This is a genomic window from Streptomyces sp. NPDC050759 (genome assembly GCF_044456945.1).
In the GTDB taxonomy this organism is placed as follows: Bacteria; Actinomycetota; Actinomycetes; order Streptomycetales; family Streptomycetaceae; genus Streptomyces.
Genome location: NZ_JBITGI010000018.1, coordinates 57,672 through 168,016 on the forward strand (window position 1 = coordinate 57,672; position 110,345 = coordinate 168,016).

Here is a 110,345-nt window from a genome sequence, read left to right on the forward strand (position 1 = left end):
CCATCGACAAGCGCACCGCCCTGTTCGTCCTGATGATGGCGCTGAGCGTGCTCTTCGGGATCTGCGCGGTCCTGCTGGGCCGCGGACCGGCCCCCGCCTGGCGCGACTTGGACGCTCGACCGCGGCCGCCGTGGCCTTCGTCGCCGCGGTGGCGATGGCGATGGTCGCCCGGCTCGCCCGGCTCGCCCGGCGATGACAGCCCGGAGGGTTTTCCGGCCACCGTGTCGGCGTCCAGGCCATGCTGTGGGCGGGATCCGGGCTGCTCTTCGCCGGTCGGTGTGGGTTCTGCCGGGGGGCCGGGGGCTCTGGAGCGGCGCGCCGGGCGGAACCTACGACGTGCCCTGCAGCTGCCGTATGGTCCCGCCGAGCTTGTTCCTGGCCTGTTTCAGGTGTTCCGCCTTGGCGCTGACCACCCAGCGCGGGCCCACGAGGTACGTGCCCCCGTAGACACTGGCCGCGTCGAGCCACGCCTCCTTGTACTTCTCCGCGGGAAAGGTGGTGATGCGGTAGTCGGCCTGCCCGGAGTGGCAGAGCCCCTCACGCAGTTCGTCGGCCTCGATACGGATCTCGGCCTTGCAGCCGGCCAGTCCGGCGATCACCTCGATCCTGGCCGGGGCCACGATGCCGGCCGCGGGCGCGGTGGAACTCCTCGATGGCCGCGGGGACTTGGCGGTGTCGTCCTCACCTCCGCCGCAGGCCGTGATCAGCGCGAGACTCCCGACGAGGGTGCCCAGCCGTAACACGGTGGTCCGATGGTTGCGTCCTCGTCGCGGCACGAGCCTCTCCGTATCCGGTCGGTGTACGACTGCACCCTGGGGTACGGAAGATCGGCTACGCCTGTTCAGTGCGGGACTGCAACGCGATGTCCGCGCAGGATGGAAGAGCCGGACACCCGTCTGTCCGGCCCTTCCGCACCTACCGGGTCAGCCGCCGTTCAGCCGGGCGCGCAGCAGCCCCTTGCCGATCTCGGCGCCCTTGCGGCTGTCCGCCTGGGCCTTGCGGAACAGGTCGGCGACCTCGGTGTCCTTGTCACGCTCCGCGTCCTGGATGTAGCTCTCCAGTCGCAGCGCGTTGCTCAGGCACGCCTCGACATACCAGATGAGGTTGTAGTCCTTGTCCGGCGTGCCGGTCGCGCCGCCGGTCTCCGTGCTGCTGGTCATTCGGGCCTCCTCCAGCGGTAGTCGTTCCGGAGGGCACGAGTACCCGTCGTGCGCAGGTCAGTCCCCATCGGTGCCGGAAAACCGAACCGGCGTCGACGGCATGGGCGACGGCCGGCGGGAATCGCGCGGAAACACGTCACAGGGGGCGCGACCGGTCCCCCGTTCCGGTCGTTCCCCCTGCGGTGCGTCGAACTTACGTGACCTGCGCATCCTTGTGAATCGCGTCGATGCCCGCTGTGCGCGGCACAGGGCTCACCGGTGCACAGGTGCGTCCGGATGGCCCGGATCGTCCCGGAGCAGGACGGGGTGTTCGAGTTCGCCGGTCACCAGATGGGCCAGAACGACCTCGTAGAGGTCGCTGCCGGAGGCGATCAGACTGCGTTCGAGAACCGGCTCGGCGCTGCGGACGTGTTCGCGCACGGTCTGCGCGTGGACGGCCAGTGTCTGTGCGGCCCGCTCCGCGTTGCCGCCCGCGGCGATCCAGCTGCGCAGGGTGCGGCGCAGGTCGCGGGCGTCGCCGTCCAGCCGTCCCAGCAGTTCCCGCGCCCAGGTCCGCAGCGCGGGTCCGGCCAGCAGGTCGCCCAGCCGGGTGCGGGCCTGCGGGGTGACGCCGTGATCGCCCTGTCCGTCCGCGAGGCTGACCTGGGTGCTCAGAGCCAGGTGGACGGTCGCGCGGACGGTGAGGTCGGTGAAATCGGCCCGCAGCAGGGACTCGACGCGCTCCATACGGGCCCGGACGGTGTTGCGGCTGACGCCGAGGACCTTGGCCGCGCTCACGGCGGTGAACTCCAGTCCGAGGCGGGTCGTGGCGAGCAGTTCGGCGCGCGTGTGGTGCGGCAGGGTGTCGAGCGGGCGCAGCAGCCGGGCGGTCCACTCGCGCAGCGCTACCGGGTCCATCAACCGTTCGGGGTGGTTGCGCTCGGCGTACACGGCCGCCTTGTCCGGCCGGACCCGCGCGACGGCGAGGGCGCTGACCGCCTGCCCGTAGGCGGTGGCGGTGTGGGCGAGGTTCTGCGGGGGGCTGCCGCCGAGCAGGGTGCCGGGGTTCCGGTCGACGAGTGAGCGCAGGGCCTCGCCCGCCGTGTCTGCGGTGGTCACGATGATCACGTGCTCGTCCATGGCCGGGCAGCGCACCACGAGTGCGCGGTCCCCGATCACGCCCAGGCACTCTTCCACGAGCCGGTCCCGTTCCGCGGCGTCCCCCTCGAGGACGTAGACGCACGCCGTCTCGGTGTCGAGCAGGCCGGGCCAGAGTCCTGCAGCGACGCGACGGGCGGAGACGGTGTCCTCCACCATGAGCAGCTGGAGGATGGCCAGGCGCAGATCGGACGTGGCCCGCTTCAGGCGCCGCCCGGCCGCGGTCGTCTCCCGGGCGCGCAGCAGAAGTTCGAGGACCTGGGCGGTGTGGGTGAGGATGTCGGAGGCGCGCCGGTCGAAGGGGTCCGGGCGGGCCACCGCGAGCACTCCGGCGGACGTCCGGTTCGGCTGCTCGATCCGGACCAGGCGCAGGTGGCCGTCCTCGCCGGCCGAGGCGGCGGAGGCGATGCGTCCGGCGAGGATGTCGGCGACCAGACCCTGGTCCAGCGGGATGCGTGTTCCGGCGACGAGGGTTCCGGTGTGGTCCTGGAGCGAGGCCGTGCCGTGCAGAGTCTGCGCGAGCCAGGTGACGATCCGGCGAAGGTCACGTCCCGTCGGCCGCAGATGGTCGAGGAGTTCCTGCGCCCAGGTCGGGCTTCCGGCGTCCGCCGCCCGGCTCCGACCGAGCCCGCCCTCCTGACCTGCCACGTCACCCTTCTCCTCGCCCCTTGCGTCCCGCACGGCATACCGCTCGGGACGTTACCTCACCTGCGGCGGGCGGGAGACGTCCGTGCGCCCCCTGCAGGGTGAGCGATGTGCAAGAAGCGAAGCCTTGCGACCCAGCAGGGACCGGACCGCATCGGCCTCGCCGGAAACCGGAGAACCCGGCCGCGTCACCGAACCGTCCGGACGCGCAATGCGGTCGTGGACCAGGCGAGGGCCGGGGAGAGGCGGCCCGGCGCGGGCCATGCGTTGATGACGGCGAGTAGTTCGACGTACCGGTCCCTGCGTGGATCGTGGGCGGTTTCCAGGCGGTTCAGCAGGTGGTGGCGCAGGGTGGTGTCGTCGGGGCGGTCCAGGGTGCGGGCGCAGTGTGCGCAGAATGCGGTGACGACGGGATCGGCCTCGGGCGACTCCGGCGCGATCCCCGCCTCGAGAGCGGGCTCCGCGTGTGCTCGGACCAGGGCCACGACGTCCGGGCGCGGCGGCGTGGCGGCGTCGAAGCGGTAGGCCCCGGCCGTGCGACGCAGGCCGGCCCGGAAGTCCGGGTCGAGGGTGAGTTCGGCCAGCTCGACCCAGGCCTGCAGTTGCTCCTCTGTGGGCCGGTCGGGGAGTTCCGGCGTCATGGAGCGGCGGACCCCCTCGCTGCCCGGGGCCTCGAACACGGCGTCGAGGAAGTCGTCGACGAGGCGTCGGCGTTCGGTCTCGGACAGTCGGGCCAGTTCGTGCATGCGATGTGCCTCCTCGGGCGTGGGCCTTCGTCGTGCCACGGCGGTCAGGACCGCGCGCCTCAGCCGCAGGACGGCGATCTGGGCGTCCAGTGCCGCGGCATGCTGTGCGGCGACCTCGTCCAGGGCCAGCTCACGGTCGAGGATCTGCCGGATCGCGTCGAGGCCGACACCCAGCTCGCGCAGCGTCCGTACGAAGGCGAGCCGGGCGACGGCCTCGGTGCCGTAGCGGCGGTAGCCGGCGGGGGTGCGGTCGGCGGGGGTCACGATGCCGTGGTCGGAGTAGAAACGGATCGTCTTCACCGTCAGCCCGGTCTGCCGGGCAAGTTCACCGATCGAGTAAAGGGTGCCGCCGTCGTCCATGGCCTCATCCTGCGGTCTCCCTCTGGGGGAGACTCAACCCGGCCGCTCGTGCCCGCCCAGGCGTTCGGTCGTCAGAGCGCACACGCGGCGGCCACAGACGGCACCCATGTGCCTGCGTCGCCGCCGTCGGGCGACGGCATAAGCTCGGCGGATGGCGAAGTACTTCGACGTTCACCCCGACAACCCGCAGCCCCGCACCATCTCCCAGATCGCCGAGAGCATCCGCTCGGACGCGCTGATCGCGTATCCGACGGACTCCTGCTACGCGCTCGGGTGCCGGCTGGGCAGCCGTGACGGCATCGACCGGATCCGGACCATCCGGCATCTGGACGACCGGCACCACTTCACCCTGGTCTGCCAGGACTTCGCGCAGCTCGGCCAGTTCGTGCGGGTCGACAAGGACGTGTTCCGTGCGATCAAGGCGTCGACGCCCGGCAGTTACACCTTCATCCTCCCGGCGACGAAGGAGGTGCCGCGGATGCTCCAGCACCCGAAGAAGAAGACGGTCGGCGTGCGCATCCCCGACCATGTCGTCACCCACGCGCTGCTCGCCGAACTCGGGGAGCCGCTGCTGTCGAGCACCCTGCTCCTGCCCGACGAGGAGGAGCCGATGACCCAGGGCTGGGAGATCAAGGACCGCCTCGACCATGTGCTGGACGCTGTCGTCGACTCCGGGGACTGCGGCACCGAACCGACGACGGTGATCGACTTCTCCGGCGGCGAGGCCGAGATCGTGCGGCATGGCGCGGGTGACACCAGCCGGTTCGAGTAAAGCGGCCCTCAAGTGGGAGGGGGCCGCGACGGCCAGTTGGATGGTGCGCGCAACCATTTGCCCCGGCCCGGTTCCGCCGGGTCGGCGACCTGCTCACCGTCGCCCGCGCAGAGAGGCACCCTCATGACCTCCGTACAGGGAACCGCCGTCGACATCCCCACCGAGGACGGCGTCGCCGACGCCCATCTGGCTCACCCGGGCGATGGCGTGCCCAGGCCGGCCGTCCTGCTCTTCCAGGACGCCTTCGGGCTGCGCCCCCAGCTGAAGTCGACGGCCGACCGGCTCGCCGGGGCCGGCTACACGGTTCTCGTGCCGAACCTGTTCTACCGTCGCGGGCGCGCGCCGGTCTTCGAACTGCCCGAGTTCATCGACCCAGGCGCGCGGCCGGAGATCTTCAAGAAGATCATGCCGGTGGTGCACGCGCTCACGCCCGAGCTCGCGATGCGGGACGCCGGGGCGTATCTGCGTTGGCTGGCCGACCGCCCCGAGGTCGCCGACGGCCCGGTCGCCCTCACCGGCTACTGCATGGGCGCACGGCTGTCCCTGCTCACCGCCGGCACCTACCCGGACCGGGTGGCCGCGGCGGCCGGTTTCCACGGCGGGCGCCTGGCGACCGAGGCTCCGGACAGCCCGCACCTGGTGGCCGGGCACATCACCGCCGAGCTGTACTTCGGCCACGCCGACCAGGACCCGTCGCTGCCTCCTGAGCAGATCGAGCGCCTCGCCGCCGCACTGACCGACGCCGGAGTCCGCCACCGGTGCGAGGTCTACGACGGCGCCCCGCACGGTTTCACCCAGGCCGACACCGCCTCGTACCACCGCGAGGGCGACGAGCGGCACTGGGCGGCGCTGCTCGATCTGCTCAAGCGCACGTTCTAGGACGGGCGCCGTACGGGGTGGCCGGTCGGTTCGTGCGTCGGTCCGACGTCCAAGTGGCGCCGCAGGAAGCGCACTTGCCGGTCCAGCAGCTGCCCCGTGAGCGCCGAGCCGATCGGCTGGTGGCCGGTGCCCGGCAGGAGCAGGAGTTCGTGCGGGAGTCTCGCGGCCCGTAACGCCTCCGAGAGGCGGAGGGTGTTGACGGCCGGGACATTGGTGTCGGTCAGGCCGTGGATCAGCAGCAGCGGACGCGTCAGGCGCGGCGCGTCGAGGAGCAGGTTGCAGGCGTCGTACCGCTGCGGGAACGCGTCGGGGTGACCGAGGAACCGCTCGCGCCAATGGGCGTTGTAGAGCCGCTGGTCGGCGACGCCCGCACCGGCCACGGCGGCGTGGAAGACGTCGGGGCGGCGCAGCACGGCCAGGGCGGCGAGTGCCCCGCCGAAGGACCAGCCACGGACGGCGACCCGGCCGAGATCGAGGTCGGGATGCCGGCGCGCGGCCTCGTGCAGGGCGGTGACCTGGTCGTCGAGGACGGGCCCGAACAGGTCGCCGTACACCTCGCGCTCCCAGTCGGGCCCCCGGCCCGGTGTACCGCGGCCGTCGGTCGTGAGCACCGCGAATCCCTGCTCGGCGAACCACTGCGACAGCAGGACCCGCCAGTCCAGTTCCGCGGTGACGCGCTGGAGGCCCGCGCCGCCGTACGAGTCGACGAGCACCGGCAGCGGGCCACCGCCCCGGCGGTACCAGGACGGGAAATGGAGCCGGGCGGCCAGCCCTCGGGGTCCGAGGACGAGACGCTGTGCGTGGAGGCCGAGGACCGGGCGTTCGGCGTACGACAGCACGGCGACCGCCGGTCGGCCTGCGCGCAGCACCTCGGCCCGCCCGCCGGGTCGCTCGGCGTCACGGGTGACCCGGACCAGGGTGCCGCCGCGGAAGGCGCCGGAGTGGACGCCGGGCCCGGAACTCAGCTGTCGGAGGCCGGACTTGAGGCCGTAGCTCCACAGGTGGGTCTCCGTGGGCTCACCGGAGGCCGTGAACAGGACCTCGTCGCCGTCGGTGCCGAGCACGGCCCGCAACTGAAGTCCCCTGGGTGTCACGGGAGTTCCGTCCAGGGTGAGGTGTCGGGTGCCCCGCAGGTCCCGGTGGGCGAGGAGAGTTCCGGAGCCCGTACGCGCAGGCAGCCCGGGAACGAGCTGCACCCAGCACGGGTCGCGCTGCTCGTCCAGGACGGTCGTCCGCCCGTCGCCCGGGTCGATACCGAGGAACCGTACGGTGTGCTGGTCACGGGACTGTACGACGGCCCAGGGTCCGTGTGGGTCCCAGCCGGCTCCCACGACGTACTCGAAGGCCGTTCGGCTCCAACTCACCGGTACCGGTGGGCCGTCGAGTGCGGAGAGGCACAGGGTGACGTCCGGGTTGGGGGTTCCGGCCAGGGCGGTGCGGGTCGCCGGAGGCCCGTCCGGCTCGACGGTCGGCCAGGGTCGGACGTTGGTGAAGTCGCTCCGGGCGTACAGCAGTTGAGCGCCGTCCGGGGACCACCAGTGCCCGCGGGTGCCGTCGAGGGAGGTGGCGCCCGTGTGTACGGCGGTTCCGAACTCCACGCGGGGGACTTCCGGTTCGGCCACCGCATGATCCCCGGAACCGTTCGCCTCCGCCACGCGCAGGGCGCCGTGCGACACGTAGGCGAGGTGACGGCCGGTCGGATCGGGCCGGGGGTCCGCGACCGGGCCGACCGCGGGCAGTCGGCGAGGCTCCCCCCTGCCCACGTCCAGCTTCCAGAGCCCGCCGGCCAGGGCGAAGGCGACGACACCGGCCGCCGCGTCGGTGCCGTACGCCTCGATGCCGGCCGCTCGCGGCGAGCGCCCGTTCGCGAGCAGCCGGACGGGGTCGGCCAGCAGTCTCTCCCGCCCCGAGCCGACGTCCAGCGCCCAGAGACAGGCGGCCGGATCGTCACCCGTGCGCCCACGAAGGAACAGGACGGTTCCTCCGTCGGACGAGACGGTGAACCGCTCCGGGACACCTCGCGTGAAGCGGCAGGTGCGGACGAGTTGTGCGGGGAAGGTGGTGGGCACCATGCGGGGGTTCCTTCCACCACCCCCAAGACTCAAACGTGTGTTCGATAGAATGGCGGCCCGCTACCTCAATCATCACTTTGTGTTACCGTCTAACGTTTGCGCGCGCTCATGACTTCCTGCCGGGCCTTCCTCGGTACGTCTCCTCTGCGGAAGGCTCTGCATGAACCACCCGGACCACCACGGCACCGCCTCCTTCGCCGAGATGGCACTACCGCCCCAGGTGCTGCGCACCCTCACCGAACACGGCGTGCGCGAGCCCTTCCCGATCCAGGCGGCCACCCTGCCCGACGCCCTCGCGGGACGTGACGTCCTGGGGCGCGGGCGCACCGGATCCGGCAAGACGCTCGCCTTCGGCCTGCCGCTGCTCGTCCGGACGGCCGGGCAGCGCGCGGAGGCGAAGCAGCCTCTCGCGCTGGTCCTGGTGCCCACCCGGGAGCTGGCCCAGCAGGTCACCGAGGCGCTCGCGCCGTACGCCGACGCACTCCGGCTGCGGATGGCCGCGGTCGTCGGCGGCATGTCGATCGGCCGGCAGACCGCCGCGCTGCGGGACGGGGCCGAAGTCGTCGTCGCCACCCCCGGTCGGCTGCACGACCTCATCGAACGCAAGGCCTGCCGCCTGGGACGGGTACGGATCACCGTCCTCGACGAGGCCGACCAGATGTGCGACATGGGCTTCCTGCCGCAGGTCACCGAAGTGCTCGACCAGGTGCGTCCCGAGGGCCAGCGGATGCTCTTCTCGGCCACCCTGGACCGCGACGTCGACCAGTTGGTCAGCCGCTACCTCAACGACCCCGTCGTGCACTCGGTCGACCCGTCCGCCGGCGCCGTCTCGACGAGCGATCACCATGTCCTGGTCGTCCACGGCCCCGACCGGTACGCCGTCACCACGGAGATCGCCGCCCGTGACGGCCGTGTGCTGCTGTTCCTCGACACCAAGCACGCCGTCGACCAGCTCACCCGGCATCTGCGGGCCGGCGGAGTGCACGCCGCGGCCCTGCACAGCGGCAAGTCCCAGCCGCAGCGCACCCGTACCCTCGCGCAGTTCAAGGACGGCCAGGTCACCGTCCTGGTCGCCACCAACGTCGCGGCCCGGGGCCTGCACATCGACGACCTCGACCTCGTCGTCAACGTCGATCCGCCGACCGACCCCAAGGACTATCTGCACCGCGCGGGGCGTACCGCCCGGGCGGGCGAGTCCGGAAAGGTCGTCACCCTGGTGCTGTCGGGACAGCGCCGCGAGACGAGCCGGGTGATGGCCGAGGCCGGCATCGAGCCGACCGTCACCAAGGTGCGCTCGGGCGAGGCGGAGCTGAGCCGGATCACCGGGGCCAAGGCCCCCTCGGGCACCCCGCTCGACCGGGGACCCGCCGTACCGCGGCCCAAGAACACCAACGCCCCCTTCCGCGGCCTCGGCACCAGCAAGGACGCCTCCCGCGGCACCGGCGGCAAGTCCCGCAAGGCCGGCGAGGCCCGCAAGCTCGCCGAGGCCCGGAGGGCGGCCCAGGTGCGTCGCGGCGGCTGAACGCCGTGGCCCAGTAGCCGTACGTCCCTGCTCCAACGGCAGCTCCGAACCGGCATGCGAAGAGTAGGTGCCGGAGGAACGGTCACGCTGCGTTCCCTGCCCGTGAGCATGCCCGGCATCGGCGCGACGGCCCCGTTCACCAGCAGGCGGGCGCCGGGCCGGGCCGCCTCCCTGTGGGCGGCCACGATGCGGCCGCCTCCTCGTCAGGGCGCCCGTCTACGGCAACCTGGTCTCGTCGGCGGCGGACATGTCCTGGGTGCCGATGACGGACAGCAGTTCCAGCTGGGCGGCACCCTCGGTGCCGGGCGGGGCGCTGAACCACAGCAGGCGCTGGCGTCCGTCCTCGCTGAACAGGGTGTGGCAGTCGACTTCGACGACTCCCAGGGTGGGGTGGACGATGCGTTTGTGGTCGGTCCGCCGCAGAGCGACGTCGTGGGTGTCCCACAGGGTGGCGAACTCCGCGCTGCGCCGCAGCAGATCGGCCACCATCCCGGCGACTTCCGTGTCGCGGCCGCGCCGGGCGGCGACTGCCCGGAGGTCGGCGACGAAGGCCCGGGAGTGCTGTGCGTGATCCTCGGCGGGATACACGGCGCGGGAGACGGGGTCGGTGAACCAGCGGTGGACGAAGCTTCCGGCCACCCCCCGGCGCGTGGGAGCACGGCCGACCAGCGCGGCGGCGAGTTCGTTCTGGACGAGGGTCTCGTGCAGGTCGGTGATGATCTGCGCGGGCGTCGTGGTGAGCCGGTCGAGAAGGCCGAGCAGGGCCGGCTGGGCATGAGCGTTCGAGCCGCGGGCCACCGTGGGGACGGGCCGGTCGGCGAGGTGGAAGAGATGGTCGCGTTCGTCTCCGCCGAGCCGCAGCGCCCGTGCGAGCGCGGCCAGCACCTGCGCGGAGGGCTGTACGTCGCCTCCGCGCTCGAGTTCGGTGTAGTAGTCCGCCGACAGGCCGGCCAGCTGCGCGACCTCCTCACGCCGCAGGCCGGGGACCCGGCGCCGGGGACCGGTGGGCAGTCCTACGTCGGAAGGCCGCACACGGTCGCGCCGGGATCTCAGGAACGCGGCGAGCTCGGCAAGGTTCATCGGGCCATCATCACGCGGGACGCGGAGGCGGAGCCAGGGGATGCCGACCCCAGGGTGGACGCAGGCATGGCTGTGCGTCCGGCGGCGGGCGAGGGTGGTGCGCGGCGGCGGGCCGGCTCAATGGTTTCGGTCTGTACATTCGCCACCCGCAGATACACCCCGCAGACACAGATGGAGCAGCGCATGCCGTTCGCGAACTTCAAGGTCCCCGCCGGCACCCTCACCGAGGAGCAGAAGGAACAGATCGTCACCCGCACCACCGAGCTCTACGTGGACATCTACGGCGAACGTGCCCGCGCCACGACCCTCGTTCTCGTCGAGGAGGTCACCGACGGCGGCTGGGGCATCGGCGGCAACGTCCTGACTCTCGCCGAACTCCGGCGCACGGCGGGAAGCTGACCGCTCAGCCGTGAGGGGCGGACCGGTCGACGGTCTCGGTGGTACCCCTCCCACCGGCCGTACCCGCCTCCCCCCTCCCCCGCGCGGCCCCCACCACCAGTCGCCGGATGTCCGCCAGATCGGCCTCGAACTCCGCGGTGAGGTCCACGGGAAGGTCCAGCCAGGGCCCCAGCCTGCTGTGGCCGGGGAGTTCGCTGTCCGGGAGTTGGCCGCGGCGGCTGCGTGGGTCGAGGGCACCGGGCGCGAAGCGGCCCGAGGCCTCGGAGGTGGCAAAACCGATGACGAAGGTGCTGATCAGCCGCTCCAGGCGGGGCACCTCCGGGTCCGGGACCCCGGCCTCGAGCAGGGCCAGATAGATGATGTCCACCGCGCGCACGGCGTCCGGTGTGACGGCGGGGCGCGAGAAGAGCAGGTGCGCCGCCCAGGGATGACGCTGGGCCACCTTCCGGCACGCGTGCGCGAGGGTGTTGAGCCGTTCGTCCCAGGCCTGCTCCTCCACCGTGTCCGACGGCAGCAGCGCGGACAGCAGACGTCCGACCATGCCGTCCAGCAGCGCCGCCTTGTCCTTGACGTGCCGGTACAGCGCCATCGGCGTGACACCGACGCGGTCGGCCAGCGCACGCATCGACAGCGCCTCCAGGCCGCGCTCGTCGGCGATGTCCAGTGCCGCGTCCAGAATCTCTTCCCGCCTGCCACCCATGGGTCTACAGTGTAGACGTATACGCCGTAGACATGAGGGGGAAGGATGGAGGGGGAACGATGCTCGTAGCGAGCGGATTGGTGAAGTGTCATGGCCGTTGCCGCGCGCTCGACGGATTCGATCTGACGGTCGAGCCCGGCGAGATAGTCGGCCTGATCGGCCACAACGGGGCAGGCAAGACCACCTTCGTGGAGATCGTCACCGGTCTCCTGCGTCCCGACGCGGGCCGGCTCCGCATCGGGCCGTACGACGCGTTGACCGAAGGGCGGGCCGCGCGACGGCTCATCGGGGTGGCTCCCCAGGAGCTGGCCCTGTACGGCAGCGTCACGGTGCGGGAGAACCTGGCTGTTCGCCGGCCTCGCGGGGCTGCGCGGACGGCGCCGGGAGGCGGGGATCGCGCGGGTCCTCGAGGAGCTTCAGCTGTCGGCGCTCGCCGACCGGCCGGTGGGTGTGCTGTCCGGCGGGCAGCGCCGCCGGGTCCAGGCGGCCACCGCGATGGTCGGCTCTCCGCCGCTTCTGCTGCTGGACGAGCCGACCGCCGGGGCCGATCCGGAGACGCGCTCGGCACTGCTGGCCGCCGTCAGGGCGCGCGCCGAGACGGGTGTCGCCGTGGTCTACACGACCCACTACCTCCCCGAACTCGTCGACCTGGACGCCACCTTGGCGCTCGCGAGGGCGGGCCGGGTCATCGCGCGCGGCACCCAGGAGGAGCTCACCCGCCACCTGCCAGGCGAGCTGCGGGTCACCTTCGCCGACCCGGCGGAACCCGAGCTGCGGATGCCGACCGCGGATCCCGGTGCCGACCTGGCCGCCCTGCTCGCCTCCGGCCGTACGCCCGCCTCCGTCGACGTACACCGCCCCGGCCTGGACGACCTCTACCACTCCCTGGAAACCGCAGCGCGCGAGGGGACGCAGGCCCATGACGCCGCCGCGTGAGTCCGCCACCCGCCTCGGTGTCCTCGTACGCCACAACGCGCTGCTGATGCTGCGCGAACCCGGCCCGCTGCTGAGCCGGATGATCCTTCCGCTGGTCTTCATGATCCTGTTGCGTCCGCTCTACCTGTCCGCGCAGGGCAGCACGGCCGGTACGGAACAAGCTGTCGTCGGCACGCTGGTCACCTTCTCGCTGCTCGCGCTCAGCATCTCCGGCAACGCGATCCTCACCGAGCGGCTGGGCCGTACCTGGGACCGGCTGCGCGGCACACCGCTGCATCCGGCGGAGCTGCTCCTCGGCAAGGCCGTCCCGGTCCTCACCGCCCTGCTCGCCCAGCAGCTCCTGATCGTCGGCTTCGGAGTGGGCGTGTTCGGGCTGCGGGTCCCGCATCCGTTCCTGCTACTGGGGGTCCTGCTCAGCTGGAGCTGCACGCTTCTCTCGCTCGGGGCGATGCTCGGCGTGCTGGTCCGCACCATGGGCGAGCTCTCGGCGGCCTACGACATCGGCGGCATGCTCCTCAGCAGCGTCGGCGGCGCACTCGTCCCGCTCAGCGTCCTGCCGGCCTGGGTGACCGACGTGGCTCCACTCTCCCCCGGCTACTGGGCCGCCCACGGCCTGCGCGCCGCTCTCGCGGGTGACGCCCGCACCGCGGCGGTGGCCTGCGGCACGCTCCTCGGCGTGGCCGTGGTCTGCGCCACCCTGGCCACGGTCCGGCTTCAGGGCCGCAGCGGGCGGGTGGTGGCGCTCTAGGCGGGCACGTTCGCCACGGCTCCGCGTCGGGCGCAAGCTGGAGAGGTGGCCCGTGTCCGGCGCGATCCGCCGCAGGACGCGGCTCCCGCCGGAGGCGTACCCCCTGCCCGGCAGGTGGCAGGAGCGGTGGGGAGGATCGAGACGAGTGACACCACAGCGATGACTTCCGTGGCCGCGCAGGGTCTCTCTCCTACAAGGCTCCCGCAGAACGGATGTGATGACCGTGCCGAACGGTTCCGCCCACGCCAAGGTCAACGGCCTGGAGATGTACTACGAGACCCACGGCGACGCCCCGGACGGCAGCCGTCCGCTGGTGCTGCTGCACGGTGGCGCCCAGACGGTCGGTCTGGCCTTCTCCGCCGTGCTGCCCGCCCTGGCCGCCGACCGGCATGTCGTCGCTCCCGAGCTGCAGGGGCACGGCCACACCGCCGACACCGACCGCGCGCTGACAGTGCCGGATCTGGCCTCGGACGTGGTGTCGCTGCTCGACCAACTGGGTATCCAGCAGGCCGACTTCCTCGGGTTCAGCCTGGGCGGGCTGACCGCGCTGGAGGTCGCCGTCAGGCACCCGGAGCGCGTCGGACGGCTCGCGCTCGCCGCCACCATGTACACCCAGGACGGGGTCCACGAGGAGGTCCGCGTCCCGGACTACAGCTCGCCCCGGCTGCCCAGCCAGGCCGACTTCCAGGAGATGGCCGACACCTACGCGGCCGTCGCACCCGACCCCGAGCACTTCCAGGACTTCCTCGCCAAGGTCTCGGCGGGGGCGCACGCACCGCTGCCCTGGACCGCCGACGACCTGCGCGGACTGCGGGTGCCCACGCTGCTGCTCGTCGGTGACAGCGACTTCGTACGGGTGGAACACGCGGCGGAGATGCAACGCCTGATCCCCGACGCGCAGTTGGCCGTCCTGCCGGCCACCACGCACATGTCCCTCATGCGGCGGACCTCTCTGCTGCTGCCGCTGCTGGGTGAGTTCTTCGCGTGACCGGACCGGCACAGGGGCCCGGGGGGGGTGGGATGTAGGCAGAACAGGCCTACGCGAAGCCGCCGTTGCTCTTCAGCAGCTGCCCGTTGATCCACTGGCCCTCCGGTGAGCACAGGAAGTCCACCAGGTGGGCGGTGTCCTGCGGGGTCCCGAGGCGGCCGAGCGGGGTGGCAGTGAGGCAGTGCGCGCGGAGCTCCTCGGTCATCCAACCGGTGTCGACGGGGCCGGGGTTGACGACGTTGGCGGTCACGCCGAGGTGGGCGAGTTCATGGGCGGCGGCCAGCGTGATGCGGTCCATGGCACCCTTGCTCGCCCCGTAGGGCAGGTTGCCGACGGTGTGGTCGCTCGTGAGGCTGACGATCCGGCCGGTGCCCTTCTCCGCGGTGAAGCGGCGGCCGAACTCCCGGATGAGCAGCCAGGTCGCGCGCGTGTTGACGGCGAAGTGCCGGTCGAAGCTCTCCACAGTGGTGTCGAGCAGGCCGGAGTCGACCGACTCGCAGTGGCTCATCACCAGCGCGGTGACGGGGCCCAGCCGCCGCTGCACCTCGTCGAAGACCCGGGCCGGTGTGTCGGGGTCGGCGAGGTCCGCCTCGATGGCGGCGGTCGCCGCGCCCCGCTCGGACAGACCGGCCTCGATCACCTCGGTCGCGCCGGGCTCGGTGCCCCAGGCCATGCGGGCGTCGTACGGGTTCCAGTAGGTGAAGGCGATGTCCCAACCCGAGCCCGCCAGCCGCTGCGCGATACCGGCGCCGATACCGACGGTGCGGCCCACGCCGGTGATCAGGGCGAGGGGGCGGGCGGCAGAGAGAGGTCCTGTTGTCACGGGACGGGATCGTTCACGAGCGACCCCCGGAGCGGCAAGCGCTTTTCCCGACCGCAGAGGCGTCCCAGCTACCGGTCGAGGACCTGATATTCACTCAACTCTGGCACAGCAGAAGCCCCCGAGAGGCCGCTTGGCTGAAACCCGCCTCATTGTGACTTAAGTTCAACCGCGCTATTCGAGAGTTCTCCGCTTACCACCGGTAATGCCTTGCTTTACCGGATCGCCTGCCGTAACCCTTCGACGACAACCAGCCAAGGCTCTGGGGGGAGTTGGCTTATGGAAGGCACGATTGACGGGTTCCGCTATGGTGCGGTGACCCCGGTGGCCGCCTATTTAATGGCGTGCCTGGGAGGGGCCCTGGGGCTGCGCTGTATCGTGCGCACCCTGCTCAGTGATCAGTCGTGGAAGGCCGGCTGGCTGGCACTCGGTGCCGCCTCGATCGGCTGCGGCATCTGGACGATGCACTTCATCGCGATGATCGGTTTCCAGGTCGTGGAGACCCGGATCCGCTACAACGCCGGACTCACGGTCCTCAGTCTCGCCGTGGCCATCGTCGTCGTGGGCATCGGCGTGTTCATCGTCGGCTATCGCGGCGCCAGCACCCTGAACCTGGCCTTCGCGGGTGTGATCACCGGGCTCGGCGTGGCGGCCATGCACTACCTCGGTATGGCGGCGCTGCACCTCAACGGGACGATCCGGTACGACGTCACCGCCGTCGCGCTCTCCGTGGTCATCGCGATCGTCGCGGCGACCGCGGCCCTGTGGGCGGCCGTCACGATCCGGGGTTTCCTGACGAGCCTCGGGGCCAGCCTGATCATGGGCGTCGCCGTGACGGGGATGCACTACACGGGCATGTCCGCGGTCAGTGTCCATGTGCACAGCAGTACCGGCGGCTCGTGGGCGGGTGACTCGCCCACCTCGCTGCTGCTGCCCATGCTCCTGGGACCGGTGATCTTTCTGCTGCTGGCCGGAGTGGTGGTCATGTTCGACCCGCTCCTGGTGCTCGGCGACGGCGACTGGAACCGCTCGTCCGCCTCGACGGAGAGCACCGCACCGCAGCCCGACACGCTCTTCGAGAACCAGGAGGACCGCGTGGTCCACGCCCGCGCGCCGCAGGATCCGCAGTGGGCCGCACCGCACAGCCCGCACAGGTGAGAGTCGCCCCCCTTCCTGGCCGGTTCTAGATCGTTGTTACGGTGCACCGGTGTCTGACTCCTCACGCGATACCGCCGAAGGCGCCGGCTGGGGCTCCGCCCAACTCGGCGAGTACCGGCGGCTGATGCCGTCCAAGGTCGAGAAGATCTCGTGGCTGAACCCGAAGACGTTGTGGGCCGCCCGCAACGGCGTGGTCGCCTCCTGGTTCGGGGACCCGACGGGCCGTACCCGAAGCCGCTGGGTGGCCCAGCGCGCGGCGGCCGGTGCACCCGCCGACAAGGTGATCCGGCGCGAGGACCCCGAACGGTTCTCGTTCATGGTCATCGGCGACACCGGCGAGGGCGACGATCCCCAATACGCGGTCGTGCCAGGCTTTCTGAAGGTCAGTCAGGACACCCGGTTCGCGGTCGTCGCCAGTGACGTGATCTACCCGGTGGGCAGCGCGGACGACTACGGCACCAAGTTCTTCCGTCCGTACCAGGACTATCCGGCGCCGATCTACGCGATACCCGGCAACCACGACTGGTACGAGGACCTCGGCGCCTTCATGCGCGTCTTCTGCGACGACGCCCCGCCCCTCGATCCCGAGCCCGCGCCGCGCCTGCTGACCCGCGCTTGGTTGCGCTCCCTGCTGTGGCACCGACCGCGCGCCGATGACGGCCAACGCCTCGACGAGGCACGCCGTTTGCGTGCGGCACCGGCTCAACAGACCGTCCAGCCGGGTCCGTACTGGGCCGTCGACGCCGGCCCGCTCCGCATCATCGGCATAGATACCGGGCTGCTCGGCACCATCGACGCCGAACAGGGTGCCTGGCTGCGCGAGGTCTCGCAGGGCCCGCGACCGAAGATCCTCATCACGGGCTCTCCGCTGTACGTGGACGGCGAGCACCACCCCTGCGCCATCGAGGGCGGCGGCACGGTCGACGACATCGTGCGCGCCCCGGAACACCACTACGTCACGGCGATAGGCGGCGACATCCACAACTACCAGCGTTACCCGGTCGACGTGGACGGCCGCACCATCCAGTACGTCGTCTCGGGCGGCGGCGGCGCGTTCATGCACGCCACCCACACCATCCCGCGCATCTCGATCGCGAACGTCACCGAGAAGGACTTCCGCTGCTATCCCCTGCGCGGCGACTCCCTGGCCTTCTACAGCAGGCTCTACGGCCGCCGGCTGCACCTGCGCCGCTTCTTCACCCTCACCGAGGCCGAGGCCACCGCGGTGATCGCCGAGCGGCTCGGCATCCCGCCCACCCGCCTCCCGGGCGAGCCGGCGCGCGTCACCTTCCGTACCCGCCTGGTCGCCAGCCTCCTGGGCGCGGGCGGCCGCCCGGACCGCACCTCGCGGTTCCGCCTTCCGGTGCGCAAGATCTACACGCAGCTGTTCTCGCCCAGCTCGGCGACGTACAGCCCGCCGTTCTTCAAGTGCTTCCTGCGCCTGGACGTCACTCCGGAGGCGGTGCGTCTGCGCTGTTTCGCGGCCACCGGCAACCTCGCCCAGGAGATCGATCCACCGGTCGAGGACGAGGTGACCATTCCCTTGCCCCGGTCTTGACCCGAAGGGCCCGGCGATCGGGAACATCATGCGGGACGGGCGGGTTGGCACTGCCGTACTACTTGATACATCAAACAACGTCAGCAACCCGGAGGACCCCGTGCCGTCGTCCCCCCGCCCTCTGCGCAAGCTGGGATTCCTGACCATCGGCCTGTTCGACGAGGCGGACCCGCGGCGCGGCCATGAGTCCACGCTGGAGATCATCGAGCTGGGCGAGCGGCTCGGCTTCGACAGCGCGTGGCTGCGCCACCGGCATCTCCAGTACGGCATCTCGTCCCCCGTGGCCGTCATGGCGGCGGCCTCGCAGCGCACCAGGCGCATCGAACTCGGCACCGCCGTCATCCCGCTCGGCTGGGAGAACCCGCTGCGGCTGGCCGAGGACCTGGCGACGGTGGACATCCTGTCCGGCGGCCGGATCAACCCGGGCGTGAGCGTGGGCCCGCCGATGCACTTCGACGAGATCAAGGGGGCGCTGTACCCGGACACGGCCGACGCCGAGGACTTCTCCTACGAGCGGGTGCGGCGGCTGCTGGACTTCGTGCGCGGCAAGCCGGCCAGCGACTTCAGCGGGGTGCAGGGCTTCGAGGTGTTCTCCGACCGGGTGCAGCCGCACTCCCCCGGCCTCGGCCGACGGCTCTGGTACGGCGGCGGCAGCCTGAGTTCCGCACGCTGGGCCGGTGAGCACGGCATGAACTTCCTGACCAGCAGCGTCGTCAAGGCGGAGGGCACGGAGGGCCCGTACGACTTCGCTCAGATCCAGCTCTCGCACATCCGTGCCTTCCGCGCCGCCCACCCGGACGGCGCGCGGGCCCGGGTGTCCCAGGGGCTCGTCGTCATCCCCACCGACTCGGCCTCGCCGGAGCAGCGCGCGAAGTACGAGGAGTACGCGGCGAAGCGCACCCCTCGGACCACGTCACCGCAGGGCCCTGCGCGGTTGATGTTCGCGCCGGACATCGTCGGCACGTCGGAGGAGATCGCCGAACGACTGCATGCCCATGCCGCGTTCCGTGAGGTCGACGAGGTGGCGTTCGCGCTGCCGTTCACCTTCGAGCACGAGGACTATGTGCAGATCCTCACCGACATGGCGACGAAACTGGGGCCGACGCTGGGGTGGCGGCCGGGGGCGTAGGCCTGGCCGGCGGCCGAGGGGGGCCGAGAGACGGCCCCTGGGCGGGCCGAGGAGCGACGGCCGGCGGCTGGCCGAGGTGCGAACCGAAAAGCGACGGCCCACAGCACCCGCGACGCAGGCGCGCCACACAACCCACACCCCGAACGAACCGGGTACCGAGGTCAGACCCGGGCCACCTGGCCAGCGGCTGGGGCGGTCGGCCGAGCGGTCCGACCGGCGCGGCCACGGGGCGCCCTGTGGCGCCCTGTGGCGCCGTCACCAGCGTCCGACCTCGGTCCCGGTGATCGCCTCCGACGGCTTTCCGTCCGGCCCCACCGGCACATCCCCCGCCAGCATCACCCGGTGCATGGTCCGAGGGAATCCGAGGTGGGCGTTGTCGTTGGGGGCCAGGTGCATGGTGGCCCGGTTGTCCCAGAAGGCCACGCTGCCCGGCTCCCAGCGGAAGCGGACCGTGTACTCGGGCCGGACCGCCTGTTCGAGGAGCAGGTCGAGGATCGCCCGGCTCTCGGCACGGGAGAGGCCGGCGATCTGCTCGACGTAGTAGCCGTTGACGTAGAGGATCCGCTCCCCCGATTCGGGGTGCACCCGCACCAGCGGGTGCAGCGAGGCGACCTGGTGGTCCAGGAGGTGGCGGACGTAGGCGTCGTCGGCCGGGCGGGGCTGGTAGCCGACCCCGAGCCGGTGCTCCGCGCGCAGGCCGTCCACGAACTCCCGCACCGGAGCGGACAGTCCGGCGTAGGCGGCCGCGAGGTTGGACCAGGTGGTGTCGCCGCCGTACGGCGGAACGGTCTCGGCGCGCAGGATGGTCGCCGCGGGCGGATCGATCCGGGCGCCGTGGTCGCAGTGCCAGCCGCGCAGCAGCGTGTGCCGCCGACGCTGCAGCCACTCCTCGTGCTCCATGCCGAACTTCCCGCCCAGCTCCAGGCGGTCGGCGGTCGTCTCGATCTCCGCGAACTCCGCGGGCGAGGCGCTGCCGCGCCTGCCCAGGACGACGGGCTCACCGAACCTGCGGGCGAAGGCCACATGGCCGGCGTGGTCGAGTTTCTGTCCGCGGAAGAACACCACCTTCCAGCGCAGCACCGCCGCCCGGATCGCAGCGACCACGGCGTCGTCGAGATCGCCGGCCAGATCGACCCCGGTGATCTCGGCTCCGATGTGCCCGGCCACCGGGTTCACCTCGATGCCCGCGTCCCACTCCGCCGTGCCTGTGTCCGTCGTCATGCGTGCTCCGTTGATCGCCGGCAACTGTCCGAAAGTCCGCACCCCACGGGGCACGTCACCCATGGTTGACTGCCCAGCGTGACGGTTGCCTCAACTCCTCAGGAGCCCAGCGCCTTCGTACGGCGCCTGCAGGCGGGTGAACAGCTGCCCCTGCCCGCCGACTCGGTGGCCGGCTGGGAGACCTTCCCGTTCGAAGGCGAGTTCCGGGTCAAGCCCCTGCAGCCCCCCGTCCTCCCTGAGCCCGCCCGCTTGGGCGAGGACGGCCCCGAGGAGTGCCCCACCTGCCGCAAGCCCGTGACGGAAGCCCTCTGGTCCGACGACCACTGGCGGCTCGACGCGGTCGGCACCGAGTCCCGCCTCCCGGCGGTGGTGATGCTGCAACCGCGCGGCCACTACGACCTGACCGACCTGCCCGCCGAACGCGCGGCCGAGCTCGGCCCCCTGCTCCAGCGGGCGGAGCGGGCGGTGCGCAGCCTCGACGGCGTCGCCCGCGTCCACGTCAACCGGTGGGGCGACGGGGCGGCCCATCTGCACTTCTGGCTGCTCGCGCGGCCCGCGGGGCTGATGCAGCTGCGGGGAACCTTCCTTCCGGTATGGGAAGAACTCCTGCCTCCCCTCCCGGACGAGGAACGCCGAGAGGCCCACCGGCGGATCGCCGCAGCCCTCGCCGCTGAAGGCGGCACGGCCCACACCATCCCGTGACGAGGATCCGCCGTCCTCGTCCGCGCCCGCCCGGTTGATCATTGGCCGCCCTGTCCGTGAGGCTGGGGGGACGACACAGTCAAGGGAAGGTCCGGACGTGATCAGCATCCCGACACATACGCTCAACGACGGTACGAAGATCCCCGCCCTCGGTCTGGGTACCTGGCCGATGGACGACGCCGAGGCGGAGCGGGCGGTCGCCACCGCCCTGGAGAGCGGCTACCGGCTCCTGGACACGGCGACGAACTACCGGAACGAGACCGGTGTCGGCCGTGGCGTGGCAGCAAGCGGCGTCCCGCGCGAGGAGATCCTCGTGACGACGAAGCTGCCCGGCCGGCATCACGGCCATGACGAGACCCTGGCCTCCTTCGAGGAGTCCCGCGCCCGTCTCGGCCTGGAGTACGTGGACCTGTATCTGATCCACTGGCCGCTGCCCCGTGTCGACAAGTACGTCGACTCGTGGAAGGCCATGATCAAGCTCCGCGACGACGGTCTCGTCCGGTCGATCGGGGTCTCCAACTTCACGGCCGCGCACATCGAGCGGCTGGAGAAGGAGACCGGGGTCCTGCCGTCCGTCAACCAGATCGAGCTGCACCCCTTGTTCCCGCAGGACGAGCTGCGCGCCTTCCACGCCGACAAGGGCATCGTGACCGAGAGCTGGAGTCCGCTGGGCCGGGGTTCGGACCTCCTCGACGACCCGGCCGTGGCCGGCATGGCCGAGGCGCACGGTGTCACGCCCGGCCAGGTGATCCTGCGCTGGCACATCCAGCTCGGCGCCCTGCCGATCCCGAAGTCCGGCGACCCCGAGCGGCAGCGCACGAACCTCGACGTGTTCGGCTTCGAGCTGAGCGAGGCCGAGATGGCGGCGATCGCCGACCGTGCGCACCGGCGCCTCGGCGGGGACCCGGAGGTGCACGAGGAGTTCTGAACCGCGGGACGGGTACCCGGGGCGCGTGAGTGAACGACTGCGGGACTACCACGGCAAGCGGGACTTCGCACGCACCGGTGAGCCCGAGGGACGGGAAGGGCCCACCGGTGCGAAGCCGCGGTTCGTCGTGCAGATCCATGACGCGAGCACCCTGCACTTCGACTTCCGCCTCCAGGTCGACGACGTGCTGAAGTCCTGGTCGGTCCCGAAGGGCCCCTCCGACGTCCCTCGGGACAAGCGGCTCGCCGTGCCCACGGAGGACCATCCGCTCGAGTACGAGGAATTCGAGGGCGTGATCCCGCACGGCGTGTACGGCGGCGGCACCGTGATCGTCTGGGACCACGGGACCTACGAGCCCCTCAGCCACGACAAGAAGGGCCGTGCCGTCGACTTCGGCGAGTCGCTGGAGCGCGGGCACGCCACGTTCCGGCTGCACGGGTCGAAACTGCACGGCACGTACGCGCTCACCCGGTTCCGGGAGGGGTCCTGGCTGCTGGTGAAGGCAGCCGAGGGGCGGGCACCGGGGCACGGCACGCCCGATCCGCGCCGGGCACGCTCGGTGCGGACCGGCCGGACCCTGGCCCAGGTCGCCGCCGAGGAGAACTGAGCCGGAAGATCCACCGAACTTCGCCCCAACTGGCCTTCTCTGCCTCTATGTTCACAGCGACGTTCACCGCGACATGTCGTCGCCCAGAACACGAGCCAGGAGGCCTTCCGTATGCGCATCGCGCTCCGTACCGCCATATCCGGCGCGGTCGTCACCGCCACCGTCTTCGCCGGCGGCACCGCACAGGCGACCCCGCCCGGCCCCGGAGTGACCGGCACGCTGATCGCCCAGAAGACCGTGGGCGACACCGACTACGTCCTCAGAGAGATCACCGTCCCGCCGGGCCAGGCGACCGGCTGGCACTACCACGACGGTCTTGTCTACGGGTACGTCAAGCAGGGCACCCTCAGCCACTACCACTCCGACTGCGCCAGTGACGGCGTCTACCCGCAGGGCACCGTGGTGCGCGAGCCCGGCGGCCCGAGCGATGTCCACCTCGGCCGCAACGAAGGGTCCACCCCGCTCGTCCTGGAGGTGCTGTACGTGCTCCCGCACGGCTCGCCGTACTCGGAGGACGTGCCGAACCCCGGCTGCTCCTTCCAGTGAGCGCGGTGATCAGAAGTCGGGCGGTTCCAGGGACTGCTCGGCCCAGATCGTCTTTCCGCTGCCGGTCTGCCGGCTTCCCCAGCGCTGGGTGAGCTGGGCGACCAGCAGCAGCCCGCGGCCGCCCTCGTCGAAGGCGTGGGCGCGCCGCAGGTGCGGTGAGGTGGAACTGCCGTCGGAGACCTCGCAGATGAGGGTGCGGTCACGGATCAGCCGTAGCCGGATGGGCGGTTCGCCGTAGCGGATGGCGTTGGTGACCAGCTCGCTCACGACGAGTTCGGTGACGAAGGAGGCCTCCTCCAGTCCCCAGACGGCGAGTTGCTCGGTCGCGGCCTGTCGGGTGGCGGCCACGTGCGCGGGATCGGGCTCGACGTCCCAGGTCGCGACCCGGTCCGCGCCGAGGACCCGGGTGCGGGCCAGCAGCAGGGCCACGTCGTCACCGGGTTCCTCGGGCAGTACGGCCTTCAGGACGGTGTCGCACAGCTCGTCGAGGGTGTCCGTCCTCGCGGTGAGCGCGCGGCACAGTTCGTCGGTGGCGTGGTCGACGTCGCGGTCCCGGTCCTCGGTCAGACCGTCGGTGTAGAGGGCGACCACGGCCCCCTCGGGCAGTTCGATCTCCGTGGCCTCGAAGGGCAGGCCGCCGACGCCGAGCGGGGGCCCCGTACTCAGGGGGACGAGGTGCGCCGTGCCGTCGGGCAGGACGACGGCAGGTGGCGGGTGACCGGCGGCGGCCGTGGTGAGGAGGCGCGAGACGGGGTCGTAGACGGCGTAGAGGCAGGTGGCGCCGAGTTCGGCGACCTCGCCCCCCTCATCGGGGCGGTCGTCGGATGCGAGGTGGGTGACGAGGTCGTCGAGGTGGGTGAGGAGTTCGTCGGGCGGCAGGTCGACGTCGGCGAGGGTGCGCACGGCCGTGCACAGGCGGCCCATGGTCGCCGAGGAGGGGATGCCGTGGCCGACGACGTCACCGACGACCAGGGCGACGCGGCTGCCGGAGAGCGGAATGACGTCGAACCAGTCGCCGCCGATGCCGGCCAGCGAGCCGGAGGGCAGATAGCGGTGGGCGACCTCGACCGCGGCCTGTCCGGGCAGGCCGCGCGGCAGGAGGCTGTTCTGCAGGGCCAATGCGGTGGTGCGTTCGCGGGCGAAACGGCGGGCGTTGTCGACGCAGACGGCGGCCCGGCTGGCGAGTTCCTCGCCGAGGACGGCGTCGTCGCCGCCGAAGTCGTCGGGGTGGGCGATGCGGACGGCGACCGCGACGCCCAGGGTGGTGCCGCGGGCCTTGAGCGGCACGGCGAGCACGGAGTGGACGCCCTTGCGGTAGGTGCGGCCGGCCGGGGCGCGGGCGTTGCGCTCGGCGACCCAGCGCATGAAGTCGGGCTCGCCGGCCTGGCTGAGGGCCGCCCGCCCCTCCCGCAGGGCCCGCGCGGGCGGCGAGGAGGCAGGGTAGACGTCCGTCTCGCCGAGGCGGACGGCGGCCTCGGGGGTGCCCTCGTGGCCGGAGCCGTGGGCGACACGGCGCAGGACGACGTCGCCCTCCAGCACGGTCGGCGGCTCGTCCGCGCCGAGCACCCAGTCCAGCAGGTCCACACTGGCGAAGTCGGCGTACTGGGGCACGAGGAGCTCGACGAGTTCCTCGGCGGTACGCACCACGTCCAGGGTGGTGCCGATGGCTGCCGCCGCCTCGTTGAGCAGGGCCAGCCGCCGGCGGGCCCAGAACTGGTCGCTGTTGTCGAACGCGGCCAGGGCGACACCGGTGAGCTCCTCGGAGCCCTCCTCTCGCACGGGCCACATCTCGATGGTCCAGGCGTGATCCCGGTTGAGGGCGGGCGCACCGGTGAAGCTCTCGTAGCGGAAGGGCCTGCCGGTCTCGGCGACCTGGCGCAGACCGGCCAGGAACCCGCGGCTGTGTTCGGCGTCCTCGACGGTGTCCGGGAAGTACCGGCCGAGCAGGGATTCCTCCGGCACCCCCATGACCCGGCAGGCCACGTCGTTGAGGCGGAGGTAATGCTGACGGGTGTCGAAGATCGACATGGACATGGCCGCCTGCTGGAAGGCCTGTCCGGCCAGGGTCGGCTCGGCGGAGCCGGGCGGCCGGGCGGTGATCACGTATCCGGCGGGGGTCCCGTCCTCGCCCAGGAGGGGGCACGCCTCCACGAAGCGCGTGAGAGAGGAGCCGTCGCGGTGCCGCAGGACGACGGTCCCCTTCAGCGCCGCCACGGCCGGTCCCGGCGGGTCCTCGGCGAGCAGCTCCCGTGCCGCCCGCCCCACGACCTCCTCGGCCGTGCGTCCCGTCAGCCGCCGGGCGCCCTCGCTCCACCCCGTCACCATGCCTGAGGCATCGGTGGTCGCCGTAGCGGAGACGTGCTCCATATCGTCCAGGATGGTCCCTTTGCCAGGCCGCATCAACCGAAACGGTGCAACCGGGCCCCGCCCGTCACTTCCGGTGTGCGCGCAGGGCCTCGAGGGCGCGGTCGGCGTGGGTGTTCATGCGCAGCTCGCTGCGGACGACCTCCAGCACCGTACGGTCCTGGGCGATGACGAAGGTGACGCGTTTGGTGGGGGCCAGGGAGAAGCCTCGCTTGACGCCGAAGAGCTCGCGTATCTTGCCGTCGACGTCGGACAGCAGGGGCATGCCGAGGGTGTGCTGTCCGGCGAACTCCTGCTGGCGTTCGACGGTGTCGCCGCTGATGCCCACCGGCCGGGCACCGGCCGCGGCGAACTCGGCGGCGAGGTCGCGGAAGTGGCAGGCCTCCGCGGTGCAGCCGGCGGTCAGGGCGGCGGGGTAGAAGAAGAGGACGACCGGGCCGTCGGCGAGCAGCTCGGACAGCTTGCGGCTGGTGCCGGTCTCGTCCGGCAGCTCGAAGTCCTCGACGGTGTCGCCGGTCTCGATCGCCTTGCTCATGCCTGGCCCTCCCCGTTCTTCGCGATGCTGCGTGCCCACAGCACGAGCGGCAGTTGCAGCGGCAGCCGTCCGAGGGCCGCCGCCTTCAGCGGTGCGGGACGCTCACGCCAGTCGGCGGCCATCTTGACGTTGGCGGGGAATACCCCGACGAAGAAGGCGGCCGTGGCGAGCGCGGCGGTCCGCCGGGTCTTCGGCAGCGCCAGACCGGCGGCGAGCGCGAGCTCCACGGCACCGCTCGCGTAGGTCCAGGTCCGGGGCCTGCCGGGCAGGGCCTGCGGGATGGTGGCGTCGTACGGACGTGGTGCGGCGAAGTGGGTGACGCCCGCGGTGGCCAGCAGGCCGGCGAGCAGCAGGGGTGAGCGTGGGGACCGTGGCACGGTTCCTCCTCCTGGGGGCTGCCGCGCACACTACTGGACGGTACAGGCACCTCGTGCGGCGGCCTCCGCCCTTACCGGGACCGACGGTTGTGGGTGCCCGGCGTGTAGCCGAAGGAGCGGTGGAAGACGTCGATGAAAGTGCTCGCGGAGGACCAGCCGCAGCGGTGGGCGACGGTCGTGACGGGGACGTCGTCGGCCAGCAGGCGCAGGGCGTGGTAGAGCCGCGACTGGGTGCGCCACTGCGGGAAGGTCATGCCGAACTCGCCGCGGAACAGTCGGCTGAGAGTGCGTTCCGAGGTTCCGGTCGCGGCGCCGAGAGCGGCCAGGGTGCGCGGATCGGCGGGGTCGGCGTGGACGAGCGCGCAGACCTCGGCCAGGCGGGGATCGGTGGGGGCGGGCAGCAGCAGGGGCTGCTGGGGCGAGGCGCGCAGCTGGTCGCGCAGGACGGCGAGCAGACGGTGGCGTTCGGGGCTGTCGTCGGCGGGGTCGCTGGTGTAGGCGAGGATCAGTTCGCGCAGCAGCGGGCCGACCGCGAGGACCGTCGGGGCGTCCAGGCCGAGCGGGTTGTCGTCGGCGGGGAGGCCGACCAGGTGCAGGTCGAGCCGGCCGTGGGCGCGGTGGGCGTGGGCGGTGCCCGCGGGGACCCAGATGGCGCGGGTACCGGGCGCGAACCAGGTGCCGGCGTCGGTGGTGACCGCGAGGACGCCGGAGCCCGCGTAGACGATCTGGTGGTCGTCGTGCCGGTGGGCGTCGATGCGTTCCCCTGCGGCGAGGCGCTGGGCGCGCGTGGGCGCCGACGGCGTGTGGCGCATGGGCGGGTGGCGCATGGGCGGGTGGCGGATGTTCGACATCATTGGGCAGATTATCGAAAGCGGGCCGGATATTACCCGGGCGAAGCTCGTCCGGTGTCCAAGAATCGTTCCCTCACGCTGATGTCGCTCGGTCACGCCTGTGTCGACGTGTACCAAGGGGCCGTCGCCGCCCTGGTGCCCTACTTCGTCGCCGAACGGGCCTACTCGTATGCGGCCGCGTCCGGCGTCGTCCTGGCCGCGTCCCTGCTGTCGTCGGTGGTGCAGCCGCTGTTCGGCGCGCTCACCGACCGCTGGGCGATGCCGTGGCTGCTGCCGCTGAGCGCCCTGACCGCGGGGTCGGGGGTCGCGCTGAGCGGGGTCGTCGGCTCCTATCCGCTCACGCTGGCGGCGGTCGCCGTGTCCGGGATCGGGGTCGCGGCCTACCACCCGGAGGCCGCCAGAGCGGCGCGAGCCGTCGCGCCCGGCGGGAACACGGGGATGGGATGGTTCTCGCTCGGCGGCAATGCCGGCTTCGCCCTTGCCCCGCTGCTGGTCGCCGCCGTGATCGCCACCGGCGGGCTGAACGCCTCCCCCTGGCTCGTCGTGCCGGCCGTGGCGGGTGCAGCCCTGTGCGCGGGAGCGGTACGCGCCTCCCGGGTCAGCGCGCCGGCCGGCAGGCCGCCCGAGAGCTCCGGAAGTGACGACTGGCCGTCGTTCCTGCGGCTCTCGGGCGCGGTGGTGTGCCGGTCGGTCGTGTTCGTCGGGCTGAGCGCCTTCGTTTCGCTGTACGTCCGTGAGCGCGTCGGCGGCGGGGACGTGGCCGGTACGGCGGCGCTGTGCGTGCTCTACGCGGGCGGCGCGGTGGGCACGGTCCTCGGGGGCCGGCTCGCCGACCGGTACGGGCGCCTCGCGGTGGTGCGCAGGGCGTATGCGCTGACCGTGCTCGCCGTGGCCGGGGTGGTGCTCGTCCCGGGCCCCGCGGTGTATCTGTTCGTCGCCCTCACCTCGGCCGGTCTCTACGTGCCGTTCTCCCTGCACGTCACCCTCGGCCAGGACTGTCTGCCGGGGCGGGTGGGTACCGCGAGCGGGGTCACGCTTGGCCTGACGGTGAGCGTCGGCGGGCTGGCCGCCCCGGCGCTCGGGGCGCTGGCCGACGCCACGTCGTTGCGGACGGCGCTGGTGCCACTGATCGTCCTGCCCGCGCTGGGCGGCCTGCTGCTGCTGGGGCTTCGCGAGCCCGCACCGGGGCGGGAGTCCGCTCCGCGCCTTCCGGTGCGATGAGCGCGTCAGGCGGTCCCGGCCGGTGTCGGCTCCTCGCTGTCGTCGTCGATCGCGTGGGAGAGGAAGTCGTCCACCATGCGATGGAAGAGTCCGGCCAGCTGCCGGAGCTCCTCGGGCGACCACTCTGCCAGGGCCAGCTGCATACCGCGGGCGCCGGCGTCACGGATGCGGTCGATCGCCTGCTGACCGGTCTCGGTGAGCTGGATGCGCTGGGCGCGGCGGTCGTCGGGGTCGGGGACGCGCGTGACATAGCCCGACTTCTGCAGCTGCTGGACGGTGCGGGTGACGTGGGAGGCCTCCACGCCCAGTCGGTTGGCCAGCTCCCCCGGGCGCATCGGTTCGGTGTCGGCGACCTGGCGCAGCAGCGCCACGGCGGCGCGGTCCAGCGGCACCTCGGCCAGGGCCATCAGCCGGTCGTGCTGGCGGGCCCGGGTGCTCAGGTAGGTGATGCGGGTGAGCGCCCGCTCGATCTCGATGACTTCCGGGGACGCGGGGACGTCGGGGAGCGGCTGTGAGGACATACTCGCCAGTTTACCATCTCGTTGCGTAACTCAAGTAATCTACGGCAGGCGTGAGCGCGGGTACTGGGCGGGTACTGGGGGGAGCGCCGGCCGCCGACCGGGGGCCGGCGCTCCCCCGGAACACTCAGACGTCGGCCGTCGGGACCCCGGTCCGCACGGTCTCGTGCCAGGCCGCTCCGGTCGCGATGGCCTGCCGCCACCGACGGATCGCCTTGGGCGGCATGCCCACCGCGAGGGCACCGCTGACCCGGTCGCCGGTGCGGTACGCCGCGACGAACCGGCGCTGCGCCAAGTCGCCCTCCACGACGGCCACTTCGTCGTGCCCGCGCAGGAAGCCGTACGCCTGGATCTTCATGTCGTACTGGTCGGACCAGAAGTACGGCACGGGCGCGAAGGGCTTCCGTGCCCCCTCGGCGGCGAGCAGGTTGCGGGCGGCCGCCATGCCCTGCTCGGCGGCGTTGGTGCGGTGCTCGATCCGCATGGAGGTGCCGAACAGCGGGTTGTACCAGCGGGCGACGTCGCCGGCCGCGTACACTCCCCCAGCCTCCGGCCGGGGGGACCCCCAGGCGGCCTCGCAGTACTGGTCGCACACCAGCCCGTCGCCCACCGTGAGCCCGCTGCCCTCCAGCCACTCGGTGTTGGGCAGCGAGCCGACGGCCACGAGCACCTCGTCCGCCTCGATCTCCTCGCCACCGGCGAGCCGGACGCCGTCCTCGGTCACCTCGGTCACGGTCACCCCGCAGCGCAGGTCGATGCCCCGCTCCCCATGGACCTGGGCCAGCATCCGCCCGACCTCCGCGCCGACCGCGTGCGCCAGCGGCACCGCGGCGGGTTCGAGGACGGTCACCTCGGCACCGAGGCGCCAGGCGACCGCGGCGGCCTCCGCACCGAGGAAACCGGCGCCCACCACGACCAGGCGCCGCCCTGCGCCCAGCCGCTCCCGCAGGCTGAGCGCGTCGTCCAGGGTGCGCAGCACGTGCGCGCCCGCACCGGGCAGGCGGCGCGGCCGTACCCCGGTGGCGATGATCAGTCCGTCGTACGGCACCTCGGAGCCGTCGCCCAACTCCACGGTCCGGGAGACGAGTTCGAGGCCCGCCGCCGCGACACCGAGCCGCAGGTCGAGGTCGAGCGCGGCGAGGTCGGCGGAGGTGCGCAGGGCGAGCCGGTCCCGCTCCCACTCCGCTGCCAGGACCTGCTTGGACAACGGCGGTCGGTCGTACGGAGGTTCGGGTTCCTCGCCGACGAGGGTGATCGTGCCGTCGTACCCCTCGCGGCGCAGTGTCTCGGCCGCCGAGAGCCCGGCGGCCGAGGCGCCGATGACGGCGATCCGCCTCACGCCTGGACCAGCCGGATCGCCGCGGCCGGACAGACCGCGACGGCTTCCTTGACGTCGTCGACCTGGTCGTCGCCGACCTGTTCCGTCAGGAGGATCGCGATGCCGTCGTCGTCCTGGTCGAACACGTTCATGGCGGCAACCACACACTGTCCGGAGGCGACGCACTTGTCGGCTTCCAGTTCCACCTTCATGGGATTCCCCTTGTCCTTCTCGCGGTTGTCGTGGGTGGGCGGGAGCCGTTACCAGGTCACCGGCAGTTCGTGGATGCCGTAGATGAACGCGTCGTGCTTGAACTTCACGTCCTCCAGGGCGCAGGCGAGCCTGAGGGTGGGGATGCGCCGGTACAGGGTGCCGTAGACGACCTGGAGCTCCATGCGGGCCAGCGGCTGGCCGAGGCACTGGTGGACGCCGAAGCCGAACGCGACGTGGCGGCGGGCGTCGCGGGTGATGTCGAGGCGGTCGGGATCCTCGAACACGTCGGGGTCGCGGTTGCCGATCTCGTTGACCATGATCACGCCCTCACCGGCCCTGATGACCTGCCCGGCGATCTCGATGTCCTCGGTGACCGCGCGCCGGCGTCCCAGGTGCGTGATGTGGAGGTAGCGCAGCAGTTCCTCGACCGCCGAGGCGACGAGCTTGGGGTCGTCCGTGTCGCGCAACAGGGCGAGCTGGACGGGGTGTTCGAGAAGTGCGGCGGTACCCAGCGTGATCATGTTCGCGGTGGTCTCGTGGCCCGCGATCAGCAGGAGCAGGGCCATCTCCGTGGCCTGCCCGTGCGTCAGCTCCCCCGCGGCGACGCGCCCGGCGATGCCCGACAGGAGGTCGTCCTTCGGGTCGGTGAGTCGCCGGGCGATCTGACCGGCCAGATATCCGGCGATCTCCCGGGTCGCGGCGCCGCGTTCCTCGGGGGTCGCGGTCGTGCGGACCATCGTCCTGGTGTTGTCCTGGAACATCGCGTGGTCGTCGTAGGGCACACCCAGCAGTTCGCAGATGACCAGCGACGGGATCGGCAGGGCGAACGCCTCGACGAGGTCGACGGGACCGGGACCTGCCAGCATGTCGTCGATCAGGCCGTCCACGATCCGCTGCACGGCGGGCCTGAGGGCCTCGACCTTCCTGATGGCGAACGGTGCCGTCACCATCCGGCGCAGCCGGGCGTGTTCGGGGTCGTCCATCATGATGAAGCTGAGCTTGCCCTCGCCGGCCTCGGCACTGGCCTTGGTGGGATAGCCGGGCTGATCCGTGTCGGCGCTGACCCGGGGGTCACCCAGGAGGGCCCGCTGCTCGGCGTAGCGGGTCACGAGCCAGGGCTCGCTGCCGTCCCACAGGCGCACCTTCGCCAGTGGCCCCTGCTCCTGGAGCTCCTTGAGGCCGGGCGGCGGGTCGAAGGGACAGCGGGAAGCACGCGGCATGGGGAACTCGGGGACGGTGTCCGCGACGTCGTGCGCGGGACCGGCCACGGTTTCGGCCATGGTTCTCCTCGGTGGTGGGGGGCTCTGCCCGAGGGGCGGAGCGCCGGGGCGAAGTGGTCGAGGCCTCGATGAACACAGGCAAACAGACCGGGCTGACGTCATCCCGCCAGTGACCTGACGGGAAGCTGACGTGACCCGGATCACACACCTGACGTGCCATCAACTACCTTTACAGACAGGTGAGTTGTGCGTGGAGAAGCCCATCCGGAGACACTCGTGCCCACCCTTTGCAGCCGAACGCTCACGCCTCCGCGTCGGCGCGTCCCAGCCAGTAGCCGAAGCCACGGCGGGTGTGGATGAGCTCGGGCGTCTCCTGGTCCACCTTGCGCCGCAGCCGGGAGACGAGCTGTTCGATCGCGTTGTCCCCGCGGTGGTCGCCCCAGACATACCGGCCGATCTGCTCCTTGGACAGCACCCGGTGGGCGTTGATTAGGAGGTGACGCAGCAGCCGGTACTCGGCGGGGGTGAGGTCGAGGCCGCGCGGTCCGCGGCGGGCCTCGCACAGGGTGTCGTCCAGCACGAGGTCGCGGTAGCACAGGGCGCCGGCCCGGGCGGGCCCCGCCCCGGTACCGCGCAGCAGGACCTGCACCCTGGCCAGGAGGTCGGCCACGCGGAGCGGCTTGGTGACGTAGTCCCGCTCCCCGAGGCCCAGTTCGGGCACGATCCGGTCCAGGGACTCGTAGTCGATCAGCAGGAGCACCGGCGGGCGGCGGGCCAGCGTCGGCCGGTTGCGGCCCAGTTCGGTCACGTCCGGCAGGTTCGCGTCGACGACCACGAGATCGAACCGTTCCCGGGCCAGCCGCGCCAGCCCCTCCGCGGCGGCGGCGACGGCGACGATCCGGTAGCCCGCCAACTCCAGTGTGGTGGAGAGCAGTTCGGCGGCATCGGAGTCGCCCGCGACGATCAGGAGGCGCTGACCGGCACCGCGGGCGAGTGCCGGCCTCTCGCTGGAACTGCCATGCATGGACGAGACCGTTCGTCGGAGGGGGTCGCCCACCCTAGCGCCTTCCTTGCCTAACTCAAGTAACGCCCTCCCCGGACCGGATCTCCTACCGGGTCACAGTGACCGGAGCCGTCCACATGGCGACCACGACGTCACCGAGACCGGTGGCGGCGTCGTGCCAGTTGGCGCGGGGCGTCGGGGTGTTCTCGGCGAGGGCCCGTTCCCGGTCGGCGGCCATGTGCACGATCAGATGGCGGGCCATCTCGGCGCGCTCGGCGCGGACATCGGCGGGCAGTTCGGGCAGACAGCGGTTCAGGCCCTCGACGATCTGCCGGAGCGACGGCGAGGACATGGACTCCTCGACCATGATCTGCTGGAGCACCGGGTCGGTCATGACCTGGGCGCAGAACCGGGCGAACCAGGTGGGGCTGCCCAGCGCGGCGAGATGTTCGGGCACGGGCCGGACCAGGCAGTCCACCCAGTCGCGTACGTCCGTGGAGCCGCGGGCCCCGGCCAGCAACCGGGCGCGGATCTCCTCGATGCGGGCGTGGTGCTTGCGGGCGATCGCCCGGACCAGGTCGGCCTTGGTGCCGAAGTGATAGCCGACCGCGGCGTTGTTGCCCTGTCCCGCGGCCTCGCTGACCTGACGGTTGGACACCGCGAGGACACCGCGCTCGGCGAAGAGCCGCTCGGCCGCGGTCAGGATCAACTCCCGGGTCGCGCTGACCTGTTCCTCGCGTACCGTCCTGCCCGCCATGCTCACCACCGCACCGGGACTTCGCCGAGCCCTCCGACGGCCAGTCCCTCGAGCCGCCCGAGGCCCGCCGGCGGTGCGGCGGGTTCCCGTGCCGGAAGCCTACGCAACCGCACGTCGAGACCGGTGCACGGGACCGCACGGTCCCCTCGAGGGGGTCCAGCACCCGGCCCAGTAAGCTAAGTCAAGCACCTGACTTAATTTTGGTCCGGCTCTCGGCCCCGCTCCCCTGCCCTGGAGGCTCTTTCATGTCCGACGCTCCCGCCAGAACCGCCGATCCGGGTGCGGTGGCCGCGCCGCGGCCGAACGCCGTGGTGGCGGTGCTGGCCTTCGCCGGAATCGTCGTCTCGCTGATGCAGACCCTGGTGATCCCGATCGTGCCGGAGCTGCCCAAATTGCTGGACGCTCCGGCCTCGGACACCGCGTGGGCGGTCACCGCGACCCTGCTCGCGGCCGCCGTGGCCACCCCGGTCGTCGGGCGGCTCGGCGACATGTTCGGCAAACGCCGGATGCTGCTGGCCAGCGTGGTGATGCTGGTGGTCGGATCGGTGGTCTGCGGACTCAGCGACGCCCTGGTCCCGATGATCGTCGGCCGTGCCCTGCAGGGCCTGTCCTCCGGTGTCATCCCGCTCGGCATCAGCATCATGCGCGACGAACTGCCCGCCGAGCGCCTGGCCGGGGCCACCGCGCTGATGAGTGCCTCCCTCGGCGTCGGCGGCGCCCTGGGCCTGCCGACCGCCGCGCTGATCGCGGACAACTTCGACTGGCACGTCCTGTTCTGGGCCTCGGCCGCGATGGGCGCTGCAGCCCTCGTCCTCGTCCTGGTGTTCGTGCCGGAGTCCCGGGTGCGCACCGGCGGCCGCTTCGACGCGGTCGGCGCGGTGGGCATGGCGGTCGGCCTGGTCTCCCTCCTGCTGGCCGTCTCCAAGGGTGCCGACTGGGGCTGGGCCAGCGGCACCACGCTCGGCCTCTTCGCCGCGGCCGTGATCGTCCTGCTGGCCTGGGGCGTGTTCGAACTGCGCACCGCCCAGCCACTGGTCGACCTGCGCACCACCGCCCGCCGTCAGGTGCTGTTCACCAACCTCGCCTCGATCGCGATCGGTTTCTCGATGTTCGCGATGTCGCTCGTGCTCCCGCAACTGCTCCAGCTGCCCACCCAGACGGGCTACGGCCTGGGCAAGTCGCTGCTGACCGCCGGTCTGGTCATGGCCCCGTCCGGCCTGGTGATGATGGCCCTGGCCCCGGTCTCGGCGGCGGTCTCCAAGGCGAAGGGCCCGAAGGTGACGCTGATGATCGGCGCGCTGATCGTGGCCGCCGGGTACGGCCTGAACATCGTGCTGATGTCCGAGGTCTGGCACCTGGTGCTGGTGTCCTCCGTGATCGGCGCCGGCATCGGGTTCACGTATGGCTCCATGCCCGCGCTCATCATGGGCGCCGTACCCGCGTCCGAGACGGCGGCCGCGAACAGCCTGAACACCCTGATGCGGTCCATCGGCACGTCCTGCGCGAGTGCCATCGCCGGTGTCGTGCTGGCCCAGATGACCATCGACCTGGGCGGTTACGCGCTGCCGTCCGAGAACGGCTTCAAGACGGTCATGGTGATCGGCGCGGGTGCCGCGCTCCTCGCCTTCGCCATCGCCTCCTTCATCCCGCGCCCGCGCGCCGCGGTTCCGGCGGCGCCCCCGGCACCGGCCGCCGCGGAGGCCTCGGCCGGAACACCCTCGGGACGCTGACACCCGCGCCTGGTGGCCGTCGGCAGGCGGCCATCAGGTCCTGCCAGAGGAGGACCTGCCCCTTGGCGCGTACTGCGTTCTCAGTACGCGCCATGGTCGGCGTTGGTACGACGGCGAGCGGCCGAGGATACGGAAGACTGGCGATCCCGATCGCGGATGTGGGGCCGCGTGGCCCGCGCGGCCGGGACGGGTCGTGACGGCCGCACTCGGCGGGCATCGGCCACGTGGTTCCAGCACAGGACCGGAGAGCCGATGAGCATCCCCTTGCGGCGCTACGCCGACGACCATGTCCGTACGGTCGTCGCCCTGACGGCCGCGCTGCGACTGCCGACGTCCCTGTCCGGCGCCGAGGACCGTCCCGGCATCGACCGGCCGGACGTGGTGCGTCAGTCCCCGCCGCCCCGGTCCCCCATCGCCTCGGCACCTCACGATCGGACCCCATGACCATCCGCGTACTGCTCGCCGACGACCAGGCCCTGTTGCGGGCCACCTTCCGGATCCTCATCGACTCGTGCGACGACATGGAGGTGGTCGCGGAGGCCACGGACGGTGCCGCGGCGGTCGACCTCGCGGGCGTCCATCGCCCCGACGTGATCCTGATGGACATCCGCATGCCGGGGACCGACGGCCTGGCCGCCACGTCCGTGATCTGCGCGGACTCCGAGCTGTCCGACACGCGGGTGCTGATCCTGACCACGTTCGAGATCGACGAGTACGTCGCTCAGGCGCTGCGGTCCGGTGCCAGCGGCTTCCTCGGCAAGGACGTCACCGCCGAGGCCCTGCTCGCCGGCATCCGCACCGTGGCGGCCGGCGACTCCCTGCTCTCCCCCGGCGCCACCCGCACCCTGATCACCCGCTTCCTCTCCGCTCCGGGCCTGGGCACCCGGCTCGCGGCCGCCGACGACCTGAGCGGCCTCACCACCCGGGAACGAGAGGTGATGGCGTGGGTCGCCGAGGGGCACTCCAACGACGAGATCGCACAAAAGCTCTTCGTCAGCCCCCTGACGGTGCGCACCCACGTCCACCGTGCGATGACGAAACTGGGTGCCCGGGACCGGGCCCAGCTCGTCGTCATGGCCTACCAGTCGGGTCTGGTGCAGGCGCTGCCGCCCGAGGAGCGCTGACCCCTCACCGCTCGGATCACCGCTCGGAGAGCTTCTCCAGCCACTGCTGGAGCAGGGCCGACTCCGCCGCCGTCAGCGTCGGCGGCAGGTCGGCGCGCAGGCGGGCCGCCAGTGTGGCGGCCGCGACGGGCACCGGGCTCCCGTCCCGAGGCGTGTCGGCATCGGCGGGCCGGGTCACCGCATCCAGCACCGCGTCGCGCAGCCGCTGCGAGAACCTCGTGTCCGCGTACTGCTCGGGCCTGGTCAGCATCGACAGGGCCGCCCCGACATTGGCGGACATGATCATCTGCGTGGCCAGCGCGGGCGGCACCGTCAGCCGCCCCTCGGCCGCACAGCGCTCGAGGATGGCGTGCAGCAGGTCGTGTGCCTCCTGGGCCGCGGCCGGGGGCACGGTCAGCTCGGGCGAGTACATCAGGCGGTAGTGGCTGGGGTGCTCCAGCGCGAAGCGCATGTGGCTGTCCCAGCCGCTCTTCAGGTCCTCGACGGGATCCTCGCTCGGCCGCGCCTCCCGCTTGGACGCGAGATACCGCTCGAATCCCCGGTCGACCACGGCGGCCAGCAGACCGGCCTTGTCGCCGAAGAGCCGGTAGAGCATCGGCGCACCCACCCCGGCCTTCTCGCACACGGCACGCGTGGAGACATCGGCGGCCGACGCACCGGCCAGCAGCTCGGTGGCCGCTTCCAGGATCTTTTCCCTCGCATCCATGCCCCCACGGTACGGCATTCGTAGCACCGATACGAGAGAGGGGTTACTGCCGCTACGATTTCATGTTATCGTCGATACGAATCAGTCGTAGCAGTGCCACCGGAGGAAGATGCAGTCATGACCCCTCAGTCCCGGACGGAACAGCGTGTCGCGATCGTGACCGGCGGATCGCGCGGCATCGGACGGCAGATCGCCCAGCAGCTCGCCGCGGACAGGTTCGCGGTCGTCGTCGGGTACGCGGGCAACAAGGACGCCGCCGGCGAGGCCGTGCGCGCCATCGAGGAGGCGGGCGGCACCGCGTACGCCGCCCGCGCGGACGTCGCCGACGAGACCGAGGTCGCCGCCCTGTTCGACCTGGCGGAGACCACGTACGGCGGTGTCGACGCGGTGGTCCACGCCGCGGGCCGGATGCCCCTCTCCCCCATCGCGGAGCTCGACCTCGCCGAGCTCGACGCCCTGTACCGCACCAACATCCGCGGCACCTTCGTCGTCGACCAGCAGGCCGCGCGCCGGCTGCGCACCGGCGGCGCGCTCGTCAACCTCTCCAGCTCGGTCGTGGGCCTGGCCTTCCCCGGCTACGGCGCCTACGCGGCCAGCAAGGGCGCGGTCGAGGCCGTGACCCTGATCCTCGCCCGTGAGCTCCGCGGCCGTGACGTCACCGTCAACGCCGTGGCCCCCGGACCGACGGCGACCGATCTCTTCCTCGACGGCAAGGACGAGGAGACCGTCGCCCGTCTGGCCGCACAGCCCCCGCTGGAGCGGCTGGGCACCCCCCAGGACATAGCTTCCGTGGTGTCGTTCCTGGTCAGCCCGGCCGGTCACTGGGTCAACGGGCAGCTACTGCGGGCCAACGGAGGCATCATCTGACCTGCGCCTTCCGGCATCCGGCATCCGGCATCCGGCATCCGACCAAGATGACGCCAAGTCCCGCTCCCGCCCAGGTTGTCCGACCCTCCGCCTACGATCCCCGGATGCGACCCCACTTCACCGGCACCTCGCTGATCACCGACGACGTCCCGGCGCTCGCCGCCTTCTACGCGAGAGTCCTCGACGCGGAGGTGGACGGCGAGGCGCCCTTCGCCCGGGTGACGGTCCCCGGCGCCGTCCTGTCCTTCTTCTCCACCCGGGGCATGGAGTCGATGGTGCCCGGTTCGACGGCCGCCGCCGCGAGCGGGAGCTTCACCGTGGAGTTCCGGGTCACCGACGTGGACGCACGCCACGCACGACTGGCGGCCCAGGGTGTCGAGATCCTCAAGCCGCCGACCACCCAGCCGTGGGGCCGCCGGTCGGTGTGGCTGCGGGACCCCGACGGCAACATCGTGAACCTGTACCAGGAGGTCTGAGCAGCCCCCGGGGCGGCGCCCGTTCAGGCGAAACCGGTGCGCGGAGCGCGTGATTGCCGGTGCTCGCGTCGACAACTCACCCGTGACGCTCCCCTTGATCCCACCCATGCTCGCCACCCCCGGCGCCCTGCCGCCCGCCTCACAGGACGCGCGCTGGGCCTACGAGACCAAGCAGGACGGCCAGCGCGTGGTGGTCTACCTCGCCGGGAACGGCGACGTGGTGCTGCGCGCCCGGTCCGGGGAGGAGATCACCGGCGCCTATCCCGAACTGCGGCCACTGGGCGCTGCGCTCGGCGCCACACCCGCCGTGCTCGACGGGGAGATCCTGGCGCTGGACGAACAGGGCCGTGCGGACTTCCAGTTGCTGCAACCGCGCATGCAGTTGGCCCACGCCCCCGGCAGAGCCGCGCGCCGGGCGGCCGAAGCACCCGTGCATCTCGTGCTGTTCGACCTGATGCACCTGGGGCGGCGCTCGCTCCTCGCCCTCCCCTACGCGCAGCGGCGCGCTCGACTGGACGAACTGGAGCTCGCCGGTCCGCACTGGTCGACGCCCGCCGCCCTCGTCGGTCATGGCGAACAGGCCCTGCGCGCCACTCGTGAGCACGGCCTGGAAGGCCTGGTCTGCAAGCGGCTCGACTCGGTGTACGAACCCGGGGTGCGCTCCCGCGCCTGGATCAAGATCCGCAACATGCGCAGCGAGGACGTCGTCGTGGGCGGCTGGCTGCCCGGCAAGGGCAGGCTCACGGGTCTGCCGGGCGCGGTGCTGGTCGGACAGCGCGGCGGCGGGCGGCTGCGCTACGTCGGCAATGTGGGCACCGGTTGGAGCGAGGCGGAACGGACGGAGCTCGCCTCGCTGTTGGCCGCCGCGGCGACGGACGTGTGCCCCTTCGATCCCGTGCCGCGGGTCCCGGGTGCGCGCTGGGTGCTGCCCCGGCTGGTCGGTGAGGTCCGTTACAGCACCCGCACCCGGGCGGGGTTGCTGCGTCAGCCGTCCTGGCTCCGGCTGCGGCCGGACCTCGCGCCGGAGGAGTCCTCGGCCGACCTCCCCGACGCACCTCCGTGATCGGAACTGTTGGGCCGGCCGTAACCGGAGTGACGCCTTCGACCTCTTGGCGCGGACATGAAAAGCCGGGAAGCTGAACTCCCCAGTAACCCAGAGCCGTTGGGCTGCGCCCGGACCACGAGGAGGACGCAGTGGCGTCACCGTCGTTCAAGAAGCACCGCACGAGATGGTTCACCGGCCTGGCCGGCGCGGCCGCGCTCGTCGTCGCCTTCCCCTCCGCCGCCTTCGCCGCCCCGCCCAAGGCACTGCCCGCCAACGCCGAGAGCGCCGAGTACACCTACCAGCCGGCCTTCGACTACGACACCGACGGCTGCTACTCGACGCCCGCCATCGGCCCCGACGGCACCATCAACGGCGGTCTGAACCCGACGGGTTCGCTCAGCGGCGAGTGCCATGACGCCTCGGACCTCGACAACACCAACACGTACTCGCGCTACAAGTGCAACAACGGCTGGTGCGCCTATATGTACGGCCTGTACTTCGAGAAGGACCAGGCGATAGCCAACAGCAGCATCGGCGGGCACCGGAACGACTGGGAGCACGTCGTGATCTGGGTGCAGAACGGCACGATCCAGTACGTGTCGACGTCCAACCACGGTTCGTTCACGGTGAGCGCGGCCTCCGGCGTCCGCTTCGACGGCACGCACGCGAAGATCGTCTACCACAAGGACGGCGTCAGCACGCACTGCTTCCGGCTGGCCAACTCGGGTGACGAGCCGCCGGAGAACGCCAAGGGCACGTGGCAGTATCCGCCGCTGGTCGGCTGGAACGGCTACCCGGCGGGGCTGCGCGACAAGCTGAGCGCGTACGACTTCGGCAGCGCCAACTTCGGCCTCAAGGACGCCAATTTCGCCGCGCACCTGTCGTCGGCGAAGCCGTCGGGGATCTCCTTCGACCCCAACGCCTGATCCGGTGACACGATCGGGCGCTGGACCTAGGTCCCCCGTGGCCGCGGGTTCCGTCCCGCGCCCGATCCCCGCCGGACCCCACTCGGCATAGCGTCCCGTTCATGGACACGATCGATACGAGCGACACGAGCGGGTACCTCGAAGAGGCCCTGGACCGCGTCCACTCGTCGGGCCCGGAGCGAGAGGGCTGGCTGAGCAACCACGCCCCCATGGTCGTCGAGGCACTCGCCGCGCACGGGCAGGCCGGCTCGGTGCACCGGTGGCTGGACCTCTACCGGGACAAGCTGGAGGACTTCCCCGACCGCACCGCGCCCGTCACGGACGACAACTGGCCCGCGGCGCTGGGTGATCCGCGCCGGATCGCGGACTGGACCGACCATTTCTCCCGCACGCTCGCCGAGCGCCCCTGGAAGGACGTGCTCGCCGAGTGGTGGCCGCGTCTGCTGCCCGGCCTGTACGGCGGTGCCACGCACACGGTCATCCGGGTCGGCCACGCCGTCCGGGCGGTGGCGGCCGAGGAGAACGGGCCCCGGCTCACCGAACTCGCGCACGCGCTGGGCTACTGGGCGGCACGCCACCAGCCCGTGCCGTGTCTCGTGGCTCTGCCGGGTGCGTCGACCGCCACGGACGCCCTGGACTCCGTACCCGCGATCGAGCCCGGGCACGTGGGGTTCCGGAACCGTCTGGCCGCCGTACGCCGACTGCCCGTGTGGGCGCAGGAGGTGACCGACCCGGACATCGCGAAGGAGCGGCTCACCGAACTCGTCCGCGCCGCGACCCACCGCTACGCCACCCACGGTCACGGCGAGCCGACGATGCTCGTCCACGCGGCCACGGCCCCCAACGCCGTGCTGCGGACCCTGGATTCCCTTCCCCGTGACCAGTGGATACCCAGCCTGCACGCGGCCTGGACGGCGTCGGCAGCGGTGACGGCGATGTACGCGCCGGTGACACCGGTCGCCTACGTCCCTCCTCCCCACCCGGCGCCCGAAGAGGTCCTGGAACGAGCCCTCGCCCACGGCGACGAACACGTCATCAAGCTCACCGACACCGCCCTGGACATCGGCGACGAGCAGGCCCTCGCGGCCGCCATGCGCTCGGTCGAACTCAGCGAGCCGCTCGTCTGACCCCCGCGCGGGGCTCGTGCCGACGTCACACCGGGGGCTCCGACCACGCTCCGGCCCGCGGCGACTCCGTGCGCCCGGCCGCCGTTGGCATCGAGGCAGGCCGCCGGTCACCTGGTGAAGGTGTACGCGCTGGAGGCACCCGGCCGCACCGTCTCCGACCAGGACGCCGAGGCCGGGCTGCGGATCGCCGCGCGGCACCTCGGACTCGGGCCGCTGCGCGGTTCCCTGGGGCTCGCCGTCCTGATCGTGCACGCCGGCGGCGACGGCGACTACGTCCTGGTCCACAGCTGGATCGAGGGCGACATGGCGGATCTGGCGATCTTCGCCGGCCCGGTGGGCAAGCCCGACGCGCTGCGGCCCGGCCGGGCGGGCCTCGCGCCCTGCGTGTGGGAGGCAGCCGTACTCGCGCACGAGCGGGACGCGTATTCCCGGCACGTCCTGGACGGCACCGGATCGCTCGCCGAACGTCTCACCGCCTGGGGCGCGGACACGATCACGGGCGACGTCCGATGAGCGAGGCCCCCCTCGTCCGGCACGCCGAGCGCGCCGACCTCCCCGCGGTCGCCGAACTCGCAGCCCGGCACACGGAGACGAGCGGGCGGCGCCGCCCCCGGACGACCTGCCCGACCGGCTCGCCGCGCTCCTCTTCGACACCGCCGCGCCCCGGCTGCGCTGCCTGGTGGCCGAACTCCCGGACGGCGAACTCGTCGGTTATGCCACCTGCTCGCCCGAACTCTCCCCCTGGGAGGGCCGCGCCTACCTGCACATGGACTGCCTGTTCCTGCTGCCAGGGCACCGCGGTCTCGGACTCGGCGTCCTGCTCATGGACGCCGTGTCCGCCGAGGCCCGCACGCTGGGGCTCGACGAGGTGCAGTGGCAGACGTCCACGTGGAACGACGGGGCTATCCGCTTCTACGACCGGATGGGCGCCCGCGCCAGGCAAAAGGTGCGCTACTCCCTACCCGTTGCTCCCCGAGCGTCAAACACCGAACCTCCGCAGGGTCTATCGTGTCCCGCATGTCCCTCCCGGAACTGATCCGCATCGTCTCCCGTGACTCGCCGATGGCGCTGGCTCAAGTGGAGCGTGTCAGAAGCGAGTTGACAGCCCTGTACCCCGGTGTGCGCACCGAGGTCGTGCCGGTGAAAACGACCGGTGACAAGTGGATGGGCGACCTGTCCAGGGTCGAGGGCAAGGGCGCCTTCACCAAGGAGGTCGACGCCGCGCTGCTGGCCGGTGAGGCCGATCTCGCGGTGCACTGCGTGAAGGACGTGCCCGCCGACCGGCCGCTCCCGGCGGGCACCACGTTCGCGGCGTTCCTGAAGCGGGACGACATCCGCGACGCCCTGATCCACCCGGGCGGCCTCACTCTGGACGAGCTTCCGGACGGGACCCGGATCGGCACCTCCTCGGTGCGCCGCGTGGCCCAGCTGGCCGCCACCCACCCGCACCTGGAGTGTGTGCCGTTCCGCGGCAACGCCAACAGTCGGCTGGCCAAGCTGGCGGCCGGCGAGGCGGACGCGCTGCTGCTCGCGGTCTCCGGCCTGGAACGCATCGGCCGCGAGGACGTGATCAGCGAGATCCTCTCCCCCGAGACGATGATGCCGCCGATCGGCGCGGGCATCCTCGCGCTCCAGTGCCGGGAGGGCGACACCGAGCTGATCGACGCGGTCAGCGCGCTGGGTGATCCGGACACGTTCCGGGAGGCGACCGCCGAGCGGATGTTCCTGCACGTGCTGCAGGGCCACTGCAACAGCCCGATCGCGGGGTACGCGCGGGTGGACCACAGCGACGAACTTTCCCTGCGCGCCTGCGTGTTCACCCCGGACGGCAAGACGCGGCTGAACGCCCACGAGTGGGCGGGCCGGCTCGATCCGGCCACGCTGGGCACCTCGGTCGCCGTGGCGCTGCTGCGTCAGGGCGCCCGCGAGATCATCGACGGCATTCCCCACTGAGCCCGGGGGCGGGTCAGGCCGTGCCCTCTTCGGCCTGGTCCCGCAGGAAGTTGCTCACCTGGCAGGCCAGGCCCTCGCGGCCCACGCCCGCGTGCGTGGCTCCCTCGTCGAGTCCGATGCCGCCCGCCCACAGCCGGCGGTCGGCCCACTCGTCGTCGACCCGCAACTGGATCTGCACGTCGATCTGGCCGAGGCCCGCCTCCGGTCCCGCCGCGAACAGCACGGCGGTGGCGCGGCGCAGCGGGTAGACGTCGAAGCCCTCGATGAACTGCGAGTTGCGCCAGTCGATGAAGGCGCTCTCGCCGTCGGGGCCGATCCGCACATCGATCTGCCCGTCCTCGAGATGGACGGTCGGATGCAGGTCGCCGCGGTTCTCGACGGTCACCCGGACGCTGAAGTACGTGAGCCCTTCGGCGGCGTCGTCGCGTCCACGCGGCGGCTCGGCCGCCTCCAGACGGTGGACGCGGACACGCAGACCGGCATGCTCGTCGTACTCCTGCCAGTCCCCGACCACGTTCGGCTCGTACACAGTGCACCTCTTCGACCTCAGAGAGCTGCTTCCTATCTGTGTGCTCAATGCACTGTCAAATGAGCGGAATGCGCTGTGGCCAGGGAATTCACCCTCTTTGATCGCTGATCAAGCCGTGCGCAGGAAGAATCCGCCGAGCGGCCGGAAAAATCCTTCCACGGGCGTGCCGCACATCACGTTCCGCGCGCATGATCAACGGGCCAGCCGGCCGAGGAGCGAGGAGGCCGCGGTGATGCCGAGCGCGGCGGCCACGGCCAGCACCCCGAAGTCGAGCGCCAGATGGGCGTGGGTACCGAGGAGGAGCCCGCGCAGGGCGTCGACTTCGTAACTGAGCGGGTTCACCTTGCTCACGGCCTGCAGCCAGCCCGGCATCACGGACAGCGGATACAGGGCGTTGGAGCCGAAGAAGAGCGGCATGGTGATGGCCTGCCCGATGCCCATCAGGCGGTCCCTGCTGAGCACGATGCCGGCGATGGTCATCGACAGGCAGGAGAAGAACGCCGAGCCGAGGATCACGATCGCCCCGACGCCGAGGAGCTTGAGCGGGTTCCAGGTCAGGGACACCCCGAGGAGGGCGGCGATGACGATGACGACGACCGCCTGGATCAGCGACTTCACGCCGGCCGCGAAGGCCTTCCCGGTGGTCAGTGCCGAGCGCGGGGTGGGCGTGACCAGCAGCTTGTTGAGGATGCCCGCGTCCCGCTCCCAGATGATCTGGATGCCGTAGAAGATGGCGATGAACATCGCCGACTGGGCGATGATGCCGGGCGCCAGATAGTCGATGTAGGGGATGCCCTGGGTGGGGATCGCCTTGATGCGGGTGAAGGTCTGGCCGAAGATCAGCAGCCACAGGGCGGGCTGGACCGCGCGGGTGTAGAGCTCGGTGCGGTCGTGGCCGAGCTTCTGCAGTTCCACGGCGCACATCGCCACGACCCGGGCGGGCAGCACGCGCCAGCCCGCGCGGGGCTCCGGCGGCTTCAACAACAGGCCTATGTCAGCCGACACGGTTCGCGGTGCGGCGGGTGCTTCGGACATCGCGGAAATCCCCTCCCTCGTCTTCGAGTCCGCTGCCGGCGACATCGCGGAAGACGTCCTCCAGGGTCGGCAGGGCGTCGGTGCCACGGCTCTCGGCAAGGCCCCGCCGGAGTTCGTCGGGGGTGCCGAGGGCGCGGATGCGGCCGCGGTGCATGAGGCCGACCCGGTCGCAGTACTGGTCGGCCTCGTCCATGTAGTGGGTGGTCACGAGGACCGTCATGCCGGTCGCCTCACGCACGGCGTTGATGTGCTCCCACACGCCGGTGCGGGCGATCGGGTCGAGGCCGATGGTCGGCTCGTCGAGGATCAGCAGCCGGGGTGCGCTGACCAGGGCCTGGGCGAGCTCGAGGCGGCGGACCATGCCGCCGGAGTAGGTACCGGCGAGCCGGTCGGCGGCGTCGGTGAGGTCGACCGCGGCCAGTGCCTGGGCGACGCGTTCGGCGCGTTCCTTGCGGGCGACGTCGAAGACCCGGGCGAACAGGGTGACGTTCTCCCGGCCGGTCAGGTTCGCGTCGGCGGACAGCTGCTGCGGGACGTAGCCGAGCAGCCGGCGTACGGCCATCGCGTCGCCGGCGGTGTCGCGGCCGAAGACGTGGATCATGCCGGCCGGGACCGGGAGCAGGGTGGTGATGCAGCGGATGGCGGTGGTCTTGCCGGCGCCGTTGGGGCCGAGCAGTCCGAAGACCTCGCCCTCCTCGACGGTCAGGTCCAGACCGTCCACGGCCTTCGTGTCACCGAAGGCGTAGGTCAGCCCCGTACAGGAAACAGCTTCGGGTGTCATGCGTCCCCGGCCTCCTCGTGCAGAGTGACGGCGAGCGCGCGCAGCGCGGGGAGTGCGGCGCGCAAAGCCTCCTGATCGGCCGCGTCCAGCCGGGTGATGTGCCGGCTCACGAGTGCGACCCGCCGCTGCTTCCAGTCCCCGAGCCGTGCCTCGGCCTTCCCGGTGAGCAGCAGACGGGCGGCGCGCCGGTCGGCGGGGTCGGTCTCACGGACCAGGTGGCCCTCCTTGACGAGCTGGTTGACCAGGGTCGAGACGGAGTTCCCGGCCAGATACAGCTCCTTGGCGGCGTCGGAGACGCCGATGCCGGGCCGTGACTCGACCAGGCGCAGCAGTTCGACCTCGGCGCCGCGCAGCCGCGGCACGGTCAGTCCGGCGCGCAGCCTGCGTCTGAGCAGTCGCTGGACACCGACGAGTGCGTCGGCCAGCTCTTCCGGGAAGGTCTCGTCGTCCACATCGCCGAGGTTACCTCTGCAACAGAGGTATCTCCCCCAAGAGCTGGTCAAACACATATCCGATGATTGGCTCCCTTTGTTTCATTTCATCCGAGAACGGGAATCCGCAGAGAAGTGCTTCGGACAGGAGGCACGTCTCCGTGGGAGCCCGCCCAGAGGGCCCCGGATGTCCTTCCTCACGTCCGATCGCGCGCCTCCCACGGTGTCTGTCCATCCAGCACCACAGGGAGGTGCGCGGCATGTCGTCCGTCGCCACCAGAAGACAACCTCATCCGCACGACGACGCCCCCGACACCGACAGGGCGTTCGTGCGCCTGGCGGAACTGCCCGACGGTCCGGAACGCAAGGCTCTGCGGGACGAACTGGTCGAGCTCTGGCTGCCCATGGCCGAGCGGATCGCCGTCCGGTTCCGGGGCCGCGGGGAGTCCCTCGAGGACCTCTACCAGGTGGCCGCCCTCGGACTCGTCAAGGCGGTCGACCATTACGACCCGGCACGCGGGAGCGCCTTCGAGGCGTACGCGGTGCCGACGGTGACCGGTGAGATCAAGCGGCACTTCCGCGACCACATGTGGACGCTGCACGTGCCGCGCCGGGTGCAGGACCTGCGCAACCGGGTCCGGCAGGCCTCGAAGGAGCTCGCACAGACGCCCGGGCATACGCCCACCGTCGCCGAGATCGCCGAGCGGGCGCAGCTGACCGAGGACGAGGTACGCACGGGTGCGGAGGCGCTGGAGTGCTTCTCTGCGCTGTCACTGGAGGCGGAGATGCCCGGCACCGACGGCTACGCCCTGGGCGACGCGCTCGGCGGCCCCGACCCCGGCTTCGACGTGGTGGTCGACCGGGTGGCCGTCCGGCCCTGCCTGGAGGCCCTGCCGGAGCGCGAGCGGACCATCCTGTACCTGCGCTTCTTCCAGGGCATGACACAGAGCGGCATAGCCGAGGAACTCGGCATCTCGCAGATGCATGTCTCCCGGCTGCTCAGCACGTGCTTCGCGCACCTGCGCGAGGAGGTCCTGGCCGACGCCGACTGAACCCGAGGGACACCCTCACTCGGGCGGCGCCCCCGGAATCTGCGTCGGACCGTAACGGTCGAGGGCGTCCTCCAGCTCGGCCTGGATCTCCGGCGGGATCTCTCCGGACCGTCCCCAGATGAGGATCAGGTCCGCGACGTTGCGCAGTTTGATGTTCGTGTGCTGGGAGACGTCCTTCAGCACTTCCCAGCCCTGGTCCGGGGTGACCCTGCCGAGCGCGACGACCATGCCGATGGCCTGGTCCACGACCGCGTGCGAGGCCATCGCTTCCTTGAGCTGGCCGATCTCCTCCTGCAGGGCGAAGATCCGGTCCGACTCGTCGGCGGGTTCGTTCGGTACGACTGGCACCCATCCATCCTGTCACCCGGACAGGCCCGCGCCACCCGGCGGCAGGCGTCCGGGCCACCGTTTCGGCGCCGCCTCCGGGGTACTCGGCAGGCGCCCGAAGCGGTTCCGGACGGACACTGGTCGAAGACCGCCCGGTGGCCGCCGGCCGACGAGAGCAGGACGCGACTGCCATGAACCACGACCCGAGACATCCCACCGTGACCGCGGATGTCGTCTCCAGCCACCATGTGTTCGGTGCCCCCTGCTGGGTCAGCCTGACCAGCCGCGACCAGCAGACCACGGAGGAGTTCTACGGGGCCGTGCTCGGGTGGGAGTGGAAGCCCGCGAAACTCGGCGAGCGCTTCCGGGTCGCGCTGGTGGACGGCACGCCCGTCGCCGGGATCGCGGCGGTGGCGTCGATGTGGCAGATGGCGGTGGCCTGGACCGCGTACTTCGCGGTGCCCAGCGCGGACGAGGCAGCGGCTCGCGTACAGGAACGCGGCGGCACCCTGGCCGTCGGCCCGCTGTCCTTCCCGCCCGGACGGGCGGCCCTGCTCTCGGACCGCGACGGCGCGACCTTCGGCGTCTGGGAGGGTGAGCTCGTCTCCAACTGGGAGGGGTGGCGCCGCGCCCAGCCGGCCTTCGTACGGCTGCACACCCGCGACGCGTTCGACGCCGCGATCTTCTACGGCGAGGTCCTCGACTGGGCGACCGAGCGTCCCGGCTGCTGCGAGGTCCGCTACGAGGCCGGCGAGGTGGTGCTGCGCAGCAGGGGCGACGTGGTGGCGCGCATCGAGTCGGGGGCGCTGGGCTCGGCCCCCGATCCCGGCATCCGGCCGCACTGGCAGGTCCACTTCGCGGTCGCGGACGTGGCGGCCTGCGCCAAGGCGGCGGAGGTCCACGGCGGCAGCGTGCTCTCGCAGAACCGCGAGGAGGCCGTGCTGCGCGACCCCGACGGAGCCCAGTTCACGGTGACCTCGCGCCGCGTGCGCTGACGGACACGTGCACTGAGGGACGCGTGCGCTGAGGGCGCGCGCCGAGAGCCGCCGTCACGGCCGCGGACTTGGCGGCCTGCGCCAAGGCGCGGACATCCCACGGCGGCAGCGTGCCTCGCAGAACGGCCACGAAGCCGTCCTGCACGACCCCGACGGAGCCCAGCTCACGGTGACCTCGCGCCGCGAGCCCCGCCGTCGCCGACAAGGGCGGCCGCATCGGGCAGCTGGTCGCCGCGGGGCGCCCCCAGAGCCCCGGCTCCTACGCCCCCGACGCCGACATCCAGCGGCAGGCCGACGACCCGACCGTGCGCACCCCGTCCTTCACGCGCCCGCGCGGGACGGCCTCGACAGCAGCACCAGGCTGCGCGCCTCGATCGTCATCTCCGAGCCGGCCTTGTGCTCCGCCTCATCGGCGCCCTGGGGTTCCGCCGTGTCGAGCAGGGTCGTCCAGCGTTCGCCGTAGGCGGGGCCCGGCAGCCGGAAGTCGACGGGCTCCCAGTGACCGTTCAGCAGCAGCAGGAACGAGTCGTCGACCACTCGGCGTCCGCGCGGATCCGGTTCGGCGATGGCGTCGCCGTTCAGGAAGACCCCGACCGCGTGCGCGTCGGAGCGCTCCCAGTCCGCCTCGGCCATCTCGCGGGCGTCCGGCAGCAGCCAGACCAGGTCGGGCAGCGGCTGCCCCGCGTGCGTGACGGTCTCGCCCTGGAAGAACCGGCGCCTGCGCAGGACGGGATGCGCCGTGCGCAGGCCGATCACGCGCCGTGTGAACTCGGCGAGTTCGCGCTGCTCCTCGCTCAACTCCCAGTCGATCCAGGAGACTTCGTTGTCCTGGCAGTAGGCGTTGTTGTTGCCCCGCTGGGTGCGGCCGAGTTCGTCGCCGTGACTGAGCATCGGAATGCCCTGCGAGAGCAGCAGGGTGGCAAGGAAGTTCCGCTGCTGGCGGGCCCGCAGCTCCAGTACGGCGGGGTCGTCGGTCTCGCCCTCGGCCCCGCAGTTCCACGACCGGTTGTCGCTCTCGCCGTCCTGACCGTCCTCGCCGTTGGCCTCGTTGTGTTTGTCGTTGTAGGAGACGAGGTCGCGCAGGGTGAAACCGTCGTGCGCGGTCACGAAGTTGACGCTGGCCCGCGGGCGCCGCCGGCTGTGCTGGTACAGGTCGGAGGAGCCGGTGAGCCGGGAGGCGAACTCGCCGAGCGTGTGCGGCTCGCCCCGCCAGAAGTCCCGTACGGCGTCCCGGTACTTGCCGTTCCACTCCGACCACAGCGGCGGGAAGTTGCCGACCTGGTAGCCGCCCTCCCCCACGTCCCAGGGCTCGGCGATCAGCTTGACGCGGCTGATCACCGGGTCCTGCTGGATGAGGTCGAAGAACGCCGACAGCCGGTCCACCTCGTGGAACTGCCGGGCCAGCGTGGCGGCGAGGTCGAAGCGGAAGCCGTCGACGTGCATCTCGGTCACCCAGTAGCGCAGCGAGTCCATGATCAGCTGGAGCACGTAGGGGTGCCGCATCAGCAGGCTGTTCCCGGTGCCCGTGGTGTCGTAGTAATGCTCCCAGTCGCCGTCCACCAGCCGGTAATAGGAGGCGTTGTCGATGCCCCGGAAGGAGAGCGTGGGGCCCTTCTCGTTGCCCTCGGCCGTGTGGTTGTAGACGACGTCGAGGATGACTTCGAGGCCGGCCGCGTGCAGCGCCTTCACCATCGCCTTGAACTCGGTGACCTGCTGGCCGCGGGTGCCGTGGGCGGCGTAGGCGTTGTGGGGCGCGAAGAAGCCGATCGTGTTGTAGCCCCAGTAGTTGGCGAGGCCGCGGTCCTGGAGCACCCCGTCCTGCACGAACTGGTGCACCGGCATCAGCTCGACGGCGGTGACACCGAGCGAGGTGAGGTGGTCGATCACCGCCGGGTGTGCGAGACCGGCGTACGTGCCGCGCAGTTCCGGCGGGACGTCGGGGTGGGTGCGGGTGAGCCCGCGGACGTGGGCCTCGTAGATCACACTGTCGGCGTAGAAGCGCCTGGGCGGCTGGTCGTCGCCCCAGTCGAAGGCCGGGTCGGTCACCACGCCGAGCATCGTGTGCCCGGCGCTGTCGGCCTCGGGGGTGTGGAGCGAGGGGTGGTTGTCCGTCTCCCCGTCCACCGCCTTGGCGTACGGGTCGAGGAGCAGCTTCCCCGGATCGCACCGGTGGCCGAGTGAAGGCTGCCAGGGTCCGTGCACCCGATAGCCGTAACGCTGCCCCGGCCCGACGCCCGGCAGGAAGCCGTGCCACACGAAGCCGTCGACCTCGGTCAGGGGAATGACGCTGTGGGCGCCCCGCTCGTCGACCAGGACGAGTTCGACACGCTCGGCGACCTCGCTGAACAGCGCGAAGTTGGTGCCCTCGCCGTCGAATTGGGCGCCCAGCGGGTAGGGGTGCCCGCTCCAGGCCGGCACCCGCTTCCCGCTCTTGTACGGCTTCTTCCTGGACGACGGCACGCTCAGCACCCGCCGTCGGCAGTGGTGGCGGCCAGGACTGCGACCGGCATCTCGCGCGGCACCTGGAGCACCTCCCGCAGGGTGGGCTCGGGGGCCGTCGGCACGAGCGGAACGCGCTCGCCGGCGCGGGCCCGCTGCGAGAACCAGATGACCTTGCTGCCGGTGTCGGTGGCGCAGCAGCCCCAGCCGTCGCTCATCGCGGCGATCCGCTCCAGGCAGGCGCGCAGGTCCAGGTCCGGGCGCAGCTCGCTGTCGTTCTCGGCGACGGCGGTGATGAGGTGCTGGCCGTTCCACCACAGCTCGATCGAGGTGTTCTTGTCCCTCGCGTGCTCGTCGATGGCCTTGAGCAGCAGTTCGGCACCACCGCAGACGGGCTCGACCAGGGTCTCGAGGTCCCAGAGCCGTAGATGGGCGGCCAGGATGCGCCTGACCTGTCCGACCCGTTCCGGGCTGACCTCCACGTCGAGGTGGTAGTAGCAGGGCACTGCGGTCTTCATCGTCACTCCTCACCGGCGAAGCTCCCGCTCCTCCCGGCCCCCGCGGGACCGGACCCCGAAACACGGAGCGTGAGTGCTGATCGCTTCAGAGTCACTCCAGAGTGGGAGTGCTACGCCATTCGTGCAACACGAGCGATCCATGAGGTGGTTGAAGAGCCAACAAGACGCTGAGTCGTGACCCGTGCACCATGAGTGAAGATCTCGCGAGTCCCGCATCTGCTCCAGCCCGGAAAGGTGTACGGCGCCATGCTGCTACCGGCCAAAGCCGAAGTCGCCCGGCAACTTCGGCGGTATCGCGCCTGGGAGCGCGTCATGCTGGCCTCCCCCACCGACCGCACCGTCCGGGCCACCTTCGAGGACTCGGGTTACACGCTGTGCGTGCTGATGGGCAAGCGCTGCGCGCGTGAGGCGGCCGAGGCCGCAGAGCGCTATCTGCGCACCAGCGTGGGCGCCTACCTCCAGGAGCAGAGCGACCTCCCCCGCACCGGGGCTGTCGCCAGGCGTGGTCCGCCGAGATCCGCGGAACGTTCCCCCGCGGGGAGGTAACCCCTTCCGGCGCAGCTTCGATCCCCGGCCGGGCGCAGTCAGCGCCCGGCCTCGAGCACGGCGGAGGCGAGAGCATGAGTTCCACCCCGGTCATCGGCCGCATCCCGGTACGGGACGTCCGCCCTGCCGTCGAGTCCGGCAGGCGTCCGGCGAAAGCGGTCGTGGGAGAGACGTTCGAGGTCACCGCGACGGTGTTCCGCGAGGGCCATGACGCCGTCGCCGCGAACGTCGTCCTGACCGACCCGGAAGGGCGTCACGGCCCCTGGACCCCGATGCGGGAGCTGGCCCCCGGCAGCGATCGCTGGGGCGCGGAGGTCACTCCGGACGTCGAGGGCCGCTGGACGTACCGCGTCGAGGCGTGGAGCGACCCGATCGGCACCTGGCGCCGCGTCGCCCGCATAAAGGTTCCTGCCGGCCTCGACACCGGTCTGGTCCTGGAGGAGGGCGCCGAGCTCTACACCCGTGCCGCGGCGGGCGTCCCGGAGGGCCCCCAGCACGCGGTGCTGGTGGCCGCGGCGAAGACGCTCGCCGACGACTCGCTGCCGGTCGCCACCCGTCTGGCGGGCGCCCTGACGCCTGACGTGGACGCGGTGCTCGCCCGCCATCCCCTGCGGGAGTTGATCACGGCGTCGGAGACGCTGCCGCTGCTGGTGGAGCGGGAGCGGGCGCTGTTCGGGTCGTGGTACGAGTTCTTCCCGCGCTCGGAGGGCACCGCGGAGCGGCCGCACGGCACGTTCCGCACGGCGGCCCGCCGGCTGCCGGCGATCGCGGCGATGGGTTTCGACGTGGTCTACCTGCCGCCGATCCATCCGATCGGGACCACGTTCCGCAAGGGCCGCAACAACACGCTGTCCGCGGGTCCGGACGATGTGGGCGTGCCGTGGGCGATCGGCTCGCCGGAGGGCGGCCATGACGCGGTCCACCCGGATCTGGGCACGCTGGAGGACTTCGACTGGTTCGTGCGGGAGGCGAACGGGCTGGGTCTGGAGATCGCGCTGGACTTCGCGCTGCAGTGCTCGCCGGATCATCCCTGGGTGCACAAGCATCCGGAGTGGTTCCACCACCGCCCGGACGGCACCATCGCGTATGCGGAGAACCCGCCGAAGAAGTACCAGGACATCTACCCGATCGCCTTCGACGCCGACCTGGAGGGGCTGATCGCGGAGACGCTGCGGGTGCTGCGGCACTGGATGGGCCACGGGGTGCGGATCTTCCGGGTGGACAATCCGCACACCAAGCCGGTGGTGTTCTGGGAGCGGGTGATCGCGGACATCAACGCCACCGACCCGGACGTGATCTTTTTGGCGGAGGCGTTCACCCGGCCGGCGATGATGCACACCCTGGCCCAGATCGGCTTCCAGCAGTCCTACACGTACTTCACCTGGCGCACCACCAAACAGGAGCTCACCGAGTACCTGACGGAGCTCTCCGGTGAGGCGGCCTCCTACATGCGGCCGAACTTCTTCGCCAACACCCCCGACATCCTGCACGCCTTCCTCCAGCACGGCGGCCGGTCGGCGTTCGCGCTGCGCGCGGTGCTGGCCGCGACCCTCTCGCCGACCTGGGGCATCTACTCCGGCTACGAACTGGCCGAGAACGCCCCGGTGCGGGAGGGCAGCGAGGAGTACCTGAACTCGGAGAAGTACCAGCTCAAGCCCCGCGACTGGGACACCCCCGACTCCCTCGCCCCCCTGATCACCCAGCTCAACACCACCAGGCGCCGGCACCCCGCCCTCCAGCGCCTCCGGAACCTCCGCTTCCACCACACCGACAACGACGCGGTCATCGCCTACAGCAAGCGCACCGGTGACGACACGGTCCTGGTGGTCGTGAACCTCGATCCGCACCACACCCAGGAGGCCACGGTCTCGTTGGACATGCCGCAACTCGGCCTGGAACGGCACGAGTCCCTGTCCGTACACGACGAACTGACGGGTGAGACCTACCGCTGGAGCAGCAACAACTACGTGCGTCTGGATCCCGGTCGAGCACCCGCGCACGTGTTCCAGGTCCGGAGGTCGGCACCGCAGATCGGAGGATCCACACCGTGACCGTCAACGAGCCCGTCCACGACACTTTCGAGGACACCCCGGCGAAGGACCGGGATCCCGACTGGTTCAAGCGTGCGGTCTTCTACGAGGTGTTGGTCCGTTCCTTCCAGGACAGCAACGGCGACGGCGTCGGCGATCTGAAGGGCCTGACCGCCAAACTCGACTACCTCCAGTGGCTCGGTGTCGACTGCCTGTGGCTGCCGCCGTTCTTCAAGTCACCGCTCAGGGACGGCGGCTACGACGTCTCCGACTACACCGCCGTCCTGCCGGAGTTCGGTGACCTCGCCGACTTCGTGGAGTTCGTCGACGCCGCCCACCAGCGCGGCATGCGGGTGATCATCGACTTCGTCATGAACCACACCAGCGACCAGCACCCGTGGTTCCAGGAGTCCCGCAAGAACCCGGACGGGCCGTACGGCGACTACTACATGTGGGCCGACGATGACAAGCAGTACGAGGACGCGCGGATCATCTTCGTCGACACGGAGGCCTCCAACTGGAGTCACGACCCGGTCCGCGGCCAGTACTACTTCCACCGCTTCTTCTCCCACCAGCCGGACCTCAACTACGAGAACCCGGCCGTCCAGGAGGAGATCCTGGCCGCCCTCCGCTTCTGGCTCGACCTCGGCATCGACGGCTTCCGGCTGGACGCCGTCCCCTATCTGTACGCGGCGGAGGGCACCAACTGCGAGAACCTGCCCGCCACTCACCAGTTCCTGAAGCGGGTCCGCAAGGAGATCGACGCGATGTACCCGGACACGGTCCTCCTCGCGGAGGCGAACCAGTGGCCGGAGGACGTGGTCGACTACTTCGGCGACTACCAGGCCGGCGGCGACGAATGCCACATGGCGTTCCACTTCCCCGTCATGCCCCGCATCTTCATGGCGGTCCGCCGCGAATCGCGCTACCCCATCTCGGAAATCCTCGCCAAGACTCCGGCCATCCCCGACAACTGCCAGTGGGGCATCTTCCTGCGCAACCACGACGAGCTCACCCTCGAAATGGTCACCGACGAGGAACGCGACTACATGTGGGCCGAATACGCGAAGGACCCGCGGATGCGCGCCAACATCGGCATCCGCCGCCGGCTCGCCCCCCTCCTCGACAACGACCGTGACACGATCGAACTGTTCACCGCCCTGCTGCTGTCCCTGCCCGGCTCGCCGATCCTCTACTACGGCGACGAGATCGGCATGGGCGACAACATCTGGCTCGGCGACCGCGACGCCGTACGCACCCCCATGCAGTGGACCCCCGACCGCAACGCGGGCTTCTCCACCGCCGATCCGGGCCGGCTCAACCTGCCGATCATCATGGACCCCGTCTACGGGCATCAGGTCACCAACGTCGAGGCGTCGATGGCCTCGCCGTCCTCCCTGCTGCACTGGACCCGCCGGATGATCGAGATCCGCAAGCAGAACCCCGCGTTCGGCCTCGGCAGCTTCACCGAACTGCAGTCCTCCAACCCCGCGGTACTGGCCTTTCTGCGGGAGTACGAGGACGACCTGGTCCTGTGTGTGAACAACTTCTCCCGGTTCGCGCAGCCCACGGAGCTGGATCTGCGTGAGTTCGACGGCCGGCACCCGGTCGAGCTGTTCGGCGGGGTGCGGTTCCCGGCCATCGGTGAACTGCCGTATCTGCTGACCCTCGGCGGGCACGGCTTCTACTGGTTCCGGCTCTCCCGAGTCGCATCCCGCATCGGCCGACGCCTTTGAGCGTGCCGACGAAAGGACGCGTCACCATGCCGAAGACCGCATCGGTCAGCCCGAGGCCCGCGCTCGCGACCGATCTCATGACCTCGCTGGGCGAGCTGCTGCGCCAATGGCTGCCGCGGCAGCGCTGGTTCGCGGGCAAGGACCGCCCCGTGAGCGAGCTCGGTCTGCTGTCGATGACCGAGCTGTTCCCGGGCTGTCTGCATCTGCTGGTCCACACCGGTCACGGCGGGGTGCCCGGGCCCGGCGGCGGCGCCCCGGCCGGTGACTGCTACCAGCTGCTGCTCGGCGTGCGCAAACACCTCTCGCCGCGTCTCGGCCGCGCCCTCATCGGCCGTGCGGAGCGGGGCCCGCTGGCCGGCCTGACGATCTACGACGCCCTGCACGACCCGCGCTCGGCACAGCTGCTGCTGGAGCGGCTGCGGCATCCCGGCACGGCCGGTCCCCTGCGCTTCGAGGGCGACCCGTCGGTGCCGGTGCCCGCCGGGCTCCCCCCGCGGCTGCTGGAGACCGAGCAGTCGAACTCCTCCCTGGTGTACGGCGACGAGTTCATCCTGAAGGTCTTCCGCCGCATCCAGCCCGGGGTCAATCCGGACCTGGAGGTGCCGGTCGCGCTGGCCGGGCAGGGCTGCCGTCGGGTGCCGGCGCCGGTGGCCTGGTTCCGGACCACGTATCCGCAGGGGGCGACGCTCGGTGTGCTGCAGCCGTATCTGCGTGACGCGTCCGACGGCTGGGCACTGGCCCTGCAGGCGCTGGCCTCGGGTGACGACTTCACCGTGCAGGCCCACGAGCTGGGGCGGGCCATGGCCGAGGTGCACCTCGCGCTGGCCGCCGCCTTCCCCGGCAGCGGCCATGACGACAACGGTTCCACGGCGGCCGCGATGACCGAACGACTGGACGCCGCCGCGCACAGCGTGCCCGCGCTGCGGCCGTTCGTCCCCGGCCTGCAGAGCGCGTTCGGCGCACTGGCCACATGCGACTCCGGGCCGCCCGCCCAGCGCGTCCACGGCGACCTGCACCTGGGGCAGGTGCTGCGGGCGGGCCGCGAGTGGTTCGTCATCGACTTCGAGGGCGAGCCGTCCCGCCCGCTCGCCGAGCGGTGCGCCGCCCAGTCCCCGGTGCGGGACATCGCGGGCATGCTGCGCTCCTTCGACTACGCGGCCCGGCAGCGCCGGCCCTGGCGGCCGGAGTGGGCGCGCCGCTGCCGGGAGGCCTTCTGCGGGGGCTATGCCGCCCTCGCCGGGTGGGATCCGCGCAAGAAGCACGGCCTGCTGCGCGCCTACGAGACCGACCGGGCCGTCTACGAGGTCCTGTACGAAGCACGACACCGGCCTGACTGGCTGCCCGTGCCCATGGCGGCGATCGAACGACTCGCCGTGAGAGGAGACTGAGCCGTGGCCCTGCGCGACACCTCACTGCCCGAGCCGTCCGGAGTGGCGCGCTGCGCTCCGGCCCCGCCGCTCGACCCCGTGGACCGGGGCCGGCTGCTGGCGGGCGCCCACCACGACCCGCACGCGCTGCTCGGCGCCCACCCGGTCGCGGGCGGGATCGTCTTCCGGGCGCTGCGCCCGTTCGCCCGCGCGGTGAGCGTCGTGATCGCCGGCGAGCGCAGGCGGCTGGCCTCGGAGGGCGACGGCCTGTTCTCCGGTCTGCTGCCTCTCGACACGATCCCCGACTACACCCTGGTGGTGGCGTACGCCGACGGGGAGCAGGAGGTGCACGACCCGTACCGCTTCCTGCCCGCGCTCGGCGAGACCGATCTCCACCTCATCCGCGAGGGCCGCCACGAGCAGCTGTGGAAGGCGCTCGGCGCCGAGCCGATGACCCACGAAGGCGTGACCGGCACCCGCTTCACGGTGTGGGCGCCCAACGCCCAAGGGGTCAGGGTGGCCGGGGAGTTCACGTTCTGGGACGGGCAGGCGTTCCCGATGCGGTCCCTCGGCGCGTCCGGGGTGTGGGAGCTGTTCCTGCCCGGCATCGCAGAGGGCACCCGGTACAAGTTCGAGATCACCTCCCGCCACGGCGGCCGGTTCCTCAAGGCCGACCCGATGGCCCGCCGCGCGGAGGTGCCACCCGACACGGCGTCCATCGTGACCTCCTCGCGCTACGAGTGGGGCGACCACGACTGGATGGCCCACCGCGGGGACACGCCTGTGCACGTGGCGCCGTTCTCGGTCTACGAGGTCCATCTCCCGTCCTGGCGGCCGGGACTGACCTACCGTCAACTGGCCGACGAGCTGCCGTCGTACGTCAGGGACCTGGGCTTCACCCATGTCGAGCTGATGCCGGTCGCGCAGCACCCCTTCAGCGGCTCCTGGGGCTACCAGGTCACCGGGTTCTACGCGCCGATGGCCCGGCTCGGCACCCCGGACGACTTCAAGTACCTGGTCGACGCCCTGCACCGGGCCGGCATCGGCGTGATCATGGACTGGGTGCCGGCGCACTTCCCCAAGGACGACTGGGCGCTGGCCCGCTTCGACGGGGATCCCCTGTACGAGCCCGGAGACGACCGCCGGGCCGAGCATCCCGACTGGGGGACCTACGAGTTCGACTACGGGCGCGTCGAGGTGCGCAACTTCCTGGTCGCCAACGCCGTGTACTGGTGCGAGGAGTTCCACATCGACGGGCTGCGGGTGGACGCGGTCGCGTCGATGCTCTATCTCGACTACTCGCGCGACTCTGGCCAGTGGAGCCCCAACGTGTTCGGCGGGCGGGAGGATCTCGACGCGGTCGCCTTCCTCCAGGAGATGAACGCGACCGTGTACCGCCGGGCGCCGGGTGTCGTCACGATCGCCGAGGAGTCCACGGCCTGGGACGGCGTGACCCGCCCCACGGACAGCGGGGGTCTGGGCTTCGGCCTGAAGTGGAACATGGGCTGGATGCACGACTCCCTCGGCTACATCAGCCATGAGCCGGTGCACCGCAAGTACCACCACAACGAGATGACCTTCTCGATGGTGTACGCATACAGCGAGAACTACGTCCTGCCCATCTCCCACGACGAGGTCGTCCACGGCAAGCAGGCGCTGGTGTCCAAGATGCCGGGCGACTGGTGGCAGCAGCGCGCCAACCACCGGGCGTATCTCGGCTTCATGTGGGCCCACCCCGGTAAGCAGCTCCTGTTCATGGGCCAGGAGTTCGCCCAGGGCGCCGAGTGGTCCGAGCCCCACGGCCCGGACTGGTGGCTGCTCGACCCGGCGTACGCGGCCGAGCCCGACCACCGGGGCGTCCGTGACCTCGTGCGCGATCTGAACACCGCCTACCGGGCGACCCCCGCGCTCTGGCAGCGCGACACCGACCCCGGCGGCTTCCGGTGGGTGGTGGGGGACGCGGCCGAGGACAACGTCTTCGCCTTCCTGAGGTTCGATGCGGCGGGCAGTCCGCTGCTCGCGGTCTCCAACCTCTCCCCCGTCGTGCGCGAGGACTACCGCCTCACCGTTCCCGACGGACTCCCCCTGTGGCAGGAGTCCCTCAACACCGACGCCGCGCGGTACGGCGGCGGCGACATCGTCCGGCGTGACCCGGTCAAGGCGGAGGACGGGGCGCTGCGGCTCACCCTGCCGCCGCTCGCGACGGTGTGGCTGGTCCCGGTGCCCGGCTGAGTCCGCGGGCGACGCGGAGGTGTCCGACCGGTCCCGGAGGGGCAGTCGGGGTCGTACGAGAACGAGCATCCTCGTCGTCGCCGAGGGCCACAGAAGGGGCTGGATCACGTGCGCACCGTCGGAGTGGAGGAGGAACTCCTCCTGGTCGACCCCGAGACCGGCGAGCCGCAGGCGCTGTCCGCGGCCGTGCTCGCGCGGGCCGCGCAGGACGGGCCTGACCAGGACGTCTTCGAGAAGGAGCTGCACAACCAGATGCTGGAGTTCGCCACCCACCCGCAGTCGGGCATGGACGAGCTCCGCGCCGAGATCGTGCGCTGCCGCAAGGAGGCCGCCCGGCTCGCCGGCGACAGCGGTTGTGCCGTGGCCTCCCTGGCCACCTCGCCGCTGCCCGTCAGCCCCTCGGTCGGCATCGGCCGCCGCTACCAGTGGATGGCGGATCAGTACGGCATCGCCACCCGCGAGCAGCTCGTCATGGGCTGTCACGTCCACGTGTCCGTGGAATCCGACGAGGAGGCCGTCGCCGTCGTCGACCGGATGCAGCCCTGGCTGACCGTGCTGGCCGCGATGAGCGCCAACTCGCCCTTCTGGCAGGGCAAGGACACCGGCTACAGCAGTTACCGCAGCCGGGTGTGGCAGCGCTGGCCCTCGGCCGGTCCGACCGAGCCGTTCCGCTCGGCGGAGCGCTATCACCGGCGGGTCGCGGACATGGTGGCGACCGGCGTCATCCTGGACGAGGGAATGATCTACTTCGACGCCCGGCTGTCCCGGAACTACCCGACGGTGGAGATCCGGGTCTCGGACGTCTGTCTGCACGCGGACACGGCCGTCCTGCTGGCGACCCTCGCCCGCGGACTGGTGGAGACGGCCGCGCGCGAGTGGCGGGCGGGCCGGGAGCCGTTGACGCACAGCGTGAGCCTGCTGCGGCTGGCCGCCTGGCGGGCCGCGCGTTCCGGGCTGTCCGAGGAGCTGCTCCACCCGGCGACCATGCACCGGATGCCCGCGAAGACGGTGGTACGGGCCCTGCTGGAGCACGTCGAGGACGCGCTCGCCGACAGCGGCGACCTGGACCGGGCCCGCGAGTCCTGTGCCGAACTGCTGCGGCACGGCAACGGTGCCCGCGTGCAGCGCGAGCTGCTGGAGCGCACCGGGAGCCTGCGGGACGTGGTCACCGAGTGCGTGCGGCTGACCCAGACGTAGGCGTCACAGGGCCAGGACGACCGCGTACACCAGGAAGAAGGCGGCGACGAGCACGACCAGGAGGAGGATCAGGGCCAGCGGCCCCTTGGCCCAGCCCCTGGTCGGGTTGTGCGTCTCCCGGGGGCCTGCCTCGGGCAGGCTGCTCTCGGCGGGCGGGGTCTCGCCCGGGGGTACGCCGCCGCCGGGTTCCAGTCCGGTGCTGCGTTCGGGTTCGGGATCGGGGTTCGTGTAACTCATGCGGTCCGAGTGCCCCGATCTCGACCAGATCACGGGTGACCGCTTACTTCCGTATTCCAGGGACCGCCCGCTCACACCTGGGCTAGATTCGAGCACCGCCGATGACCGAGCTCGTCGGCTCCGTCACAGCCCGTACACGTCAGGAGCAGCGCATGCGCGACTTCGCCCTCGCTCCCCGGACCATCTCGCGCTCCAGTGGTGGTCTGGCCGACAGCGTTTTCGAGAGGGCGGAGCTCGACCCCACCCTGCCGGTGCTCGCCCGCCGTCCCGAGGGTTCCTCGGGAGGCTGGCAGGAGGTCACGGCCGTGGAGCTGCGGGACGAGGTCGTGGACCTCGCGAAGGGGCTGGTCGCGTCCGGGATCTCGCCCGGCCACCGGGTGGCGATCATGGCGCGCACCCGCTACGAGTGGACGGTTCTCAGCTACGCGCTGTGGACGGTCGGCGCCGAGGTCGTGCCGATCTATCCGACGTCGTCGCGCGAACAGGTCGAGTGGATCCTGCGGGACACCGGCTGTGTGGCCGTGGTGGTGGAGGACGAGCAGGCGGTGATGACGGTCGGCTCCGTGTGCGCCTCGCTGCCCAGACTGCGTCACGTCTGGCAGCTGGACGCGGACGCGCTGGAAGCGCTGACGGAGCGTGGCCGGATGATCCCGCTCGCCACGGTCGAGTCGCTGCGCCGCATCGTGCTGCCGGACTCCACGGCGGTCATCGCCTACACCTCCGGCACCACGGGCCGTCCGCTGGGCTGCGCACTCAGCCACCGCGGCCTCGCGAGCCCCGTCGACACGCTGATCGAGGGCTGGCGCCACATCACGGCCCCGGCGGGACAGCAGCCGTCCGTCCTCGCCTTCCTGCCCTTCTCCCATGTGTACGGCCTCATGATCCAGGGCGTGTGCATCCGCGGCGGTCTGCTCATGGCCCACGAGCCCGACCTGAGCGAGGAGGCGCTGGCGGCCTCCCTGAACTCCTTCCGCCCCACCTACTTCTATGCCGTCCCCTCGGTCTTCGAGAAGATCTACAAGAACTTCCTGCGCGCCTCCCAGCAGGCGGGCCGCGGCGCCCTGTTCGAGCGGGCCGCCGACACGGCACGGGATTTCGCCCTGGCCTGCGAGCGGCAGCGGCTGGGCGAGGGCCCCGGTCCCGGTTTCGACCTGCGGCTCCAGCACGCCCTGTACGAACGGACTGTGTACCGAAGACTGCGGGCGGCGCTGGGCGGCCGGGCCCGGCGTGCCACCTCGGGCGGCTCCACCCTCAACCGTGAACTCTCCCTCTTCTACGAGGGCATCGGTGTCTACGTCCACGACGGATACGGGCTCACGGAGACCTGTGGCGGCATCACCATGCAGCCGCTGGGCCGGGAGAAGTCCGGGACCGTGGGCCGGCCCCTGCCGGGCGTGGACCTGCGGGTGGCGGACGACGGGGAGATCCTGGTGCGCGGGCCATCGGTCTTCCAGGGGTATGTCAACGACGAGGCCGCGACACGGGCCGCGCTGTACGGCGGCTGGCTGGCCACCGGGGACCTCGGGAGGCTGGACGCCGACGGCTATCTGACGATCACCGGCCGCAAGAAGGACATCATCGTCACCACCAGCGGCAAGAGCGTGGCCCCGGCCGCCCTGGAACACCGGCTGAGGATGCACCCGCTCATCCACCAGGCCGTGGTGGTCGGCGACAACCGGCCCTGCGTGGGCGCCCTGCTCACCCTGGACCCGGTGTTCCTGGCCCACTGGCGAGGAGTCCTGGTGGCCCAGCAGGACCCCTCGGCGCGGGAGGAGAACGCGCTGCGGGAGGAGATCGCGCGGGCCGTGGCCGCCGCCAACAGCACGGTCTCGCGCTCGGAGTCGATCCGGGTGTTCCGGGTGCTGTCGGAACCGTTCGACCTGGCCAACGGCCTGCTGACGCCGTCGATGAAGCTGCGCCGGGACGAGATCGTGCGCCGGTACGCGCTGGAGATCGACGCGATGTACCAGGCACGCTCGCCCGGTGCCCGGCGCACACCGGCGGAAGACGTGCTGAGCTGGGACGACTCGGACAACGTGTTCCGGTGATGCGCCTGAGCCGACATGGTGGAGGACGATTGGGGCGCGTCCCCCCGGGAACACAGCACAATGGCGATGCCAGTGAAAGGACCAAGCCTTGCCGACTCCACGGGGGTGAACTCCGGCATGGCGACCGAGCCGCGTTGGGACGAGACACTGACTTCCGAGGCGATTCCGAGCCGTACGACCCGTTTCGCGGGAGAACCGCAGTGCGTGACGGGCGCGCGGCTTGCCGCTGAGGAATTCCTCGGTGACCTGGCCGACCGGGTGCCGCCCGCGAGCGCCGAGCACTGGGACGACATCCTCTTGATCGTCACCGAACTCGCCGCCAACGCCGTCCAGTACGCTCCCGGCCCCTTCGCACTCCGGCTGCGCCGGACCTTCGACGGCGTGCACGTGACCCTGCGCGACACCAACCCCACACCGCCCGCGCCCCGCGCCTTCGATCCCCGCAGCGGCGGCGGGGGCGTCGGCTGGCACCTCGTGCACGCGCTGTGCGACCAGGTCAGCGTGGTCACGGACGACCGCGGCAAGGATGTGCACGCCTTCCTGCCGTGGTGACGTCCCCCGGCCCCGGTCAGGCCGTGGCCGCGAGCTTCAGGTAGTAGGCGCCGACCGCCGCGAGGTACGCGCGGTCCCTGGTCTCGCTGTCCGTCGCGAACCGCGGGGCCGCCTTCACCTCCGACCTGGTGCAGGCCAGCATGATCCGGCGGCCCTGGGTGTCGACGCCGGTGACGACGCCCACCGGTACCAGGACGCTCCTGCCGAAGACCCAGACGCCGGTGTCGACGACGAGGTGTCCCATGCCGTGGGGAGCGGCCTGCCGGTCCACGTGTCCGATCGTCCCGTCGCTCGCGACGACGGTGAAGCCCGTCAGGTCCTGTCCCTCGACATATCCGCTGTCCGGCGCGTACGACCAGATTCTGTCGGTGGTCACGCTGCTCCTTCCCTCTCCGGCACTGCACGGCCCCGGCTCTCCGCTGCGAGCGGGCCCACAGCACCCCAATACCCCTCTGCCGCACACACATTCGGCGACCGGCACCCTCACAAGCGGTTTCTCCGCGTCCGGTCCGCGCACCTCCTTCACTTTTCTCCCGGTGCACTTTCAGGCCGGGACGGGCAAGGTGGTCCTCGACGCATTCGTCGCGCCCGCACGGGCAGACGAAGGGCGTTCGAGGCAGACCGCCTGGAGCCGCAGAAAGGGATGAACACCGTGACACGACCCAGGATCCTGGTGGTTGGCGCCGGCTTCGCCGGTGTCGAATGCGTTCGCCGGCTGGAGCGGAAACTCTCCCCGGACGAAGCCGACGTCACCCTGGTGACGCCGTTCGCCTACCAGCTCTATCTCCCCCTGCTGCCCCAGGTCGCCTCCGGCGTGCTGACGCCCCAGTCGATCGCCGTCTCGCTGCGCCGCAGCAAGAAGTACCGCACCCGGATCATCCCGGGCGGCGCCATCGGCGTGGATCTCAAGTCCAAGGTCTGCGTGATCCGCACCATCACGGACGAGATCATCAACGAGCCGTACGACTACATCGTGCTGGCTCCGGGCAGCATCACCCGCACCTTCGACATCCCCGGGCTCACCGATCACGCCTTCGGCATGAAGTCCCTCGCCGAGGCCGCCTACATCCGCGACCACGTCATCTCCCAGCTCGATCTCGCGGACGCCAGCCAGGACCCGGCCGAGCGCGCGGCCCGGCTGCAGTTCGTGGTCGTCGGCGGCGGATACGCCGGCACCGAGACCGCCGCCTGTCTGCAGAAGCTCACCCACGCGGCGGTCAAGCGCTACCCGCGCATCGACCCCTCGCTGATCAAGTGGCATCTGATCGACATCGCCCCGAAGCTGATGCCGGAGCTGGGCGACAAGCTGGGACGCAGCGCGCAGGAGATCCTGCGCCGGCGCGGCATCGACGTGTCGCTGGGTGTCTCCATCGAGAAGGCGGGCCCCGAGGAGGTCACCTTCACCGACGGCCGGGTGATCCCCACCCGGACCCTGATCTGGACGGCCGGGGTCGTCGCGAGCCCGCTGATCGCCACGCTCGGCGCCGAGACGGTTCGCGGGCGGCTCGCGGTCACCGCCGAGATGACCCTGCCGGGCCAGGACGGCGTCTTCGCGCTCGGCGACTCCGCCGCGGTGCCCGACAAGGCCAAGGACGACGACAGCGCGATCTGCCCGCCCACGGCGCAGCACGCCATGCGCCAGGGCAAGGTGGTCGCCGACAACGTCATCGCGACGCTGCGGGGCCAGGCGCTGAAGCCGTACGTCCACAAGGACCTGGGCCTCGTCGTCGACCTCGGCGGCAAGGACGCCGTCTCCAAGCCACTCGGCATCGAACTGCGCGGCCTGCCCGCCCAGTTCGCGGCCCGCGGCTACCACTGGGCCGCGCTGCGCACCAACGTCGCCAAGGTCCGCGTGGCGACGAACTGGACGCTCAACGCCCTCGCGGGAGACGACTTCGTCCGCACCGGCTTCCAGGCCCGCAAGCCCGCCAAGCTGAAGGACTTCGAGTACACCGACGCGTATCTGACGCCGGAACAGGTCAGGGAGCAGGTCGAGGGAGCTCGCGGACTGGACCAGTAGGAGGGGCCGCACATCACCGGAGCCACCCCGCCGTGCCATGCTGGAACGGATCATGACCTGACACGGGAGTGAGTACGGCGGAGTGAACACAGCGAGGCTGCGCGACCGGCTCGCCGCGTCGGACCCGGGGCTGCTCCGGCTGGCCGCCGGGCTGCGCACGGCGGGGGCGATCGCGCTCACGCTGGCCGTCCTCGGTCTGCTGGGGGCAGACGTCCCGCATCTGGTGGCGGGCGCCATCGCGACGATGGTCGCGACGTTCGCCATCCGCGAGAAGCAGCGCGCCTCGCAGGCCGTGACGCTCGCCCTGGGCCTCCCGGTGGCACTGGCCTCGATGTCCCTGGGCGCGCTCCTCAGCTCACGTGTGGTGGCCGGTGACCTCTTCTTCGTCGCGCTGATCTTCTGCGCCGTCTACGGCCGCCGCTTCGGCGACCGGGGCACCGCGCTCGGACTGATCGGGTTCCAGGTCTACTTCGTGTCCCTGTTCGTCGAGGCGACCGTCTCCGGTCTGCCCGAGCTGTATGGCGTCCTCGGTGTCGCGTTCCTGTGCAGCGCGGCGGCGCGCTTCCTGCTGGTGCCGGAGACTCCCGTAGGCCTTCTCGAACGCCTGCGGGAGGCTTTCCGGGCCCGGCTGGCCCAGCTGGTCACCGCGCAGCTCCAGCTGCTGGACGCGGGGCCGGAGGAGATCGACGAGGCGCTGAAGGACGTACGGGAGGGGACCGCGCGGCTGCACGAGACCGCGCTGATGATCCAGGGGCGGCTGGAGGAGGGGACGTCCGACGCGGCCACGGCGCGGCTCGTGCAGCGGCGTGTCGCGGACGCCGAGATCGCCGCCGAGCGGCTCGGCCTGTTGCTGCTGAGCGCCCGCAGCGCCGAGCGGGCGGACACACTGACCCTTCATCTGCCGGGCGCGCCCGCCCCGCGAGCGGGCCGGATGACCGGCCGGGACGAGGCGATGGCCCGGGTGCGCCGTGATCTGGAGGCGTTGCGGCTGCTGGTGCTGCGTCCCGTCGCCGCCCGGTCAGGCACGGCGCTGTCCCAGGTCCGCAACCGGCTCCTCGGCTACCGCGAGGAGGAGAACCTGCCGCCCGCGCCGCCCGCCGTGCAGGACGTCTTCCGAGGTGTCGGTGAGGCCGCCCGGGCGGTGCTGGGGCTCAGGGTCGCCCTGGACGGTCCGCAGGACGAGTCGGACGACTCCCCCGCGACGGCCCGTTCGCGCGAGGAGCTGGACGCCGAGGACGCGGTCATCGACGCCGGTGACGAGGACGCCGGGACCCAGGAGGAGCTCACGGGGCTCAGGCGGCCCACGACGCGGGCCGCGGTACAGGTCGCCGTAGGGTCCTCGCTGGCCATCCTCGGGGGCGAGTTCCTCTCCAGCCAGCGCTGGTACTGGGCGGTCCTGACCTGCTGGATCGTCTTCATGAACACCGCGTCCACGGGCGAGATCCTGGTCAAGGGCTACCGCCGGCTGCTGGGTACCGTCCTCGGCGTGCTGGCCGGGATCGTGCTGGCCGGGGCGGTCGGGCAGCACACCTGGACGGCGTTCGCCCTGGTGCTGGTGCTGGTGTTCGCGATGTTCTACACCGCGCCGCTCTCCTACACGCTGATGTCCTTCTTCGTCACCGCGGCCCTGGGGCTCCTCTACACCCTGCTGCACACCTACAGCCTCTCGGTGCTGGTGCTGCGGGTGGAGGAGACCGCGCTCGGCGCGGCCTGCGGAGTGATAGCGGCGGCGTTCGTCCTGCCGGTGCGCACGGACCGCCGTACCAACGACCTGCTCGTCACCGTCCTGGAGCGGCTCGACGAGGTCACCGAGGCCGCGGTGGACCAGCTCAGCGGCGGCTCCCCCGTCGAACTGCTCGACCAGGCGCGCGACCTGGACCAGGCGCTGGCCGATCTGCGGGCGGCGACCAAGCCGCTGACGCATCCGATCACACCGCTGCGGGCCCGGCGCGACACCGCCCGTTATGTGGTGGCGCTCCTGGAGACCTGCGCGTACCACGCGCGCTCGCTGGCGGCGACGGCGGAACTGCTGTCCACGCACCCCTCGATCGCGGCGGATCCCCGGCTGCGCCGAGCCGGCCGGCGGATCGGGGACAACATCGCGGCGATCGCCGCGCACGTGGCGGACGAGCGCTCCACCGACCGGGTCGAGACCGGGCCGAGCATCGCGTCCCTGCTGGACACCGAAGTCCCCGGCACTCCGCGCTTCGGCCGTGTCACCGACCGCGTGCTGCGGCACGTACAGCGCCTGGACGAGACCGTGGTGGGTCTGGCCCGGCCGCTGCACGTGCCGGTCGCGGCGCCGAAGCGATAGCCGGCACCACAGCCCCGCGCGGATCCGGACGCCACCTCGCCGCTGCAGCAGCTGTCCCGGACGTTCGGGCGCTGGAAGGGCACCTTGCGGCCCGCGGCCCACGACGAGGAATCGGACCGGCCCGGTGCTCACAGGTCCGTGGGCAGACCGCTCACCTCGGCGATGCCGCGCAGTTCGTCGTCGAGCCGACGGCGTTCGCGGATGTAGTCGGCGATCTCGCCGAGGCGGACCGGGTCGGCGGCGGTGTCCGCGTCGGTGACCACCCGGATCGGGCCGGTGCCGTCGTCGACATGGAGTTCGACCACCTTGTTGTCCAGTCGGCCGGTCACGGCAGTGGCGATGACCAGGGCGGCCTCGTCGCGGACCTCCTGGGGCAGCCCGTCCTGCTGACTGTCCTCCAGAGCGAAGTCCAACGCGGGCAGCTGTTGTTCGTCGATCGCCCGAAGGACCGGGCGGACGACGTCGAGCAGCGTCTCGTAGTCCTCCGAGGCCATACGGATGCGCAACAGATTCAGGTAGACGTCCACGGGCCTACCGTCGGGCGGAAGCTCGGGTTCGTTCATGCACCCCGGGTTCCCCGTGTCCCGCCGCTCAGACCCTTCGCCAGCGAGCCATCGCGAACGAGAACACCCCGAACAGCACCAGCCCCGCCGCGACCAGGACGAGCAGCCACGGTCCGAGGGGTGTCTCGGCGAACGAGCGGAGCGTGTCGTCGAGGCCTTTCGCCTTCTTGGGCTCGTAGTCCACCGCGGCGCGAACGGCGAACGCGCCCGCCGCGGTGAACACCACTCCACGCGCCGCTCCGCCGCCGACACCCGTCACATCGACCAGCTTCCTGACCCGCGGGCCCATCTGGGCGAGCTTGAGCTTGTCGTGGAAGGACCTGCGCAGCGCCTGCGCGGCGATCCACACACCGGCCACCGCGATGCCGGCGCCCGCGGCGCCCACGAGCCACTGCCCCGCGGGCCACTCCAGGGCCCGGGCGGTGATGTCCTTGGACTGTTCGTCGCTCGATCCTCCGCTGCCGGAGCCGGCGGCGAAGGACAGCACGGAATAGCCGACGAACGCGTAGAAGACACAGCGGGCCGCCGACAGCAGCCGTTTCGTGGCTTTACGGCCGTCAGGACCGACCGAGCCGAACACCACCTCGGACAGCCGCCACAGGGCCATGCCGACGAGCCCGATGCCCAGCGCCCACAGGACGACGGAACCGAACGGTTTGTCGGCGAGGGCGGCGAGGGCGCCGCCCCGGTCGGCCTGGCGCCCGCCGTCGCCGAAGGCGATCTGCAGGGCCAGCACACCGACCAGTAGATAGATCACTCCGCGGGCGGTGAAACCCGCGCGGGCGGCGCCCTCCATGACGGAACCGCGTGCCGCGCGCCTGGCCTCGATCCGGCCGGTCTGTGCTGTGGTGCTCGTGGTCATGTCGATCCCCCTTGACGTCCGGATGCCGTCCTGGCGGGCGGTCACACGGAGTGCGGTCAGTCGGCCAGGCGCGTGGGTTCGGGCATGGCCGCGAGCAGGCGGTGAGCCGTCTCCAGGGCCCGCCGCACGTCCCGCGTGCCGGTGGAAACGCAGAGTGTGTAGGCGAGGTCCCGGGCCCGCGGGCTCGGTTCGGCCACCTTCGCGGCCTCCTCGGCCCGCAGTGCCTCGTACGCGTCGACGAGACGGCGCAGGAACGCGGGGTCGGGTATCAGCATCGGGCTCACTCCTCGCGAGCTCACGCCTCGCCCTGCCCGTCGGCGGCCTGCCTCCGCGCCCGGTCCGCCAGCGCCTCGTCGCGCACGCGCGCGCAGCTGCGGCTGATGAGCCGGGAGACGTGCATCTGCGAGATGCCGAGCTGGTCGGCGATGCGGCTCTGTGTCATGTCCTCGAAGAAGCGCATGTAGAGAATGGCGCGCTCGCGCTCGGGCAGCCGACGCAGGCCCTCCTTGGCGGATTCGCGGTCGACCACGACGTCGTACGACGTGTCGGGGGCCCCCAGGGTGTCGGCGAGGCTGTAGCCGTCGTCGCCGGCCGAGAGCTCGGCGTCCAGGGACAGGGTGCTGAAGCTTTCGAGGGCCTCCAGGCCGGTGGTGACCTCGTCCTCGGTCAGACCGGTGTGGGCGGCGAGGTCGGCGGGCGTCGGTTCGGGGGAACCGGGGTTCTGGGTGAGCTCGCGCCGGGCCACCCGCACCTTGTTGCGCAGTTCCTGTACGCGGCGGGGCACCCTGAGGGCCCACATGCGGTCCCGGAAGTGGCGCTTGACCTCGCCGGTGATGGTGGGCACGGCGTAGCTCTCGAAGGCTCCGCGTTCCGGTTCGAACCGGTCGATGGCCTTCACGAGCCCGAGGGCCGCGACCTGGCGCAGGTCCTCCAGGGATTCGCCGCGGTCGCGGAACCGGCCGGCGATGCGGTGGGCCATGGGCAGCCAGGCGGTGACGAGTTCGTCGCGCAGGGCGTCGCGCTCGGGGCCTTCCTCAAGCCCGGCCAGCCGGGCGAAGAGGGCCATGGTGTCGGGGGCGTCGTCGTGCCGCCGCCTGCCGGCGGTGGTGGGGCGGTCCTGGGTGGTGGGACGGCTGGTCGACGTGTCGGTGAGCATGCGGATTCGCTCCTGAAGAACGGGTTCAGGGACTGACCGCGGGAGGGACGCCGCCGGGACCGCCGAAGAGGGGCCCGCAGCAGCCATGCAGCTCCCGCTGGCGCGCCTCCGGTCCGAAGCACGAAACTGCGTCTGCCCTGCTGTATGGGGCTCAAACTCCGCTGTCGAAACTCCGTTTCCGGCGGCTTCCACAGAGGAGCCGGATCAGCTCAGGGGCACCACGGCGGTGATGCGTTTCCCGCCCGAGGGCAGGCCGGTCACATGGACGTCGCGGGCCAGTCGGCAGACGATCGGCCAGCCGTGGCCGCCGGGCCGCCACCTGCCCTGCGGGTCGACGGGCTCCTTGGCGACCGGCTGCTCGGCGCTGCGGTCGCTGACCGACAGGCACACGCCCCGGCCCTCGACATCGACGTGGAAGTCGGTGATGCCGCCGCCGTGCAGGATCGCGTTGGTGGTGAGTTCGGAGGCGACGAGCAGCGCGTCCGAGAGGGCCTGCGCGTCGCACGAGGTGTGCGTGGTGCGGCAGCGCTCGGACACGGCCCGTTCGACCGCCCGGCGTGCCTCGGCCGGCCGGCACGGCTGTGACCGTGCGCGTGGGTGCGCGACGGCGAGTTCGGGGGTGGCTTCGGCCCTGTGCTCCTCGCACATGAGGTGGCTCCTGATCGATGAATCGACTGGCTCTCGGGTCGGTGCAGCGGAGGCCGGGCCCGGCTCGACCCACGGACACGGTGCCCCTGTACGGTGCGCTTTCCCCGTGAGCCTCTAGTAGCGGCTGACCTCTCAGCGCCCGGTCAAACCTCCCCGTTTCGGGCGGGACGTTCGGCCATTCGATCGCAATCCGGGGGTACGCGGACGGTATGACGGATGTCGTGGACTCAGATGAACTGCTGCGCCGAATCCAGCGCGCCCGGGCCTGTGCGGTGGAGGAGGAGCGGTCCTGGCGGGCGCGGAGCGACGAGTTGCGGCCCTCCGATCCGGAGGCGGCCGGGGACGCCGCCGTACGCACCCTGGCCTACGAGGCGGTGATCAGGGTGCTGGACGAGGTGCTCAGGCCGGGCAGCCGCTGACCGCCCGCCCTTCGTGGCGGCGCGGCCGTAGCGGCGGATCCGGACGGGGGTCGGCATCCCGGCCGTGAAGACCACCGCCTGATCACGTAGTGGGCGGCGATCAGGCGGCCGACCAGGATCGATACCGTCCCCGTCGCGGGCAGCAGGGCCCGGGGCGTCCGGTGCCCACTGATTGACGAAGGTCGGGCCGGGCACCCGAGCCCCATGACTGTCGACCACACCCAAGCACCCGTCCTGGAAGCTCTGGCCGACTACCACCGCCGAGGACAGCTGTCCTTCACACCGCCGGGGCACAAACAGGCCCGTGGGGCCGACCCGGCGGTCCGGGAGACGCTGGGCGACGCGGTCTTCCTCGGGGACGTGCTGGCGTCGGGCGGTCTGGACGACCGGCTGACCCGGGGGCGGGTGCTGGAGCGGGCCGAGGAGCTGATGGCCGACGCCGTGCACGCCGAGCACACGTTCTTCACCACGTGCGGGAGTTCCCTCTCGGTGAAGGCGGCGATGCTGGCCGTCGCGGGTCCGCACGAGAAGCTGCTGATCGGGCGGGACGCCCACAAGTCGGTGGTGTCCGGGCTGATCCTGTCGGGGATCGAACCGGTCTGGATCGAGCCGCGGTGGGACGCCGAACGCCACCTGGCGCACCCGCCGTCCGCCGCGGAGTACGAGCGGGCCTTCGAAGCCCATCCCGACGCGAAGGGCGCCCTGGTCACCAGCCCGACGCCGTACGGGAGTTGCGCGGCCCTCGGGGACATCGCCGAGGTCTGCCACCGCCGGTCGGTCCCGCTGATCGTGGACGAGGCGTGGGGCGCGCACCTGCCCTTCCATCCCGATCTGCCGTCCTGGGCCATGGACGCGGGCGCCGACATCTGTGTGACCAGCATCCACAAGATGGGCAGCGGTTTCGAGCAGGGGTCGGTCTTCCATCTGCGGGGTGATCTCGTCCCGCCGGACCTGCTGAAGATGCGCGCCGACCTGCTGGGCACCACCAGTCCCTCGGTGCTGCTGTACGCCGGTCTGGACGGCTGGCGCCGGCAGATGGCGCTGCGGGGAAAGGAGGTGATGGGCGGGGCGCTGGATCTCGCGGCGCGGGTCCATTCCGCGATCGAGGAGATCGACGGGATGCACGTCGACGACCGCGACGACTTCTGCGGGCCCGGCCTGGCCGACGACCTCGATCCGCTGCCCGGTGTCATCGACCTCGACGGGCTCGGGATCACCGGATTCCAGGCCGCGGACTGGCTGCGCGAGCACCGGCGCATCGACGCCCACCTCACGGACCACCGGCGGATCGGGATGCAGATCACCCACGGCGACGACGAGGAGACCACCGGCGAGTTGCTCGCGGCGCTCAGGGATCTCGCCCGGGCGGCGCCGGAGTTGCGCCCGGCCCCGCGGGTGGAGGTACCGCCGCCGTCCGAGCTGCGGATGGAACAGGTCAGGCTTCCCCGGGACGCGTTCTTCGGACCCGCCGAGAACGTGCCGGTCGCCGAGGCCGCCGGTCGGATCGCGGCCGAGATGATCACGCCGTATCCGCCGGGGATCCCGGCCGTGCTGCCCGGTGAACTGCTGACCGAGCCCGTACTGGAATACCTGCGGACCGGGGTGGCCGCGGGCATGAACCTGCCCGATCCCGCCGACGCGGAGCTGGAGACGATCAGGGTAGTAAACGCGACCGCCGAGTGAAACCGGTCACGCACCTCGGTTTCCATTGCGCGAAATCGCCATGGATGGTTTACGGTTCATTCATACGTGGTGACGGGGTCGACATACCGTCCTCCGACACCACCTCTGTCTGCCCTGGCTGGCCTCCCCCGTCCAGCCAGGGCTTTTTCATGCCCTGGCGAGATCCTCACATCCGCCGAGGTGCCCCGGACGGCGGCAGCCGCTGAAATGGGCGTAGGCACAACACCGGAATCCATCGCCGGCGAGGAGCCCCGCGTCATGACCAAAGCGATAAAACTGCTGACCGCACTGCCGCAGCCGCAGCGCCAGAGCCTGATGACGCTCGCCAAGGAGGTCTCCTTCCCCGAGGACTTCCACATCTTCGAGGCGGGCGGCAGGGCCGACCGCTTCTGGGTCATCCGCTCCGGAGCGGTCTCGCTGACCCAGCAGGTGACCACCCATCACCGGGTCACGGTCGCCGCACTCGGCGCCGGCGACCTGCTCGGCTGGTCCTGGCTGTTCCCGCCGTACCAGTGGGACTTCGGCGCGGAGGCCTTCAGCCCCGTGCGCGCCTACGAGTTCGACGCGGCGGCGGTGCTGCGGCTGTGCGAGGAGGACCGGCAGCTCGGCATGATCCTGGTCCGCAGCGTCGCCGAGATTCTCGCCCACCGGCTGGAGACGACCCGGGGCAAGCTGATGGAGCAGTACGGGTCGCGCCGGCGTGGTGTTCTCTAGTGCCTCGGCAGGCGACGAACACCCGTTGAGAAGCGCGTTCCGTGTGTTCCCGGAGCACCAGGTCACGGGCTGCAGGGGGTTCGTCAGGTCTCAGACGCGGTAGCGGCGCAGCGCCGGCACGGCGAAGGCCAGGGTCAGCATGACGGCGACGACCAGGATGCCGCCGCCGGCGACCGCGGGCCGGGCGCCGAAGGCCGAGCCGGCGGTGCCGTGCAGGACGTCGGCGAGGCGGGGGCCGCCCGCGACGACGACGGTGAAGACACCCTGCATACGGCCGCGCATCTCGTCCGTCGCGGCGGACAGCAGGATCGCCCCGCGGAAGACCATCGAGACCATGTCGGCGACCCCGGCCGCGGCCAGGAACAGGACGGCGAGCCACAGACTGCCGCTCAGCCCGAAGCCGGTGATGGCCACGCCCCAGGCGACGACCGCGCCGATGACCATCCAGCCGTGCCGACGGGCCCGCGAGAAGGTGCCGGAGACCAGCCCGCCGACCACCGCGCCGATCGGGATCGCGGCGAACAGCAGGCCCAGCGCGAGCCCCTCGCCGTACGGGGCGTAGGTCTCGGAGGCGAGCTGCGGGAACAGGGCCCGGGGCATACCGAAGACCATGGCGATGATGTCGGCGAGGAAGGACAGCAACAGCACCTTGTGCGCGGAGATGTAGCGGAAGCCCTCGGCGATCTCGCGCACGCCGGCCCGGCGTGCCACGGCACTCGCGAGCGGCGGCAGGGAAGGCAGCCGGTACACCGCCCACACCGTGACGCACAGCGCCAGGGCGTCGATGAGGTACAGCTCGGGCAGGCCGATCACCGGGATCAGGACACCCGCGAGGAGCGGACCCATCACCTGGCCCGTCTGCATGACGGTCGAGCCGAGAGCGTTGGCGGCAGGTAGCTGGTCCTCGGGCACCAGCCGGGCGATGGAGGCGTTGCGGGCAGGGGAGTTGAGGCCCCAGAACGCCTGCTGCACCGCGAGCAGGACCATCAGGGTCGCCACCGAGTCGAGCCCGCTGACGGCCTGCAGCCAGAACAGGACCGACGTGACGGCGATTCCGGTGTTGGTGATCAGCAGCAGCTTGCGGCGGTCCATGCTGTCGGCGACCGCGCCGCCCCACAGCGCGAACACGATCAGCGGCAGCAGTCCGGCCATGCTCGCGGCGCCGACCCAGGCCGAGGAGCCGGTGATGTCGTAGATCTGCTTGGGCACCGCGACGGCGGTGAGCTGGCTGCCGACGGCCGTGACGATGGTCGAGCTCCACAGCCGGCGGTAGGCCGGTATGCGCAGCGGGCGGGTGTCCATCGCCCAGCGACGCCAGCCACGCCGGGGCGGCGGCGCCTCGTCCGCGGCCGGTGTCCTGGGTTCGGTGCTGCTCTCGCCGGTGTCCACACGCTTCCTGGTTGCTCGTTACATCTAACGGATCCAGGGTTCACTATCGCAGCACCGCCCAGGAGTCCGGGACGCGGTATCTCAGCCTGTGGACCTGGCCGTTGACGACGTCACGCTCCGGCCACCAGCGTGGCGCCGAGGGCGACCATCGTGGCGGCGACCAGTCCGTCGAGCACACGCCAGGCGGCCGGCTTGGCGAGGAAACGGCTGAGCAGCCGGGCCCCGAAGCCGAGCGCCGCGAACCAGCACAGACTGGCGAGCACGGCACCGAGCCCGAAGGTCCAGCGCAGCGGGCCGCGGTCGGCGGCCACGGATCCGAGCAGGAACACGGTGTCGAGGTAGACGTGCGGGTTGAGCCAGGTCATCGCCAGACAGGTCAGCACCGCGCGCTTCCGGGAGCCCGTCGCCTCGCCCTCCGCCCGCAGGCCGGACTCCCCCGGCTTGAAGACCCTGCGGGCGGCGAGGGCGCCGTAGCAGAGCAGGAATCCCCCACCGATCCAGCCGACCAGGGTCAGCGCGCCCGGCCAGGCGACCACCACGGCGCCGACACCGCCGACGCCGAGAGCGATGAGGAGCGCGTCGGACAGGGCGCAGATACCGACGACGGCGAGGACGGCGTCGCGGCGGATCCCCTGACGCAGGACGAAGGCGTTCTGGGCGCCGATGGCGACGATGAGCGAGAGGCCGGTGCCGAAACCTGCGGCAGCGGCGGACAGGGAAGCGGGCATGACGTCGACGGTACGGAGACGATCACTGGACGTACAGCTAAAGATTCTTACGTATCATTAGCTGTCGTGATGATGACCGAGCTTCCCCTGGATCAGGTGCGGACTCTGCTCGCGGTGGTCGACGAGGGCACGTTCGACGCCGCGGCCGCCGCTCTGCATGTGACCCCTTCGGCGGTGAGTCAGCGGGTGAAGGCGCTGGAGCAGCGCACGGGGCGGGTGCTGCTGGTCCGCACGAAGCCGGTGCGGCCGACCGAGTCGGGCGAGGTGGTGGTGCGGTTCGCCCGGCAGCTGGCCCGGCTGGAGCGGGACGCTCTCGCCGAGCTGGGCATGCCGGGCGAGGGAGAGGTGACCCGGGTCTCGGTCGCGGTGAACGCGGACTCCCTGGCGACCTGGTTCCTGGGAGCGCTCACGCGGGTTCCCGACCGGGAGCGGCTGTGTTTCGAGCTCCGGCGCGAGGACGAGACCCGTACGGCAGAGCTGCTGCGGGAGGGGCTGGTGATGGCGGCGGTGACGTCCTCGCCCGAGGCCGTGGCGGGGTGTTCCGTGCGGGCGCTGGGGCGGATGCGGTATCTCGCGGCGGCCGGCCCGGGGTTCGTCTCGCGGTATCTCACTGGGCCGTTGGGGGATGCGCTGACCGAGGCTCCAGTGGTGACGTTCGATCGGAGCGACGACATCCAGGACGGGTTTCTGCGGAAGCTGGGCCGGAGAGGGGCGAGCCGGGTGCGGCATGCGGTGCCTACGTCCGAGGGGTTCGTCGAGGCGGTCGAGCTGGGGTTGGGATGGGGGATGGTGCCGGAGGTGCAAGCGAGTTCGCTGCTGCGGGCGGGGCGGTTGGTCTCGCTGGCGCCGGATCGGCCGGTGGATGTTCCGCTGTACTGGCAGCAGTGGAAGTTGGATTCGCCGGCGTTGGGGGCGGTGGCGGAAGCGGTCACGGTTGCCGCGTCGCAAACGCTGCGATGAGAGCTGCCGTCGGGCGACCGCGGGTCCGTCGTGGCTGGTCGCGCAGTTCCCCGCGCCCCTTCAGGGCGCCCCCCGGAGCCGTATCTCTGCACTGTCCAGGAGCATGTCCAAGGCCGTCTCGTACGCACTGGTGACCATGCGGGTCGCCAGGAGGGGTGCCGCCTCCGCGATGCGCGGGTAGCGGTCGCCGGGCAAGTGGGCATACGTCGAGCGCCACATGGACTCGTCGGCGTCCAGCGCCGCGCTCGGCAGGGCCAGGGACGCCGCGTCCAGGGCCGCGAAGGCCAGCGTCTGGTCGATGAAGGCGTGGTAGATCCGCACCGTGTCCGGGAGCGGGAAGCCCGCCCCGCGCAGGATGTCCAGGACCGCCTCGTCCGCGGCCAGTTCGTTGGCCCGGCCGGTGACCCTGCTGGTCGTCAGCACGGCGGCCTGGGGATGAGCGACGTACGCGGCGTGGATGCGCAGGCCCACCTCGCGCAGATCGTGCCGCCACCGCCCCGTCGGCGCCCAGCCCGCCAGCGCCTGCCCGATCAGGGCGTCGCCGATGGCCAGCGTCAGGTCGTCCATGCCGCGGAAGTAGCGGTAGAGCGTGCTCGGGTCGGCGTCCAGGGCCAGGCCCAGGCGGCGGGCGGTGAGGCCGGTGCTGCCGTGTTCGCGGAGCATCCGCAGCGCCGTCTCGACGATCAGCCCCTCGGACAGCACGGTCCCGCTCCTGGTGGGCCTGCGCCGACGGCGCTTGTCCTCGGGGACCACAGGCTTCGGCATGGCGGCCTCCTTATGCCAACGCCATTGACCTTAAACGAGCGCCCGGCGTTGTATCTCCGCCAGGGGCCCCGTCCGTCTGCGACCTTGGACCCGTAAGGGAGTGTTTGTCATGCGTGTACTGCTCGTGGGCGCCGGGGGCGTCGGCACGGCCATCACCCGGATCGCCGCCCGGCGGCCGTTCTTCGACGTCATGGTCGTCGCCGACTACGACCCCGCCCGCGCCGAGGCCGCGGTGACCGCGCTCGGCGACCGGGCCGACCGGTTCCGCGCCGAGCGCGTGGACGCGAACGACGAGTCTGCCGTGACCGCCCTGCTGGAGCGGCACGCCTGCGACGTCCTCCTCAACGCCACCGACCCGCGGTTCGTGATGCCCCTGTTCCGGGCGGCGCGCTCCGCCGGGGCGACCTATGTCGACATGGCGATGTCCCTGTCGCGTCCGCATCCCGAGCGGCCGTACGAGGAGTGCGGGGTCAAGCTGGGCGACCAGCAGTTCGCGCAGGCCGAGGAGTGGGAGAAGGCGGGCGCGCTGGCCCTCGTCGGCATGGGTGTGGAGCCGGGCCTCTCCGACGTCTTCGCCCGGCACGCGGCCGATGAGCTCTTCGACGAGATCGAGGAGATCGGTGTCCGCGACGGCGCGGATCTCACCGTCGACGGCTACGACTTCGCCCCTTCCTTCAGCATCTGGACCACCATCGAGGAGTGCCTGAACCCTCCCGTGGTCTACGAGGCCGACCGCGGCTGGTTCACGACGGAACCCTTCAGCGAGCCGGAGGTCTTCGACTTCCCCGAGGGCATCGGCCCGGTCGAGTGCGTGAACGTGGAGCACGAGGAGGTGCTGCTCGTCCCCCGCTGGGTCGGTGCGCGCCGGGTCACCTTCAAGTACGGACTGGGCCGCGAGTTCGTGGAGACGCTGAAGACCCTGCACCTGCTCGGCCTGGACCGCACCGCGCCGGTGACCGTGCCGAGCGCCGCGGGGCCGGCCGCGGTCTCGCCCCGGGACGTCGTGGCCGCGTGTCTGCCCGATCCGGCGACGCTCGGCGAGCGGATGCACGGCAAGACCTGCGCGGGCACCTGGGTGAAGGGGGTCAAGGACGGGGCGCCGCGCGAGGTGTACCTCTACCACGTGGTCGACAACCAGTGGTCCATGGCGGAGTACGGCTGTCAGGCGGTGGTGTGGCAGACCGCCGTGAACCCGGTCGTCGCTCTCGAACTCCTCGCCACCGGCGCCTGGTCCGGCGCGGGCGTCCTCGGTCCGGAGGCCTTCCCGGCCCGTCCCTTCCTGGATCTGCTGACCGCGTACGGCTCCCCGTGGGGCCTGCGGGAGCAGTGACCGGGCGCGTCCCACAGGACCCGATTGTTTCACCGCGCATCGACAGGTGACCCGAAACCGAGTAAGGCATGCACGAGGGCACTCGACTTCGATCGCAGGTGACTTTTGATGGACAACTGGCGAACCCATGCCGCGTGCCGCCGCGAGGACCCGGACCTCTTCTTCCCGATCGGCACCACCGGCCCCGCGCTGGTCCAGACGGAGCAGGCCAAGTCCGTCTGCCGGCGCTGTCCCGTCCAGGAGCAGTGTCTTCAGTGGGCCCTCGACACCGGGCAGGGCATCGGCGTCTGGGGCGGCACCAGCGAGACGGAACGCCGGGCACTCGCCCGGCGCGCGGCCGCAGCGCGGAGAAGGTCCGGCTGACCGGGTCCGCACGGGGTCCGACGATCGGGCCCGGTCGACGCCACGCGCGGCGACCGGGCCCGGTCAGCGGCCCGTGCGGCGCAGCGGACCCCAGGAGTTCTCCTGCCGCTCCACTTCGGTCCGTGCCTCGTCGATCACCTGGGGGTCGATCCAGCACATCGGCCGCACGTCCGTGACGAGCGGCTCGTTGTCCGGACCCCGGCCCCGCTCGCGGCCCTGGAGGACCCAAGGGCGTACGTCCGGGCCCTTCTCGTGCGGGAGGTGCGAGTAGTCGTAGAGGCGGCGCGCCACCCACAGCTGCACGGGCCGGCCCTGCCACCACTCCTCCACGTCGAGCGGGTTCGCCGACAGTCCCGGGAGCGACACGCCGGTGAGTTCGTCGGTGCTGGACACGTCGGCCAGATCGACCTCGGGGCCGCGCGACCAGCGGACGTACAGCTGTCCGTGCCGTTCGGTCAGGCTCCCGAGTTCAGCGAGTGTCCGCACCACCGGCAACCCGTCCGACACGCTCATGTCCCGACCTCCCTCTCCTTTCACCTCTGCTTTCGCAGGCATACGGGGTACCCGCGCGCCACGAAGAGAATCATGGGTACGGCTGAGGCGCCGGGCCCCCGGGCAGCCGCAGGGTGAAGACGCTGCCGACGCCGGGCTCGCTCGTCGCCTCGACCGTTCCGCCGTGGGCGGCGACCAGGTGGCGGACGATGGGAAGGCCGAGGCCCGATCCCCCGGTACGACGGCTGCGGGACTTCTCCGCGCGCCAGAACCGGTCGAAGACGTGGGGCAGGTCGTCCGGCGCGATGCCGGTGCCGGTGTCCGCGACCGCCAGGGCGATGTCGTCGCCGTCCCGGCGCGCGGACAGGGTGACCGTGCCGCCGGCCGGGGTGTGGCGCAGGGCGTTGGAGACCAGGTTGCCGAGCGCCTGCCGCATCCGGAGCGGGTCGGCGTCCAGCCAGGGCTCGCCGTCGAGGTCGGTGCCCAGTTCGACCCGGGCCGCGCCGGCGGTGACGCGGTGGGCGGCGGCGACCTGCTGGAGGAGTTCGTCGCAGCGGACGGGCTCCCGGTGCAGGCGCAGGGTGCCGGCGTCGGCGGCGGCGAGGTCCTGGAGGTCGTCGATGACGCGCTGGAGGACGAGGGCCTCCTCGTGCAGGGAGGCGAGCAGGGCGGGGTCGGGGTCGACGACACCGTCCCGGGTGACCTCCAGCCAGCCGCGGATGTTGGTGAGCGGGCTGCGGAGTTCGTGGGCGATGTCGCTGACCATCGCCTTGCGCTGCGCTTCCAGGCGTTCACGGCGTTCGGTCAGGTCGTTGAAGGCCGCGGCGAGGATGCCGGTCTCGTCGCGGGTGGTGACGGGGACGCGCACATGGAGTTCGGGCGGCTGCTGGGCCGCGGCGGTGAGCGCGCGCAGCGGGCGCACCAGCCGGGTGGCGACCAGCGCGGTCGCGGCGACGGTGACGGCGAGCACGAGACCCGCGGTGCCCACGACCTTGGCCTTGTTGGCCGGGGACATGTCGAACAGCACGGCGGGCGTGTCCCCGGTACCCAGGAAGAGTTCGGCCACCGGGGCCACGTACGGGTCGAGCTGGGCGCGGCGGGCGTCGTCGAGGCAGGCCTGGGACTCGCGTGCCTCCTTCGCGCCCTGTTTGACGAACCCGGGCGCCAGCGACGGGGACCGGAAGTCGTCGCCCGCGCGCCCGACGCCGACACTCAGCGGTGTGTCGGCGCGCAGGCCATAACGGGTCAGGCAGGCGTGCGCCCCTGCCTGGAGTGCGTCAAGGGCCTTCTGCTCCGTGGGCATCGGCGTGTTCAGGACACCGTCGGCGCAGGCGTCGGGGACATAGGAGGGCTGCACGGAGCTGTCCGCTTCGGTGAGGACCGCCCGGCCGCTCGGGGTGTGCACGATGGTCGTCTCGATGCCGTACCGGGCAAAGCAGGACTGGCGTTTGCGCGCGTTGACGTCGATCTCGGCACGCTCCCCCTTCGTGAGCCGGTACGGCCCGACCACCCGCGGGTCGATGCCACCGACCTGGGCGCCGCGTTCGCTGAACGTGTCGGTGCGCAGCGGGTCGACGGTGGCGGCGGCGCTCGGCGGCAGGGCGGTGCCGCGGGCAGCCGAGTCGGCGACGGTCCTGCGGTCGGGGGTGACGAGGGCGATGCGCCGGCCGGTCTTGGCGGACAGCTCCCGCACGGTGGCGGCCACTCCCGTCCAGTCGGGGTGGGTCGCCGCGTATCCGCTGAGCTCGGCGAGCACCTCCATGTCGTCGGCGAGCGCCAGCCCCTGTTCCTCGCGCAGGGCCTGGGTGGTGGTCGCCACGGCCAGCCAGGCGGTCGCGGCCACCGAGCACACGGCGATGAGCCCGGACGTGATCAGCAGGCGGACCAGCAGCCGCTTGTGCAGGGGTATGCGATGGTGCGGAGGTGTCTGGTCCGGTGGCCTCCGAGCGCTCATCCGCGGCCGCCGCTGAGCTTGTAGCCCACGCCGAACACCGTCAGCAGCCGCACCGGCCGGCGCGGGTCGGCCTCGATCTTGCGGCGCAGGTTCATGACGTGCACGTCCACGGCCCGTTCGGTGGAGGCCCGGTCGGTGCCCCGGGTGACCTCCAGCAACTGCCGCCGCGAGAAGACCCGTTCCGGCTCGGCGACCATGGCGAGGAGGATCTCGAACTCGGCCGGCGTGCAGTCCACCGGCGCCCCGTCACAGCGCACCTCGTGCCGTACGGGGTCGACCGCCAGGCCTCCGGCGCGCACGACGGGATCCTCGGGCGGGTCGGCGGCCGCGCCCCGTCCGCTGCGTCTGAGGACGGTCCGGATACGGGCCATCAGTTCGCGCGGGCTGTACGGCTTGGTCATGTAGTCGTCGGCGCCCAGCTCCAGGCCCAGCAGGACGTCGTCCTCCTCCGACCGCGCGGTGAGCATCACGACGGGAATGTCCTCGTCGCGGCGCAGCACCCGGCACACTCCGAAGCCGTCGATCACCGGAAGCATCAGGTCCAGGACGACGAGGTCGGGGGCCAGCCGCCGGGCCGCGTCCAGGGCGGCCCGCCCGTCGTGGACCACGGTGGCGGTGTGGCCCTCCGCGAGCAGGGAGCGCCGTATGAGTTCGGCCTGCATCTCGTCGTCCTCGGCAACCAGCACATGTGCGCACACCCGGCGGATCCTAAGCGCTCAGCGGGCCAGGGACCTGGTGTCGCCCATGACGACGACCGGATGGAGGTCCGGGTCCAGGGTGAGGAGCAGCTCCTTCATGTGGTCCTCGGCGACGCTCACACAGCCGTGGGTGGGTCCGCCGTGGTCGACGTGGAGCCATATCCCGCCGCCGCGCCCCGCGCCGAGGGGCCGGGTCCAGTCGAGGGGTGAAGTCCCGGGCTGCCGGTTGTAGTTGATGGCGATCACGTAGTCGAAGGAACCGGCCAGCGGCTCCCCCTCGAAGCCCGTGCCGGGTGCGGTGAAGCCGACGCCGCGGTCGTACGGCAGCCTGGTGCCGGGGTCCTTCAGCAGCCCTCCGGCGTCCGTGAGGGTGTAGACGCCGGTCGGTGAGCGCAGGTCGCCCGCCAGGTGGTGGTCGGTCCAGCCCTTGAGGGCGTTGTGCGCGGGCCAGCTCGCACCGGCCCGCCAGCCGGCCTCGGTGCGCTCGTACAGGACCACGGTGGAGGCCGACGAGTCGCGGCCGCGCCCGGTGACCACGACGGCCTGTCGGGCGTCGGCCGGCACCTTCGCCCACGTCTTCGGACCGAGCCCGGGTATCTGCTGGGGGGCGACCTCGACGGACATCTCCGGCGCGGGAGTGGTCCTCGAAGGCTCCCCGGACGGCGTGGGCGTGCCCGCCGTGCTGGCCACGGCACCGCCGCCGCATCCGGTGAGAAGCAGGGACGCGGCGAGCAGGGCCACGTGGGTTCTGCGTGTGATCATGGAACGACTCTGGCCGACACTTGTAAGGAACTGGTCAGGTTCTAGGGCTGGTTCGGTTTACCGGGTGTGTAGAGCCAGGTCTGGAACAGGCCGTCCAGGTCCTTCCCCGACACCCGTTCCGCGAGGCGCTGGAACTGCGCGGTGGTCCCGTTGCCGCCGCGGTGCCCGGACGCCCAGGCGCGCAGGATCAGGAAGAACGCGCGGTCGCCGACACGCGTGCGCAGTGCGTGCAGGGTCATGGCGCCACGGGCGTAGACGGGGGTGCCGAAGATGTTGGCGCCGCTGCCGGGGTCGCCGGGCGGGAATTCCCACAAGTCGTCGCTCGCGGGTTTCGCGTACAGGCCGTCGAAGGTCTTCTGCGCGCTGTCGCCGCCGTGCTGCTCGGTGTAGAGCCATTCCGCGTAGGTCGCGAAGCCCTCGTTGAGCCAGATGTCCTTCCACGAGGTGAGGGAGACGGAGTCGCCGAACCACTGGTGGGCGTTCTCGTGGACGAGGGTGCTCAGGTCGGGTGCCCGGTCGTAGACCGGACGGCTCTGGGTCTCCAGGGCGTAGCCGACGTTCGGAGCGCGGTCCACGATGGAGCCCGCGGCACGGAACGGATAGGGCCCGAACAGCTTGCTCTCCCACTCCAGGACGGAGGGCAGCTTTCTGAGGACCGGGGCTGCCGCGGCGGCCTCGCGCGGGTCGACGGCGTTGTAGACCCGGATGCCGCTCTTGGTGGTGAACTGCTGCACGTCGAACTTTCCGACGGTGGCCGTGGCCAGGTAGGCGGCCATGGGCTCGCTCTGGCGCCAGCGGAACGTCGTCTTTCCGTGTGTGGTCCGCTGGGACAGGAGGATGCCGTTGGCGACCGCGGTGCGCCCCTTGGGGACGGTGATCGTGACGTCGTACGACGACTTGTCCGTGGGGTGGTTGTTCGCCGGGAACCAGGTCATGGCGCCCTGCGGTTCCCCGGCGACGAAGGCCCCGTCGTCGGTGGGGATCCAGCCGTCGAGCGAGCCGTCGGGGTCGGTGACGGGGCCGGGCTTCCCCTGGTAGGTCACGGTGATGGTGAATCGTTCCCCCTTGCGCAGGGCGCGCCGCGGGGTGACGACCAGCTCCTGTCCGTCGCGGCGGAAGCCGGCCTTGGCGTGATCGACCGTCAGACCGGTGACGGTCAGGCCCTTGAAGTCGAGGTCGAAGCGGCTGAGGCGCTGGCCGGCGCGGGCGGAGAGGACCGCCTTGCCGTCGAGACGGCCGCTGCCGGGGTCGTAACCGAGCGTCAGGGCGTAGTGGCCGACGTGGTATCCGCCGTTTCCGGCGAGCGGGAAGTAGGGATCGCCGGCTCCGGACGAGCCCGTCGACGGAGGGGGTCCTGCGGCAGCCCCGAGCAGCGCCACGAGGACGACGGGGGTGGTGACGAGGACGAAAGTGCGTCTGACGGCCTTCGGCACGTGCGCTCCTGTCGGTCGGGGGGTGGGCAACGGCTTCACACTAAAGGCCGCCTCCGCCGCAACTCACCCTTGATGAGGTCAAGTCACGCCCGGCTGCGCAGTACGCTCCCGACGCACTCCCTCCCTTCGTCGAGAGGCCGCCCGTGAGCGTGCGCATCCGCCGTGTCTACGAACCCCCCGAGCCCGCGGACGGCGTGCGCGTCCTGGTCGACCGGCTGTGGCCGCGCGGGCTGTCCAAGGACGCGGCCCGCGTGGACGAATGGCCGAAGGCACTCACCCCGTCGACCGAGCTGCGCCGCTGGTACCACGCGGGCGAGGGATCGTACGAGGAGTTCGCCGAGCGCTACGAGGCGGAGCTGACCGATCCCGAGGCGGCCGGACTCCTCGACCGGGTCCGGGAGTTGGCGAGCAAGGGTGACGTGACCCTGCTGACCGCGTCGAAGACGCCGGAGCGGAGCCACGCCACCGTGCTGATGCGCCTGCTGGAGTCCTAGGGCCTGTTGCGAAAGTGGCCCTAGCCGACCTGCTTGGCCGCCGCCCGGCCAGCCGCGCGCCCCGAGAAGAGGCAGCCACCGAGGAAGGTGCCCTCGAGCGCGTTGTAGCCGTGCACACCGCCGCCGCCGAAGCCGGCGACCTCGCCAGCCGCGTACAGGCCTTCGAGGGGCTTGCCGTCGGTGCCCAGGGCGCGGGAGTCGAGGTCGGTCTGGATGCCCCCGAGGGTCTTGCGGGTCAGGATGTGCAGCTTGACGCCGATGAGGGGACCGGCGGCGGGGTCGAGGATGCGGTGCGGAGTGGCGACCCGGCCGAGCCGGTCGCCGATGTAGCGTCGGGCGTTGCGGATGCCCTGCACCTGGGCGTCCTTGCTGTAGGAGTTGGCGATCTGGAGGTCGCGGGCCTCGATCTGGCGGCGGAGCGAAGCGGCGTCCAGGAGGGCCTTGTCAGTCAGCCCGTTCATCTTCTCGACCAGCTGCTCCAGGTTCGGGGCGGTCACGAAGTCGGCGCCCTTGCGCAGGAACGCGTCGACCGGTCCCGGAGCTCCCTTGCCGAGGAGCCGCTCCTTGAGGAAGCCCGCGCGGTCCTTGGCGGTGATGTCGGGGTTCTGCTCGGAGCCCGACAGCGCGAATTCCTTCTCGATGATCTTCTGGGTAAGGATGAACCACGAGTGGTCGTGCTCCGCGATGTCCTCGGTGGTGCGCAGGTGCTCGAGGGTGCCGAGGGTGTCGTAGCCGGGCAGGAACGGCTCGGGCAGTCGGCGGCCCAGCGCGTCGAACCACATGGAGGACGGGCCGGGCAGGATGCGGATGCCGTGGCCGGGCCAGATCGGGTCCCAGTTCTGGATGCCCTCGGTGTAGTGCCACATGCGGTCGCGGTTGACCAGGCGGACGCCGGCGCCGGCGCTGATGTCGAGCATCCGGCCGTCGACGTAGGCGGGCACGCCGGTGACCATCTCGGCGGGCGGGGTGCCGAGCCGTTCGGGCCAGTAGCGGCGGACGATGTCGTGGTTGGCGCCGATACCGCCGGTGGTGACGACGACGGCGTGGGCGGTGAGCTCGAAGTCGCCGATCCGGTCACGGCTGGAGGCGACACCGCGCGCGGAGTTGTCCTCGGCCAGCACCGTGCCGCGTACGCCTCGGGCGGTGCCCTCCTCGACGACCAGTTCGTCGACCTGGTGGCGGTGGTAGAAGGTCAGCAGTCCGTCGCGCGCGGCCTGCTTGGCGTACCCGACGAAGGGCTCGACGACTCCGGTGCCGGTGCCCCAGGCGATGTGGAAGCGGGGCACGGAGTTGCCGTGTCCGTGGGCGGTGAGGTCACCGCGCTCGGCCCAGCCGACGGTCGGCAGGAACTTGATCCCGTGCCCCTCGAGCCAGGACCGCTTCTCCCCCGCCGCGAACTCGACGTAGGCGCGCGCCCAGCGCACCGCCCAGGAGTCCTCGTCGTCGACACGGTCGAACTTCGCACTGCCCTGCCAGTCGTTCCAGGCGAGGTCGAAGGAGTCCTTGATGCCGAGGCGACGCTGTTCCGGGGAGTCGACCAGGAAGAGTCCGCCGAAGGACCAGAAGGCCTGGCCGCCGAGGTTGGCGGCGTTCTCCTGGTCGACCAGCGCGACCCTCTTGCCGCGGCTGGTGAGCTCGTGCGCGGCGACCAGGCCCGCGAGCCCCGCTCCGACGACGATGACGTCGGCATCCATGGCGACCGTCCCTTCCCTCATACGGTGGTGTCGCTGCCGTCGGTGAGCAGCGCGGTGAGCAGTTGCTTCAGCCAGACACGGGCCCGCTCGAGGTCCCCGTCCAGCAGCAGTTGGACGGTGACTCCGTCGTAGGCGGCGACCACGGCGTGGGCGGCGTCCTCGACGTCGGCCAGCACGGCGGGCAGTCCGGCGTGCCCGCGTGCGCGTGCCAGCCGGTCGGCGACCGCCCGCCTGAGCCGCGCCCGGTGTTCGAGCAGGGTCCGGGCGACCTCGGGCGCGCGGGCGGCGTGCACCAGGAAGTCGGTCTTGACCAGGAGCCAGTCCCGGTCCAGGAGCAGCACGTCGGTGACCCGGTCGACGGCGGCCAGCACGTCGAGCTCCGGCCCGTCGAGGGCGAGGGCCCCGGAGACCTGCTCCGCGATCAGGTCCGCGCGCTGCTGGTAGAGCGCGAAGAAGAGCTCGTCGAGGCTGTCGAAGTTCGAGTAGAAGGCGCCCCGGCTGTATCCGGCGGCCTCGCAGACCTCTTCGATCGAGACGCGCCCGAAGCCCTTGGCGGCGAACACCGCGAAGGCCGCGTCCAGCAGATTGGCGCGCGTGCGGACCCGGCGCCTGGTCACGCGTCTGGTCGTGTCCTGTGTCGCCATGTCGGGTCCTCCGTTCGATACGCGAATGTATCCGATACAGCGATGCATCGAAAGAGCCGAATACCTCGACGGATTTCAATGGAACAGATATTCGAATAAGGAGTAGGCTGGATCCATGACCGCGCACCTCCAGGGCTCTCTCTTCGACCAGACCGACCAGCTGCGGCTCGGCCCGCTCGACGGGATCCGCCGTACCGTGCTCGGCTTCGGCGCCTGGATCGACGTACTGCCCGGATGGCTCGGCGGCTCCGACCCCCTCTTCGAACAGCTGGCCGCCGAGGTGCCGTGGCGGGCGGAGCGCCGCACGATGTACGACCACGTCGTCGACGTACCGCGCCTGCTCGCCTTCTACGACGTGGACGACGAGCTGCCGCATCCCGTCCTCACCGAGGCCCGCGAGGCGCTCACCGCGCATTACGCCGAGGAGCTGGGCGAACCCTTCACCACGGCCGGGCTCTGCTACTACCGCGACGGCCGGGACAGCGTCGCCTGGCACGGCGACCGGACCGGGCGGGGCGCCCGCGAGGACACCATGGTGGCCATCCTCTCCGTGGGCGCGCCGCGTGACCTGGTGCTGCGACCCGTGCGCGGCGGCGCCGGGACCGTACGACGGCCGCTGGGACACGGCGACCTGATCGTGATGGGCGGCTCCTGTCAGCGCACCTGGGAGCACGCCGTACCGAAGTCCACGCGCGCCACGGGACCGCGCATCAGCATCCAGTTCCGCCCGCACGGCGTGCGCTGAGGCAGAGAGGCGGCTGCTTCCGCTGCACGCGGGGGCTGCCTCCGGCGGACGGTGCCGGAGGCAGCCTCGTCCCTCCGGGGGCCGGACGGGGAGGACCGGCGACAAGACCCTGCGGCGGCGGGCCGGGAGGACGAAACCGTGGCGTGGGCGGGCCGGGAGCCCGGGGGCGCAGGTCTCTGGGAGCTTGCCCGGCCCGGGGTGCGCGCCAGTCCCGTGGTGTTCAAGGCTGACGGAAGACGCCGGCCCCTCCGTCCGGCGCCGCGCCCCGGGCGCGGCAGCCACGCGGACGGTGCCGGAGGCAGCCTTGTCACCAAGGAAGTTGACCGCTGGAAGACCGGTACCCGCCGCTCCGGATCGCCTGAGCGTCTGCTTTGCTGTGTGCCGTCGGGCAGGGACTCATCGGGCGGGGCGATCATGAGCGCAGGCGTGCAGCACGTCGCGGACGGCACTTATCTGGTGCACGGCAGCAATACCAACTGGGTGATTCTGACCGAGGGAAGCGCCGCCACGCTGGTCGACACGGGCTACCCGGGCGACCGGGAGCAGGTGCTCGCCTCCCTCGCCGAGGTGGGCAGTTCCCCGGAGGCGGTCACCGCCGTGCTCATCACGCATGCCCACAACGACCACCTCGGCTCCGCCGAGTATCTGCGCAGCACCTACGGCACGCCGGTCTACCTGCACGAGGCCGAAGTGCCGCACGCGCGGCGGGAGTTCCTGCACCAGGTGTCCGTCGGGACGGTCCTGAAGAACGGCTGGCGGCCAGGTGTGCTGCCGTGGGCGGTGCACGCGATCCGGGTGGGCGGCACGGCCCATGTGCCCGTCGCCTCCCCGCAGCCGTTCCCGGCGGAGGGCACGCTCGATCTGCCGGGCCGTCCGGTGCCCGTGTACACGCCGGGCCACACGGACGGGCACTGTGCCTTCCACCTCCCCGAGCGCGGCGTGGTGATCTCCGGCGACGGCCTGGTGAGCGGTCACCCGACCTCGCGGGTCAAGGGGCCCCAGCTGCTGCCGGACATGTTCCATCACGAGCGCGCACGTGCCGTGGCGTCGCTGGACGTGTTCGCCGAGCTGGAGGGCGATGTGCTGCTGCCGGGGCACGGGCCGGTACACCGCGGTCCGGTCCGTGAAGCGGCACTTCAGGCCAGGGACCGTGCGCTCTAAGGTGAGGTGACGATCACCGCCCAGGCAAGGATAGAGCACCGATGGCACTGCAGATCAGCGCGACGAACCCGGAGCACCCCGCGCTCCTGCTCGAACTGCCGTGGCAGCTGCCGCTGGAGCAGTGGCCGGAGGAGGTCCTGGTCCCGCTGCCGCGCGGGATATCGCGCCACGTGGTGCGCTACGCCCGCGCTGGTGACGAGGTCATCGCCGTGAAGGAGCTCGCCGAGCGCCCGGCGCTGCGCGAGTACGAACTGCTGCGCGACCTGGACCGGCTCGGCATACCCGCCGTCGATCCGCTCGCCGTGGTCACCGGGCGCACCGACACCGAGGACGCCCCGCTGGAACCGGTGCTGGTCACCCGGCATCTGGGCGGCTCGATGCCGTACCGCTCGATGTTCGAGACGACCATGCGGCCCGCCACCATGCACCGCCTCATGGACGCGCTGGCCGTCCTTCTGGTCCGCCTGCATCTGGCCGGGTTCGCCTGGGGCGACTGCTCGCTGTCCAACACGCTCTTCAGACGGGACGCGGGTGCCTACGCCGCCTATCTGGTGGACGCGGAGACCGGTGACCTGCATCCGCAGCTCAGCCCCGGGCAGCGGGACTACGACCTCGACCTCGCCCGCGTGAACATCAGCGGCGAACTGCTCGACCTGGAGGCGTCCGGGGCGCTGCACCCCTCGGTGGACGCGATCGAGTTCGGCATGGAGATCTGCTCGCGCTACAACAGCCTGTGGGAGGAGCTGACCCGCAGGTCCGTCTACCCGGCGGGCAAGTACCACTACATCGAGCGCCGGATCCGCAGGCTCAACGAACTCGGCTTCGACGTGGCCGAGATGCAGATCGAGCACGCGCCGAACGGCGACGAGGTCACGTTCGTGCCGAAGGTCGTGGACGCGGGCCACCACCAGCGCCAGCTCCTGCGCCTGACGGGCCTGGACGCCGAGGAGAACCAGGCCCGCCGGCTCCTGAACGACCTGGAGAGCTGGATGGCCACCCAGGACGACTACGCTCCGGGCGACCCCCTCGGGGCCCGCCCGGAGGTGCTCGCCCACCGCTGGGTGCGGGACGTCTTCCGGCCCACGGTGCGGGCCGTGCCGCTGGAGATGCGCGGGTCGATGGACCCGGCCGAGATCTACCACGAGCTCCTCGAGCACCGCTGGTACCTGTCCGAGCGGGCCCAGCACGACATCGGCCTGGACACGGCGGTGGACGACTACATCAAGAACATCCTCCCCAAGGCCCGGGAGACGCTCCAGCCCACCCCCGCCACCGCGGACTGACCTCAGGCGTGCGGCACCACGGCCACCGGACAGTCCGCGTGATGCAGCACGCCGTGCGCGACCGATCCGATCCGGGCGCCCACGGCGGTACGGCGGGCCCGGCGTCCGACGACCATCAGCTGGGCCCGCGCGGTCATCGACAGCAGCACCTGCCCCGCGCTGCCCATCTCGACGTGCTCGACGACCGGCACCTCGGGGAAGCGTTCCCGCCACGGCTGCAGCGCCGAGGCCAGGGCCTTCTTCTCGTACGGCTCCAGTCCTCCGGCCTCGTCCAGGAGCTTCAGCGAGCCGGGGCTGTAGGCGAACACCGGCGGCAGCGTCCAGGCCCGTACGGCACGCACGGTGGCCGCCCGTGCCGCCGCCGTCTCGAAGGCGAACCGCAGGACTTCGGCGCTGTCCTCCGGCTCGCCCTCCTGGCCCACGACGATCTCGCGTCCCGATGCCTCCGCGGCGGCCTGGTCCCCGGCGCGCACCAGGACGACGGGCCGCGTCGCCTCGGCGATCACCTGCTGGCCGACCGAGCCCAGCAGGAAGCCGACGACCGGCCCGTGCCCGCGGGAGCCGAGGACCAGCAGCTCGGAGTCGGCCGCCGCCGCGACCAGCACGTCGACGCTGCCGCCCTCCACGAGGTCGGTGTCCACGTCGAGCCCGGTGTGCCGCCCGGTGACCGTCCGCACGGCCTCGGCCATGGCGTCCCGCGCCCAGCCCGCCTGGGTGTCCCGGTCCCCCGCGTCGATCCCCTCGTACGGCTGGAACCGCCACGCGTGCACCACCCGTAGCGCCACGTCTCGCCGGACCGCCTCCCGCGCGGCCCAGTCCAGCGCGGCCAGGCTCTCCTCGGTTCCGTCGATCCCTGCGGTGATCGGGCGGGTCATGCGGTGGCCTCCCTGTCTTGCGGTGACGTCGGAGCCCAGTCTTCACTACGCTGCCGAAATGACCTTGGAATGGGAACAAGTCATCGTGGACTCCGCCGACCCCGCCGCGCTCGGGCGCTGGTGGGCCGAGGCGCTGGGCTGGGTGGTGGTCGAGGACTCCCCCGACGAGTTCGAGATCCGCCCCGAGAAGGACCGGATGCCGGGACTGCTCTTCGTGCCGGTGCCCGAGGCCAAGACCGCCAAGAACCGGCTCCATCTCGACTTCCGCCCCGACGACCAGGAGGCCGAGGTCACCCGCCTCCTCGCCCTGGGCGCGCAGCACGCGGACGTGGGGCAGGGGGAGGTGTCCTGGGTGACGCTCATGGATCCCGAGGGGAACGAGTTCTGCGTGCTGGGCGAGCGCCGGTCCTGACCCCGGCAGGGTCAGACATACCTGCGCGTAGCCTGGCGATCGAACATACGATGGGCGGGACCGGGCCGGTGACCACGGGGGGCGCTGGGCCCTGACCGACCGCTCGGGGTGGGAGACGTATGGCACAGGCCGCCGAATCGGCGCGGACCGTCATCCTGACCGTGGACGACGACCCGGGGGTCTCCCGCGCCGTCGCCCGCGATCTGCGGCGGCGCTACGGCGAGTCGTACCGGATCGTGCGCGCGGAGTCCGGGGAGTCCGCGCTGGAGGCGCTGCGGGAGCTGAAGCTGCGCGGCGACCTCGTGGCGGTGATCCTGGCCGACTACCGCATGCCGCAGATGAACGGCATCGAGTTCCTCGAACAGGCCCTGGACGTGTATCCGGGAGCCCGCCGCGTGCTGTTGACGGCGTACGCGGACACCAGCGCGGCGATCGACGCGATCAACGTCGTCGATCTCGACCACTACCTCCTCAAGCCGTGGGACCCGCCCGAGGAGAAGCTCTATCCGGTCCTTGACGACCTCCTGGAGGCGTGGCGCTGCAGCGACTACCGGCCGGTGCCCGCCACCAAGGTGATCGGACACCGCTGGTCGGCGCGCTCCTCGGACGTGCGGGAGTTTTTGGCCCGCAACCAGGTGCCGTACCGCTGGTACTCCACGGAGGAGCCGGAGGGGCAGCGGCTGCTGGCGGCCGCGGGGCAGGACGGGCAGCGGCTGCCGGTGGTGATCACCCCGGACGGCACTCCGCTGGTCAAGCCGGAGGCGCCCGACCTGGCCGCCCACGTGGGTCTCGCCACGACCCCGACCGCCGACTTCTACGACCTCGTCGTCATCGGCGGCGGCCCGGCCGGTCTCGGAGCGGCGGTGTACGGGGCCTCGGAAGGGCTGCGGACCGTGCTTGTGGAACGGTCGGCGACCGGCGGGCAGGCCGGGCAGAGCTCACGGATCGAGAACTACCTGGGCTTCCCCGACGGTGTGTCGGGTGGCCAGCTCACCGACCGGGCCCGTCGGCAGGCGACGAAGTTCGGCGCGGAGATCCTCACCGCCCGTGAGGTGGCGGGCCTGGAGGTCAACGGCGCGGCCCGCACCGTGCGGTTCTCGGACGGGTCGGCGGTGGCCGCGCACAGCGTGATCCTGGCGACCGGCGTGTCGTACCGGCAGCTGGAGGCGCCGGGCTGTGCGGACCTGACCGGCTGCGGGGTGTTCTACGGCTCGGCACTCACCGAGGCGGCCTCCTGCCAGGGGCAGGACATCTACATCGTCGGCGGCGCCAACTCCGCGGGGCAGGCGGCGATGTACCTGTCCCGTGGCGCCAAGTCGGTGACCCTGCTGGTGCGCGGCCCCGATCTCTCCGCCTCGATGTCGCACTACCTGATCCAGCAGATCGAGGAGGCTCCCAACATCTCGGTCCGCGCGCGTACCGTCGTCGAGGCCGCGCACGGCTCCGACCACCTGGAGCAGCTGACCCTGCGCGACACCGAGACCGGGGAGACCGAACTCGTCGACGCGCAGTGGATGTTCGTGTTCATCGGCGCGGCCCCGCTGACCGGCTGGCTGGACGGCACGGTGCTGCGGGACGAGCACGGCTTCATCCTGGCCGGGCCCGACCTCACCCCCGACGGGCGGCCGCCGGCGGACTGGGAGCTGGACCGGCCGCCGTACCACCTGGAGACCAACATTCCGGGCGTGTTCGTCGCAGGCGACGCGCGCGCCGAGTCCGCGAAGCGGGTCGCGTCCGCCGTCGGAGAGGGAGCCATGGCCGTGATGCTCGTCCACCGCTACCTGGAGCAGTCATGAGCGGGCAGTTGATGCCGTGCGCCCCCGGGGAGATCGGATCGCTGTTCCTGTTCGAGAAGCTCTCCCCCGAGCAATTGGGGCAATTGTGCGCCGCGGGGCGGGTCGAGAAGTTCGAGCCGGGTCCGGTGTACACCGAGGGAGAACCCGCCACCTGCTTCTACGTGATGATCGAGGGCACGGTCGTGCTCTCCCGCCGGGTCGGCGGCGACGACGTGGAGATCAACCGCACCTCGCAGCCGGGGGTGTACGCGGGATCCATGCAGGCGTACCTCGGTGACCGGGTGCAGCAGACCTACAACGGCTCCATGCGGGTCACGGAGCCCTCGCGGTTCTTCGTGCTGCCCGCGGAGACGTTCTCGGCGTTCATGCAGGAATGGTTCCCGATGGCGGTCCATCTCCTGGAGGGGCTCTTCTTCGGTTCGAAGAACACCCAGCGGGCCATCGGACAGCGGGAACGGCTGCTGGCGCTCGGCTCATTGTCCGCCGGTCTCACGCACGAGCTCAACAACCCGGCCGCGGCGGCCGTACGGGCCACGTCGACGCTGCGCGAGCGGGTCGGCAAGATGCGGCACAAGCTCGCCGTCATCGCGCAGGGCTCCTACAGCCCCGAGGTGATGGCGAACCTCATCGACATCCAGGAGCGCACGGCCGAACGGGTGGCCAAGGCGCCCGTGTTGAGCCCGCTGGAGGCCTCCGACCGGGAGGACGCGCTCAGCGACTGGCTCGACGACCACGGCATCCAGGAAGGCTGGCGGATCGCGCCCACCTTCGTGCAGGGCGGCCTCGACGTGGACTGGCTCGACCAGGTCGCGGCGACCGTGGGCGAGGAGATCCTGCCGAACGCGATCGGCTGGCTCAACTACACCGTCGAGACCGAGCTGTTGATGGACGAGATCAACGACTCCACGAACCGGATCTCCCATCTCGTCGACGCGGCCAAGCAGTACTCCCAGCTGGACCGGGCGCCCTACCAGGTGGCCGACGTGCACGAACTCCTCGACAGCACGCTGCTGATGCTGTCCGGGAAGATCGGGCAGCAGATCAAGGTGGTCAAGGAGTACGACCGCTCGCTGCCGAGGATCCCTGCCTACCCCGCCGAGCTCAACCAGGTGTGGACGAACCTGATCGACAACGCGGTGCAGGCCATCAACAGCGTCGGCGGGGACGGGACGTTGACCGTCCGGACCGCACTCGAACACGACCGGCTGCTGGTGGAGTTCCGGGACACCGGGCCCGGGGTGCCGCCGGACATCCGCGGGCGGATCTTCGATCCCTTCTTCACCACCAAGCCCGTGGGCGAGGGAACGGGGCTCGGGCTCGACATCTCCTGGCGGATCGTGGTCAACAAGCACCACGGGACGCTGCAGGTGGAGTCGACACCGGGCGACACCCGCTTCCAGGTGCTGCTTCCGCTGACCGCTGTGGACAACGACACGACCGAGGAGTCGGAATGACCGACATCAAGGGGCTCGACCCGAGCGTGCCGCCCAGCGGGGACGGGTGTGTGGAGTGCGACGCGGCGGATGGATGGTGGTTCCATCTGCGGCGGTGTGCGCAGTGCGGGCACGTGGGGTGCTGTGACTCCTCTCCCGGGCAGCACGCGACCGGGCATTTCCGGGACTCGGGGCATCCTCTGGTGCAGAGTTTCGAGCCGGGTGAGGAGTGGTTCTGGAACTTCGAGACGAATGAGATGTTCGAGGCGGGGCCGGAATTGGCGGGGCCGGTGAGTCATCCGGAGGGGCAGCCGGCGCCGGGCCCTGAAGGGCGGGTGCCGGCGGATTGGGCACGCGTGTTGCGGCGGTGAGCGCCTAGGAGCTCGGGGCGTCCTGTCCGACGGCGGGTGCGGGTCGTGTGTGGTTGATCGCGCAGTTCCCCGCGCCCCTGGGGAGGTCGCACCGCTGTCAGTTCCAAGTGCCAGGATGTAGTCGTGTCGCAGATCTCCATCAGTACGCCTCTCATCGGGCGAGAAGACGAGCTTGGCCGGCTGTCCGGTGTGCTGGAGCGTGCCCGCGGCGGCGAAGCCCGGGCGGTCCTCGTTGCCGGGGACGCCGGGGTCGGCAAGACGCGGTTGCTGGACGAGGTCACGGGGCGGGCCGCCGCGGCCGGGATGACCGTGCTGACCGGGCACTGTGTCGATCTCGGTGATGTCGGCCTGCCGTATCTGCCGTTCACCGAGGTCCTGGGAGCGCTCGCCCAGGACGAACGGTTCGCCGATGCCCTCGCCGCGTATCCGGCGGTGGAACGATTGCTGGGCGGCGGCGCTGTCGGCGACTCCGGTGGGCGGCTTCGGTTGTTCGAGGGGATCGCCGGGCTGCTCGCCGATCTCTCGGACGTCGCTCCCCTGCTGCTCGTCCTGGAGGATCTGCACTGGGCCGATCAGTCGTCCCGCGATCTGCTGCGGTTCCTGCTCAGCCGGGGCATCCTCCAGCGGTCGGCGGGTGGGGCGCCCACGCACCGGCTGGCTGTTCTCGCGTCGTACCGGGCGGACGACCTGCACCGTCGTCATCCTCTGCGGCCGCTGCTCGCCGAGCTGGTGCGGCTGCCCGCCGTCGAGCGGCTGGAGCTGCGGCCGATGGCCGACGGCGAGGTGGCCCGGCTGGTGCGGGCCCTGCGCGAGGGGCCGCTGCCGGACACCACCGTGCGGCGGATCGTCGAGCGGGCCGAGGGCAACGCCTTCTACGCCGAGGAGCTGCTCGCCGCCACGGGCAGCGGGGAGGGCGGGGTCCCCAGTGGGCTCGCCGATGTGCTGCTGATCCGCTTCGAGCAGCTGTCCGACACCGCTCAGCAGGTGCTGCGCACCGCCGCCGTCGCCGGGCGGCGCGTCGAGCACGACGTGCTGCGGGATGCCGTACGACTGCCCGAGGAGGATCTGGAAGCGGCCCTGCGCGAGGCCATCGGGCGGCAGCTGCTGGTGCCCGGCGAGCAGGACACGTACGCGTTCCGGCACGCCCTCGCCCGTGAGGCCGTGTACGCCGATCTGCTGCCGGGCGAACGGGCGCGGCTGCACGGGGCGTTCGCCCGGCTGCTCGACGGGCGGGGGAACCGGGCCGAGAGCGCGGCGGAGCGGGCCCACCACTACCGCGAGAGCCACGACCTGGCCGAGGCACTCGCCGCCTCGCTGGAGGCCGCGGACCACGCCGAGCGGGTGGGGGCGCCCGCCGAGGAGCTACGGCATCTGGAGGCGGCGCTCGACCTGTGGTCGGCGGTGGAGCCGACCGCGCGGCCTTCGGGTGAGGGAGTCGACCGGGTACGGCTCATGCTGCGGGCCTCGGCGGCGGCCGCGCACGCCGGCGAACTGCACCGTGCGGTCTCGCTCACGCGCGCCGCGCTCGCCGGTGTCGGTCAGGAGGCGGACTCCGAACTCGCCGCCCGGGTGCGCTACACCCTCGCCGGGAACCTGATGAGCGTCGACAACCTCACCGCGGCCTTCGCCTACAGCAGCGAGGCGCTCGCCATGATCCCCGCCGATCCTCCGTCCCGTACCTGGGTGTGGGCAGCGGCCACCCATGTGTTGGCGGCCCGGCAGGTCGGGGAGAACGAGGTCGCGCTGCGGGTCGCCCGGCAGGCGCTCGGCACCGCCGAGCAGTTGGGCGTGCCGGACGCCCAGGCGGATCTGCTGATCTCCCTGGCCGTCCTCGAAGGCGGCGGCCGTCGCACGGAGGCGGGGCGGGAGCGGTTGCGGCGGGCCCGGGAGCTGGCCCGGCGGGCGGGCAGTACCCCCGTGGAGATGCGCGCGTTGTTCAATCTCGCCGTTGGGTGCTTCGAGTCCGGGCACCTCGACGAGTGTCTGCCCTGGCTTGCCGAAGGGCTGGACCGTGCCCGTCGCGCCGGGCTGCTGTCGTCGCCGTATCCGATGGAGATGCGCTACCTGAAGCTGCTGGTGCTGTACACGCTGGGCCGCTGGGACGACTGTGTCCGGGCGGCCCACGCCGATGCCGACGTGCTGCCCGCGGCCGGCGGGTACACGATGGCGCCCGCACTGTACGTCGGGCTCGCGCGCGGCGACCTCAGGGCCACCGACCGGGCGCGAGCGCTGCTGGAGGGGCCCTTCGACTGGATGGCCACGCTCGTCGCGGGCATCGCCCTGACCGACGCGGCGGCGCTGCGGGGCGATGCGGAGGACGCCGTACAGCGGATGCGGTCCACCGTCGCGGCGCTGACGGACGACACGGGCGCGCTTCCTCACGTCACCGTCCGGCTGGCCACCCTCGCCCTGTCCGCGGTCGCCGACCGGGCCGACGATCTGCGCCGCAAGGGCGACCAGGCCGGGGCGCTTCGCTGGGCGGAGACCGCGACCGAGCTGGTCGAGCTGGCGAGGACGGCCACCGTGCACGGCGAGGACGGGAGACCGCAGGGCCCGGAGGGGCAGGCCTGGCTGGCCCGGGCCGAGGCGGAGTGGACACGGGCCCGGTCGGGGCCGGATCCGGAGGCCTGGGCGAGGGCGGTCGCCGCGTTCGACTTCGGTGACGTGTACGAACCGGCGCGCTGCCGCCTGCGGTACGCCGAGGCCCTGCTCGCCGCCGACCGGCGCGAGGAGGCGGTGGCCGAGGCGCGTGCCGCTCGTGAGGTGTTCACCCGGCTCGGCGCCACGGTGCTGCTCGAGCAGGTCGACGAGCTGATCCGGCGCGGTCGGCTGGCCGACACCCCTCCCACCGCGTCGCTGCTCACGGCCCGCGAGCAGGACGTACTGCGGCTGCTCGCCCGCGGGCGCAGCAACCGCCAGATCGGCGAGGAGCTGTTCATCACCGGCAAGACGGCGAGTGTGCACGTCTCCAACATCCTCGCCAAACTGGGCGCGGCGAGCCGCACCGAGGCCGTGGCCGTCGCCTACCGCAAGGGGTTGATCGCCCCGGAGACGACGGCCCGCGGCTGACGCTGCCTCAGTGGCGTGCGCAGTCCAGGCTGTTCAGGTCGACGGAGTCCGCCATCGCCTGCATTCCCTTGTCGTTGGGGTGGATGTGGTCCCCGCCGTCGAAGACGGGCAGCATCCGCTCGGGGTCGTAGGGGCTGCGCAGGACGCGGTCGAAGTCGGTGACCGCGTCGAACTCGTCGCGGTGGCTCCTGATGAAGTCGTTGACCTCCTGCCGTACGGCCTCGGCGGCCGGGTCCCATTCCGGCCAGCCCTTGAAGGGGGCGATGGTGGAGACGACCACGCACTTTCCGGCGTCGTGGGACCGGTCGACGATCTCGCGGTAGCCGGCGATCAGATCCGGTGCGGTGACTCCGGTGTGCGCCTTGAGGTCGTTGACGCCTTCGAAGAGGAACACGGTGTGCACCCCCGGCTGGGAGAGGACGTCCCGGTCCAGCCGGTTCAGGGCGCTGGGCCCCGCGCCGTCGGCCAGCACCTTGTTGCCGGAGATCCCCTCGTTGGCCACGCCCTTGACCGTGGTGTGGGCTTTCTGGAGGCGGCGGGCGAGGTAGTCGGGCCAGCGGCGGTTGTGGTCGCTGGTGGACTGCCAGCCGTCGGTGATGGAGTCGCCGAGTGCGACCACGGCACCGGTGGCCGCGGGCGTGCGGACCGAGACCGCGTCGAGGTAGAACCACGATCCGATGCCTTCGGTCCAGTGGACGCCGCTCTCCTCGGCGGTGTGGTCGCCCTGGGTGGCGTACGACGTCTGCAGGGCCATCCAGTGGCCGGTGACCGGACCCTCCGCGTCCGGGGTGTGGAGGCTGACGACCAGGTTCGATCCGGCGGCCAGTGTGCCGGGCAGCGGGTCGCTGTACACCGTGCTGCCGGGTTCCACAGTGACGGAGGACGAACCCTCGAAGGTGGCCCTCCGGTTGGTGCCGCGCACCAGCTCGGCGTCCTTCAGCTGGAGACCGGCGTAGACGCTGTCGAAGGTGACCGGCTGGTGGCCGAACGCGTTGGAGAGCCGGATCCGCGGGTCGCGTCCGCCGACGCTGGCGTGCACGACCATGCGGTAGCCGCGGTCGGCGGCCGAGTCACCGATGGCGTAGGCGCTCGTGCCCCAGGTGATCACCCCATCGGGCGGGCCGACGGCGGCCGGTGCGGGCGTCGCCTGGAGTGCGGCGGCCGCGACCGTGACCGCGAGGAGCCGGGCCCCTCGGGCCGTCCGGCGCCTCATCGGTCGAAGCCCTTCAGGGTGACCGTGGCGCCCGGCTGCAGCGTCACCGTGCGGGCGCTTCGCGCGTACGCGACCGTCGTGGTGCGGCCGCCGGTGCTGCGGATCCGTGTTTCGGTCGGTTTCCCATCCCGCCAGCGTAGATCCACGACGAAGCCGCCGCGTGCCTTCGCTCCCGTGAGGGAGCCGGAGGCGGCCCAGGCGTCGGGCAGGGCGGGCAGGAGTTCCAGGTGGCCGGGGCGGGAGTAGAGCAGCATCTCGATCATCGCTGCAGGGGTACCCAGATTCGCGTCGATCTGAAAGATTCCGCGGCCCTGTTCCACCTGGTAGATGTCGAAGAGGTTGAAGGCGGTGCCGTTGCTGCCTCCGCTGGAGGGCCGGAGGTTGTTGACCACCAGCTGGTAGGCGTTGTCGGCGTTCTTGAGGCGGGCCCAGCACAGACCGCGCCAGGCGTTGGCCCAGCCGAAGCTCTCCATGCCGCGTGCGGTGAGCAGGGCGGTGGCACCCTCGACGATGTCGGCCGGGGTGGAGCCGTCCGGGCGGATGCGGTCGCCGGGGAAGAGACCGACTAGCGGCGACAGGTGACGGTGGGTGGTCTCGCCGAGGTTGTCGGGGGACATCCACTCCTCCAGCCAGCCCGTGGTGGGGCTGACCTGAGGGAGGTAAAGGCGCTTGCGGAGGCCGGCGATCGTGGCGGCGAACTCCGTGTCCTTCCTCAACTCGGCTGCGGCCGTGCAGTAGTTGCCGAACAGCGCCCACACGAGTTCCTGGGCGTAGGTGATGCCCTTGGCGTCGAGCGGGCCGTGCTCGGGCGACCAGTCGCTGTCGGCGATCAGGACCTCCCGTGAGGTGCCCGGGAGGGTCGTGGTCAGCAGCCGCGCCTCCCAGAACTCGCAGGCGCCTCTCAGGAGGGGATAGATCTTCTCCAGATGGGCGCGGGAGGCGGTGAACTCGTAGTGCTCCCAGAGGGAGTTGCACAGCCAGGCGTTGCCCGCCGGATGCCACCACCAGCCGCCCCCGCCGAAGGGGTTGGTGGAGATGGCCACCGTCCAGCCGGCGTTCTTCCCCGTGGAGTTGCGGTAGCGGTTGCGGGGGTCGTTGAACAGCCTGCGCGTGAGGTCGGTCCAGGACGGGAGCTGGGCGAGGCAGTAGTCCGTGAACGCGTCGAAGCACTGGGGGAGACCGGCCCGGTCGGCCGCCCAGTAGTTCATCTGGATGTTGATGTCGGTGTGGTAGTCGCCCATCCAGTCGGGGTCGTTGCCGTCGAGCCACAGTCCCTGGAGGCCCAGCGGGAGGCTGCCGCGTGAGGCCGCGATCATCAGGTAGCGGCCGAACTGCAGGTACTGCGCCTCCAGTTCGGGGTCGGGCACCCCGTCCCGGGCGCGGGCGCGCAGGCGCTCCCAGGTGTCGAGGGAGCGCTGCTGGGCGGAAGAGGCGCCCAGCGAGACGTCCAACTGCCCGAACAGGGCGTGATGGTCGGCGATGTGGGTGCGCAGCAGAGTGCTCGCCGAGTGGCGGGCGGCGGCCCGGACCTTGGTGCGTGCGAGCCGTTGCGGGTCGAGGGACGGGTCGCGGAAGTGAGCGGCGGCGTCGGGTGTGTAGTTGGTGCCCCCGCTGAGGACGACGGTGAGCTCCCTGCACCCGGTGAAGCCGATGTGCGGGCCCTCGACGGTGACGCTGCCGCCGGTGCCGTACGCCGCGATCGCGGCCCCGTATCGCAGGCCGTTCGGGAGGGCGGCCCCGAAGGAGACCGAGGGCTCCTCGCCATGGGTGCCCTCCAGCGTGACCGTGCCGGTGTAGCGGCCTCCGCCGCTCTGGCTGAAGTGCAGCACGATGACGTCGTCGGGGTGACTGGCGAAGATCTGGCGCCGGTAGGTCACGCCGGAGCGGACGTACGACGTTTCGTTCACGCCCTGGGCGAGGTCGAGGGTGCGGCGGTAGCCGGAGACGGCGGACAGGTCGTGGTCGGGGATGTCGACGGTGAGCCGGGCCAGCAGGGTGAAGGAGCCGAAGTCCTGCCGGCCGTAGGGGAACTGGCCGTCGGCGTCGAGGGTGTCGTTGAGGCCGCCGGTCCACATCGTGGCGTCGGTGACGAGAAGGACTTCGCGGCCGGGGTCGTTGCTCGCGAGGGCGCCGAGGCGGCCGTTGCCGACGGGCAGGCCCTGTTCGATCATCGAGTGTTCGTCGGCGGAGGCCTGCCACCAGAGCCGGTGGCGTGGGTCGGTGTCGAGGGCGGGTGTGTCGGCGGGTCGCTGCGGCGCCGCGGTCGCCGTGAACGTGGGCAGGGCGGCGAACGCGGCGGTCAGCGCGAGGACACCGCGTCTGGACGGGGCGGGGGTCATGGCGGCTCCTGGAGGCTCGGTCAGGACTTCGGTACGTCGATCCGCTTGATCAGGACTTCGGTACGTCGATCCGGTCGATGTCCGGTGCGTAGCCGGTGCCGCTGTCGAAGGTGATCGTGTTGGCGCCGGCCTTGAGCGTCACGGGCACGTACACGCTCGACACGGTGCCCCAGTCGCCGGTGGCGGGGAGCTTGTGGCGGGTGGCGCCGCCGCCGTTCGCCGAGACGTCCACCGAGCGGGCGTCACCGCTGATGTAGGAGACCTTGATCTGGTAGGTGCCAGCCTTGGCGACGACGACGTCGCGGAAGGTCAGGGTCCCGCCGAGGTACAAGTTGCCGACCTTCTTTCCGTCGGAGCAGGCGGAGCAGTCGGCGACGGAGGCGTTGCCGCCGAGGGTGTTCGCGGACGACTCGGCCTCGTATCCCGTGAAGGCGAGTCCGGTGCCGTGCGGGGTGACCGTGAACAGGCGTGAGCCGTGGGCGGGCAGGGCCTGGGTCACCGTGTTCCGGTAGGTGCCGAGGTTCTCGTGGTTCCACAGGTCGCGGACGGACGCGTTGCCGGTGAAGCCGAGGGTGGTCCAGTCGGCGGTGACGGCGGCGGGGGCGTCGGCGAGGTTGAACAGGGCGACGGTGTAGGTGCCGTCGGTGTTCTTCGCGGCCCAGACCTGCTGCGGGTCGGACGGGGTGACCGGGTGTGCGGGCGGGTTGGGGCCCTGGTTGAGGCCGATGACCTCGCGGTTGGTCAGCAGGGACAGGCCGTAGGAGTCCAGGCGGGTGAGGTCGTCGCCGGTGTAGAGGGGGGACTTGGCGATGGCCCACAGGGTGGCGTAGCTCTGCCGTTCGGCTTTGGTGAGGCCGTCCATCTGTCCGTTGCCGACGTCGAGGGAGTCGAGGTCGTTCCAGCCGCCGGGTCCGGCGTGCCGGGTCCAGGCGGGGGTGTCGTCCCAGCGGTCGTCGACCGAGTTCTCCCAGCTGACGAGGGTGTTGCAGTAGCACTCGACGTCGGTGTCGATGCGCCAGCCCTGCGAGTACTTCTTCCAGTCGGCGGCGTGTCCGATGTCGAGGGACCAGGAGACTTCGAGGTGGATGGGGCGTCCGGTGGCGGCTATCGCCCTGTTCCAGGCGGCCACGTCGGCAACGTTGTCGTACTGGTCGCCGCTCTTCCCGGAGCCCGGGCCGACCCCGTCGAGCTTGAGGAAGTCGTAGCCCCAGCCGGCGATCAACTGGGCCTGGGAGTCGATGTACTTGCCGGTGCACGGCTTGGCGAAGTCGAGCTTGTACGCGCTGTCCCAGCCGTTGGTGGTGCGCAGGTCGTCGTACACGATGTCGGCGGTGGTGCAGCCGTCGGTGTTCCAGATCGGTGTCTTCCCGTCGCCGTACGCTCCCTTCTCCAGGCCGGCCGGGAGATAGATGCCGGCCTTGAGGCCCTTGGCGTGGATGCGGTCGGCGACGGCCTTCATGCCGTGGGGGAAGCGGACCGGGTCGGGTTTCTGGCGGCCGTACTGGTCGAACCCGGACTTCCAGGCCTTGTCCATCCACCAGCCGGCGTCGATGTTGACGTACTCGTAGCCGTACTTCTTCAGTTTGGCGGCCATGGCGTCGGTCTGCTTCAGGACGTTGGCCTCGGTGAGGTAGCTGTAGTCGCCGTCCGGGTTGAGGCCGGGGTACTTGGACGACTGCATGCTCCAACTGGACCAGCCCATGTAGGGCTTGGCGGCGAGGGAAGACGCGGGGGTGTCGTCGGCGGCGTGGGCCGTGGGGACGGCGACCGCAGTGAGAGCGAGCACCAGCAGGGCTCTGGCGGGCAGGGCGAAGTACGAGGATGACCGCATGGGTCGTACCTCCAATGGGGTGCGGGTGGTTATCGGCTCGGGTCCGGGGTGATGAAGGACTGGATGGCGGTGGCGGCGGCTCCGCGGGCCCACTCGTCGAAGGGCAGCGGGTGGGTGCGGACGTCGCACTGGGCGGCGGAGCCGAAGGCGGCCGCGACGAAGGCGTCGCGGATCTGCTCGGCGAACAGGTCGTAGGCGGCGAGTCCCTCGCCGGAGATGATCACGCGCTCGGGGCCGAGGAGGTTGGCGACGGTGGCGATGCCCCGGCCGATCGCCTCACCCGCGCGCGCGTACACGTCCCGGGCTCCGGCGACACCTTCGCGGGCCAGGTGCAAGGCCGCGGCGGCGTCGGGGAGTTCGGCCCCGGTGGCCTCGCGGACCTGCCGCACGATCGCCGCTTCTCCGGCGATCGCCTCGACGCAGCCGCGGTTGCCGCAGTGGCAGAGCGGGCCGGCCGGGTCGACGGTCACATGGCCGATCTCCCCGGCCACTCCGTGCGCACCGGCGACCACCCGGCCGTGCACCACCAGGCCGCAGCCGATGCCGGCGCCCACGGTGACCACGGCGAAGTCGGACAGACCCACTCCGGCGCCGAACCACTGCTCGGCGACCGTCAGGGCGCGTACGTCGTTGTCGACGGTGACCGGCAACCCCGTGGTCGTGGCGGCGAGTTCGGCGAGCGGGACGTCGCGCCACTCCAGGAAGGGCGAGTAGCGGACGGTGCCCTCGCCCCGGTCGACGTCGCCGGAGACCGCGATGCCGAGACCCAGGACCGGAGTCATGGAGCCGTCCGCCTCGGCGAGGAGCAGTTGGACGAGTTCCGCGATGCTCGCGAGCACCGTCCTGGGCTCGCGGTCGGGCAGCGGCAGGTGCCGGGCGACGCGGATACGGCAGCACAGGTCGGTGAGGACCCCGATGATCTCGTCGCCGGTGACCTTGACGCCGATGAACAGGGCCCGCCCCCCGTCGACCCGTACGAGGTTCGCGGGCCGCCCGAGCGCCGGGCGGGCCTCCTGGTCCGCGCCCTCCACCAGGTATCCGGCCTCGATGAGCGGCCGGACCGCCTTGGTGACGGCGGCCGGCGACAGGCCCACCCGCCGGGCCACCTCCAGGCGGGGCAGGGGGCCCTGGGACAGCACGGTGGTGAACACCTGCGAGGCGGCGGGTGTGTTGGCGGGGAACGTCTCGGCGCGAGGGGTGGAGCGCATGGCCGGGAACTTAGATGGCTTCTTTTCCTTCGTCAATAAAAGAAGCAGGATCGACTGTGCATTCCTGAAGAGACTTCTGTGCCGACCGGAGCGGTCAATCATCACTTTTTGCGCCTTTTGTGGCGATAATCTCCGCGTTCGTGTGGAAACTGACGGAACGACAGGAGATCAGCCGGATGGCATCAGTACGAGTGATGGTCGGGGCGGTGGCCGGAGCGGTCCTGCTGCCCCTGCTCGCGGTCCCCGCCCACGCCGAGTCGCCCGCCGCACCCGCGGTGGATCTCACAGGTCTGCTCGGCGTATTGCATTCCGCGACGGCACAGGGCGCGCCCGGGTCCATGGCCCGGATCGACGACGGGAACACGGTGTACCGGGCCGCGGTCGGCGTCGCGGACCGCAAGAGCGCGCAGACGATGAGCGACACCGACCGGTTCCGTATCGGCAGCGTCACGAAGACCTTCACCGCCGTCGTCCTGCTCCAACTGGTCGACGAGAAGAAGCTGGAACTCGACGCGCCGGTCAACCGCTATCTGCCCGGGCTGCTGCCGGACGACCGGATCACGGTGCGGCACGTCCTGAGCCACCGCAGCGGCCTGTACGACTACACGAACGACATGTTCGCCAAGACGGTCCAGGGGTTCGAGGCGGTCCGCAAGAAGGTGTTCACCCCCGAGGAGCTGGTGAAGCGCTCGCTGCGCAAACCGCGCACGAACGCGGCGGGCGCGGTGTACTCGTACTCGAACACCAACTTCGTCGTCGCCGGGATGCTGATCGAGAAGCTGACCGGGAACCCGGTGCGGACCGAGTACGAGAAGCGGATCATCGAACCGCTGCAGCTGCGCGACACGTTCTATGTGCACCCCGGCATGAAGATCCCCGGCCGTCACGCCCGCGGCTATCTCACCCCGGACCAGGCCGGCGCCCCACTCGTCGACGCGACCGAGCAGACCGCGTCGTGGGCGCAGACCGCGGGCGCGCTCATCTCCAGCACCCGGGACCTGAACACCTTCCTGTCCGCCCTGCTCGCCGGCCGGCTGACCTCGGCCGCGCAACTGGCGCAGATGGAGCGATGGGCGCCGGCGGCGAGCGGCCAGGCGTACGGCCTCGGGTTGCGCCGTCGCGATCTGTCGTGCGGGGTCTCGGTGTACGGCCACACGGGTGCCGTGCAGGGCTTCTACACGTACGCGTTCGCCTCGAAGGACGGCAAGCGCGCACTCGCCGCGGTCGCCAACACCTCCAACAACGGCAGGGTCCTCAACACGATGCTGCGTACCCTCGACTCCGTGTTCTGCGGCAAGACGACGAAGGCTCCGCGCGGCAAGGCTCCGGTGGAGCGGCACGAGGACATGGCCCCGGCGGTCACGCTGGACTGAGCCCGGCGGGAACCGCTGCGCCCTGGTGTGCGTTCTCCCGGCGAGCGACGACACCAGGGCGGCACCATGAGCGAGTTGGTTCCCGGGGGCAATCTGCCCCTCCCCGAAGGGGCCGTCACCGTGCGGGTGCCCGGCCCCTTCGACGTGTCCGCGCTGGTCACGGACGACGGCGGCAGGGTCGGGGGCGACGCCGACTTCGTGTTCTACAACCAGCCCTCCGCTCCCGGCGCCCGGCTCTCCGGCGACACCCTGACCATCGATCCCCGGGGACTGCGCGCGGGCGCCTCCAGAGTGACGGTGGTCGTCAGCCCGGCCGACCCCGGCACCCCCCTGGGCCGGCTGCCCGCCCCGGTCCTTCACGTCACCGGTGCGGGCGGCCGCCCGCTCGCCCGGTTCGCGCCGGCGCGGCCACGGCAGGAGACCGTCCTGCTGCTCGCGGAGATCTACCGGCGCGGCGACGGCTGGAAGCTGCGGGCGCTGGGGCAGGGGTACGCGGACGGGCTCGCGGGGCTGGCGCGGGACTTCGGGGTGGATGTCCTGGACGACACGCCGACGACCGCGGTGCCTGCGGTGCCGTTGACGGCATCGGGGGCACGTCCCGCCGCCGGCCACGCCCTCCGGACGCCTCCGGCGTACCCGCCGCCTCCTGCCCGCCCCGCGCCCCGGCCCCACTCCCCCGCGCCCGCCACCTCCCCTGATCTGGCCGCCTTCCTCATCCTGGTCAACTCGGCGCGTTCCGCGGCCGGTTCACCCTCGGTCGCGCTCGACCCGCGTCTCACCGACGCCGCCCGCGCCCACGCCTCCGCGATGGCCTCCGCGGACCGCCTCGGTGTGGAGGGCCCGGACGGCGTCTCCGTCTTCCAGCGGCTCACCGCCACCGGATACGCGTACCTCACCGTCGGCGAACACCTCGTCTCCGGCCCCCGCAACCCGTCCGAGTTCGTCGAGTACTGCCTGCGCACCGAGCAGCCCCGGCGGACCCTGCACGATCCGGCCTTCAGCCACGTCGGTCTCGCGCACGCCACCAACGGCCGCTCCGGCGATGTGTACTGGACGGCGCTGTGGACCAGGCCGCTCACGCCCGCCGACCTGACGCGGACCGCCGACGAGGTTGTCGGCCTCACCAACCGCGAGCGCGCCCGGGCCGGTCTGCCGCCGCTCGGCGTCGATCCCCTTCTGGCCCGTGCCGCACAGGCATACAGCACCGACATGGCGGTCCGCGCCTTCTACTCCCACACCTCCCCCGAGGGCACCCAGCCCTGGGACCGGGCCGCCGCCGCGGGCTCGACCCGCCGCTCCATCGGGGAGAACATCGCGTGCGGCCAGCGTTCGGCCGCCGAGGTCGTCGAGGGCTGGATGAACAGCCCGGGTCACCGCGCCAACATCCTCAAGCCCGGCTTCACCCACATCGGGATCGGCTTCGCGGGCGGCGGCCCGGCGGGCACCTACTGGACCCAGTTGTTCGGCGGCTGATTCCCGTACCGGATGGGATCTTGGCGGAGGGGATCCCTCCGGGCCAGGATGCCCCCATGAAGGGTGACCTCTTTTCCAGTGAGCACATGGTGCAGCCGGCCACAGCGCCGGGTATGACGGTCGAGAACTCCAAGTGCATCAGGTACGCGGTGCACGGCGAGATGCTCGCCCGCCAAGGGGCGATGGTCGCCTACCGCGGCAATCTCCAGTTCGAGCGCAAGGGCCAGGGCGTCGGGGGCATGCTCAAGCGGGCCGTCACCGGCGAGGGACTGCCGTTGATGGCGGTGCGCGGGCAGGGCGAGGCCTGGTTCGCGCACGAGGCACAGAACTGTTTCATCGTCGACGTGGAACCGGGTGACGAGTTCACGGTCAACGGTCGCAACGTCCTGTGTTTCGACGCCTCGTTGGCGTACCGGATCGCGACCGTCAAGGGCGCGGGCATAGCCGGTGGCGGTCTGTTCAACAGCGTCTTCACGGGTCACGGCAGGCTCGGGCTCGTCTGCGAGGGCAACCCGCTGGTGATCCCGGTCTCGCCGGAGTACCCGGTGTACGTCGACACGGACGCGGTCGTCGGCTGGACGGCGGGCCTCGCGACCTCACTGCACCGTTCGCAGTCCATCGGGTCGATGCTGCGCGGCGGTTCCGGGGAGGCGGTGCAGCTGGTGCTGCAGGGCTCGGGATACGTCGTCGTACGGCCGAGCGAGGTGACCCCGCAGAAGGCACAGCAGCACTGAGGCCCCAGACAGTGATCTGCGCCTCACAGGCAACCCGTCCGGCTCCGTCCACGTCTTGACCGGCAGCGCATGATGCCCCGGCCCTCCGGTCGGGGCTCATTTTCGAGGCACTATGCACACCATGTATACACAGCATGTAGAGATGCGGTGTATACGGACGGAAAGGCATGCATGTACGGCAAGGCTTTCGCCCCGGAGTATCAGGGCGCGCTCACCACCCTCTCCGTGAACTCCTCGCTGGACGAGGTCCTGGCCGCCGGCACCGACCAGTTGAGAGCGGCCGAGCGAGCCGGACAGCACACGGAGGCGGCCCGCTCCGGACTCGCCGTCGCCGAGGCGCTGCGCAGGCTCGGCCGGGTCACCGACGCCGACCGCGCCTGGAAGGCGAGTTACCGGGCCGCCCGCCGGGCCGGGGACACCGCGGGCATGGCCTGGGCCCTGTGGAGCGGCGGCACGCTGGCCCGTCAGCGCGGCGGATTCGCCCTGGCCCGGCGGCTGTTGGGGCTGGCGGCCGAACTCGGCGAGCGTGGCGGCGATGTCGTGGTGCGCGGTTACTCGCTGGCGGGGCTGGCCGAGACCGGCCGTATCCAGGGCGACTACGAGGCCGTCGGACGGCTGCACGAACAGTTGCTGGCCGAGGCCAGACGGCGTGGCGAGGCACGGCATACGGTGTGGGCGCTGTCCGGCATCGCGCAGATGCACCGCAACACCGGGTCCTACGACACCGCGTTCGCCATGTTCGAGGAGGCGGCCCGGATCGCCGCGGGCGCCGACGACCGGCGCGGTCACGCCTGGGCGCTGCGCGGGCTCGCCGATCTCGTCTCCGTGCGGGACGGCGACATGGGGCGGGCCCTCACCCTGCTGTCCGAGGCGGAGACGACCTGCCGCGAGATGAACCTGTCCAGCGCGCTGGCCTACAACCACAAGATGCGCGGCAACGTTCTCTACCGCGCGGGGCGTTACCCCGAGGCCCGTGACCTGTACGAGCAGGCGCTCGCCGAGTTCCGCGCCATGGGCGAACCGCGCGGGGAGGCCCTTTCCCGGCTGGGGCTCGCCAAGTCCCTGGCCCGCCTGGGCCGCGACCGCGCCGAGACCGCGGCCGAACTGGACGATCTGGCCCGTGTCCTGGAGCGGACCGGGCTGCGGCACGCGCGGGAGATGGTGGCGCGGGCCCAGGAGGAGTTCGGCGTGCGGATCGAGGCGGTACGGTGACGACGCTCGCCCCTCCCGAAGTCCTCACCCGCTGCCGCCTATTGGTCCGGCCGGCGCTCCAGGAGGCCGTCGGCCGACTGCACCCCTGGGTGAGCGAGATGGCCGCCTATTCCTTCGGCTGGTGCGAGGTCGGCGGCGCCCCCGCCGTGGCGTCCGGCGGCAAGGGAGTGCGCCAGGCACTCGCCGTACTGGGTGCCGAGGCGGCCGGCGCGCCCGGGCGGGCCGGGGTGCCCGCGGCGGTCGCGGTGGAACTGGTGCACGTCTTCTCGCTGCTCCACGACGACATCATGGACGGCGACCCGGCCCGGCGCGGCCGCCCCACGGTGTGGAAGGCGTACGGCACCGGCCCGGCCGTTCTCGCGGGTGACGCCCTGTTCGCGCTGGCCGTCGAGACCCTGGCCGACGCCGGCTCCGACGCCGTACGGCTCCTGTCCGCCGCGCTGTCCGACCTCGTGCGCGGGCAGGCGGACGACCTCCTGTTCGCCACCCGCCCCTGGACGGGACCCGAGCGGGTGCGGCCGGAGGAGTACCGGGCC

107 protein-coding genes and 1 pseudogene (1 of these 108 only partly in view) are annotated in these 110,345 nt (G+C 71.4%); 59 read left to right on the forward strand and 49 right to left on the reverse strand.

The genetic code is table 11. From position 1 onward, the window contains the following. Positions 1-329: 329 nt before the first annotated feature. The 4 genes from ACIBJB_RS38265 to ACIBJB_RS38280 all read right to left on the reverse strand — a co-directional run bounded on the left by ACIBJB_RS38265 (position 330) and on the right by ACIBJB_RS38280 (position 4,048). Positions 330-776 (reverse strand): hypothetical protein, encoded by a 447-nt coding sequence (locus ACIBJB_RS38265; protein ID WP_398937941.1) that lies wholly within the window; start codon positions 774-776, stop codon positions 330-332. Between the two features lie 147 nt (positions 777-923). Further along, positions 924-1,160, reverse strand: coding sequence for a hypothetical protein (locus ACIBJB_RS38270; protein WP_059209764.1), 237 nt, complete (start codon positions 1,158-1,160; stop codon positions 924-926). Positions 1,161-1,412: 252 nt separating this feature from the next. Beyond that, positions 1,413-2,945 carry a helix-turn-helix domain-containing protein gene (locus tag ACIBJB_RS38275; RefSeq protein WP_398937943.1) on the reverse strand — a complete coding sequence of 511 codons (1,533 nt, stop codon included), beginning with the start codon at positions 2,943-2,945 and terminating at the stop codon, positions 1,413-1,415. Positions 2,946-3,130: 185 nt separating this feature from the next. Next, positions 3,131-4,048, reverse strand: a complete 918-nt coding sequence (locus ACIBJB_RS38280; RefSeq protein ID WP_398937945.1) for a MerR family transcriptional regulator — start codon at positions 4,046-4,048, stop codon at positions 3,131-3,133. A 151-nt stretch (positions 4,049-4,199) separates the two neighbouring features. On the opposite strand from ACIBJB_RS38280, the gene ACIBJB_RS38285 reads away from it, so the two are divergent. Both ACIBJB_RS38285 and ACIBJB_RS38290 read left to right on the forward strand, forming a co-directional pair. After that, positions 4,200-4,820, forward strand: coding sequence for an L-threonylcarbamoyladenylate synthase (locus ACIBJB_RS38285; protein ID WP_398937947.1), 621 nt, complete (start codon positions 4,200-4,202; stop codon positions 4,818-4,820). A gap of 123 nt (positions 4,821-4,943) precedes the next feature. Continuing rightward, positions 4,944-5,699, forward strand: coding sequence for a dienelactone hydrolase family protein (locus ACIBJB_RS38290; protein ID WP_398937949.1), 756 nt, complete (start codon positions 4,944-4,946; stop codon positions 5,697-5,699). Here the strand turns inward: ACIBJB_RS38290 and ACIBJB_RS38295 are convergent. After that, the gene (locus tag ACIBJB_RS38295; RefSeq protein ID WP_398937951.1) at positions 5,696-7,771 is read right to left on the reverse strand and encodes a prolyl oligopeptidase family serine peptidase; all 2,076 of its coding nucleotides are present in this window, start codon (positions 7,769-7,771) and stop codon (positions 5,696-5,698) included. The two genes, ACIBJB_RS38290 and ACIBJB_RS38295, sit on opposite strands and share 4 nt — an antisense overlap. A gap of 160 nt (positions 7,772-7,931) precedes the next feature. Here ACIBJB_RS38295 and ACIBJB_RS38300 point away from each other — a divergent pair, with 160 nt between their 5' ends. Further along, entirely contained in the window at positions 7,932-9,293 is a 1,362-nt protein-coding gene (locus ACIBJB_RS38300; RefSeq protein ID WP_398937953.1) for a DEAD/DEAH box helicase, read from the forward strand. Positions 9,294-9,509: 216 nt separating this feature from the next. Here the strand turns inward: ACIBJB_RS38300 and ACIBJB_RS38305 are convergent, their stop codons facing one another. Then, complete coding sequence (locus ACIBJB_RS38305) at positions 9,510-10,373, reverse strand: helix-turn-helix transcriptional regulator (RefSeq protein WP_398937955.1); 864 nt, start codon at positions 10,371-10,373, stop codon at positions 9,510-9,512. 183 nt (positions 10,374-10,556) lie between these two features. Between ACIBJB_RS38305 and ACIBJB_RS38310 the strand changes: the two genes are divergently transcribed. Then, positions 10,557-10,772: a 4-oxalocrotonate tautomerase family protein gene (locus ACIBJB_RS38310; protein ID WP_398937957.1), complete on the forward strand. Its 216-nt coding sequence runs from the start codon at positions 10,557-10,559 to the stop codon at positions 10,770-10,772. A 4-nt stretch (positions 10,773-10,776) separates the two neighbouring features. Here the strand turns inward: ACIBJB_RS38310 and ACIBJB_RS38315 are convergent, their stop codons facing one another. Further along, complete coding sequence (locus ACIBJB_RS38315; protein WP_398937959.1) at positions 10,777-11,472, reverse strand: TetR/AcrR family transcriptional regulator; 696 nt, start codon at positions 11,470-11,472, stop codon at positions 10,777-10,779. A gap of 59 nt (positions 11,473-11,531) precedes the next feature. Here ACIBJB_RS38315 and ACIBJB_RS38320 point away from each other — a divergent pair. From ACIBJB_RS38320 to ACIBJB_RS38335, 4 genes and pseudogenes are all read left to right on the forward strand, one after another. Next, a pseudogene (locus ACIBJB_RS38320) lies at positions 11,532-11,777 on the forward strand (ATP-binding cassette domain-containing protein); the annotation flags it as partial. 115 nt (positions 11,778-11,892) lie between these two features. Next, the gene (locus ACIBJB_RS38325; RefSeq protein ID WP_398938214.1) at positions 11,893-12,408 is read left to right on the forward strand and encodes an ATP-binding cassette domain-containing protein; all 516 of its coding nucleotides are present in this window, start codon (positions 11,893-11,895) and stop codon (positions 12,406-12,408) included. Beyond that, positions 12,392-13,156, forward strand: a complete 765-nt coding sequence (locus ACIBJB_RS38330) for an ABC transporter permease (protein ID WP_398937961.1) — start codon at positions 12,392-12,394, stop codon at positions 13,154-13,156. The genes ACIBJB_RS38325 and ACIBJB_RS38330 overlap by 17 nt, the downstream gene beginning before the upstream one ends. 217 nt (positions 13,157-13,373) lie before the next feature. Beyond that, a complete protein-coding gene (locus ACIBJB_RS38335) occupies positions 13,374-14,144 on the forward strand; it encodes an alpha/beta fold hydrolase (RefSeq protein ID WP_398937963.1) in 771 nt (256 codons plus the stop codon). A 49-nt stretch (positions 14,145-14,193) separates the two neighbouring features. Here the strand turns inward: ACIBJB_RS38335 and ACIBJB_RS38340 are convergent, their stop codons facing one another. Further along, the gene (locus ACIBJB_RS38340; protein WP_398937965.1) at positions 14,194-14,967 is read right to left on the reverse strand and encodes an SDR family oxidoreductase; all 774 of its coding nucleotides are present in this window, start codon (positions 14,965-14,967) and stop codon (positions 14,194-14,196) included. A gap of 276 nt (positions 14,968-15,243) precedes the next feature. Here ACIBJB_RS38340 and ACIBJB_RS38345 point away from each other — a divergent pair, with 276 nt between their 5' ends. The 3 genes from ACIBJB_RS38345 to ACIBJB_RS38355 all read left to right on the forward strand — a co-directional run bounded on the left by ACIBJB_RS38345 (position 15,244) and on the right by ACIBJB_RS38355 (position 18,809). After that, on the forward strand, positions 15,244-16,122 hold the full coding sequence (locus tag ACIBJB_RS38345) for an MHYT domain-containing protein (RefSeq protein WP_398937967.1): 879 nt from the start codon (positions 15,244-15,246) through the stop codon (positions 16,120-16,122). A 49-nt stretch (positions 16,123-16,171) separates the two neighbouring features. Beyond that, the gene (locus ACIBJB_RS38350) at positions 16,172-17,680 is read left to right on the forward strand and encodes a metallophosphoesterase family protein (RefSeq protein WP_398937969.1); all 1,509 of its coding nucleotides are present in this window, start codon (positions 16,172-16,174) and stop codon (positions 17,678-17,680) included. Positions 17,681-17,780: 100 nt separating this feature from the next. Next, positions 17,781-18,809 carry an LLM class flavin-dependent oxidoreductase gene (locus ACIBJB_RS38355; protein WP_398937971.1) on the forward strand — a complete coding sequence of 343 codons (1,029 nt, stop codon included), beginning with the start codon at positions 17,781-17,783 and terminating at the stop codon, positions 18,807-18,809. Positions 18,810-19,064: 255 nt separating this feature from the next. On the opposite strand, the gene ACIBJB_RS38360 is transcribed toward ACIBJB_RS38355, so the two are convergent. Further along, the gene (locus tag ACIBJB_RS38360; RefSeq protein ID WP_398937974.1) at positions 19,065-20,030 is read right to left on the reverse strand and encodes a TauD/TfdA dioxygenase family protein; all 966 of its coding nucleotides are present in this window, start codon (positions 20,028-20,030) and stop codon (positions 19,065-19,067) included. Between the two features lie 78 nt (positions 20,031-20,108). On the opposite strand from ACIBJB_RS38360, the gene ACIBJB_RS38365 reads away from it, so the two are divergent. From ACIBJB_RS38365 to ACIBJB_RS38380, 4 genes are all read left to right on the forward strand, one after another. Then, the gene (locus tag ACIBJB_RS38365) at positions 20,109-20,732 is read left to right on the forward strand and encodes an HIT family protein (protein WP_398937976.1); all 624 of its coding nucleotides are present in this window, start codon (positions 20,109-20,111) and stop codon (positions 20,730-20,732) included. 97 nt (positions 20,733-20,829) lie between these two features. Then, positions 20,830-21,660: an aldo/keto reductase gene (locus tag ACIBJB_RS38370; RefSeq protein ID WP_398937978.1), complete on the forward strand. Its 831-nt coding sequence runs from the start codon at positions 20,830-20,832 to the stop codon at positions 21,658-21,660. A gap of 25 nt (positions 21,661-21,685) precedes the next feature. Next, on the forward strand, positions 21,686-22,267 hold the full coding sequence (locus ACIBJB_RS38375; RefSeq protein WP_398937980.1) for a DNA polymerase ligase N-terminal domain-containing protein: 582 nt from the start codon (positions 21,686-21,688) through the stop codon (positions 22,265-22,267). 111 nt (positions 22,268-22,378) lie between these two features. Next, positions 22,379-22,813: a cupin domain-containing protein gene (locus ACIBJB_RS38380; RefSeq protein WP_398937982.1), complete on the forward strand. Its 435-nt coding sequence runs from the start codon at positions 22,379-22,381 to the stop codon at positions 22,811-22,813. A gap of 9 nt (positions 22,814-22,822) precedes the next feature. On the opposite strand, the gene ACIBJB_RS38385 is transcribed toward ACIBJB_RS38380, so the two are convergent. From ACIBJB_RS38385 to ACIBJB_RS38400, 4 genes are all read right to left on the reverse strand, one after another. Beyond that, the gene (locus ACIBJB_RS38385; RefSeq protein WP_398937984.1) at positions 22,823-25,180 is read right to left on the reverse strand and encodes a SpoIIE family protein phosphatase; all 2,358 of its coding nucleotides are present in this window, start codon (positions 25,178-25,180) and stop codon (positions 22,823-22,825) included. A gap of 64 nt (positions 25,181-25,244) precedes the next feature. Then, positions 25,245-25,712 (reverse strand): peroxiredoxin, encoded by a 468-nt coding sequence (locus ACIBJB_RS38390; RefSeq protein ID WP_398937986.1) that lies wholly within the window; start codon positions 25,710-25,712, stop codon positions 25,245-25,247. Next, positions 25,709-26,089, reverse strand: a complete 381-nt coding sequence (locus tag ACIBJB_RS38395; RefSeq protein ID WP_398937988.1) for a DoxX family protein — start codon at positions 26,087-26,089, stop codon at positions 25,709-25,711. Before ACIBJB_RS38395 ends, ACIBJB_RS38390 begins: the two co-directional genes overlap by 4 nt. Positions 26,090-26,160: 71 nt before the next feature. After that, the gene (locus ACIBJB_RS38400; protein WP_398937990.1) at positions 26,161-26,943 is read right to left on the reverse strand and encodes an AraC family transcriptional regulator; all 783 of its coding nucleotides are present in this window, start codon (positions 26,941-26,943) and stop codon (positions 26,161-26,163) included. Between the two features lie 78 nt (positions 26,944-27,021). Between ACIBJB_RS38400 and ACIBJB_RS38405 the strand changes: the two genes are divergently transcribed. Then, positions 27,022-28,161: an MFS transporter gene (locus ACIBJB_RS38405; RefSeq protein WP_398938216.1), complete on the forward strand. Its 1,140-nt coding sequence runs from the start codon at positions 27,022-27,024 to the stop codon at positions 28,159-28,161. Between the two features lie 5 nt (positions 28,162-28,166). Here ACIBJB_RS38405 and ACIBJB_RS38410 read toward each other — a convergent pair whose 3' ends face one another. The 6 genes from ACIBJB_RS38410 to ACIBJB_RS38435 all read right to left on the reverse strand — a co-directional run bounded on the left by ACIBJB_RS38410 (position 28,167) and on the right by ACIBJB_RS38435 (position 33,190). Beyond that, positions 28,167-28,682, reverse strand: coding sequence for a MarR family transcriptional regulator (locus tag ACIBJB_RS38410; RefSeq protein ID WP_311715160.1), 516 nt, complete (start codon positions 28,680-28,682; stop codon positions 28,167-28,169). Between the two features lie 124 nt (positions 28,683-28,806). After that, positions 28,807-30,018 (reverse strand): NAD(P)/FAD-dependent oxidoreductase, encoded by a 1,212-nt coding sequence (locus tag ACIBJB_RS38415; RefSeq protein WP_398937992.1) that lies wholly within the window; start codon positions 30,016-30,018, stop codon positions 28,807-28,809. Then, positions 30,015-30,209 (reverse strand): ferredoxin, encoded by a 195-nt coding sequence (locus ACIBJB_RS38420; protein WP_398937994.1) that lies wholly within the window; start codon positions 30,207-30,209, stop codon positions 30,015-30,017. The genes ACIBJB_RS38415 and ACIBJB_RS38420 overlap by 4 nt, the downstream gene beginning before the upstream one ends. 48 nt (positions 30,210-30,257) lie before the next feature. Continuing rightward, positions 30,258-31,490: a cytochrome P450 gene (locus ACIBJB_RS38425; RefSeq protein WP_398937995.1), complete on the reverse strand. Its 1,233-nt coding sequence runs from the start codon at positions 31,488-31,490 to the stop codon at positions 30,258-30,260. 241 nt (positions 31,491-31,731) lie between these two features. Further along, on the reverse strand, positions 31,732-32,454 hold the full coding sequence (locus tag ACIBJB_RS38430; protein ID WP_398937997.1) for a response regulator transcription factor: 723 nt from the start codon (positions 32,452-32,454) through the stop codon (positions 31,732-31,734). An 85-nt stretch (positions 32,455-32,539) separates the two neighbouring features. After that, complete coding sequence (locus ACIBJB_RS38435; protein ID WP_069758410.1) at positions 32,540-33,190, reverse strand: TetR/AcrR family transcriptional regulator; 651 nt, start codon at positions 33,188-33,190, stop codon at positions 32,540-32,542. 245 nt (positions 33,191-33,435) lie between these two features. On the opposite strand from ACIBJB_RS38435, the gene ACIBJB_RS38440 reads away from it, so the two are divergent. The 3 genes from ACIBJB_RS38440 to ACIBJB_RS38450 all read left to right on the forward strand — a co-directional run bounded on the left by ACIBJB_RS38440 (position 33,436) and on the right by ACIBJB_RS38450 (position 36,044). Continuing rightward, positions 33,436-34,920 carry an MFS transporter gene (locus ACIBJB_RS38440; RefSeq protein ID WP_398938000.1) on the forward strand — a complete coding sequence of 495 codons (1,485 nt, stop codon included), beginning with the start codon at positions 33,436-33,438 and terminating at the stop codon, positions 34,918-34,920. A gap of 252 nt (positions 34,921-35,172) precedes the next feature. Further along, positions 35,173-35,364: a hypothetical protein gene (locus ACIBJB_RS38445; protein WP_398938002.1), complete on the forward strand. Its 192-nt coding sequence runs from the start codon at positions 35,173-35,175 to the stop codon at positions 35,362-35,364. Continuing rightward, positions 35,361-36,044 carry a response regulator gene (locus ACIBJB_RS38450; protein ID WP_398938004.1) on the forward strand — a complete coding sequence of 228 codons (684 nt, stop codon included), beginning with the start codon at positions 35,361-35,363 and terminating at the stop codon, positions 36,042-36,044. The genes ACIBJB_RS38445 and ACIBJB_RS38450 overlap by 4 nt, the downstream gene beginning before the upstream one ends. Positions 36,045-36,060: 16 nt before the next feature. Here the strand turns inward: ACIBJB_RS38450 and ACIBJB_RS38455 are convergent, their stop codons facing one another. Continuing rightward, on the reverse strand, positions 36,061-36,750 hold the full coding sequence (locus tag ACIBJB_RS38455; RefSeq protein ID WP_398938006.1) for a TetR/AcrR family transcriptional regulator: 690 nt from the start codon (positions 36,748-36,750) through the stop codon (positions 36,061-36,063). Positions 36,751-36,867: 117 nt separating this feature from the next. Here ACIBJB_RS38455 and ACIBJB_RS38460 point away from each other — a divergent pair, with 117 nt between their 5' ends. The 8 genes from ACIBJB_RS38460 (at position 36,868) to hemC (ending at position 43,144) form a co-directional block, all read left to right on the forward strand. Beyond that, a complete protein-coding gene (locus ACIBJB_RS38460; protein WP_398938008.1) occupies positions 36,868-37,617 on the forward strand; it encodes an SDR family oxidoreductase in 750 nt (249 codons plus the stop codon). A 104-nt stretch (positions 37,618-37,721) separates the two neighbouring features. Next, positions 37,722-38,093, forward strand: a complete 372-nt coding sequence (locus tag ACIBJB_RS38465; RefSeq protein ID WP_398938010.1) for a VOC family protein — start codon at positions 37,722-37,724, stop codon at positions 38,091-38,093. Positions 38,094-38,175: 82 nt separating this feature from the next. Beyond that, positions 38,176-39,156 carry a non-homologous end-joining DNA ligase gene (ligD, locus tag ACIBJB_RS38470; RefSeq protein WP_398938012.1) on the forward strand — a complete coding sequence of 327 codons (981 nt, stop codon included), beginning with the start codon at positions 38,176-38,178 and terminating at the stop codon, positions 39,154-39,156. A gap of 131 nt (positions 39,157-39,287) precedes the next feature. Further along, positions 39,288-40,064 (forward strand): NPP1 family protein, encoded by a 777-nt coding sequence (locus ACIBJB_RS38475; RefSeq protein ID WP_328636352.1) that lies wholly within the window; start codon positions 39,288-39,290, stop codon positions 40,062-40,064. Positions 40,065-40,165: 101 nt separating this feature from the next. Beyond that, a complete protein-coding gene (locus ACIBJB_RS38480; RefSeq protein ID WP_398938015.1) occupies positions 40,166-41,191 on the forward strand; it encodes a questin oxidase family protein in 1,026 nt (341 codons plus the stop codon). Positions 41,192-41,275: 84 nt separating this feature from the next. Continuing rightward, the gene (locus tag ACIBJB_RS38485) at positions 41,276-41,704 is read left to right on the forward strand and encodes a hypothetical protein (protein ID WP_398938017.1); all 429 of its coding nucleotides are present in this window, start codon (positions 41,276-41,278) and stop codon (positions 41,702-41,704) included. Between the two features lie 166 nt (positions 41,705-41,870). After that, positions 41,871-42,227 (forward strand): GNAT family N-acetyltransferase, encoded by a 357-nt coding sequence (locus ACIBJB_RS38490; RefSeq protein WP_398938019.1) that lies wholly within the window; start codon positions 41,871-41,873, stop codon positions 42,225-42,227. Beyond that, entirely contained in the window at positions 42,209-43,144 is a 936-nt protein-coding gene (hemC, locus tag ACIBJB_RS38495; protein WP_398938021.1) for a hydroxymethylbilane synthase, read from the forward strand. The genes ACIBJB_RS38490 and hemC overlap by 19 nt, the downstream gene beginning before the upstream one ends. A gap of 13 nt (positions 43,145-43,157) precedes the next feature. Here hemC and ACIBJB_RS38500 read toward each other — a convergent pair whose 3' ends face one another. From ACIBJB_RS38500 to ACIBJB_RS38515, 4 genes are all read right to left on the reverse strand, one after another. Beyond that, entirely contained in the window at positions 43,158-43,673 is a 516-nt protein-coding gene (locus tag ACIBJB_RS38500) for a hypothetical protein (RefSeq protein WP_398938023.1), read from the reverse strand. Between the two features lie 192 nt (positions 43,674-43,865). Then, positions 43,866-44,708: an ABC transporter permease gene (locus ACIBJB_RS38505; protein ID WP_398938025.1), complete on the reverse strand. Its 843-nt coding sequence runs from the start codon at positions 44,706-44,708 to the stop codon at positions 43,866-43,868. Then, positions 44,668-45,489 carry an ABC transporter ATP-binding protein gene (locus ACIBJB_RS38510; protein ID WP_398938027.1) on the reverse strand — a complete coding sequence of 274 codons (822 nt, stop codon included), beginning with the start codon at positions 45,487-45,489 and terminating at the stop codon, positions 44,668-44,670. Before ACIBJB_RS38510 ends, ACIBJB_RS38505 begins: the two co-directional genes overlap by 41 nt. Beyond that, a complete protein-coding gene (locus ACIBJB_RS38515) occupies positions 45,486-45,941 on the reverse strand; it encodes a MarR family winged helix-turn-helix transcriptional regulator (protein WP_398938029.1) in 456 nt (151 codons plus the stop codon). Before ACIBJB_RS38515 ends, ACIBJB_RS38510 begins: the two co-directional genes overlap by 4 nt. Before the next feature lie 239 nt (positions 45,942-46,180). Between ACIBJB_RS38515 and ACIBJB_RS38520 the strand changes: the two genes are divergently transcribed. Then, positions 46,181-46,972 (forward strand): SigB/SigF/SigG family RNA polymerase sigma factor, encoded by a 792-nt coding sequence (locus ACIBJB_RS38520; protein WP_398938031.1) that lies wholly within the window; start codon positions 46,181-46,183, stop codon positions 46,970-46,972. Positions 46,973-46,987: 15 nt separating this feature from the next. Here the strand turns inward: ACIBJB_RS38520 and ACIBJB_RS38525 are convergent, their stop codons facing one another. Next, complete coding sequence (locus tag ACIBJB_RS38525) at positions 46,988-47,320, reverse strand: ANTAR domain-containing protein (RefSeq protein ID WP_392776874.1); 333 nt, start codon at positions 47,318-47,320, stop codon at positions 46,988-46,990. A gap of 170 nt (positions 47,321-47,490) precedes the next feature. On the opposite strand from ACIBJB_RS38525, the gene ACIBJB_RS38530 reads away from it, so the two are divergent. Next, positions 47,491-48,294 carry a VOC family protein gene (locus ACIBJB_RS38530; protein WP_398938034.1) on the forward strand — a complete coding sequence of 268 codons (804 nt, stop codon included), beginning with the start codon at positions 47,491-47,493 and terminating at the stop codon, positions 48,292-48,294. 321 nt (positions 48,295-48,615) lie between these two features. Here the strand turns inward: ACIBJB_RS38530 and glgX are convergent, their stop codons facing one another. Further along, entirely contained in the window at positions 48,616-50,712 is a 2,097-nt protein-coding gene (gene glgX, locus ACIBJB_RS38535; RefSeq protein WP_398938218.1) for a glycogen debranching protein GlgX, read from the reverse strand. A 44-nt stretch (positions 50,713-50,756) separates the two neighbouring features. Next, positions 50,757-51,251: a pep a2 gene (locus tag ACIBJB_RS38540; protein WP_306986170.1), complete on the reverse strand. Its 495-nt coding sequence runs from the start codon at positions 51,249-51,251 to the stop codon at positions 50,757-50,759. Between the two features lie 246 nt (positions 51,252-51,497). On the opposite strand from ACIBJB_RS38540, the gene ACIBJB_RS38545 reads away from it, so the two are divergent. From ACIBJB_RS38545 to ACIBJB_RS38570, 6 genes are all read left to right on the forward strand, one after another. Further along, entirely contained in the window at positions 51,498-51,797 is a 300-nt protein-coding gene (locus ACIBJB_RS38545; protein ID WP_398938036.1) for a DUF5133 domain-containing protein, read from the forward strand. Positions 51,798-51,871: 74 nt separating this feature from the next. Continuing rightward, positions 51,872-53,848 carry an alpha-1,4-glucan--maltose-1-phosphate maltosyltransferase gene (locus ACIBJB_RS38550; RefSeq protein ID WP_398938038.1) on the forward strand — a complete coding sequence of 659 codons (1,977 nt, stop codon included), beginning with the start codon at positions 51,872-51,874 and terminating at the stop codon, positions 53,846-53,848. Then, a complete protein-coding gene (gene treS / locus ACIBJB_RS38555) occupies positions 53,845-55,563 on the forward strand; it encodes a maltose alpha-D-glucosyltransferase (RefSeq protein WP_398938040.1) in 1,719 nt (572 codons plus the stop codon). The genes ACIBJB_RS38550 and treS overlap by 4 nt, the downstream gene beginning before the upstream one ends. Before the next feature lie 26 nt (positions 55,564-55,589). After that, complete coding sequence (locus ACIBJB_RS38560) at positions 55,590-56,951, forward strand: maltokinase (protein WP_398938042.1); 1,362 nt, start codon at positions 55,590-55,592, stop codon at positions 56,949-56,951. Positions 56,952-56,954: 3 nt separating this feature from the next. Continuing rightward, the gene (glgB, locus tag ACIBJB_RS38565) at positions 56,955-59,162 is read left to right on the forward strand and encodes a 1,4-alpha-glucan branching enzyme (RefSeq protein ID WP_398938044.1); all 2,208 of its coding nucleotides are present in this window, start codon (positions 56,955-56,957) and stop codon (positions 59,160-59,162) included. Positions 59,163-59,270: 108 nt separating this feature from the next. Then, positions 59,271-60,359, forward strand: coding sequence for a glutamate--cysteine ligase (locus ACIBJB_RS38570; protein WP_398938046.1), 1,089 nt, complete (start codon positions 59,271-59,273; stop codon positions 60,357-60,359). 3 nt (positions 60,360-60,362) lie between these two features. On the opposite strand, the gene ACIBJB_RS38575 is transcribed toward ACIBJB_RS38570, so the two are convergent. Beyond that, positions 60,363-60,596, reverse strand: a complete 234-nt coding sequence (locus ACIBJB_RS38575) for a DUF6480 family protein (protein WP_398938048.1) — start codon at positions 60,594-60,596, stop codon at positions 60,363-60,365. 152 nt (positions 60,597-60,748) lie between these two features. Here ACIBJB_RS38575 and ACIBJB_RS38580 point away from each other — a divergent pair, with 152 nt between their 5' ends. Further along, positions 60,749-62,644: an AMP-dependent synthetase/ligase gene (locus tag ACIBJB_RS38580; protein WP_398938051.1), complete on the forward strand. Its 1,896-nt coding sequence runs from the start codon at positions 60,749-60,751 to the stop codon at positions 62,642-62,644. Positions 62,645-62,761: 117 nt separating this feature from the next. Then, positions 62,762-63,196 (forward strand): ATP-binding protein, encoded by a 435-nt coding sequence (locus ACIBJB_RS38585; protein WP_057611524.1) that lies wholly within the window; start codon positions 62,762-62,764, stop codon positions 63,194-63,196. 16 nt (positions 63,197-63,212) lie between these two features. On the opposite strand, the gene ACIBJB_RS38590 is transcribed toward ACIBJB_RS38585, so the two are convergent. Then, the gene (locus ACIBJB_RS38590) at positions 63,213-63,572 is read right to left on the reverse strand and encodes a PRC-barrel domain containing protein (RefSeq protein ID WP_398938053.1); all 360 of its coding nucleotides are present in this window, start codon (positions 63,570-63,572) and stop codon (positions 63,213-63,215) included. A 267-nt stretch (positions 63,573-63,839) separates the two neighbouring features. On the opposite strand from ACIBJB_RS38590, the gene ACIBJB_RS38595 reads away from it, so the two are divergent. Beyond that, positions 63,840-65,216: an NAD(P)/FAD-dependent oxidoreductase gene (locus ACIBJB_RS38595; RefSeq protein WP_398938055.1), complete on the forward strand. Its 1,377-nt coding sequence runs from the start codon at positions 63,840-63,842 to the stop codon at positions 65,214-65,216. Positions 65,217-65,298: 82 nt separating this feature from the next. After that, the gene (locus ACIBJB_RS38600) at positions 65,299-67,530 is read left to right on the forward strand and encodes an FUSC family protein (protein ID WP_398938057.1); all 2,232 of its coding nucleotides are present in this window, start codon (positions 65,299-65,301) and stop codon (positions 67,528-67,530) included. Positions 67,531-67,658: 128 nt separating this feature from the next. Here ACIBJB_RS38600 and ACIBJB_RS38605 read toward each other — a convergent pair whose 3' ends face one another. The 5 genes from ACIBJB_RS38605 to ACIBJB_RS38625 all read right to left on the reverse strand — a co-directional run bounded on the left by ACIBJB_RS38605 (position 67,659) and on the right by ACIBJB_RS38625 (position 70,759). Next, entirely contained in the window at positions 67,659-68,093 is a 435-nt protein-coding gene (locus ACIBJB_RS38605) for a hypothetical protein (RefSeq protein ID WP_398938059.1), read from the reverse strand. 28 nt (positions 68,094-68,121) lie between these two features. Continuing rightward, complete coding sequence (locus tag ACIBJB_RS38610; RefSeq protein ID WP_398938061.1) at positions 68,122-68,955, reverse strand: DUF1206 domain-containing protein; 834 nt, start codon at positions 68,953-68,955, stop codon at positions 68,122-68,124. A 56-nt stretch (positions 68,956-69,011) separates the two neighbouring features. Then, on the reverse strand, positions 69,012-69,230 hold the full coding sequence (locus tag ACIBJB_RS38615) for a DUF5133 domain-containing protein (protein ID WP_398938063.1): 219 nt from the start codon (positions 69,228-69,230) through the stop codon (positions 69,012-69,014). Between the two features lie 20 nt (positions 69,231-69,250). Then, a complete protein-coding gene (locus tag ACIBJB_RS38620) occupies positions 69,251-70,111 on the reverse strand; it encodes a SigB/SigF/SigG family RNA polymerase sigma factor (RefSeq protein ID WP_398938065.1) in 861 nt (286 codons plus the stop codon). Between the two features lie 204 nt (positions 70,112-70,315). Continuing rightward, positions 70,316-70,759, reverse strand: a complete 444-nt coding sequence (locus ACIBJB_RS38625; RefSeq protein ID WP_398938067.1) for an ATP-binding protein — start codon at positions 70,757-70,759, stop codon at positions 70,316-70,318. A gap of 209 nt (positions 70,760-70,968) precedes the next feature. On the opposite strand from ACIBJB_RS38625, the gene ACIBJB_RS38630 reads away from it, so the two are divergent. The 3 genes from ACIBJB_RS38630 to ACIBJB_RS38640 all read left to right on the forward strand — a co-directional run bounded on the left by ACIBJB_RS38630 (position 70,969) and on the right by ACIBJB_RS38640 (position 73,575). After that, positions 70,969-71,178: a hypothetical protein gene (locus ACIBJB_RS38630; protein WP_079140589.1), complete on the forward strand. Its 210-nt coding sequence runs from the start codon at positions 70,969-70,971 to the stop codon at positions 71,176-71,178. A 204-nt stretch (positions 71,179-71,382) separates the two neighbouring features. Continuing rightward, positions 71,383-72,861 carry an aminotransferase class I/II-fold pyridoxal phosphate-dependent enzyme gene (locus ACIBJB_RS38635; RefSeq protein WP_398938069.1) on the forward strand — a complete coding sequence of 493 codons (1,479 nt, stop codon included), beginning with the start codon at positions 71,383-71,385 and terminating at the stop codon, positions 72,859-72,861. Between the two features lie 258 nt (positions 72,862-73,119). Further along, positions 73,120-73,575 (forward strand): cyclic nucleotide-binding domain-containing protein, encoded by a 456-nt coding sequence (locus tag ACIBJB_RS38640; RefSeq protein WP_398938071.1) that lies wholly within the window; start codon positions 73,120-73,122, stop codon positions 73,573-73,575. 90 nt (positions 73,576-73,665) lie between these two features. On the opposite strand, the gene ACIBJB_RS38645 is transcribed toward ACIBJB_RS38640, so the two are convergent. Then, entirely contained in the window at positions 73,666-74,964 is a 1,299-nt protein-coding gene (locus ACIBJB_RS38645; RefSeq protein ID WP_398938073.1) for an MFS transporter, read from the reverse strand. 110 nt (positions 74,965-75,074) lie between these two features. Then, a complete protein-coding gene (locus ACIBJB_RS38650; protein ID WP_398938075.1) occupies positions 75,075-75,692 on the reverse strand; it encodes a LysE/ArgO family amino acid transporter in 618 nt (205 codons plus the stop codon). Between the two features lie 69 nt (positions 75,693-75,761). Here ACIBJB_RS38650 and ACIBJB_RS38655 point away from each other — a divergent pair, with 69 nt between their 5' ends. Then, complete coding sequence (locus ACIBJB_RS38655) at positions 75,762-76,652, forward strand: LysR family transcriptional regulator ArgP (protein ID WP_398938220.1); 891 nt, start codon at positions 75,762-75,764, stop codon at positions 76,650-76,652. Positions 76,653-76,712: 60 nt separating this feature from the next. Here the strand turns inward: ACIBJB_RS38655 and ACIBJB_RS38660 are convergent, their stop codons facing one another. Further along, complete coding sequence (locus tag ACIBJB_RS38660) at positions 76,713-77,417, reverse strand: TetR/AcrR family transcriptional regulator (RefSeq protein ID WP_398938077.1); 705 nt, start codon at positions 77,415-77,417, stop codon at positions 76,713-76,715. Between the two features lie 109 nt (positions 77,418-77,526). Here ACIBJB_RS38660 and ACIBJB_RS38665 point away from each other — a divergent pair, with 109 nt between their 5' ends. Together ACIBJB_RS38665 and ACIBJB_RS38670 are read left to right on the forward strand one after the other, a co-directional pair. After that, positions 77,527-78,747 (forward strand): saccharopine dehydrogenase family protein, encoded by a 1,221-nt coding sequence (locus ACIBJB_RS38665; RefSeq protein WP_398938079.1) that lies wholly within the window; start codon positions 77,527-77,529, stop codon positions 78,745-78,747. Positions 78,748-78,855: 108 nt separating this feature from the next. Beyond that, positions 78,856-79,110, forward strand: coding sequence for a WhiB family transcriptional regulator (locus ACIBJB_RS38670; RefSeq protein WP_057611382.1), 255 nt, complete (start codon positions 78,856-78,858; stop codon positions 79,108-79,110). A gap of 63 nt (positions 79,111-79,173) precedes the next feature. Here ACIBJB_RS38670 and ACIBJB_RS38675 read toward each other — a convergent pair whose 3' ends face one another. The 5 genes from ACIBJB_RS38675 to ACIBJB_RS38695 all read right to left on the reverse strand — a co-directional run bounded on the left by ACIBJB_RS38675 (position 79,174) and on the right by ACIBJB_RS38695 (position 84,449). Beyond that, positions 79,174-79,623: a DUF6098 family protein gene (locus ACIBJB_RS38675; protein ID WP_398938081.1), complete on the reverse strand. Its 450-nt coding sequence runs from the start codon at positions 79,621-79,623 to the stop codon at positions 79,174-79,176. A gap of 70 nt (positions 79,624-79,693) precedes the next feature. Continuing rightward, complete coding sequence (locus tag ACIBJB_RS38680) at positions 79,694-81,556, reverse strand: sensor histidine kinase (protein ID WP_398938083.1); 1,863 nt, start codon at positions 81,554-81,556, stop codon at positions 79,694-79,696. Then, positions 81,553-82,254: a response regulator gene (locus tag ACIBJB_RS38685; RefSeq protein WP_398938085.1), complete on the reverse strand. Its 702-nt coding sequence runs from the start codon at positions 82,252-82,254 to the stop codon at positions 81,553-81,555. The genes ACIBJB_RS38680 and ACIBJB_RS38685 overlap by 4 nt, the downstream gene beginning before the upstream one ends. A gap of 18 nt (positions 82,255-82,272) precedes the next feature. Beyond that, positions 82,273-83,016, reverse strand: coding sequence for a L,D-transpeptidase family protein (locus ACIBJB_RS38690; protein ID WP_398938087.1), 744 nt, complete (start codon positions 83,014-83,016; stop codon positions 82,273-82,275). 41 nt (positions 83,017-83,057) lie between these two features. Continuing rightward, positions 83,058-84,449, reverse strand: a complete 1,392-nt coding sequence (locus ACIBJB_RS38695) for a M1 family metallopeptidase (protein WP_398938089.1) — start codon at positions 84,447-84,449, stop codon at positions 83,058-83,060. A gap of 143 nt (positions 84,450-84,592) precedes the next feature. Here ACIBJB_RS38695 and ACIBJB_RS38700 point away from each other — a divergent pair, with 143 nt between their 5' ends. Next, positions 84,593-84,943 (forward strand): DUF488 domain-containing protein, encoded by a 351-nt coding sequence (locus ACIBJB_RS38700; protein ID WP_398938091.1) that lies wholly within the window; start codon positions 84,593-84,595, stop codon positions 84,941-84,943. 20 nt (positions 84,944-84,963) lie between these two features. Here the strand turns inward: ACIBJB_RS38700 and ACIBJB_RS38705 are convergent, their stop codons facing one another. Next, a complete protein-coding gene (locus tag ACIBJB_RS38705; RefSeq protein ID WP_398938093.1) occupies positions 84,964-86,637 on the reverse strand; it encodes an FAD-binding dehydrogenase in 1,674 nt (557 codons plus the stop codon). 17 nt (positions 86,638-86,654) lie between these two features. Then, positions 86,655-87,281: a TetR/AcrR family transcriptional regulator gene (locus ACIBJB_RS38710; protein WP_398938095.1), complete on the reverse strand. Its 627-nt coding sequence runs from the start codon at positions 87,279-87,281 to the stop codon at positions 86,655-86,657. Positions 87,282-87,396: 115 nt separating this feature from the next. Between ACIBJB_RS38710 and ACIBJB_RS38715 the strand changes: the two genes are divergently transcribed. The 3 genes from ACIBJB_RS38715 to ACIBJB_RS38725 all read left to right on the forward strand — a co-directional run bounded on the left by ACIBJB_RS38715 (position 87,397) and on the right by ACIBJB_RS38725 (position 90,470). Further along, positions 87,397-88,026 (forward strand): alpha-ketoglutarate-dependent dioxygenase AlkB, encoded by a 630-nt coding sequence (locus ACIBJB_RS38715; RefSeq protein WP_398938097.1) that lies wholly within the window; start codon positions 87,397-87,399, stop codon positions 88,024-88,026. Positions 88,027-88,440: 414 nt separating this feature from the next. Then, positions 88,441-89,187, forward strand: coding sequence for an MBL fold metallo-hydrolase (locus ACIBJB_RS38720; protein ID WP_398938099.1), 747 nt, complete (start codon positions 88,441-88,443; stop codon positions 89,185-89,187). 41 nt (positions 89,188-89,228) lie between these two features. After that, positions 89,229-90,470, forward strand: coding sequence for a DUF4032 domain-containing protein (locus ACIBJB_RS38725; RefSeq protein WP_398938101.1), 1,242 nt, complete (start codon positions 89,229-89,231; stop codon positions 90,468-90,470). Positions 90,471-90,472: 2 nt separating this feature from the next. Here the strand turns inward: ACIBJB_RS38725 and ACIBJB_RS38730 are convergent, their stop codons facing one another. Then, entirely contained in the window at positions 90,473-91,345 is an 873-nt protein-coding gene (locus tag ACIBJB_RS38730) for a universal stress protein (RefSeq protein ID WP_398938103.1), read from the reverse strand. Between the two features lie 58 nt (positions 91,346-91,403). Here ACIBJB_RS38730 and ACIBJB_RS38735 point away from each other — a divergent pair, with 58 nt between their 5' ends. The 5 genes from ACIBJB_RS38735 (at position 91,404) to ACIBJB_RS38755 (ending at position 98,426) form a co-directional block, all read left to right on the forward strand. After that, on the forward strand, positions 91,404-91,757 hold the full coding sequence (locus ACIBJB_RS38735) for a VOC family protein (protein WP_398938105.1): 354 nt from the start codon (positions 91,404-91,406) through the stop codon (positions 91,755-91,757). Positions 91,758-91,876: 119 nt separating this feature from the next. Next, positions 91,877-93,553 (forward strand): FAD-dependent oxidoreductase, encoded by a 1,677-nt coding sequence (locus ACIBJB_RS38740; RefSeq protein ID WP_398938107.1) that lies wholly within the window; start codon positions 91,877-91,879, stop codon positions 93,551-93,553. Beyond that, complete coding sequence (locus tag ACIBJB_RS38745) at positions 93,550-95,007, forward strand: ATP-binding protein (protein WP_398938109.1); 1,458 nt, start codon at positions 93,550-93,552, stop codon at positions 95,005-95,007. The genes ACIBJB_RS38740 and ACIBJB_RS38745 overlap by 4 nt, the downstream gene beginning before the upstream one ends. Beyond that, positions 95,004-95,357, forward strand: a complete 354-nt coding sequence (locus ACIBJB_RS38750; protein WP_398938111.1) for a UBP-type zinc finger domain-containing protein — start codon at positions 95,004-95,006, stop codon at positions 95,355-95,357. The genes ACIBJB_RS38745 and ACIBJB_RS38750 overlap by 4 nt, the downstream gene beginning before the upstream one ends. Positions 95,358-95,480: 123 nt before the next feature. Continuing rightward, positions 95,481-98,426: a helix-turn-helix transcriptional regulator gene (locus ACIBJB_RS38755; RefSeq protein WP_398938113.1), complete on the forward strand. Its 2,946-nt coding sequence runs from the start codon at positions 95,481-95,483 to the stop codon at positions 98,424-98,426. Positions 98,427-98,433: 7 nt separating this feature from the next. On the opposite strand, the gene ACIBJB_RS38760 is transcribed toward ACIBJB_RS38755, so the two are convergent. Genes ACIBJB_RS38760 through ACIBJB_RS38775 form a run of 4 tightly spaced genes read right to left on the reverse strand, consistent with a single transcriptional unit; the run spans position 98,434 to position 105,017 of the window. Next, the gene (locus ACIBJB_RS38760) at positions 98,434-99,639 is read right to left on the reverse strand and encodes an SGNH/GDSL hydrolase family protein (protein ID WP_398938115.1); all 1,206 of its coding nucleotides are present in this window, start codon (positions 99,637-99,639) and stop codon (positions 98,434-98,436) included. Continuing rightward, positions 99,636-101,978, reverse strand: coding sequence for a glycosyl hydrolase family 95 catalytic domain-containing protein (locus ACIBJB_RS38765; protein WP_398938117.1), 2,343 nt, complete (start codon positions 101,976-101,978; stop codon positions 99,636-99,638). Before ACIBJB_RS38765 ends, ACIBJB_RS38760 begins: the two co-directional genes overlap by 4 nt. Positions 101,979-102,027: 49 nt before the next feature. Further along, positions 102,028-103,809, reverse strand: a complete 1,782-nt coding sequence (locus tag ACIBJB_RS38770) for an alpha-galactosidase D (protein ID WP_398938119.1) — start codon at positions 103,807-103,809, stop codon at positions 102,028-102,030. Positions 103,810-103,838: 29 nt separating this feature from the next. After that, on the reverse strand, positions 103,839-105,017 hold the full coding sequence (locus ACIBJB_RS38775) for an ROK family protein (RefSeq protein WP_398938122.1): 1,179 nt from the start codon (positions 105,015-105,017) through the stop codon (positions 103,839-103,841). Between the two features lie 176 nt (positions 105,018-105,193). On the opposite strand from ACIBJB_RS38775, the gene ACIBJB_RS38780 reads away from it, so the two are divergent. From ACIBJB_RS38780 to ACIBJB_RS38800, 5 genes are all read left to right on the forward strand, one after another. Next, entirely contained in the window at positions 105,194-106,390 is a 1,197-nt protein-coding gene (locus tag ACIBJB_RS38780) for a serine hydrolase domain-containing protein (RefSeq protein ID WP_398938124.1), read from the forward strand. A 66-nt stretch (positions 106,391-106,456) separates the two neighbouring features. Beyond that, positions 106,457-107,863 (forward strand): CAP domain-containing protein, encoded by a 1,407-nt coding sequence (locus tag ACIBJB_RS38785; protein ID WP_398938126.1) that lies wholly within the window; start codon positions 106,457-106,459, stop codon positions 107,861-107,863. 56 nt (positions 107,864-107,919) lie between these two features. Next, positions 107,920-108,597, forward strand: coding sequence for an AIM24 family protein (locus tag ACIBJB_RS38790; protein WP_398938128.1), 678 nt, complete (start codon positions 107,920-107,922; stop codon positions 108,595-108,597). Positions 108,598-108,768: 171 nt separating this feature from the next. Further along, positions 108,769-109,809 (forward strand): tetratricopeptide repeat protein, encoded by a 1,041-nt coding sequence (locus ACIBJB_RS38795; RefSeq protein ID WP_398938130.1) that lies wholly within the window; start codon positions 108,769-108,771, stop codon positions 109,807-109,809. Further along, positions 109,806-110,345, forward strand: partial view of a polyprenyl synthetase family protein gene (locus ACIBJB_RS38800; RefSeq protein WP_398938132.1) — the 5' portion only. 435 nt of this gene lie beyond the right edge of the window; the window shows 540 of its 975 coding nt (coding positions 1-540); it begins with the start codon at positions 109,806-109,808; the stop codon falls past the right edge of the window. Before ACIBJB_RS38795 ends, ACIBJB_RS38800 begins: the two co-directional genes overlap by 4 nt.

What these genes read in the sequence shown, in the direction of transcription:
- ACIBJB_RS38270 (WP_059209764.1), bottom strand. Translation starts at nt 1,160, where the DNA reads ATGACCAGCAGCACGGAGACCGGCGGCGCGACCGGCACGCCGGACAAG.
- ACIBJB_RS38280 (WP_398937945.1), bottom strand. Translation starts at nt 4,048, where the DNA reads ATGGACGACGGCGGCACCCTTTACTCGATCGGTGAACTTGCCCGGCAG.
- ACIBJB_RS38285 (WP_398937947.1), top strand. Translation starts at nt 4,200, where the DNA reads ATGGCGAAGTACTTCGACGTTCACCCCGACAACCCGCAGCCCCGCACC.
- ACIBJB_RS38290 (WP_398937949.1), top strand. Translation starts at nt 4,944, where the DNA reads ATGACCTCCGTACAGGGAACCGCCGTCGACATCCCCACCGAGGACGGC.
- ACIBJB_RS38295 (WP_398937951.1), bottom strand. Translation starts at nt 7,771, where the DNA reads ATGGTGCCCACCACCTTCCCCGCACAACTCGTCCGCACCTGCCGCTTC.
- ACIBJB_RS38300 (WP_398937953.1), top strand. Translation starts at nt 7,932, where the DNA reads ATGAACCACCCGGACCACCACGGCACCGCCTCCTTCGCCGAGATGGCA.
- ACIBJB_RS38305 (WP_398937955.1), bottom strand. Translation starts at nt 10,373, where the DNA reads ATGAACCTTGCCGAGCTCGCCGCGTTCCTGAGATCCCGGCGCGACCGT.
- ACIBJB_RS38310 (WP_398937957.1), top strand. Translation starts at nt 10,557, where the DNA reads ATGCCGTTCGCGAACTTCAAGGTCCCCGCCGGCACCCTCACCGAGGAG.
- ACIBJB_RS38315 (WP_398937959.1), bottom strand. Translation starts at nt 11,472, where the DNA reads ATGGGTGGCAGGCGGGAAGAGATTCTGGACGCGGCACTGGACATCGCC.
- ACIBJB_RS38330 (WP_398937961.1), top strand. Translation starts at nt 12,392, where the DNA reads ATGACGCCGCCGCGTGAGTCCGCCACCCGCCTCGGTGTCCTCGTACGC.
- ACIBJB_RS38335 (WP_398937963.1), top strand. Translation starts at nt 13,374, where the DNA reads ATGACCGTGCCGAACGGTTCCGCCCACGCCAAGGTCAACGGCCTGGAG.
- ACIBJB_RS38345 (WP_398937967.1), top strand. Translation starts at nt 15,244, where the DNA reads ATGGAAGGCACGATTGACGGGTTCCGCTATGGTGCGGTGACCCCGGTG.
- ACIBJB_RS38360 (WP_398937974.1), bottom strand. Translation starts at nt 20,030, where the DNA reads ATGACGACGGACACAGGCACGGCGGAGTGGGACGCGGGCATCGAGGTG.
- ACIBJB_RS38380 (WP_398937982.1), top strand. Translation starts at nt 22,379, where the DNA reads ATGCGCATCGCGCTCCGTACCGCCATATCCGGCGCGGTCGTCACCGCC.
- ACIBJB_RS38385 (WP_398937984.1), bottom strand. Translation starts at nt 25,180, where the DNA reads ATGGAGCACGTCTCCGCTACGGCGACCACCGATGCCTCAGGCATGGTG.
- ACIBJB_RS38390 (WP_398937986.1), bottom strand. Translation starts at nt 25,712, where the DNA reads ATGAGCAAGGCGATCGAGACCGGCGACACCGTCGAGGACTTCGAGCTG.
- ACIBJB_RS38400 (WP_398937990.1), bottom strand. Translation starts at nt 26,943, where the DNA reads ATGATGTCGAACATCCGCCACCCGCCCATGCGCCACCCGCCCATGCGC.
- ACIBJB_RS38405 (WP_398938216.1), top strand. Translation starts at nt 27,022, where the DNA reads ATGTCGCTCGGTCACGCCTGTGTCGACGTGTACCAAGGGGCCGTCGCC.
- ACIBJB_RS38410 (WP_311715160.1), bottom strand. Translation starts at nt 28,682, where the DNA reads ATGTCCTCACAGCCGCTCCCCGACGTCCCCGCGTCCCCGGAAGTCATC.
- ACIBJB_RS38420 (WP_398937994.1), bottom strand. Translation starts at nt 30,209, where the DNA reads ATGAAGGTGGAACTGGAAGCCGACAAGTGCGTCGCCTCCGGACAGTGT.
- ACIBJB_RS38425 (WP_398937995.1), bottom strand. Translation starts at nt 31,490, where the DNA reads ATGGCCGAAACCGTGGCCGGTCCCGCGCACGACGTCGCGGACACCGTC.
- ACIBJB_RS38430 (WP_398937997.1), bottom strand. Translation starts at nt 32,454, where the DNA reads ATGCATGGCAGTTCCAGCGAGAGGCCGGCACTCGCCCGCGGTGCCGGT.
- ACIBJB_RS38435 (WP_069758410.1), bottom strand. Translation starts at nt 33,190, where the DNA reads ATGGCGGGCAGGACGGTACGCGAGGAACAGGTCAGCGCGACCCGGGAG.
- ACIBJB_RS38440 (WP_398938000.1), top strand. Translation starts at nt 33,436, where the DNA reads ATGTCCGACGCTCCCGCCAGAACCGCCGATCCGGGTGCGGTGGCCGCG.
- ACIBJB_RS38445 (WP_398938002.1), top strand. Translation starts at nt 35,173, where the DNA reads ATGAGCATCCCCTTGCGGCGCTACGCCGACGACCATGTCCGTACGGTC.
- ACIBJB_RS38450 (WP_398938004.1), top strand. Translation starts at nt 35,361, where the DNA reads ATGACCATCCGCGTACTGCTCGCCGACGACCAGGCCCTGTTGCGGGCC.
- ACIBJB_RS38455 (WP_398938006.1), bottom strand. Translation starts at nt 36,750, where the DNA reads ATGGATGCGAGGGAAAAGATCCTGGAAGCGGCCACCGAGCTGCTGGCC.
- ACIBJB_RS38460 (WP_398938008.1), top strand. Translation starts at nt 36,868, where the DNA reads ATGACCCCTCAGTCCCGGACGGAACAGCGTGTCGCGATCGTGACCGGC.
- ACIBJB_RS38465 (WP_398938010.1), top strand. Translation starts at nt 37,722, where the DNA reads ATGCGACCCCACTTCACCGGCACCTCGCTGATCACCGACGACGTCCCG.
- ACIBJB_RS38480 (WP_398938015.1), top strand. Translation starts at nt 40,166, where the DNA reads ATGGACACGATCGATACGAGCGACACGAGCGGGTACCTCGAAGAGGCC.
- hemC (WP_398938021.1), top strand. Translation starts at nt 42,209, where the DNA reads ATGTCCCTCCCGGAACTGATCCGCATCGTCTCCCGTGACTCGCCGATG.
- ACIBJB_RS38505 (WP_398938025.1), bottom strand. Translation starts at nt 44,708, where the DNA reads ATGTCCGAAGCACCCGCCGCACCGCGAACCGTGTCGGCTGACATAGGC.
- ACIBJB_RS38510 (WP_398938027.1), bottom strand. Translation starts at nt 45,489, where the DNA reads ATGACACCCGAAGCTGTTTCCTGTACGGGGCTGACCTACGCCTTCGGT.
- ACIBJB_RS38520 (WP_398938031.1), top strand. Translation starts at nt 46,181, where the DNA reads ATGTCGTCCGTCGCCACCAGAAGACAACCTCATCCGCACGACGACGCC.
- ACIBJB_RS38530 (WP_398938034.1), top strand. Translation starts at nt 47,491, where the DNA reads ATGAACCACGACCCGAGACATCCCACCGTGACCGCGGATGTCGTCTCC.
- ACIBJB_RS38540 (WP_306986170.1), bottom strand. Translation starts at nt 51,251, where the DNA reads ATGAAGACCGCAGTGCCCTGCTACTACCACCTCGACGTGGAGGTCAGC.
- ACIBJB_RS38545 (WP_398938036.1), top strand. Translation starts at nt 51,498, where the DNA reads ATGCTGCTACCGGCCAAAGCCGAAGTCGCCCGGCAACTTCGGCGGTAT.
- ACIBJB_RS38550 (WP_398938038.1), top strand. Translation starts at nt 51,872, where the DNA reads ATGAGTTCCACCCCGGTCATCGGCCGCATCCCGGTACGGGACGTCCGC.
- ACIBJB_RS38560 (WP_398938042.1), top strand. Translation starts at nt 55,590, where the DNA reads ATGCCGAAGACCGCATCGGTCAGCCCGAGGCCCGCGCTCGCGACCGAT.
- ACIBJB_RS38575 (WP_398938048.1), bottom strand. Translation starts at nt 60,596, where the DNA reads ATGAGTTACACGAACCCCGATCCCGAACCCGAACGCAGCACCGGACTG.
- ACIBJB_RS38580 (WP_398938051.1), top strand. Translation starts at nt 60,749, where the DNA reads ATGCGCGACTTCGCCCTCGCTCCCCGGACCATCTCGCGCTCCAGTGGT.
- ACIBJB_RS38585 (WP_057611524.1), top strand. Translation starts at nt 62,762, where the DNA reads ATGGCGACCGAGCCGCGTTGGGACGAGACACTGACTTCCGAGGCGATT.
- ACIBJB_RS38595 (WP_398938055.1), top strand. Translation starts at nt 63,840, where the DNA reads ATGAACACCGTGACACGACCCAGGATCCTGGTGGTTGGCGCCGGCTTC.
- ACIBJB_RS38605 (WP_398938059.1), bottom strand. Translation starts at nt 68,093, where the DNA reads ATGAACGAACCCGAGCTTCCGCCCGACGGTAGGCCCGTGGACGTCTAC.
- ACIBJB_RS38610 (WP_398938061.1), bottom strand. Translation starts at nt 68,955, where the DNA reads ATGACCACGAGCACCACAGCACAGACCGGCCGGATCGAGGCCAGGCGC.
- ACIBJB_RS38615 (WP_398938063.1), bottom strand. Translation starts at nt 69,230, where the DNA reads ATGCTGATACCCGACCCCGCGTTCCTGCGCCGTCTCGTCGACGCGTAC.
- ACIBJB_RS38620 (WP_398938065.1), bottom strand. Translation starts at nt 70,111, where the DNA reads ATGCTCACCGACACGTCGACCAGCCGTCCCACCACCCAGGACCGCCCC.
- ACIBJB_RS38625 (WP_398938067.1), bottom strand. Translation starts at nt 70,759, where the DNA reads ATGTGCGAGGAGCACAGGGCCGAAGCCACCCCCGAACTCGCCGTCGCG.
- ACIBJB_RS38630 (WP_079140589.1), top strand. Translation starts at nt 70,969, where the DNA reads ATGACGGATGTCGTGGACTCAGATGAACTGCTGCGCCGAATCCAGCGC.
- ACIBJB_RS38635 (WP_398938069.1), top strand. Translation starts at nt 71,383, where the DNA reads ATGACTGTCGACCACACCCAAGCACCCGTCCTGGAAGCTCTGGCCGAC.
- ACIBJB_RS38640 (WP_398938071.1), top strand. Translation starts at nt 73,120, where the DNA reads ATGACCAAAGCGATAAAACTGCTGACCGCACTGCCGCAGCCGCAGCGC.
- ACIBJB_RS38650 (WP_398938075.1), bottom strand. Translation starts at nt 75,692, where the DNA reads ATGCCCGCTTCCCTGTCCGCCGCTGCCGCAGGTTTCGGCACCGGCCTC.
- ACIBJB_RS38655 (WP_398938220.1), top strand. Translation starts at nt 75,762, where the DNA reads ATGATGACCGAGCTTCCCCTGGATCAGGTGCGGACTCTGCTCGCGGTG.
- ACIBJB_RS38660 (WP_398938077.1), bottom strand. Translation starts at nt 77,417, where the DNA reads ATGCCGAAGCCTGTGGTCCCCGAGGACAAGCGCCGTCGGCGCAGGCCC.
- ACIBJB_RS38665 (WP_398938079.1), top strand. Translation starts at nt 77,527, where the DNA reads ATGCGTGTACTGCTCGTGGGCGCCGGGGGCGTCGGCACGGCCATCACC.
- ACIBJB_RS38670 (WP_057611382.1), top strand. Translation starts at nt 78,856, where the DNA reads ATGGACAACTGGCGAACCCATGCCGCGTGCCGCCGCGAGGACCCGGAC.
- ACIBJB_RS38675 (WP_398938081.1), bottom strand. Translation starts at nt 79,623, where the DNA reads ATGAGCGTGTCGGACGGGTTGCCGGTGGTGCGGACACTCGCTGAACTC.
- ACIBJB_RS38680 (WP_398938083.1), bottom strand. Translation starts at nt 81,556, where the DNA reads ATGAGCGCTCGGAGGCCACCGGACCAGACACCTCCGCACCATCGCATA.
- ACIBJB_RS38690 (WP_398938087.1), bottom strand. Translation starts at nt 83,016, where the DNA reads ATGATCACACGCAGAACCCACGTGGCCCTGCTCGCCGCGTCCCTGCTT.
- ACIBJB_RS38705 (WP_398938093.1), bottom strand. Translation starts at nt 86,637, where the DNA reads ATGGATGCCGACGTCATCGTCGTCGGAGCGGGGCTCGCGGGCCTGGTC.
- ACIBJB_RS38710 (WP_398938095.1), bottom strand. Translation starts at nt 87,281, where the DNA reads ATGGCGACACAGGACACGACCAGACGCGTGACCAGGCGCCGGGTCCGC.
- ACIBJB_RS38715 (WP_398938097.1), top strand. Translation starts at nt 87,397, where the DNA reads ATGACCGCGCACCTCCAGGGCTCTCTCTTCGACCAGACCGACCAGCTG.
- ACIBJB_RS38720 (WP_398938099.1), top strand. Translation starts at nt 88,441, where the DNA reads ATGAGCGCAGGCGTGCAGCACGTCGCGGACGGCACTTATCTGGTGCAC.
- ACIBJB_RS38725 (WP_398938101.1), top strand. Translation starts at nt 89,229, where the DNA reads ATGGCACTGCAGATCAGCGCGACGAACCCGGAGCACCCCGCGCTCCTG.
- ACIBJB_RS38730 (WP_398938103.1), bottom strand. Translation starts at nt 91,345, where the DNA reads ATGACCCGCCCGATCACCGCAGGGATCGACGGAACCGAGGAGAGCCTG.
- ACIBJB_RS38735 (WP_398938105.1), top strand. Translation starts at nt 91,404, where the DNA reads ATGACCTTGGAATGGGAACAAGTCATCGTGGACTCCGCCGACCCCGCC.
- ACIBJB_RS38740 (WP_398938107.1), top strand. Translation starts at nt 91,877, where the DNA reads ATGGCACAGGCCGCCGAATCGGCGCGGACCGTCATCCTGACCGTGGAC.
- ACIBJB_RS38745 (WP_398938109.1), top strand. Translation starts at nt 93,550, where the DNA reads ATGAGCGGGCAGTTGATGCCGTGCGCCCCCGGGGAGATCGGATCGCTG.
- ACIBJB_RS38750 (WP_398938111.1), top strand. Translation starts at nt 95,004, where the DNA reads ATGACCGACATCAAGGGGCTCGACCCGAGCGTGCCGCCCAGCGGGGAC.
- ACIBJB_RS38760 (WP_398938115.1), bottom strand. Translation starts at nt 99,639, where the DNA reads ATGAGGCGCCGGACGGCCCGAGGGGCCCGGCTCCTCGCGGTCACGGTC.
- ACIBJB_RS38765 (WP_398938117.1), bottom strand. Translation starts at nt 101,978, where the DNA reads ATGACCCCCGCCCCGTCCAGACGCGGTGTCCTCGCGCTGACCGCCGCG.
- ACIBJB_RS38770 (WP_398938119.1), bottom strand. Translation starts at nt 103,809, where the DNA reads ATGCGGTCATCCTCGTACTTCGCCCTGCCCGCCAGAGCCCTGCTGGTG.
- ACIBJB_RS38775 (WP_398938122.1), bottom strand. Translation starts at nt 105,017, where the DNA reads ATGCGCTCCACCCCTCGCGCCGAGACGTTCCCCGCCAACACACCCGCC.
- ACIBJB_RS38780 (WP_398938124.1), top strand. Translation starts at nt 105,194, where the DNA reads ATGGCATCAGTACGAGTGATGGTCGGGGCGGTGGCCGGAGCGGTCCTG.
- ACIBJB_RS38785 (WP_398938126.1), top strand. Translation starts at nt 106,457, where the DNA reads ATGAGCGAGTTGGTTCCCGGGGGCAATCTGCCCCTCCCCGAAGGGGCC.
- ACIBJB_RS38790 (WP_398938128.1), top strand. Translation starts at nt 107,920, where the DNA reads ATGAAGGGTGACCTCTTTTCCAGTGAGCACATGGTGCAGCCGGCCACA.
- ACIBJB_RS38795 (WP_398938130.1), top strand. Translation starts at nt 108,769, where the DNA reads ATGTACGGCAAGGCTTTCGCCCCGGAGTATCAGGGCGCGCTCACCACC.